The organism is Negativicoccus succinicivorans (assembly GCF_018372215.1).
GTDB lineage: Bacteria > Bacillota > Negativicutes > Veillonellales > Negativicoccaceae > Negativicoccus.
This window is the reverse complement of sequence record NZ_JAHAJN010000002.1, coordinates 1-115,343: the sequence shown is the minus strand read 5'-3', so window position 1 is coordinate 115,343 and position 115,343 is coordinate 1. Positions and strand designations below refer to the sequence as shown.

The window sequence follows — 115,343 nt, the reverse complement described above, 5'->3', positions numbered from 1 at the left end:
GGATCCCTTGGCCGCCGCGCTCACGCCGGCTCTGGGACACTACGCGCAAGCCGTCAGCCTCTTTTTGATCATGGCCGTCGTCACGTTCTTGACGCTGTTGATCGGCGAGCTCGTACCCAAACGCATCGCGATCAACTCGCCGGAAAGCGTGGCCAGCTGGGTCGCGCGTCCGATGAATCTTTTCGCGCGCATCAACCTTCCTTTAGTCTGGTTTCTGACGTTTTCCACCACGGCCACGTTGAAACTTCTCGGGATTAAAATCAAAGCGGAGCAACCGGTCACGGAAGAAGAAATTCGTTTTCTGCTTCGGCAGGGCGCCCGTCTCGGCACCTTTGACGCCGACGAACCCGAGCTCATTGATCGTGTCTTTCGCTTAAACGATATCCCCGCCGAATACATCATGACGGCGCGACCGCAGCTGGAATGGCTCGATCTCGCCGAAAGTGAAGAAGCGCTCGGCGCGCAACTGTTGCGCTCCACGCACACGCGCCTGCCCGTCGGCTACGAATCGCTGGACGATTTTCGCGGCATTGTTCAATTGCGCGATCTCTTGTTATTGCGTCTGCACCGCCCCGAAATGCGCTGGCACGCGCTCATCGCGCATTGCGTCACGACGCCTCTGTATATTCCCGAGACGCTTACCCTCAATAAAACGCTTGATCTCTTCCGCGCGAAAAACGCGCATGAGGCCATCATTTTGGACGAATACGGTTCGCCGGAAGGCATGATCACGCTGCACGATATTTTGGAAGAAATTTTGGGCGCGATGCCCGGCAGCGTCGCCGAACGTATCGAAGAACGCAACCGCATCGTCAAGCGCACACCGAATTCATGGCTCGTCGACGGACTGTTGCCGATCGAAGAATTTAAAGAGTATTTTCAAATCACCGACGCGCTTCCCAAAGAGGGCGAAGATTTTTACAAAACGCTCGGCGGTTTCGTTATCTATCTCTTCGGATATCTCCCAAAAGAAACCGAGATCATCTCGTATCGCAACATGCAGTTTGAGGTCATGGATAACGACAACTACCGCGTCGATAAAATCCTCGTCACCAAAAAAGCGCAGGGCCCCGACGGAGAAATTAAAGAAGCCTAGTTGCATAATCCCCCCGCGCGTTTTATAATGACGGTAGATAAAGGCAGTAACCGCCGCTCGTATCTATAGCAAGATTCTTTTCGGTACGGAACGTAATCGACTATCGGTCAGTGATTTCGAATCGTAGGAAGACGCAGCCTTTTCCGAGCGGCGGTTTTTGATTGCAAAAAAAGATCCCACCCTCTGACGTCAGAGGATGGGATCTTTTTACTCTTCTCTCCGATAGACCCATGTGTAAATCGCGGGCAGGAAGAACAGCGTGAGGAGCGTCGCGATGAGCAGGCCGCCGGAAAAGGCGAAGGCCATCGGTCCCCAGAAGTAGGAACGCATCAGCGGGATCATGCCCAAAATCGCGGCGAGCGCGGTGAGCAAGATCGGCCGGAAACGCATCATAGCGGCATTAACGACGGCCTCGTGGAGAGGTTCGCCGTCCGCGCGATGCGTTTCAATCTGATCGAGCAGAATAATCGAGTTACGAATGATCATGCCCGACAGCGCAATGATGCCAAGAATGGCGACGAAACCGAGCGGTTTACGTGTCAATTGCAAGGCGACGATGGAACCGATAAGACCGAGCGGCGCGGTGATGGCCGCCAGGATCATGAGTTTAATTTTACCGAGCTGGAACATGAGGACCATGAGAATCACAAAAATCATGACCGGCATGACGACGACGATGGAGTCCACGGATGTGTGACTGCGTTCGACACTGCCGTCATATTCGAGAGAATATCCCGTCGGCAGATTTTCACGGAAATCGGCAAGCGTTTTCGTGTAGATCCGCTCCGAAACGGTATCGGCCGGCGTATCATCGGCGACATTGGCGCGAATGGTAATGGTCGGCGTTAAGTTGCGCCGCCAAATCATCGTATTTTCCGTGGTCGGCGTGAGCGTCGCAAATTGACCGAGCGGCACGTAACGGCCGCCGCCGACATGCACGGCAAGATTCGCCAAATCGCCCAATTGCTGACGACCCGGCGGCAAACGGAATTTGACCGGTACGAGTTGATCGCCGAGGTAAGCCGACGATACCTGGTAGCCGGAAAGCTTGGTGTAAAGATCGGCGGCGACGGCGTAATTATCCGCGCCGAGTTGACGAATCCGATCCTGATCGATTTTGACTTCGACGGACGGCGTCATCTGCGGCCAATCCATATTGACCAAACTGACTTCTTTATCCTGCTGCATCAGTTGCACACCTTCATTGGCGTACTTCTGCAGTTGCTCGGTATCCGGACCGGACAAACGATACATGATCGGATACGGCGCCGGAGGACCGGTTTGAATCAAGCGAATATTGCTGCGGACATCGGGAAAATCATCCGCCAGCACTCGCTCCACATCGGTTTGCAGGGAACGACGCGCGTCGGTGTCTGTCGCGACAATGACCGTCTGCGCGTAGTTAGTGCGCGGCGGCACCGGTTCAAACGGCAAAATAAAGCGCGGCGCGCTTTCGCCGATGTAGCTGGTAACGGACTCAACACGTTTGTCCCCGTAAAAATGAGCCGTAAACTCGTTGGTCATTTTTTTCGTCGCTGCTTGCGTCGCGCCGAGCGGAAGCTCTGTTTCGACAATCAGTTCCGGTCGAACGGACGCGGGGAAAAATTCTTTTTTCAACAACGGATAGGAAATCGCCGCGATCAGAAATGCGGCAATCGTCGCGAGCACAACCGTTTTACGATAGCGCAAGACGGTTTCCAGCGAATTTTTAAATCCGTTTAATAACTTCTTCTGGAACGCGCCCCAACGGGTTTCCTTTTGTTCATCCGGCGGTGTCACCTTAATCATTTTATAGCCCAATACGGGGCTAACGAGTACGGAGGCGAACCAGGAAATGATAAGCGCGATCGCGGTGACGGAAAAAAGGCTCTCCGTGTATTCGGCGACAATCCCTTTGGCAAGACCGATCGGGATAAACGCGGCGGCGGTAATCAGCGTGCCGGAAAGCATCGGAAACGCGGTGATTTCATAGGCCGCGGTCGCCGCGTGCAACCGATCCACGCCCTCTTCCAGTTTGCGTTGCATCATTTCCACGACGATGATAGCGTCATCGACCAAAAGACCGAGAGAAATGATGAGCGCGCCTAAGGAGACGACCTGCAAATCAATTGCGAAGTAATGCATGATAACGAAGGTAGCCGCGACAACGACCGGAATACACAGCGCGACGACCGCGCCGGAGCGCCACCCCAGCGCGAGGAAGCTGACCAGCAATACAATCACGATCGCCTCGGCAAGCGCTCGTGTAAATTCGTTGATCGCGCCGGTGACGACTTCCGGCTGGTTGGTGACCTGACCGATCTCCAATCCTACCGGCAAATCATTTTTATACTGCGCGATCGCCTCCGTCAATTCATCGCCGAGATTCAAAACGTTCCCGCCCGGCGCCATGGAGATCGCAATGCCGACGGCTTCTTTACCGTTGAACATCATGACCGGATTTTGCGGATCGGCGTACGCCTGCTTGACGGTCGCGATATCACCGAGACGAATGGAGCGTTCACCCATGTGAATGGACAAATTTTGAATGGCTTCCGCGGAATCTAAAAGTCCCGTGATGCGCAACGCGACATTATGCGAACCGGTACGCACAGAGCCAGCGGGCAACAATGTGCCCTGCTGCTGCAACATTTGGAAGACCATGCGCGGATCGATACCGAGCTGCGCCAGTTTCGCTTCTTCCATTTCGATATAAATCGTCTGCTCCTGGACACCGAGCAATTTTACTTTTTGCACTTCGGGAATTTTCAAAAGCTCACGACGCAGTGTTTCCGCGTATTCCCGTTTTTCCTCGTAGGAAAAATCATCCCCGGTGAGCGCGTAAATCGAGCCGTAAACATCATCAAACCGATCATTCATGAACGGACCGACGACCCCTTTCGGGAGCTCGCGCCAAACGTCATTGGTGAGATTGCGCACATCGGTCCAGGTCGGCCGCACGCTTTCTTTGGGAAGATCTTCGCGCAACCAAACGTAAATAACCGTGGTGTCCCCGTTGGTGAAGCTTTTGATGTAATCAAGCCCCGGCGTATCTTGCAATTTCTGCTCGATCTTATCGGTGACCTGTTCGTTCATCTGCTCGGCGGTCGCGCCCGGCCAAGCCGCGGCGATCGTCATCGAGCGAATCGAAAAGTCGGGATCTTCGCGCCGACCCAAGTCAAAGAAACTCACGATGCCGGCGATTAAGATCGAAACGATAAAAAAGTAAACGATGGGGCGGTGTTTGACCGCCCATCGCGCTAAGTTAAATGATTTCATATCCGGACCGCTTGCCCTTCCGTCAGATTTTGCGCACCGGCAACAACGACTCGATCCCCTTTATTGAGACCGGAGGTAATTTCCACCTGATCGCCTCGGTACGCCCCTGTCGTTACGTTGACAAGAGTGACTTTTTCATCCCGCACGACCCAAACGGCCGGTGTTTTGGATTGCGGCGCAAGCGCGCTCAAAGGTACCAGTATCTGCTCGCCGGACGCGCCCGTGAAATGCACTTCGGCCGTACTGCCGAGCGCCAATTGCGCCGGCGGATCGCTGAGCGTCAACTTCGCGTCATAGGTTCCCGTTTTCGGATTCGGCGCCGGTGAAACTTCGCGCATTACCGCCGTCGATTTTTGGTCCGGTAACGCCCAGAATGTCACTTCGGCGGAGCTGCCCACCGGATAATCGGAAATATTTTTTTCCGTAAGGGAAATCTGTACATCCAAACTGCTGTTATCAACGATCGCCACGACCGGCATACCCGCGCTGACGACCTGGCCGATTTCCGCCATGATCATGCCGACAACACCGTCACGATCCGCCCGCAAAGTGGCAAACGACGCTTGATTTTGCGCCCGATATAAAGCGGCCTGCGCCTGATCGTGCTGCGCTTGCGCCAACTGCTGTTTACTGCGCACTTCGTCAATTTTCAGCGCCGAAATCGCGTCTTGCGCATAGAGAGTTTCCATGCGCGCGAGTGTTTTATTCGCGAGTTCCAATTGCGCGGCGGCGGCGTCGGCCTGTCCCTGCGCCGCGTCGACTTGCGCTTCCACATCATTCGCATCTAACGAGAATAAGGGATCGCCCGTTTGGACACGATCGCCGGACTGCACGAATTTATGCACGATTTTTCCCGGAATTTGAAATCCTAAAGGAGATTCCGTGCGACCATGCACCGTGCCGGAAAACGAATGTTCCGCCGCGGTTTCCGTCGCGCCGATCGTCATCGTTTTAACCAATGGCGGCGGTACTTCGGCTGTCGAACTTTTGCCGCATCCGCACACCGCCAAACATAATATCGTCAACATTAACCATTGCCACCAATGCTTCATTATGCTGCCTCCATCTATCGTCTTTTTGCCACGGCGATTTTTTTGTTTAGATATATTATAGCAATCGGCCTTGTAAATGGCGAATTATTATTTCTTTTTCTTTCATTGTTTAACTTTTTGTATAATAAAAACGATCCCTTTCGGGATCGTTTTTATGTTCATTCAAGCGTCAACTTCTTCGCCGCTTTGCGCGAGCAATTCGTCGTCATGCGGATCCAAATTGACTTCTTCCAACGGAATTAATTTCGTTTTGTGTTTCATTTTGTACCAAAAATGCACGGCAAGGAATACCGGAATGCCGACGTACGCGACACTGGCACCGTACCAGTCAATTTTCTGACCGGTAAAGGCGGTGTAGTTCTGCCCCGCCATGACAATCAGGCACAAGACCAGCGCGAAGATCGGGCCGAAAGGATACAGCGACGCTTTATACGGCAAATCATTTAAATCGTAACCTTGGCGAATATACGCGCGACGGAAGCGATAGTGACAAATCGCGATGCCGACCCAGGTAATGAATCCCGCCATACCGCTGATATTGATCAGCCAGTTGTATGTGGCGCCGTCACCGATGAAGCTCGTAAGGAATGCGGCGATACCAAACACGGCCGTCGCAAACAACGCATTGGTCGGAATACCGCGTTTATTGACTTTCAGAAACACTTTCGGCGCTTTGCCTTCCGCGGCCAACGCGTACAGCATACGAGTCGATACATACACGCCCGAGTTGCCCGCCGAAAGTACCGCTGTCAAAATAACGGCATTCAAAATGCCCGCCGCGGCCGGCAAACCGAAATGTTCAAAGACGAGCGTAAACGGACTGATCGCGATGTTTTCCACCGAACTGTTTAAAAGGTTGGGATCCGTATACGGAATCAGGAAACCGATGACCGTGAAAGCACCGAGATAAAACAACAGGATGCGCCAGAAAATGGTGTTGACCGCTTTCGGTACGTTTTCTTTCGGGTTTTCCGATTCACCCGCCGCGACACCGATCATTTCCGTGCCCTGGAACGAAAAACCGGCGATCATGAAAATGCCGAGAACGGCCGCCCAGCCGCCGACAAACGGCGCCTCTCCGACCGTCCAGTTGGTAAATCCGGGCGATTCGGCGCCGATACCGAGGATCAACAATGCGCCGACAAAGAGAAACACGATGACGGTCATGACTTTCACGCCGGCAAAAATAAATTCACTTTCACCGAATAAGCGCGTTGACATATAGTTTAAGCCGAAGATCAGAACAAAGAACAACGCGCTCCAGACAATGGACGGCGTATCGGGAAACCAATATTTCATGATCAGAGCGCTGGCGACCAGTTCCGCCGCCAATGTAATGGCCCAGTTGAACCAATAGTTCCAACCGAGCGCAAATCCGAATGCCTCATCCACAAACCGTGCAGCGTACGTTCCGAACGAACCGGAAACCGGCATGTAAGTGGCCATTTCACCCAAGCTCGTCATCAAGAAATACACCATGATACCGATGAGCGAATACGCGAGCAGCGCGCCGCCCGGACCCGCTTGGGAAACGGATTCCCCACCGGCTACGAAGAGACCGGTACCGATGGCGCCGCCAATGGCGATCATATTCATATGACGTGCTTTCAGACTGCGTTTCAATTTCGGAGCCGTTTCTTCTCCCGGAAGATAGCCGTCTGTCAAATTAGGTTCCGCCATCTGTCATCACCTTCTTTTCCTTTTTTTAATTAGTTCAATTATAGCATTAAGGTCTGAAAATGCAAGCCAAAATACTTTTTTCCGCAAAAATTCCTTTTGATTATTATTTTTCCACGTACTTCATTATTTTTCCCCGTACTTCATCATTTTTTCTCCGGTTTCCATTGATTTAGAGAATATTTTAATAACGTAATGTGCGTATATAGTAGATGGTTAATAGTATATTACTTTTTGTTTCTATATCTGGTACTAATAAACCTTCCGTCGATTTCTGTTTCTCTTTCGTCAGTGCTGTTTTGTCATATGTGAACGGATCCATCTGAATCACCGTGCAAATTTAACTGAAAGATCGCACAAAAAAACGGCCGAAGCCGTTTTTTATAAATCGAGGTTGGTAACATTTTTCGCGTTTTCCTGAATGAAACGCCGCCGCGGTTCGACTTTGTCTCCCATCAATACGGTAAAAATCCGATCCGCCGCCATGGCATCTTCCATACCGACCTGCAACAGCGTGCGATACTGCGGATTCATCGTCGTATCCCAAAGTTGTTCCGAGTCCATTTCGCCGAGACCTTTGTAACGTTGCACGGTGATATTTTCCCGACCGATCTCATCGAGTTTTTGCGCCAATTCTTCGTCACTGTACATGTACCATTTGCTGCGTCCTTTACGCAATTGGTATAGCGGTGGCTGCGCGATATAAATGTGCCCTTCTTCCAGTAACGGAGTGAGGTAGCGGTAGAAGAATGTCAACAACAAGGTACGAATATGCGCGCCGTCGACATCGGCATCCGTCATGATGATAATTTTATAGTAACGCAATTTACTGAGATCAAATTCCTGTCCGATGCCGGTACCGAACGCCGTGATCATCGAACGAATTTCTTCATTATTCAAAATGCGATCCAAACGCGCTTTTTCAACGTTCAAAATTTTACCGCGCAGGGGCAAAATCGCTTGGAAGCGACGATCGCGGCCGGATTTTGCGGAACCTCCCGCGCTGTCACCTTCGACAAGATAAATTTCCGTCATTTCCGGATTGCGTTCGGAGCAGTCGGCAAGTTTACCGGGTAAACTCGAAACTTCGAGCGCGTTTTTACGGCGCGTCAGTTCACGAGCTTTACGAGCCGCTTCCCGCGCGCGACTGGCAAGCAATGCCTTTTCAATAATTTTTTTGCCGTCGACCGGATGTTCTTCCAGATAAATGTGCAATCCTTCCGAAATCAACGTATCGGCAATGCCTTTGACTTCGCTGTTGCCGAGTTTCGTTTTCGTCTGACCTTCGAACTGCGGATTGGGAACTTTCACGCTGATGACGGCGGTTAAACCTTCGCGCACGTCGTCACCGGAAAGATTTTCTTCATTTTGCTTAATCAGACCGGAACGCCGCGCATAGTCGTTAATCGTGCGCGTCAACGCGGCGCGGAAACCGGATAAATGCGTACCGCCTTCAATGGTATTGATATTGTTGGCAAAGGAGTAAACATTTTCACTGAAACCGTCATTGTACTGCATGGCGATTTCGATAAAAATGCCGTCGCGATCCCCTTCAAAATCAATCACATTCGGATGAATTGTTGATTTATTCGTATTTAAATATTTGACGAAAGATTTCAGACCGCCTTCGTAATGGTAGCTTTCGGAATATTTTTCATCGTCGCGTTCGTCCGTTAACGTAATGCGTAAGCCTTTATTTAAGAACGCGAGTTCGCGGAAACGCGATGCGAGCGTGTCGAACGAAAATTCCACGCCCTCCGTGAAAATTTCTTTATCCGGTAAAAAGGTAACTTTGGTGCCGGTCGTTTCGACATGGCCGTAGGAATGCAAAGGCTCGCTGATATGACCGCGGACAAAAGCGATTTCATGCGTTTTACCGTCACGCCAAACCTGCACGTCCATTTTTTCAGACAAGGCGTTAACAACAGATACGCCGACGCCGTGCAAACCGCCGGAAATCGTGTAGCCGCCGCCGCCGAATTTACCGCCAGCGTGAAGCACCGTCAACACGACTTCGATCGCGGGGCGACCGGTTTTATGCATATCGACAGGAATACCGCGACCGTCATCGACCACCGTCACGCTGTTATCTTGATGAATCGTAACTTCAATATGAGTACAGAAACCGGCCAACGCTTCGTCGATAGAGTTATCCACAACTTCATAGACCAAATGATGCAGACCGCGCGTCGATGTGTCGCCGATGTACATCCCCGGACGTTTGCGAACGGCCTCCAACCCTTCCAGGACCTGAATATCCTGCGCGCCGTAACCGGTTTTACGAGTATTTTCTGCCATAGTTTCCCCTTTTCAAAATTTTTATCTTAATTATATACAGTATACTATAAATAATTTTAAAAATACACTTATTTTATCAAAATAAGCCCATAATGGGCCTATTTTGATTTTTGTATGGGGTAAGTATCGATACGAATAAAATCCTCTTATTTTTTATTTTACGTCATTTATCTTCCGCTTTACGCACAAACTTCGCCAAAAGATTGCGAACATGATCCTCCGTCAGTTCCTGCGGTTCGATACCGGTGAGTAAACTCGCGAGCATGACCTGCTCCGCCGCTGTTTCTACACGATGATAGATATGATCGAGCGTCCGATAGATCAAGTATTGCCGCGACTGCGCATACATGCTCTCGCTCGTGCCCACAGCCGCGATGACATCCCGATACGACGCGGCCGGATGCTCTTTCAGATAGCGGGTGACGGCGTGACGTTCTTGCGCCTGCGCCCGCAACTTGCACATTTCACAAGTACCGTCGACCGCGTCCGTCAACTGGTGGCAAACCCCGCACGGTACAAAACCCGCTTCCCGTCGCGCCAATTCCAGCGCCAGCTGCCGTTCGCGCAAATGAATCAGCGATTGTTTTAAAGCCGGATCCGGTACCGCCGTAAAAAACGCAGCCACTTCTTCTTTCTGCGCCGCGGTCAATGCGGGAATATGCTCCTGTGTCCGTTTTTCCGCCGCTTTTTTTGGCGCCTGTTGCGCGCGACGACCGGTGCGAAATTTTAAATCCGTGATGGTGTATTCCGGAAATCGATCGACCAATTTTTTAATAATTTTTTCCCGCTGAATAAAAAGTTCATTCAGCCAGACTGAATTATCCGCAAGTACCGTGACCGTCACGCCGTCATACTTACCGATAAAGGATTTTTTCGCCAGTATTTTGCCGACGACTTCGGGCCAACTTTCCTGCAATCGGTACAACTGCATTTGCGGCTGGTCTTTCCATTGTTCCGTCCAAACGGCAAGCGCCTGTTGTAAAGAATTCAAATTATGCGCCATGGGATTTCTCCAAGCAACGCATATCGACCGGTTCCGGCAAACGGTTCGGACGATACGCGGCGGTCATGATCAATTGCAATTGTCGGTCGGCAGTCCAGCGTAACAGTTCCTGTTGCCGTTCCTCATCGAGTTCGCTGAGGACATCGTCCAACAACAGTACGGGCAATTCGCCGACATGTTCTTTTAAATACGTGGTCTCGGATAATTTTAACGCCAAAATGGCGAGCCGCTGCTCGCCCTGCGATCCGTAATCGGCCAAATTTTTATCCTCATGGTAAAACACCACATCGGCACGATGCGGTCCGATGGAGGTAAAACCGCTTTTCAAATCACGTTCCAGCGTTTCTTTATATAGATGTAAATACTCCTCTTTGGAAATGTCTTCACATTTGGCATAGAAACGCAGGTATTTCAAATGCACGTTGAGATCTCCGGCCGACCAGGTTTGCGAAGTCGGTCCGACCAGCCTATTCCACTCCTCCAGCGCCTGCATTCTCGCGTTGGTAATATAGACGGCCTGCGTCGCCAGCTGCTCGTCCCACGGTGCCAAATCCACCGCCCGCTGCGCTTTCAGCAGTTGATTGCGTTGCGCCAAAATCCGATTGTAACGCAGTAACGCATCATAATAGAGCGAATTCGCCCGCGCCAAACTCAAATCCAAAAAACGGCGGCGCCCCTGCGGACTGCCTTTGATCAACTGCAAATCATCCGGTCCGAAATAAACGGTATGCAATGTCCCGACCAATTCTTTTTGGCGAACCGGCGTCGCATTGATCCACATTTCTTTGCGTTTATTTTTATATACATTGATTTGGATTTTTTGCGCTACTTCATGGCGCGTAAAATCGACCCGAACGGCGGCGCTCTCCGCGTTGTGCCGAATCATCAGCCGATCATGACTCGTGCGCGGTGATTTTCCCACGGAAGCCAAGTACATCGCTTCCAAAAGATTCGTTTTGCCGCAACCGTTCGGGCCGTAAAGCAATGTCGTCGGAGCGGAAAGCGTCAGCGAATATTCCGCATAGCTGCGAAAATCCGTCACCGCAACGGTGGCGATTTTCATACTTCGGACACAACCGTGAAACTTCCCTGATCGGGCACATCGACGCGATCATCGGCGGTAATTTTTTTGCGAACTACGGTGCAAGGTTCGCCGTTGACCCAAACTTCACCGCTGCGGATCAATCCTTTCGCCTCCGCCCCCGAACCGACCACGCCGGCGAGTTTCAACAGTTCATTTAACGCAATAAAAGACGTATGAATCGTAATTTCTCGCATCTTAATGCCCTCGCATCGGCGTGACCACATAGCGGTAATCCGGATCGTTTTCCTGTTCCACAAGCATCGGTCCGTTTTGCAGGATATGTAGGGTAATTTTATCGCCTGTCGAACGTTTTAAAATATCGAGCAGGTAGAAACAGTTGAACACGATTTCCAATGCTTCTCCCTCATAGTTCACCGGTAATGTTTCTTCCGTGCTTCCCACTTCGGCGCTCGTCGCGCTGATTTCCACACTGCCGTCGCCCCATTTTAAGGTAACGGTTTTGTACGCCATGTTGCGCGAAATTAACGCTGCGCGTTCCAATGCCGCGGTAAATTCGCGCCGATCGATGATCGCCTTCGCATCAAAACGTGCCGGAAACACGCGTTCATAATCAGGAAATTCACCCGCGATCAAATTGGACATGAAGTATACGCCCGCAAATTCGAACGCGACATAATCACGGTGCCAGGAAATCGTCACGTCGACCGGTTCATTTGTCGGTAACAAACGCACCACATCGGCGAGCACGCGTTCGGGAATCACCAAACGCACCGGCTGCGCCAACGCATCCGCCAACACCACTTCCCGCAATGCCAACCGGTGCGTATCGGTAGCGACCATGCGCGCCGCTTTCTCCCCCGCCTCCAGCAAAATGCCGCTGAAAATCGGACGTTGGTTGTCACCCGCGACAGCGAATTGCGTCAGACTATACATATCGCGCAGCTGATCGCTCGGCAACGTGAATTGTTGCGGATGATCCAATTCATCCAAACGGGGAAATTCGCCCGCGACGCCGGTTACCATTTCATTTTCACTGCGCCCCGCACGAATCAATAATGTGGATGCGCCGGTCTGACTTTGGATTTCTACCGTGCCCGCCGGCAACTTTTTGATCAATTCCGGCAAATACGCGGCCAATACGACCGTTTCACCGGGTTCGGTGACTGTCGCTGGCGTGCGGACCCGTACACTGACCTGGTAATCCGTCGCCTGTATTTCCAACATATTGTCGGCAGCGCTTAATAAAATTCCCGCATACGCATTATTACCGACTTTCGGTGCGGCGGCACGGCTTACTTGATCCAATGCCGATTGTAAAGCTTGGGTGGGTAACGATAATTTCATGATGGCCTCCTTACGATGGCGATGTTTTGATTGTTTACAGTTAAATAATAGCAGTAGTAGTAGACGCGGTGGAAAAGTGGATAATCCGGTCAAAGCTTGTAAATGTTATTCGCATCGATGTGAATAAGTCGGTGGATAAAAGATAAAATTGCGCTCCTTATCCATCATGCCTGCCGGTAAAGTGGATAACATCCGGAATTATCCACGTCATTTTCGCTCTTCATCCGCTTGTTATCCGCCGGTCAGAAATTGTCGGATCTGTTGCATCTCTTCCTGCAGCTTGATATTGGTTTGCAGTTCTTTATAAATTTTGTCGTAAGCGTGCATGACGGTCGTGTGGTCATTTTTGTTGAATGCCGCCGCGATTTCTTTAAAGGATAAATCCAACATGTCACGGCAGAGGAACATGGCGATTTGCCGCGGGAAAACGATATTTTTCGGACGTGTTTTGCCGACGAGTTTATCACGGCGAATTTTATAAAAGCTTGCGACTTCGTTGATGATAATATCCGGATTCAAAATAATGCGGCGTTCCGCCGGCAGTATATCGGCCAGCTGTTGCTGTGCCCACTCGACCGTAATCGGTTCCGGTGATAATGACTGTAATGTGGCGATGCGATTAAATACGCCACCCAGTTCCCGAAAATCTTCGGTAAAATTTTCCGCGAGAAACGATACGACATCCGTCGGCATGGAAATTTCCGCGGCGGCTGCTTTTTTCTGTAAATAGGCGCTGCGGATTTCAAAATCTGGCGGCTGTATTTCGACGACCAGGCCCATGCGGAAACGCGAAATCAGTCGCTGTTCGACCTTCTCCATATTTTCCGGTAACCGGTCGCAGGTCATGACGATTTGTTTTTTACTGTTCAGTAGTTCATTGAACGTGTGAAAAAACTCCAACTGCGTGCCGTCTTTTTTCCCGAAAAATTGCACGTCATCGATGAGCAGATAATCGACGGAACGATATTTTTCCCGAAAGGCGCGGTTGTGCTCCACTCCTTTTTGCGTCAGAGCGGAAATGAAATCATTGGTAAAATCTTCGCTCGTGAGAAATAAAAATTTCTTTTCCGGCGTGTGGGCGCGCACATAATTGCAAATGGCATGCATCAAGTGGGTCTTGCCGAGTCCCGATGGCCCGTAAATGAACAACGGGTTTTGATATTGCGCCGGTTGTTGTGCGACGGCGAATGCCGCGCTGCGCGCCAAAGTATTGGAATTGGAAACAATAAAATTATCAAAGGTACAAGCGGGATCGATGGGAATCGAATGCTTGCCGAAGTTGTACTCACTTTTCGGCGCTGCGGGGATTTGTACTGCGGCGGCCGGAGTAGTGCTCGGCGAGGTTTCCTGCACGCCGGTTGGTGTCGGTTTGTGGAATACCGGCACCGGAGGTTCGGGCAATGTAAAAGTTTCCGTGGTGTTTGTCGACGGCAACGGCGGTATCGGTACGTCCGTCGCTTGGGGCAAGGTGATTTGCAATGTAAGCGGCCGTGCGGCCACTTCGTTGACAGTCGCCTGCAAATCGCTTAAGAGATTTTTTTCGAGCCAAATTTTTAAAAACGGTTTACTCACTTGCGCCGTCAATGTGTCTTCCGTTAATGTCAGCGGCAAGACATGCGACATGAGCCAGTTCAACATCTCCGGGGAAATCCGTTCGCCCAGTCGGGCAAGTACGGCTTCCCAAAAGTCAAAAATATCGGTCATAAAATTCTCCGTGAAAATGGTGGAAATAAAAGTAAAAGTATTGTAAAACAAGGGTTTAATGCTGTGGACAATGAGGATAAGTTGGTGGACAACTCCGTGTAAATGTGTCTTTATTTTAGCAGATATCCACCGATTTTAAAATAGAGCACACAAAAACCGGCCGGAAAGTTTCCGACCGGTTTTTTATCGACTAGACAGTTGTCGGTGCTTTTTTTACGAATTTCACATAGCAGAGCGCCAGAATGAAGCCGACGACTGCAAACGATACCCAGCCCAAACCATAACCGAATAACGGTAAATTCGCTTCCATCCAGTGCGTGAGAGCCGGCATTTCAAAACCGGCGGTACGCAACCCGTCATAGAGCGCTGGAACCAATGTAAAGAGTTGGGTAATAAAGTAGCCCGCTTGGCGATTGTCAAAAAGCGGTGCCAAAAACGTCAGCGACATCATAACCATCGTCAAGGGATACAGGAACATCAGCACCGGAATCGCCGCGGAAATGATCGTCGACAAACCAAACATGCCGATTACCGCGGAGAATACGGAGAAGATGCTCACCCACACGCGATACGAAAGCGCCGGTACCAATTCGTTGAAATACGTCGAGCAGGACGTAATCAAACCGATGCTTGTCGTCAGACACGCCAAGATGACGATGATAGCCAAAATGAATGCGCCCGGATCGCCAAAGTAAAATTGCGTCGAAAGCGAGAGAACCGGCGCGCCTGTTTCCTGCATGCCGATGCCGGTGACGCTGGTCGCCCCGATGTTGCCGATAAAGACGTAGACAACGCCCAGGCAGATCGCGGCAATCAAGCCGGATTTAAACGTAGCCGCCGCGATATCACGTTCAAATTCCGCGCCGTACTGTTTGACGGATTTGACGATGATGATCCCGAAGACCAAGGACGCCAACGCATCCATCGTGTTGTAACCGTCCAGGAAGCCCTGCGTAAACGCCAGACCGGAAGTAGCGTATGTCGGCGTCGGAGCCTGCATCGGTCCGATCGGCGAGAGAAGGGACTTCACGATCAGTATGCCGAGGAATAAAAGTAAGAGCGGCGTCAATACTTTACCGATACGCGAAACGAGCTTGGCCGGTGAAATGGAGAACCACCACGAAATACCGAAGAACACGGCGAGAAAAATCGATAATTCCAAATTGCCCGTGCCTGCGCCCAAAAACGGTTTGATGCCGATTTCATACGATACCGTTCCCGTACGCGGGATGGCGAAAAACGGTCCAATCGTCAGGTACAATAAAATCGTAAATAAAAGACCGAAGACAGGATGGACACGCGACGAAAGATCCTGCAGGTCGCGACTGCCGGAGTAGCCGATGGCCATAACGCCCAACAAAGGCAGACCGACGCCGGTAACTAAAAAGCCCAGAATCGCTTCCGGAAAATTCAAGCCGGCATTTTGTCCCAGAGAGGCCGGGAAAATCAAGTTTCCCGCTCCGAAAAATAATGCAAATAACATGAGGCCTATGGATACATAGGCAGAGCGAGAAATGGTCTGTCCTCGCATTTTCATCACCCCTTAATAGATATTTCACTAATTATAGCACAGGCAGGCAACACTTCAAGTGGAAAATAAAGAAAAATAAAAATTTTACTGAAATCACTTTTTATATACATTAAAAAAATAAAGCCTTTTTTGGACAATGACAAGCCTATTGATTGACAGTGACCAACTTTTTCAATATAATTACTTTGTTATGGTATGAACTGATTCACCTAATGCTAGAAGGAGGTGCAGACATGAAACGGACGTATCAACCGAGTGTGCTTTGGCGCAAACGTACCCACGGTTTTCGGGAACGCATGAAAACTAAAGGCGGCCGCATGGTCTTAAAAAGAAGAAGATTGAAAGGCAGAAAAAAATTATCCGCCTAAGCGAGAGGCGATACAAAGAACTTGGCCTCGGCCAAGTTCTTTGTATACATAAGGGACGGTTGTCATGCACGAATTGAAAAAAGGGGATCGAATTACGCAGGGCCATGAGTACCGGCGTGTCTACCAACACGGTCGTGCCGTGATTGCCAATCGTCTGGTACTGTATGTGCTGCCGCGACAGGGCGAACCCACCCGGGTCGGCTTTGTCACCGGCAAAAAGGTAGGAAATGCGGTCGCGCGAAATCGTGCGCGCCGTTTGCTTCGCGAAGCGTATCGCCTGCATCGGCCGCAGCTGAAACCGGGCTATCACCTGGTTCTGGTGGGACGCAAGCGATTGGCGCAAGCGTCATACGCGGAAGCGGAGCGGGATTTATTATTTGTGCTCAGAAGGGCGAAACTTTTGCAATGCTGACGCGTATCTTAATCGGTATAATCGACTTTTACCGTCGCTTTCTTTCACCGTTGAAACCGCCGACGTGTCGGTTTTATCCGACGTGCAGCATTTATGCCCGCGAAGCGATATTACGCTTCGGACCCCTGCAAGGAAGTTGGCTGGCGTTGCGACGCCTGCTGAAGTGTCATCCCTTGCATTCGGGAGGCTATGATCCTGTACCGCCTGCCCGCGCATCCTTAAAGGAGGAACCGAGTGAGTATATTCAGTGATGCCATTGATTTTTTGGCGTCAATCATGCAGCATTTCTTGTCGTTTTGCTACCAATTGACGCAGATGGCGGGATTCCCGAGTTACGGGATCGCAATTATAGTAATGACGATTCTGATTCGCGTGCTGCTTTTGCCGTTGGCGATTAAGCAGATCCGCTCGATGAAGAGCATGCAGGAAATGCAGCCGCGCCTTCAGGAGATTCAAAAGAAATATAAAGGGGATCCGCAACGGATTCAAATGGAAATGACGAAGATGTATCAGGAGATGGGTGTCAATCCGCTGTCGGGCTGCCTGCCGATGCTGATTCAGATGCCGTTTTTGATTTCGATTTTCTACGCGTTGCGCAGTTATCAATACGATCCCGAATATATCAGCTTCTTATGGCTGCCGAGCCTGGGCGCGACCGATCCGTACTATGTTTTACCGGTTCTGTCCGCGCTGTCGACGTTCATCATGCAAAAGCAAACGATGAGCAGCAACAATTCGGCGGGTTCTATGGCGGCGCAGCAGCAAAAAATCATGCTGGTCTTTATGCCGCTTTTCATCGGCTACATCAGCTTAAGTTTTCCGAGCGGTCTGGTTGTTTATTGGGTAGTTTCCAATTTATTCCAGATGGCGCAACAGTTTATCATGTTTCGTGAAAAGCCGAAGGGAGCAGGTGTCAAATGAGCCATCCAATCGAGTTTACGGGCAAAACCGTGGAAGACGCTACCGCGAAAGCATTAGCAGAGCTGCAAGTCACGCGCGGTGAAGTGAATGTAGATGTACTGTCGGAAGGGTCAAAGGGTATCTTCGGTATCGGCGCCAAAGAGGCGCGCATCCTGGTTACCAAATTGTATGGTGAGCTGACGGAATCGGAAGTTGATAAAGAGACTGCGAAAGCGGATTATATCGTACCGCGCGAAGAATTGACGGAAGCTTCGAAGCGCCAGGCCAAAATGTCCGCGGGTCTTGAAGACGCTACCGGTATCGAAGTGCAAAACGAAGAACCGATTATTGAAACACCGGCGACCGTTGTTGAGCAGGAAACGCAAGCGGCGGAAGAAACGCTGCGTCCGGAGGCGGCAGCGGACGCCACGGCGCATGTAGCGGATACCGGCGCGGTGGCGACTGAAGCGGTGACAAATACTCGTTCCCAAAGCGCATTTTCGGCGGAAGAACAAGCGGAAACGGCGCAGCGCGCTAAAGCCTTTTTACAATCCGTCACCGATGCGATGGGACTCGATGTGATGATCGAAAAGCGAATGACTGCGGAACGCATTTTATTACAATTGCACGGGCGCGGGTTGGGCGTTTTGATCGGTAAACACGGCAAAACGTTGGACTCGTTGCAGTATCTGACCAATTTAGCGGCCAATCAGAGCGGCCGCGGTCGGTATTTCGTCATGCTCGACGTGGAAGATTACCGCGAGCGTCGGCAAGCGACGCTGGAATCGCTGGCGATCCGCATGGCGGACCGTGTCAAACGCAATCAACGCCCCTTGGTGTTGGAACCGATGAATGCGTATGAACGCAAAATTATTCATCTGACATTGCAAGATGATCCGGACGTCTACACGAAGAGTGAGGGCGAACTGGACAATCGCCACTTGGTGATTCACTACAAGCAGTAAACGCATTACAGACCGGGGCGATCCCGGTCTTTCTTTTTCTAAGGAGAATTATGTATAACGAAGATACCATTGCCGCGATCGCAACGCCGTTCGGCACGGGCGGAATCGGTATTATCCGGATCAGCGGGCCGGAGGCGCTGGCGCTCGCCGCGCGCGTTTTTCGGCCGTACACGCCGCTGGATTGGAATAATGCGCGCGGTTTTCGGGCGCATTACGGCCATATCGTAGCGGACGGGCAAACGATGGACGAAAGCATTTTGCTTGTCATGCGCGCGCCGCGTTCGTATACGGGTGAAGATGTCGTGGAGTTGCAACTGCATGGCGGGATGCTGGTGTTACAACACAGCTTGCAGCTTTGCCTCCAAGCGGGCGCGCGCTTGGCGGAACGCGGTGAATTTACCGAGCGCGCCTTTTTGAACGGGCGTATTGATCTGACGCAGGCGGAAGCGGTGGATGATATTATTACCGCGAAGAGCGAAGTCGGCTTAGGCGTGGCGGTCGGTCAACTGACGGGCAAACTTTCCCGCTGGGTGGAAGCGACCGGCGCGGCGGTGACCGAACTCGTAGCTTCGTTGGAAGCGGTGATTGATTATCCCGAAGAGGATTTGGCGGAGCTGACGCCGGCGGAAATCGATACGAAACTGACCGCGATCATCACTGAATTGGAAGCGATGATCGCCCGCGCGGCGGCGGGAAAAGTTTGGAAAGAGGGATTAAAAACCGTCATCGCGGGTTTACCCAATGCGGGCAAATCAAGCCTTTTGAATCAATTGCTGGCGGAAGAGCGCGCGATTGTGACGGATATTCCCGGCACGACACGCGACACGATTACGGAATCGGCGCTGATTCACGGCATTCCGCTGGTGCTTGTGGACACGGCGGGCATTCGTGAAGCGAGCGACCAAATTGAACAAATGGGAATTGCGCGTACACACCGCGAACTCGCGCAGGCGGATTTGATTCTCGCCGTGCTGGATGCATCGCAGCCGCTGACGGCGGAAACACGCGCATGGCTTGCGACCTTGCAAAACAAAGCGGCGATTTTACTTTTAAATAAAACGGATTTGCCTTTGCGGGCGGATCTTGACGAGGTGAAGGCGCTCACCGGCGGCCTCCCGCAGGTAGCGATCGCGGCGCGTACAGGCACCGGTATGGACGAGCTCGGCAACGCGTTGGCGACCTATGTCGAGCAACACCGGCTGCAAGCCGGCGCGGACAGCGTCCTTTTGACGAACGTGCGCCAGGAGGATTTGGCGCGTCGGGCGCTCGCTTCCTTGCGTTCCGCGCAGCAGGGTCTGCATGAAGGTTTGATGGAAGATTTGATTACGGAAGATTTACGGGCGGCCTGGGACGCGTTGGGAGCGATCGTTGGGCGGAACCCGGAGGCAAGCATTACCGATGAAATTTTCCGACGTTTTTGCGTCGGTAAGTAAGGGGAAGAATATGTACGAAGTAGCAAGTTACGACGTGATCGTGATCGGCGCCGGCCATGCGGGCTGCGAAGCGGGCCTCGCCGCGGCGCGTTTGGGCGCGCGCACATTGTTGTGCACGATCAGTTTAGAAAATATCGCGATGATGCCGTGTAATCCGGCGATCGGCGGTCCGGGTAAGAGCCAGCTCGTGCGGGAGTTGGACGCGTTGGGCGGACAGATGGGGATAGTCGCCGATGAAACGGCGATTCAGATGCGCATGCTCAACCGGGGCAAAGGGCCGGCTGTCCATGCGTTACGCGCGCAAAATGATAAAAACGCATACCATCGTCGCATGAAACAAATCGTTGAAAATGAGCCGCGGCTGGATGTCAAGCAATTGATGGTAACAGATCTTCTGGTAGAGGACGGTCGCGTAACCGGAATTAAAACGGAGCTGGATGAAGCGTATCGCGCAAAAGCGGTTGTCTTGGCGACAGGAACGTATTTACAAGGTGAAATCCTGATTGGAACGCATAAGTACAGCGGCGGTCCGAACGGTTACCGAGCGAGTTTGAAACTTGCGGATTCATTGCGAGAGCATGGCGTCGAACTGCGTCGTTTCAAAACGGGCACGCCGAGTCGAGTCGATCTGCGCACTCTGTCACTTGAGCGCATGGAACGTCAGGACGGCGACAAGGATTCACACACATTTTCCTTTTTATCCGAACGCAAAGATCGTAACGCGACTTGTTGCTGGTTGACTTATACCAATGCGGAAACGCATGCGATTATTCGCGCCAACTTGGATCGAGCTCCTTTATACGCGGGGCTGGTGCACGGCGTCGGTGCGCGCTATTGTCCTTCGATTGAAGATAAAGTGGTGCGCTTTGCGGATAAAGAACGGCATCAACTCTTTATCGAGCCGGAAGGTTTGGAAACGAATGAAATGTATGTCCAGGGCATGTCGACATCGCTGCCGATGGACGTGCAGTATGCTTTTTTGCGTACGATTCCCGGCTTGGAGCATGTCGAAATCATGCGTCCGGCGTACGCGATTGAATATGAATGTCTGGACCCGTTGCAGCTGACGGCGGGCTTGCGTTATAAAAAATGCGACGGACTTTTTTCCGCCGGCCAGGCCAACGGAACATCGGGTTATGAAGAAGCCGCGGCGCAGGGTTTCATCGCCGGCATTAACGCGGCGCATTATGTACTCGGTAAAGAACCGTTTACGCTGACGCGCGCGCAAGCCTACATCGGCACGCTGATTGACGACTTGGTGACGAAGGGTACGAATGAACCGTATCGCATGATGACGAGCCGCAGTGAATATCGTCTGTTATTGCGTCAGGACAATGCGGATTTGCGTTTAACGCCGCTCGGGCGTACACTCGGTTTAGTAAGTGACGAGCGTTGGGCGCGGTATGAAGCGAAACGCGTCGCGGTGGAAGAAGGGCATCGAAAGTTGAGCGAAACGATGCTTACGCCGACAGCGGAAACGAATGCCTATCTCACGCGTTTGGGAAGCGCCGCGCTGAAAACCGGCACGACCGCTGCGCAATTATTGCGGCGACCGGAGCTTTCGTATATGGATATCGCGGATTTGCTCGGCTGGGACGATCCGGGCATCGATGTGCGGGAAGAGCTGTCTGTTTCGACCAAGTACGAAGGTTATATTACGAAACAGCAGGAACGCATTCGCCGTCAGCAGAAAATGGAAACGACGCGACTTCCGGACGATTTGCCGTACGATACGTTGCGCGGCATTTCGATCGAAGCGCGGCAAAAGCTGCAGCAGGTCAAGCCGGCCACATTAGGTCAGGCCTCGCGCGTTTCCGGCGTTTCGCCGGCGGATATTACCGTGTTGATGATTTATTTGGAGCAGCAACGGCAACAGGGAGTCAACTATGATGCCTGAAACGACAACGCTCAGCCCGGAACAAATAGCAGCGGCGGCAAAGTCGCTGGGGATCGCATTGACGCCGGAGCAAAGTCAGGCGTATGCGGCGTATTATGATGCGGTAATCGAGCGAAATCGCGTGATGAACCTGACTTCTATCACCGAGCCGCAGGAATTTTTGGCGAAGCATTATATTGATTCCTGGCTGGGCTATGATCCCGCGTATTTCCCGGCGCGCTCACGCGCGCTTGACCTCGGTACGGGCGGCGGTTTTCCCGGTATCCCGTTAGCCATTCTTACGCCGAATGTCGAATGGACATTGCTCGACTCCGTCGGCAAGAAGCTGCGCTTTGTCGCTGACGCCGCGCAAACAATCGGCCTTGCGAATGTGCAGATTCTCCATGAGCGCGCCGAATTTGCCGGGCAGGCGAAAGAATATCGCGAACAGTTTGCGGTGGTGACGTCGCGGGCCGTCGCCGATTTGCGCGTGCTCTGTGAATGGGCGTTGCCTTTTGTCGCCCGAGGCGGTTATTTTCTGGCCTGGAAAGGGCCGAAGGGCGCGGAGGAAGCAAGCGCTGCGCAACGTGCTATTCGGGAGCTTGGCGGTACGTTGTGCGAAGTGCGCAAACTGCAGCGCGGCGAATGGTTTGATGAGCGCGTGCTCTGCATCATTCAAAAAGTGCAGGCGACGCCGAAGCGTTTTCCGCGCGCGCCGGGCAAAGCAGCGAAACAACCATTATAGTATAAGTAACAGCGACTGCGACCGGAGTGAGGAGGAAAATCCATGGACGTCAAACAATATCTCGTGCATCACAAAAACAAGTTGGATTTTAAAAATATTCCGACAGCCCCACCGAAAGAAGCGGATAAACAGACGGTAAAAGAAGAACTGTTTCCGGAAGTGTTGGAAGAACTGGAAGTTTACCAGGAACGACTTTATGCCGAAAATAAACATGGCATTATCGTCGTTTTGCAAGCGATGGATGCGGCGGGTAAAGACGGTCTCATCAAGCATGTCTACACCGTTCTCAATCCGCAAGGCGTACGTGTCGCCACCTTTAAACAGCCGTCAAGCGAGGAGTTGGATCGCGATTATCTCTGGCGCGTCAATCGGGCCTTACCGCGGCGCGGCGAAATCGGCATTTTCAACCGCTCCCATTATGAAGACGTCATCGTTACGCGCGTACATAATTTATTGAAAGATCAAAACTTTCCGGGCAGCGATGTTGAAATCGACAAGGAGTTTTGGCAGGAACGCTTTCGCCAAATTAATGATTGGGAACGTTACTTGCATGAAAACGGCTATTTTATGCTGAAGTTTTTCTTGCATGTTTCGAAAGAAGAGCAGGCGGAGCGGCTGATTGATCGAATCAAACGGCCGGAAAAAAATTGGAAATTTTCCATGGCCGATATCAATGAACGCAAGTATTGGAACAATTATCAGCATGTGTATGCGGATATGATTCAAGCTACGTCGACGAAGTACGCGCCCTGGTATATACTGCCGGCGGATAAGAAATGGTACACGCGTTACTTGGCGGCGCAGGCGACCTTGCAGCTGTTGGAACAATTGGATCCGCAGTTCCCGGCACTATCCGGAGCGGAAAAGGAACATTTGGAGCATTGGCAAAAAGTCCTGGCGAAAGACAAAAACATGACCTTGGAAGATTTGTTCGGATAAGAAACGACCGTCTGCGGACGGTCTTTTCTTTGATGCGGGCGGAAGAAAAAAACAAATCGACTTTTGACAAAGCGCTGTCGGTCAGTGTGATATACTATAAAGTACGAATAGAAATGGAGGTGCCACGGTGGGCAAAATTATTGCCGTTATGAATCAGAAAGGCGGCGTAGGTAAAACGACGACCGCTGTAAACCTGGCGGCCTGCCTGGCGGAAGCGGGTCAAGCCGTACTGTTGGTAGATATGGACGCGCAGGGAAATGCGACCAGCGGTCTGGGGATCGATAAGGACCGAATCAAAAGCTCCGGGTATGAAGTGCTGATCGAAGGTGCTTCTGCCAAAAAAGCATGCGTGAAGACCGCCGTGGAGGGCTTGTCCGTTTTGCCCGCGACGATCGCATTGGCCGGCGCGGAAGTCGAATTGGTCAATATGGTTTCACGTGAAACAAAATTGCGTGACGCCTTGGACAAACTGAAAAAGAAATTCGAGTATATCTTAATCGACTGCCCGCCTTCGCTGGGACTTTTGACGGTGAATGCGTTAGTCGCGGCGGGATCGGTACTGGTGCCCATTCAGTGCGAATACTACGCATTGGAAGGGGTAGCGCAGCTTTTGCAGACGATCCGTTCGGTTTCGGGCAACTGGAATCCGAGCTTGCATTTGGAAGGCGTTGTATTGACGATGTTTGACGGTCGCACCAATTTGTCTTTACAGGTGGCTGATGAAGTCAAAAAACATTTCGGTGAAAAAGTTTATCGCACGCTGATTCCGCGCAACGTGCGATTGAGCGAAGCGCCGAGCTACGGCGAGCCGATCATTCTTTATGACGGCAAATCCAAAGGCGCGGAAGTTTATCGCGAATTGGCGCAGGAGGTGCTGCGGCGTGGCTAAAAAAGGCATGAAACTGGGCCGTGGCCTGGATGCGCTACTGGGCGGTAGCGCATCGATGGCGCAAAACGCGGTGCAGGAAATTTCGCTCACGGAGATTGTGCCGAATCCGCAGCAGCCTCGGCAGGAGTTTGCCGAAAACGAACTGAACGACTTGGCCGCGTCGATTAAAGAGTACGGCATTATTCAGCCGCTCATTGTGATGAAAGTAGAAGACGGCTACCAACTGGTCGCGGGGGAACGGCGTTTGCGCGCCGCTAAAATTGCCAAACTCCGTACCGTGCCGGTAGTCATTCGTGATTACGACGATGCCGCGCTGGCCGCGGTCGCGTTAATCGAAAACCTGCAACGTGAAGATTTGAATCCGATTGAAGAAGCGGCGGCGTACTATCGTCTGCGCGATGAATTTTCTCTGACGCAGGCGCAGATTGCGACTAAGGTCGGCCGCAGCCGTCCATATATTACCAATATGATGAGGCTTCTCCAGTTGCCGGACTTTGTACGGGAACTGTTGGCGCGGCGAGATCTCACCGTCGGGCAAGTGCGGCCTTTACTTGCGGTAGAGGATCCAGATGCGCAAGTGCGCTGGGCGCAAAAGATCGCCGCGGAAGGTTTAAGCGCGCGCCGGGTAGAAGCGTTGCTTGCCGAAAACAAAACGCCGTCGCGGAAATCGCCGAAGCAGAAAAAAACAAAAAAATCGGATGCGAACGTCGAGGCTTATCTCCATGCGGAAAGTGAAGAGCTGACCCTACTGCTTGGAACGAAAGTGGACATTACCGCGCAAGGCAGCGGCAGCAAGACGCATGGTGAAATTCGCATTCCGTACGCGAACTGGGATGAACTGGAACGGCTTTTGGCGTTACTGAAATAATGTTTCACGTGAAACAGGAGGAAGTATGGCTTGGTTGACGGAGACGACGGGTACGATCATGCTCGGCGTATTAATTGCCCTGCTCGTTATAGTATTAGTTTATGTACTTGTTTTATATACGCAAATGCGTCAATTACGACAAAAATATAATCTTTTCATGCGCGGCGAAGACGGTAAGACTCTGGAACGTAAACTTGCGACCGAAGTGCGCGAATTGCGCGAACTGGGAGCATCCATCAGCGCCATGGGCGCGGCGCAGGAAAACCTTTCTCGTGTACAACATGCCGCACTGCAGCAAGTCGGTTTTGTTCAGTACAATGCCTTTGCCGCCAACGGGCAGCAGGACAGCTTTTCCCTGACCATGCTTGACGGCCGTGGTAACGGGGTCACGGTGTCCGCGATCAGCGGCTCGGAAGAAACGCGAGTATACGCGAAAGAGATTCGCGTCGGACGCTACTTATCCCGTCCCAGCAGAGAGGAAGAAGAAAGTTTAGCGCGTGCGCTTGAACAGGGCGGCGGTCCGGAGAAAGGAACGGCATGAAGTCATTCCAAACGTCCGACACCGTCACGTGGACTATGCGCAAAAAGTGGTTTTACACTTTGGTAGCAGCGGAAATCATCGTGCTGCTTGCCGCGTTAGCGATGATCGGTTGGGGCTATTACCAACATTGGGAAGTGGATCGGTTGCGCGAGGAAAATCAGCTGCATCAGCGGCAGGTGGAAATCGCGAACCAAAAACTGACGGAGCTGCAAACCAAAATGCAGCGTTTAGATGCGCTGGATGCGGAAGTGCGGCAGATGATCCAAGGCTCGCAGTCGGGAGCCGCGCCGCAAGGTGACGGCGGCACGGTAGCGCGTCAGCCGGCAGTGACGCAGGCGTTAACGCCGGGAGCGTTGCTGGAACGCATCACCGCGCTTTCCACGCGCGCCGACCAACATCTGAACTCGCTTGTGATGTTACGGCAATCGTTGGCGGAAGGGATTGACCTTACGCCGGCATATCAGCCCGTATTGAATGACGGTGCGACCGGCGATACGCCCTCGATTTGGCCGGCGCAGGGATATGTTTCCAGCAGTTTCGGTTGGCGCAACGATCCTTTCGGTGACGGCATCGGTTTTCATGAAGGGGTAGATATCGCCGGCGATTACGGCGCGCCGATACAGGCTACCGCGAACGGGACCGTCACCGCGGCGGGTTGGGCCGGCGGCTACGGCTATATGGTGGAAATTACGCACCCGGGCGGCATTGTCACGCGCTACGGACATAATTCGCTGATTATCGCCGAAGTCGGCGACAAGGTGCAGACGGGTACCGTAATTTCATTCATGGGCAGCACCGGGCGTAGCACCGGCAGTCACGTCCACTACGAGGTACGTGTTAACGGCGTGCCGGTTGATCCGATGTTGTTTTTACCGACAAAAAAGTAAAGACCGCTTTGCGGTCTTTTTTTTATTGCTCAAAATGCGGTGGGAAAATTTTTCTGTTTTATTTCCGGTCGACGAAAATTTTTAAAAGGTGCCGACATAAAATTTTATTTTGAAAATTTTATACTTCAAGGAAATAAATTAGAAATTTTTTATAACGCTCACCAAACAGACGGCATAAAAATTTTTATGAAAATAACAAGTTGCCAAAAAAAGAAAGGCAAAATAAGGAAAGAAAATAAAAATTGAATAGCAGAAGATACAAAATAGACAAAAAGGGAAAATAAGTGCAAATTTTGCTCGTTTTGCGTCAGTAGTGTGAAACCGTATACCGCTGAAAGAAGTGGCGGTAAAAAGGAGAGCGTTTTTTCGAGAAGGCATTTGTGTCAGGAAAAAGCGTACACGAAAAATTGAATAGGCTATGCTAATTTTAAAATCGTATACACGATATTGCAATGAGAGCAAGCCGTTTTTGTATTTCTTTTTCCCATCTTTTTTGAGGAAGAGGTCATGATTTCCCTACGGGCGGGAGTTTTGCAAAAGACGACAAAAAACGGCATTGTTTTTGTGTATACAAAATACTGAAATCCCGCAAAAAGCTTGCCAATTGGGTGTTGACCGAGGTATTTACGGATAATATAATAAATCGCATAAGAAGTATACCTTTTTATCATGATAAGGAAAGGTAGGGGGATGCCCATGCAAACAAAGTGGCGGGCGCTGGTTATCAGCGCGCTCGTCGGTACGATTGCGTTGGTCGGTATGACCGGCTGTCAGCCGAACCGAAGTCCGAAGAATGATCATTTACTGACGATCGGCAGTAATTTGGAAATGACCGGCTCGAACGCCAGCTTCGGCACCTCGACGGTCAACGCCATGCAAATGGCGATCGATGAAGTGAACAGCGCGGACGGAGTTCTCGGTAAGCAAATTCAGCTGATCGCGCTTGATAACCGCAGCGATGTCGCCGGTTCGAGTGATGCGATGTTTAAGCTGTTGGACGCGGGCGTGGTCGGCATCATCGGTCCGGATACCAGTTCGAACGTGATTGCGGTAGCGCCGATGGTGGCGGAACATAAAATTCCGTTGATCAGTCCGAAGGCGACGCATCCGGCGGTCACGATTGATCCGGCGACAGGCAAGGTGCGAGAGTATGTGTTCCGCGCGACTTTCATTGACTCCTACCAGGGGCGCATCGCCGCCGAGTTCGCTTACGGCGACTTGGGAGCGCGAAAAGCCGCGATTTTGGTCGATAATGCGAGTGAATATGCGATCGGCTTGGCGGATTTCTTTACCAAGAGCTTTACGGCCGCCGGCGGCTCGGTCATCGCCAAAGAAGCGTACCTGCAAAAAGATGTGGATTTTAAAGTCACGTTGACGAAGTTGAAAGCACAACACCCGGACGTTTTGTTCGTGCCGGGCTACTACCAGGAAGTGGGCATGATTGTTCGGCAGGCGCGTGAGATCGGCTGGAATGTGCCGATCGTCGGCGGTGACGGTTGGGATTCGGATAAACTCGTGGAAATTGCGGGCGCTAACAATCTCAACAATACCTATTACACCAACCATTACTCGCCAAATGATACGGATCCGGTGTTGCAACAGTTTATCACACGGTATGAACGTCGTTTCGGATATAAACCGGATTCCTACGCGGTGCTCGGGTACGATGCGACACGACTCTTGCTCGAAGCCATCCGGCGGGCGCAGTCGACCGATCCGCATAAGATTCAACAGGAACTGACGCAGATGCAGGATTTCAAAGCGATCAGCGGCAAAATTTCCATCGATGCCGATCACAATACCGTTTCGAGCGGTGTGGTTATTCAGTTGGTGGACGGCGAACGACGTTTCCTGAAGCGAATTCAGTTGAGTCAATAGTTATAAAAGTAGGAAAACAAGGGGGTAAGAACATGAAACAATGGCAAAAGAAAGTAGCGACGGCGGTCATGGCAATGGCGACGATCGGACTGATTGCCGGTTGCGGCGGCGATGACAAAAAAGCGGCGGCCGATACGATTAAGATCGGCGCGAACTTGGAAATGACCGGTAACCAGGCTTCCTTCGGTCAAAGCTCCGCGAACGCGATTAAACTGGCGGTGGATGAAATCAACAAAAAGGGCGGCCTCATGGGTAAGCAGGTCAGCCTGCAAGTCGGTGACAACCGCTCGGAAGCGGCCGAAGCCACGACACAGATGCAAAAACTGATCGATGACGGCGCGATTGCCACGATTGCTCCGGATACCAGCTCGAACGCGATTGCGGCGTCCGCGATCAATTCCTCCGCCAAAGTTCTCGGGATCAGCCCGACGGGTTCGAACCCGCGCGTGACCTGGGATGATAAAGCGAATAAAGTGCGCGATTTCATGTTCCGTTCCACCTTTGTTGACTCGTTCCAGGGCAAAGTTATGACGAGCTTTGCGTTACAACAGATGAACGCGCAAAAGGTAGCGATTCTTGTCGATAACTCAAGCGATTACTCCAAGGGATTAGCTAAATTCTTCGAGGAAGCGTTCACGGCCGCCGGCGGCACGGTTACCGGTACCGAAGGTTTCCTGCAGAAAGATACCGATTTCAAAGCGACGCTGACGAAAATTATTGCCAGCGATCCGGATGCGATTTTTGTACCGGCATATTACCAGGAAGTCGGCCTGATCATCAAACAGGCGCGTGAAATGGGTTACACGAAACCGATTTTGGGCTCGGACGGTTGGGACAGCGCGAAGTTGGCGGAAATCGCCGGCGCGCAAAACTTGAACAATACGTATTTCAGTAACCACTATGCCGTCGATGAAAACAATAAAAAGGCGATGGATTTTGTGGCGGCCTATGAAAAGGCCTACGGTGTGAAACCGGATGCGTACGCGGCGCTCGCTTACGATGCGATGTACATGATCGCGGATGCGATTACTCGCGCGAATTCGGTAGAACCGGAAAAAATTAAAGATGCGATGGCCAAAACGGAAAACTTTGAAGGCGTCTCCGGTAAGATGCGCATTGACGAACGCCATGACACGATCAAAGGCGCGTATATTATGACCTACAAAGACGGCGCTCTGAAGTTCCTGGCGAAGGTAGAACCGTAAGCAAGAAGTGTAACGCGCGGCGTTCCTCGCCGCGCGCTGCCTCGTAGCAGCAGTAAGGAGGGGAAGAAATGGAGTCCGCTTGGTGGGTACAGGTGATCCAGCAGATGATTAACGGTGTTTCGCTGGGCAGTATTTACGCGCTGATTGCGTTGGGCTACACCATGGTGTATGGGGTCATGCGCCTCATCAACTTTGCCCACGGCGATATCTACATGCTGGGGGCCTACGTCGGTTTTTTTGCGACGACGGCGGGACAAATGTCATTTTTTCCCGCGTTGATCACCGCGATGGTGGTCATGGCTATTGTCGGCGTAGTCGTAGAGAAAATCGCCTATCGGCCGATGCGAAACAGCCCGAAAATCGCTCTGTTGATTACGGCGATCGGCGTCAGTTTGCTGATCGAATACACGACGATGTTTTTCCTGACACCGCAACCGCGGACGTTTCCGCCGGTGTTTGAGAATACGACATACAACCTCGGTCCGATCGTGGTCAGTCTGCAGCAAATCGTCATCTTGGTGTCCGCGCTGGTGCTGATGGCGTTATTGACCTACATTGTGCAATACACGACGATGGGCAAAGCCATGCGCGCTGTTTCGTTTGATACGGAAGCGGCGCAGTTGATGGGCATCCATGTCGATCGCGTCATTTCGTTTACGTTCGCGTTGGGTTCGGGTCTCGCCGGCGCGGCGGGCGTGCTCGTCGGCATCTACTACAACTCGATTGATCCGCTGATGGGCATCATGCCCGGTCTGAAAGCTTTCGTCGCCGCCGTTTTGGGCGGTATCGGCATCGTGCCGGGCGCGATGTTCGGCGGTTTGATCCTCGGTGTCGTGGAAGCGCTCGTGAGCGGTTTTATTTCTTCGACATTCCGTGATGCGGCGGCGTTCGGGATCCTCATCTTAATTTTGCTGATTAAGCCGACCGGCTTACTGGGCAAAGTGGAAGGGGAAAAGGTGTAATGATGATAGCCAAAAAACGTAAATACGACGCCCTTTGGTGGGTGTTGGCGCTCGCCCTTTACGCCGTTTTCTACTTCCTCGTCGAAGAAAAAGTTTTGCCGAATTTCTGGCGGCTGCAGGTGGTCGTGATTGCGATCAACATTATTATGGCGGCGAGTCTGAACCTGATTAACGGTATCACCGGTCAATTTTCGCTCGGTCACGCGGGCTTTATGGCGGTGGGCGCGTATGTCTCCGCCGTCGGCACCGTCTTTTATGACTGGCCCTTTGCCGTGAGTCTGTTAGCGGGCGGTCTCGCCGCCGCGGCGATCGGTTTTCTGATCGGTATTCCGACGTTGCGGCTGGACGGGGACTACCTGGCGATTGCAACGCTCGGCATGGGGGAGATTATCCGCGTTTGCATTTTGAACATCGAAGCGGTCGGCGGCGCGTCCGGCATGACGGGAATCCCGAAAGAAACCACTTTTTCATGGGTGTTCCTGATGATGTTGGTCACGTTGTATGTGCTGAAAAACATGATTAATTCGACCTACGGCCGCGGCTGCATCTCCGTGCGTGAAAACGCGATCGCCGCGGAAGCGATGGGGATCCATACGACGCGCTACAAGGTGCTCGCGTTTACGATTGGCGCGCTGTTTGCCGGACTTGCGGGCGGGCTTTTCTCGCATTACTTTTCCATCGCGCACCCGTCGAGTTTTACGTTCCTGAAATCGTACGACTACCTCACCATGGTCGTGCTGGGCGGTCTCGGCAGTATGACGGGCTCGGTGGTCGGCGCGGTGATGCTGACATTTCTCACGGCGGCGCTTTCGGATTATCCGGAATTCCGCATGATTATTTACGCGCTGATGCTCATCCTCTTGATGATGTTCCGGCCGCGAGGCCTGTTCGGCAACCAGGAACTGACCTCGCTCCTGCCGAAGTGGGGCAAGGGAGGTGACCGTCATGGCGCTCTTAGAAACGACTAGTGTCGCCAAAATTTTCGGCGGTATCAAAGCCGTGCAGGACTTTACGATACATATTGACGCGGGCGAATTGATCGGCCTGATCGGTCCGAACGGCGCCGGAAAAACGACGGCGTTTAATCTCTTGACCGGCGTGTATCGTCCGAGCATGGGCGAGATTCGCTTTGACGGACAGTCGCTGGTCGGTAAAAAACCGTATCAGATTACCGCGGCGGGGATCGCACGAACATTTCAAAACATTCGTCTTTTCGGCGATCTTTCCGTACTGGAAAATGTCAAAATCGCCTGCAACCTGCACGCGCGTTATTCGCTTTTGGAAAGCGTATTGCGCGTCGGTCGCTACGGTCGTGAAGAAGAAGCAATCGAAGCGCGGGCGTTACAATTATTGCAACTTTTCAATCTTGACGCCAAACGCGACGAACTGGCGTGCAACTTACCGTACGGCGAACAGCGCCGTCTCGAAATCGCGCGCGCGTTGGCGACCAAACCGCGTTTGCTGCTTTTGGATGAGCCCGCGGCGGGGATGAATCCGCAGGAAACGGCGGAGCTGACGCAATTAATTCGGCGCCTGCGTGATGAATTTTCCCTGGCGATTCTTTTGATCGAACACGATATGGGTCTGGTCATGCAACTTTGCGAACGGATTTATGTACTGGACTACGGTAAAATTTTAGCGCATGGCGTACCGGATGAAATTCGCCACAATCCGGACGTTATCAAGGCTTATTTGGGAGCGGAGGCATAAGATGCTCGAAGTCAATGATATCCACGTGTATTACGGCGCCATCCATGCCTTGAAAGGCGTGAGCCTATCCGTGAAGGAAGGACAGATCGTCGCTCTCATCGGAGCCAACGGCGCCGGTAAATCCACGACGCTTCGGACGATTTCGGGCCTGCTGCGACCTAGGGTCGGCGACATCACTTTCGAAGGCGACAGTATCACGAAGAAAAATGTGCAGTCGATTGTCCGCAGCGGGATCAGTCAGGTGCCGGAAGGGCGCCGCATTTTCGCGCCGCTTACCGTTTTGGAAAATCTTGAACTCGGCGCTTTCACCCGCAAAGATAAAGACGGCGTCGCCCACGACATGGAACTGGTTTTCAAACGCTTTCCGCGGCTGGCGGAACGTAAAAAACAGTTGGCGGGTACACTTTCCGGCGGTGAACAACAAATGCTCGCGATGGGGCGCGCGTTGATGAGCCGGCCGCGGCTGCTGCTTTTGGACGAACCGTCCATGGGGCTTTCGCCGTTATTCGTCAAAGAAATTTTTGATATCATTCAGCATATCAATGAGCAGGGCACCACGATTTTGCTCGTCGAGCAAAATGCGCATATGGCGATGTCGATCGCAGATTACGCATACGTTCTGGAAACCGGTAAGATTACGTTGGAAGGACCGGGTCAGGAACTGATGCAGAGCGAAGCCGTACGCGCGGCGTACCTCGGAGGCTGAACACGAAAAAAGACCGTTTCACGTGAAACGGTCTTTTTGATGTTTTTTACCACGTCGGTATGGGAAAGAGAAAGCGCGCCAGATAAATCACTGAGGTCAGCGTGAAACAACTCATGACAAACCCGAGCAAGACGACTTGCGTGGCATAGCCGGGATAGTTGTCGAAGTCGACGGCGAACATGACGCTGTTGACGGCGCTCGATATGGCGGAGAAAATCAAAAATACCTGCGAGGTCAGCGGATCGAAACGACCGTACGTGTAAATAATCGCGAGAGCAAAGAGCGGACCGAGGATCAGACGAGTGAAGATCGCGAGCCACACATCGGGGTTGAACCAAGTCAATGTCGTGCGGTGCAGCTGAATGCCCAGCGTCACCATCGCGATGAACGGCAAGGACTTCGCCACCATGGAAACCATCGGCCAAACGAACCAGGTGTCTACCGGAAGCGCCAGCCATTTACAAAACACGACGCCGAAAATGACGTACAATGTCGGCATATGCAAGATCATCAGCGTCGCGTCGCGCGCCGTCATGCGACCCTTGCCGGCCAAGTATAGGCCGATGGTGTTGACGGAAGCGTTCGTCAAGATTAAAAGCACGGTGATGGCGGCCATCGCCGCATCATGATACGGCGCTTCCAGGCCCTTGGTAAAAGGCGGATTGGAATAGATCAACGTGATCATCGAGACGCCTACGTTACCGCAGTTGCTGAACATCGTGCTGACGCGAAACGTCTCCCGCATGCCGCTGTCGTAGCCTCGCAGCTTGGCAATGCCGGTGGCGAACAGACTGTGGAGCAGAAAAAGCAACGCGCCCGCCGCAAACAAAATCAGCATGCCGGTATCGAAAGGCATCAGGAAAATGCTGCGGAAAACAAACGAAGGTAAGATGATATAAAACATTAATTTGGTTAAAGATTTGACATCAATCGGAAACATGCTGGCCAGCCAATAGCCGAGCGCGACGATCCCAGTCAGTGGCAACATGTTGTACGCTAAAATATGAATAATTTCCATCGCTGGCCCCCCTTGCTATTGATAGAATAGCACAAAATGAAAAAATGTGCGAGACGCTCGCACGACAGGTCAGCGCATATGGTAAAATAGATAAAGTATCATTACAGTGCGAAACTATTTTGACGGGTGCCTTTGCGGCACGGGATGGGATGACGGGGTGAGCGGGTGCAGTTAAAGAAAACGGTATGGCGATTACGCGCGCAAGGCGGTTATGACAGGCCGCCTGTTTGGCGACTGCCGACAACAAAAACGGTAACGGACGCGCTCTCGCAAACGATTCAAGGCGCGCCGGCGCCCTCGCTTATCGCGCTGCAGGAAGCGTTTGCCGCGTATTTACAACATCACGGCGCAGCCGTTACGCCCGCCGCGATTCGCTTCGGCATTCGTAAAGAGGAATTGGCGACGCTTTGGGAAGCAGGTCATATTTTCGCCGTCGCCGAGCCGGACGAGCTGACTATTTTTGATCGCCAGGTGGCGGAAGGTCATACCGGCGACTGGGACGCGGGTTACTATCGCGGCGTGGAATATATCAGCGGTTTTGATGAAATCGATTGGCGCATCGGTTTACCGGCGCATGAACCCGGATTGTTGTATATCGCGCAGCCGTCACTCGCGACGGGGGTCGCGCTGACCGCGCGCGATCAGTTGCGTTGGGTGCGTTACGCCGAGCAGTCGGGCCTGACGCTGATTGCCGACGCCAGTTTTGCGCCGTATTTAAGGGAGGCGCAGTCGTTTTACGCGATCGACGGAGCCGCATCATGCGTGCTGACCGTGTATGATTTCGCCGCGCTCGGTTTGCCGGGTTTAACGGCGGTCGTCGTGCCGGATGAATTCGCGGCCGATCGTTCGGACCAACATGCGTATCCGGCGGCGGATGTCGTGCGCAAGTATCTCGGCGCGCCCGACGTGTCGCCGCTGTTGCTCGCGGGACTGCATGCGTGGTTGAGCGACGCGGGGCAAACGGAATGGAGCGCGACGTTGGAAACGTACGCCGCGCGCCAGAGAATCGTTCGCGACGAGCTTACGGCAAGAGGGATTCCCTATTGGGGCGAACCGACGTTACCGTATTTGTGGCTGGCGGCGCAGGATCTGCCGCGGCACGAAGCCTTTTCCGCGACGGAACTTGTGGCGGGCGAAGTGTACGGCGGCGCGGGAGAGACCTTTGCGCAACTGCGCTTAACGCAGGCATAAAGAATAGAGTGAGGTAGGTATGAGTACAAATTTACAGGTAGGCATTGTCGGTTTACCGAATGTCGGTAAATCGACGTTATTTAACGCGATTACCAAAGCGGGCGCGGAAGCGGCGAACTATCCGTTCTGCACGATCGAACCGAACGTGGGCATCGTGGAACTTCCCGATGCGCGACTCGATGTGCTGACGGAAATGTTTCAGCCGGAACGGCGCATTCCCGCCGTTATGCGCTTCGTCGATATCGCGGGTCTGGTGGCGGGCGCGTCGAAGGGCGAAGGCCTCGGCAATCAATTTCTCGCGCATATTCGTGAAACGGACGCGATCGCGCAAGTCGTGCGCTGCTTTGAAAATGAAAATGTCACGCATGTGGAAGGTTCGATTGATCCGCTGCGCGATATTGAAATTATTATGACGGAGCTGGGTCTTGCCGACTTGGACGCGGTGGCGAAACGCCGTCAGCGGATTGAAAAAGTCGCGAAATCCGGCAACAAAGAAGCGAAAGCGGAACTCGATGTGTTGCGTAAAGTCGAAGCGTGTTTGAGCGAAGGCAAACCCGCGCGTCTGGTGGAACTGACACCGGAAGAAGAAGCGCTGATTCGCGAATTGAATTTGCTCACGCGCAAACCGGTATTGTATGTCGCCAACATCGGCGAAGACGAAATTTCCGATCCGCTGGCGAATCCGCACGTCGTGCGCGTCAAAGAATTGGCGGAGTCGGAAGGCGCGCAATGGGTCACGATTTCCGCCGCGATCGAAGCGGAAATCGCCGAGCTCAGCCCGGAGGAAGCGAAAGTTTTCCTGGAGGATTTGGGCGAGGAGGAAGCGGGTCTGGATCGTTTGATCAAAGCCGCGTACTCGCTGCTCGGCTTAATCAACTTTTTCACCGCCGGCAGTGACGAATGCCGCGCCTGGACCATTGTCGAAGGCACGAAAGCGCCGCAGGCCGCGGGTAAAATTCACACGGATATCGAACGCGGTTTCATTCGCGCGGAAATCGTTTCTTACGATGATCTGATCGCGGCCGGTTCGATGGCCAAAGCGCGTGAAGAAGGCGTGCTGCGACTCGAAGGCAAAGATTACGTCATGCGCGACGGCGACGTCACGTATTTCCGGTTTAACGTATAAGTAAAATTAACTGCGCCGTCCGCGACATGGTTCGCGGGGCGGCGGCTACAGTGATATTTAGCATGCGCCCATAGCTCAGGGGATAGAGCAGCGGTTTCCTAAACCGCGTGTCGGATGTTCGAATCATCTTGGGCGCACCAACGATTTCGGGAGGCATTATGAAACCTACGGTATTTCCGTTGGCGACGGACCGGGTTCGCGTGACCATGGAAGATTTGGCGCAGGCGATTGTGGAGGCGCGACGTTGTTTGCATTGCCCGCGTCCGACCTGCCGGACCGGTTGTCCGGTCGGTAATGAAATCCCTCAATTTATCACTGAACTGGCCGCCGGTAATATCGGCGCGGCAATTCGGATCATTAACGAACGCAGTAATTTGCCGTCCGTCTGCGGACGCGTGTGCCCGCACGAAAATCAATGCCAGGGGCACTGCATTTTAAATCGACGTCATCAGCCGGTCAAAATCGGTCTGATTGAAAGCGTTATCGGCGATGTGGCGAACGCCATGATGCTCAATACGCCGCGACGATTGCCGCGCAAAAAAGAAAGGGTGGCGGTCATCGGCTCCGGACCGGCCGGGTTAACGGTGGCGAACGATTTGCGCCAACTCGGTTACAACATTGACGTGTACGACAGCGCGGCGGAACCGGGCGGCGTGTTGCTGCACGGGATCCCTTCGTTTCGGATCAATAAAGCGGTCGTGCGCTTTGAAACGGAACGGCTGGCCGCCATGGGCGTGAAATTTCTTTGCGGCCAAACATTCGGCAAGGATTTTACGCTGGCGGATTTAGAGGCAGATGGCTATCAGGCCGTTTTTCTCGGCGTCGGCACGACGCAACCGCGGGATCTGCCGTTGCAAAATGATGACCTGCCGGGCGTGTTGCAGGCGATGGATGTGCTGCATGCGGCACAGGCGCTGGCGGATCATCAACTGACGAAAGAAGAATTTGTCATTCAGCGCGAGGATCGCGTGGTAGTGATCGGCGCGGGCAATGTCGCGATGGATGCGGCGCGTACGGCGTTGCGCGCGGGCGCGCGGAAAGTCACGGTCGCGTATCGGCGCACGCGGGAATTTATGGCCTGTTTGCCGTCGGAATACGAAGCGGCGGCAGCGGAAGGCGTCGAGTTCCGATTCTTGGCGGCGCCCGTCGGCGTGTCGGGCCATGAAAAAGTCGGCGCTTTTATCTACGAAGAGCAGGCGATCAATGACTTGGGCGAGCTGCACGGTACGGGCAAGCGTAAGGAAATCCCTGCGGACAAAGTGATTATCGCGGTAGGGCACGTGCCGAGCACTTTGTTGCGGGCGAGTCTGCCGGATCTCGATAGCGATCACGCAGGCTATATTCAGGTGCGAAAAGAACCGTACTACGGCGCGACGAACCTGCCGGGCGTATTTGCGGCGGGGGATATCGTGCACCGTCCGGCGACCGTGGTGTTGGCGATGCGTGAAGCGAAAAAGACAGCGCAGGGCATGGCAGCTTATATGGATAAGCTCGCCGCCACAAAAAAAGCTTCTGAAGGTAAAAAAGACGCGGCGAAGAATCCGGATACATCCGCGAAATAAAAGCATGAATATGCGCAAAGAAAACTGCTTCGAAAAAGAAAGTTTTTCGAAGCAGTTTTTTGTGATATAATAAAAATCTGTGTTATTACAATCAAATGCGTCTAAATACAACGAAACGAATGAATCGTTACGAATGGGTAGAATCGCGGAAGAAAGAAGGAATACGATGGAATTATGGCGCAAAAATTTATACTATTTGGTCGCGGTGCAGATTTTAGCGGGGACATCCATTATCGGTTTGATTTCCTTTGTGCCGTTATTTGTACACGAACTCGGGGGGACGGATCCCGGCGCGGCCGGCATGTGGGCCGGTCTGATTACGGGTGTGACGAGTTTTACGGCGGCGTTGGCCAATCCGTATTGGGGCGCGTACGGTGATCGTAAAGGTCACAAACGAATTTTACTGCAAATTTTAGCGGCGCTTACGGTGGTGCTCGCGCTGATGTCATTGGTTCAGACACCGTTTCAGCTGTTGCTTCTGCGCTCTATTCAAGGCTGCGTGGGCGGCTTTATCGCGGCGGGTTTGGCGATGGTGGCGATCATCACGCCGGAAAAATATTCGACGTACGCGCTCGGCACGTACCAGACGGGAATCGTCCTCGGGGCGACGATCGGGCCGGTGTTCGGCGGGATTCTCGCGGATATCATCGGTTATCGTGAAACGTTTCTTTGCTTCGCGGCGCTGCTGGCTTTGGGGTGCTTCGTGACGTACCGTTGCATTCACGAAGATTTTCAGCCGAAACCGCAAAAGGCGAAAGAATCTATCATTAAAAATGTGGGTTACTTTTTCTCTTTGCCGATTGTACGCTTGATGATGCTGATTCAATTTTTCGTCAACTTCGCGTTGACCGGTTTGGGGCCGATTTTGCCGTTGTACGTGAAAGGCATGGTGGGCGATGTTACGGTGCTCGCCAGTATTTCGGGGATCATTTTGGCCATCGGCGGCGTCGCCAGCGCGACGACATCGCTCAACATGGGACGCATCATCCAATGGTTGAGTCATCGCGAAGTGCTGCTGATCGGATCATTTTTAGCGGGGCTCTTTTTCATCGCCCAATATTTCGCGCCGAATATCTGGTGGCTCGGGTTGTTCCGTTTCTTCAACGGCGCGGCGATCGGTTGTTTGATGCCCAGTGCGAATGCGATTATTGCGCGCTCCGTGCCGGATGAAAAACGAGGTATCGCGTTCGGCGTCACGTCCAGTTTTTCCTTGATGGGTAACGTATTCGGACCGATGGTGTCCGGCTACCTGGCGATGACATTGGGGTTGAGCTCGGTCTTTTGGTCGACCGCGATTGCTTTTTTCCTGATCACGGCCATGGTGTATACGCAATTATCCGAAAAACAAGTTCAGAAACATTTTTAAGCCGGAGCGCGTCTCCGGTTTTTTCATGCAAAAAATAAAAGCGGCGCGCGTCCTTTGCTATAATAAAACGAAAAGGAGGAGCTATGGCAGACGCAATCGAATTATGGCTCGGACGGGTCGGCAGCGGTAAGACGACGCGGTGCTTCAAGGCGTTACGGGATCACGCGGCGGCGCATCCGCTCGAGCGTTGCATTTTGCTGGTGCCCGACGCGGCGACGTACACGGTGGAACGGGAACTCGCCGCGTATTTACTGGGGCGCGGTTTCGGCAATATCGAGGTGCTCGGTTTCGCGCGGCTCGCGTATCGCATCTTTGATGAACAGGGCACGCAGGGCGGCAAAGGATTGTCCGTGCTGGGTCGGCAAATTATTTTGCGGCGCCTATTGCTTGCGCACGGCGACAAGTTTACGACGCTTGCCCGCGCGGCGCGACAACCGCATTTCACCGAAGTGTTTGATCACCAGCTGCAGGAATTGGGTCATTACCAATTGGAGCCGGACGATTTGCGTCGGGCGGCGGACGAAGCGACCCCCGTGCTCGGCAATAAACTGCGGGACACGGCGTTGTTGGCGCAAGCCTATCAGGAGTATCTGGCGGCGCATTTTCCCGATTATGAAGCGCAAACGGAAAATCTGTTGCGCGCTATTGAAACGTCGCAATACCTTGCCGAAGCGTCGATTTGGGTTGACGGCTTTCTCGAATTTCTGCCGCGCGACTGGACGATTGTCGAGGCGGTCATGAAGCGGGCGAAACGTGCCGTCATGACGTTGCTTTTGCCGCCGGAAGATCCGCTGCAGGCGACGGCGCCGACATCGCTTTGGCACAGCTCCTGGAAAATTTACGAAGCGGCGCATCACGCGTTTGCAAAGATTACCGAAATCGGTTTGACGGACACACCGCGTTGGCCGCATTCACAGCTGGGTTTGGCGGCGGAAAAAGTGACCCGCGGCGAAGCAAGCGATGCCCCCGTCGCCGGCTTGCGCGTCACCGAAGCGGCGAATCGTAACGAAGAGACCGCGGCCGTGGCGACCGAAATCCAGCGGCTTGTGCGGGAAGAGGGGTACCGTTACCGCGATATCATTGTTTTGCTGCGGCATCATGACGCGTATACGGAGCGCTTGCGCCGCACGTTTGAGCGCTACGAGATTCCGTATTTCACGGATCGGCGGCAGGCGATGCGCCACGACGCGTTGGCGGTCTTCGTAAGCGCGGCGCTGACCTTGACGGCGCAAGGTTATACCACGCCGCAGGTACTGCGTCTGCTGAAAACCGGATTGCTGCCGGTGGCGACGCGCGATGTGGAAGAACTGGAAATGTATTGCCGCGAGTTTGCGATCGGTCGCGGCGACTGGACGAAAGACGAACCCTGGCGGCATCGCCGCATTCGCCGTCTGGAAGCGCCCGAGCCGGTGACGGAACGCGAGCAGGCGCGTTGGGATCGGGTCAACGGCGTGCGCGCGACGCTTAACGAATGGCTGGCGCCGCTGGCGCAAGTGTTTAAAACGAAGGCGACCGTACGTGAAGTGGCGCTGGTCATGTATGATCTGCTCGCCCGCTTGCCGCTCGAAGCGGAATTATTAACGCACGGCGAAAATCTGACGGAAGAAATTTATCGCAGCCGCCAGCAGGTCTTGCAACGCATTTACGCGCTTTTGGATGAATGGGTCGAAGTCGGCGGCGCGGAAGTGTGGCCGGCGCGAGATGTGGCGCGCATTTGGACGGATTTGCTCGCGGAGTTGAGTTACGCGTTGATTCCGCCGACGCTTGATCACGTCACTTTCACGACGATTGACCGCGGCTACCCGCTCAACGCGCGCGCGGTCTTTGTGCTCGGGCAAAATGAAGGCGTCTTTCCCGTGCGTCCGCAACCGTTGAGTTTATGGTCGGATCGCGATCGTACGGAACTGGCGCGACTGGACCTGGCTTTCGGCACGGACTCGGTCACACTTGCTTTGCAGGAACGGCAATGGCAATATTTGGCGTGGACGCGCGCCGAAGAAAAACTGTATCTGAGTTACGCGCGCGCCGATGAAGATGGCAGCGCGTTGGAACCGGCCTTTTTACTGCGACGCTTGGTCACGCTCGGCTGGACGGATTCCATTCATCCGGCGGTCAGCTCTTGTCCGGAGGATGGTTGGGTGCGACCGCGTCAAAGTTTGGCGGGATTACCGCAGGCGCTGCGTGAAGAATCGCCCGCGGAAGAATGGTTCGGCCTGTACGACTGGGCGATGCGGCAACCGTCGCATGAAGGCGCGGCGTACGCGTGGACGCGCAGTCTGTTTTATACGAATCGGGCGGCGGTGTTAGGTCCCGCGCTCAGTCGCAAACTCTACGCGCCGCAAGGCACCTTTCACGCCTCAGTCACCGCGTTTGAAATGTATCGCGCCTGCCCGTTCCGCTTTTTCGCGCGCTACGGTTTGCATTTGGACGAACCCGCGCGCGGCGAATTGACCCCGGCGGATTACGGTTCGTACATGCACGCGGCATTGCACCAATTCGGTGCGGAACTGCTGACGCAGACGCGTGAATTTCGCGATGCCGGTCCGGCGGAAATCACCGATCGCAGTCGGGCCATTGCGGAACTTATCGCGCCGCGCGTGCAAAATGACCGCTTCGCGACGAATCCGTTTTACTCGTACATCCGTACGCAGCTGGATCGAACTTTACGGGAAACGTTGACGCGTCTGGCGGAATGGTCACAACGCGGCGCGTTCCAAACCGCCGGCTTGGAAGAAGTGTTCACGTTGCCGGTCGGCAGTATCGGCGACACGGAATTCACATTGGTCGGCACGATCGACCGGCTGGATTATTATCGCGATCCCGAAACGGGAAAGACGTACTACCTGATCATCGATTATAAAACGGGCGATACGAAGATTTCGCTCGGCGATTTGTACTACGGTCTGCGTTTGCAGCTGGCGACGTATTTGTACGCGGCGTTGCGGCGGGGTGACGGCGAAGCGCTCCCGGCGGGCATTATGTATGTGTATGTGCAGGATGAACGCGCCGATTTGAACGCGCCGCCGCGCGATGACGCGACGATTCGCAAAGCGCTCAAGCAGCAATTGCAGACGCAGGGCTATTTCCTTTCGGAACGCGAAATTTTAGAAAAAATCGACAGCGAAGTCGGCGAGGAAATTTCCTTTTTGCCGATTCGTATTAATAAAGACGGCAGCCTGCGCAAGGACGCCAAGGCGGAAAACGCGGCCGCGATGCGGTTGATTGTCGCGTATATAGCGACGCTTTTGCCGCAAATCAGCGCGCAAATTTTGGCGGGACGGATCGATGTTATGCCGTATCGCCAAGGCGACAACGTGGCCTGCAAGTACTGCCCGTACCGCGCGGTTTGCGGGTTTGACCCGGCGCTTGCCGGCAATCGCTACCGCTACTTGCCGAGTTTGAATGATGAAGAAGCTCTGGAAAAAATGACCGCGACAGTCGCAAAGGAGACCGGCGATGCAATGGACAACTGAACAGGAAGCGGCGATCACGAGTCGTCGCCAAAATCTTTTGGTCGCCGCCGCGGCAGGCTCAGGTAAAACGGCGGTGCTCGTCGAACGCATCATTCGGCGGCTTTTGGATCCGCACGATCCCGCGGACATCACCCGTATTCTCGTCATGACGTTTACGCGGGCGGCGGCGCAGGAGATGCGGACACGCATCGGCACGGCGCTCGCCGCGGCCGCCGCGACGACGCCTTCGGCGCACATCGATCGACAATTGGCGTTGCTGGGGTCGGCGCAAATATCAACGATCCACGCGTTTTGCCAGCAAATCATTCGCCAATATTTTTACCGTTTGGATTTGGACGCGGGGTTTCGTCAGGGTGGCGAGCAGGAGTTGGCGCTCGGGCGGCTGGAAGCCTTGGAGCAGACGCTGTTTGAAGCCTATGAAGAGGCGTCGCCGGAATTTTTGCAATTGGCGGACTTTTTCCGCACAAAAACGAATGACGCGCAACTGCGCGCCGCGGTGTTGCGACTGTATGAATACAGCCGCAGCATGCCGTTTCCTGAAGCGTGGCTGGAGGCGCTCGCCGCGCCGTATGCCGAAGCGGACTTGGCGGATCTGACGCCGCTTTGGGAAGAGTGGCGCACTGGCGTCACGCAATGGCGAACGCAATTACAGGACGCGCTGGATGAATTGGCGTTGTACCCGCAACTGCAAAACGCGTGGGAGGTTTTGGCGGCGGATTACGCGACCGCGACGGCGCTTTGTGAAGGGGAAGACTGGGACGCGATTTATGACGCGGCGCAGACCTACGCGCCGATGCGTTGGCCGGGCGGCAAGCTGAAGGACGAGGCGGCGAAAGCAGCCAAGACGGCGGCCAAAGAACTTCGCGACGCCGGGAAAGCATGGTTGAAGGGCTGGACGGAAGGTATTTTAGCCGCCGCGCCCGCGACCTGGCGGGAAGATTTGCAAGCGACCGCGCCGCTCGTCACGGCACTCGTCAAGGTGACGGAAACGTTTGCGGCCGCGTACGCGGCGTGGAAAAAATCGGAGCGCCTGATCGATTTCAGCGATTTGGAACATTACGCGCTCACGCTGTTGCTCGCGCCGGAATCCACGCCGGAGGCGCCGATGCGGTCGGATATCGCGCGGGAACTCGCCCGCGAGTACGATGAAATCATGGTTGACGAATACCAGGACACGAACGGCGTGCAGGAACTGATCGCAAGCCTGATCGCGCGCGCGGATAATCGGTTCATGGTGGGCGACGTCAAGCAAAGTATTTACCGTTTTCGGCTGGCGGATCCGACTATTTTTCTCGGTCAGTACGAACGTTTTTCGCGAGACGCGCAGGCGCCTTCGCGCCGCATTGATTTACGGGAAAACTTTCGCAGCGATCGCACCGTGTTAGACGCGGTGAATGAAGTATTCGCTCGGATTATGCAACCGCCCGCCGCCGAATTTTCTTACGATGAAAACGCGGCGTTTATTCCCGGACGGACGATTACGGACGCGCCGGAAAACTGGGTCGGCGGTTCGGTCAGCGTGCGCTTTGTCATGCCTTCCGATGACGCAACGACGGCGGACGCGGCGGATATTCCGCCCGCTGACGATGATGCGGAGGAAGAACCGGTATCGGCGATGGAAGCGCAGGCGCAGGCAATCGCGGATGAGTTGTTGCATTTGCACGAGACGGCCGTCGTGCAGGAAAATGACGGCGCGTTTCGTCCGTTCCGCTGGCGCGACGCGGTAGTTTTGATGCGTTCGGTCGCGTCTCGGATTGATGTCTTTGTCGAAGTGTTGCGCTCAGCGGGTATTCCCGTGTACGCGGAACAGGCCGGCGGTTATTTTGCGGCGACCGAAGTGCAGACCATGCTTTCGCTTTTACGTTGGCTCGATAATTCCCGACGCGATTTGGAGGCGGCGGCCGTGTTGCGCTCGCCGCTCGTCGGTTGCGATGAACGCGATCTGGCGGAAATGGCGTTGTTGCGCAATGAGGAAGCGCCGGCGCTGTGGGATGTTTTGCCCGCTTGGCTTGCGCGCCTTGCCGATGAAGAAAAGCGCGGCCGTGTCGGAGCGTTTTACGCCTTGCTCTCCGGTTGGCAGTTGTTGGCGCGGCAAGCCGGCATCGGTCAGCTGGTGCGGCGCATCTACGAAGAAAGCGGGTATCATGCGTACGTCGGCGGCTTGCCGTCGGGATCGTTGCGGCGCGCGAATCTGGAAGCGTTGTACGCGCGCGCGGTCGAGTTTGATGACGGAGCCGGTGGCGGGATCTCGCGCTTTTTGGAATATTTGGAAGAGCTGCAGCGGCAAAAGCAGGATTTGTCGGTACCGTCGACCATGGGCGAAAACGAAGACGCGGTACGCATTATGACGATTCACAAAAGCAAGGGGCTGGAATTTCCGGTTGTGTTTTTGGCGAATATCGACAAAGAGTTTAACCGGAAAGATACGCAGGCGCGTCTTTTATTGCATCGTCGCTACGGGATCGGGTTGTCTCGTTACGATGCAACGCGTCATCTGACGTACCCGACGGTGCGCTGGCATTTGCTGCGTGAAATTTTACGGCGGGAAACGCTGGCGGAAGAGCAACGGCTTTTGTACGTGGCCATGACGCGCGCGCGGGATAAACTGTATCTTTACGCGGGGCCGTCACCGACCGGCGCGCATGTTTCTCCGGAGGCCGCGCGTTCCTACCTGGACTGGTTGTGGCCGCATTTGGAAAACGGGGCGTTACCGCGCTGGGATGTGCAGACGGTGACGCCGACATGGAACGAAGCGGTCGCAACGGTGTCGGATCCGCGTTTAGAAAACGTGCGGCAAGGCACATTGACGGGCACGCCGCTGCCGACGGAAATCGCGAAACGCCTTTCCTGGCAATATGACAAACCGCTTGCCACGCAGATCCCCGCGAAAGTCACCGTGACGGAAGTAACGCATCACTTGGGTGAAATCACGGCGGCCTTACCGCCGTTGCCCAAAACGGAACGACCGGCGGCGGATTATCCGTTGCCGATATTGACGGTGCAACCGGCGCAGACGGCTGACGAGGCGGCGACAAAAGCGGTGCGTTTAGTACCGACCGAGGCGGACGCCGCGACGGAAATTGAACCGGTGAATGACGCTTGGGTGCGTCCGCCGCAATTTGTTACGCCGGATATGCGACCGGACGGCGGGGCGCGTTACGGCACGCTCATGCATCGCATTTTGGCCGAGATCGGCGCGGGCGACGGTACCACGACAGCGCAGACGTATCTCGACCAACTGTTGGCGGCGCAAAAAATAACGCCGGCCGAAGCGAAGTTGGCCCATCGTCGTGATCTCGATTTGTGGTTAACCTGCGACACGGCGGCGGAGATTCGCCAATCATCGTTTGTGTTGCGCGAATGTCCGTTTGGAATGTTGCTGCCCGCGGCGGTGGCGCTCGGCGTGCCGGCGGGCGATGACGAAGTATTTTTGCAGGGCGTGATTGACTGCCTGTACGCGACGGCCAACGGCGATCTTGCGATTTTGGATTATAAGACCGACCGCGTGGATACGGCCAATGTGCTCTACGAACGTTACCATCGCCAACTCGATTTATACGCCCATGCGGCCGCGCGCATTTGGCGGCGGCCGGTCGTGAAAAAAATCATTTATTCACTGGCTCTGCATGAGGCGATCACGTGGCAAGACGACGGCGGCGCCGTGCTATAATGAAACCGAACGGAAAGGAGGGCGGATATGCAGGATGCGTTAACGGAAGTCATGACTTTGATGGAGGCGGCGGTGCGTTGGGACGTGCCCGCATCCACGTTGCGCCACTACGCGGGCGGCTATCGCAGGCCGGACGGAACGTTGGTGGAGCCGATTTTTACGGCGACGGAAACCCGTAAATCGGAAGGCACGGTACTCATCACGCAAAGTGCCATGGAGCGGGTGTTCGGCGCGGAGAAAAACGCGCGCCCGCGCTACGAGCAGACCGCCCTGTTTGAATAATATGGAATTTTGTTTGGACGCGGTCACGAAGACCTATACGGAGAAAAACGGCGTGCAGATCCAAGCGCTGGCGCCGCTTACCAAAACGGTCGCGCCGGGAGAGTTCGTGGCACTGATCGGCCCTTCCGGTTGCGGAAAATCGACGCTTTTATACTTGGCGGCGGGATTGTTGCCGCCGACATCGGGGCGTTTGTACTGGCGCGGCGCGGAGACGCCGCCGCAGACGGCGATGGTGTTTCAGCAGGGCGGTTTGTTTCCCTGGCTGACCGTCGCGGACAATGTAGCGTTCAGTTTGCAGGATCGCGAGTTTAGCCGACAGGAAATTGCCGAACGGGTAGCGCAAAAGTTGGCGCGCATGCAATTGAGCGAATTCGCGGATGCGTATCCGGGTTCGCTTTCGGGCGGCATGCGGCAACGCGTCGGGATCGCGCGCGCCCTGGTGACCGAGCCGGATTTATTATTAATGGACGAACCGTTTTCCGCGCTCGACGCGCAGACGCGGCGGCTATTGGAAGATGAACTGGTACAATATTGGGAAGAATTGCGTCCGGCGACCTTGTATGTCACGCACAACATCGCCGAGGCGGTGCGGCTCGCCGATGTGATTTGGGTATTTTCGCCGCGCCCCGGCCGCATTGTGGAATGTTTGACGGTGGATATACCGCGCAAGGAACGGCATCAGCTCAGCGCGCGGACGCAGTTGGCGGCGCTGGAAGAAACCATTTGGCAGGAAATTAAAGCCGGCGCCACGGCGGCGTTGACGCAGGGAGGTCGCCATGACGACTGAACGCGAAGTACGGTACCGTTTGGCGCCCAAAGAAAGCAGTTGCGCGCGCTGGTGGGCGCTGGCGGGCGTGTTGCTGCTGCTCGGTCTGTGGGAGTGGAGCGTGCGTCAAGGTTGGATTTCACCGGTATATCTCCCCGCGCCGTCGCAAATCGCCGCCGCGTTGGCGGCGTTGGTGCAAAAAGGCACGTTGGGACCGGCGCTGGCAGCCAGCGCGTTACGTTGGCTGGTCGGCGTGGTCGCGGGCGGTCTTGCGGCGTTGTTGTTGGCGCTCGCGGGCGAACTTTCGCCGACGTTTCGACGCTTGATCGAACCGTACATTTATTTCTTTTATCCTTTGCCGAAAATTGCCATTTTGCCGCTTTTCGTGCTCTGGCTCGGCATCGGTGAATTACCGAAATACGTATTGATTGCGCTCGGTGTCTTTTTCCCGGTTTTTATCAATACGATGGCGGGATTGGTGCGTTTGCCGCGCCTTTACCGTGAAGTCGCTGCGATGTATCCCGTGAGTCGCGGGCGGTATGTGCGTACCGTCGCGCTGCCGGTGGTGCTGCCGGAATTGTTCGCGGGCTTGCAACTCGGTTGCGGCACGGCACTCGTGCTCGTGGTCGCGGCCGAAATGATCGCGGCACAGACGGGCATCGGCGCGCTGATTTTGCATTTCGGGGATTTGATGCTGACCGCGCCGCTGTTGGCGTGCATCTTTGTGTTGTGTGTAGCGGGATTAATGGTCCAGGCGCTGTTGGCGCAGTGGCAACGATATATGACACCATGGCGGGAGCACCGCTGAGAAAGGAAGCAGCGTGAACGAACAAATGCAGGCGGCGTATGCCGACGTAATGCAGACGATAACGGCGCTGATTAAAGAGCCGTGGGGACGCGTCGTTTGGCGAACGCTCATGGCGACCGAGCCGCTTCATTATTTTTATTACCGCCCGAAAACGCGCGCGGAGTATGTTTACTGGACGGATTCCGTTTGGCGGACGGGCGACTCGGAAGAAGACCTGTGGTTGCAAATGGCGGCGGCCGACACGGCGGTGCGCGAACTTTGGAAAGCATGGATCGCGGAGAACCCGGGACGTTCCCCATGGACAAGCGCGACGCTGGAATTTTCGCCACGCGGTTTGGAAAGCGCGATGTACGGTCATCGGCATCATTACCAGGTCGATCCGATTGAAGAGCAGTTTGCGTGGGAATACGAACGTTTCGGCGCCGTTTATTTGCCGTTGCGTTTGCGTCGACTGCTTGCGGCGGCGTACAGCGCGTGGCATCGACCCTTGCGCAGGCAGCGGCATCGCTTGTGGCGTCGACGCCCGCGCGGCTATTGGGAACGGCTGGCCGGAGAAACGCCCGCGTATCGCGGCACTCGTCGCGTCCGCGTGCACGCGCTGCGAACCGAAAACAAGGCGGCGGCAACGGCAAAAGTAAGCGAGACGATAAAAGATGCGTGAATACGCATCTTTTATTTTTCATTTAGTAAAAAAATGCCGGATAAAATCCGAACGATTGAATTTATGTTCAAATATAAATACGATACGCGGCGAATTCTTTTTTAAATAAAGATGTTTTCGTACGCCATAAATATGGAAAAATCCGGCCTGTAATGGTAGAATAAACTCAATCAATTGCTGGTCATTCGCGCCGCTTGGCGCGCTGCATAGTATGAGGGAGGAACCTATGTTACAACGAGTTTTTGTCGCCAAAAAAACGGCGCTGGCCGATACGGCGCAACGCCTTTTACGGGAATGGCGGGAGCAGCTGGGCCTGACGTCGTTAACCGATGTGCAGGTTTGGCATCGGTATACCGTGGATGGTGTCAGTGAAGAACTGTTTGCTCGCGCGATGACGACGATTTTCGCGGAACCTCCCGTGGATACATGGACGGAACATTTGCAAATCGGTCCGCAGGAAACGGCCTTTGCCGTCGAGTTGTTGCCCGGTCAGTATGACCAGCGCGCCGATTCGGCGGAGCAATGTCTGCGTTTGCTGGATCCGAGCGTCGACGCGCGCGTAGCGTATGCGACGGTATATGTCGTCACCGGTATGGATCGACCGGTCGACATCGTTAAATTGAAAGAATACGTGATCAACCCGATCGAAGCGCGCGAAGCGGCTTGGGAGATGCCGCGTGAACTCATCGCGCCGGCGCATCAACCGCAACCGGTACCGGTATTGGACGGATTTATTTCCGCGACGCGTTCGGAACTTTTAGCGATGTTAACGCAGTACGGTTTGGCCATGGATGAAGCGGATCTGGCGGTCGTACAGGAATATTTCCGCGATCAGGTAGATCGCGATCCGACGCTGACCGAATTGCGTGTCTTGGATACGTACTGGTCCGATCATTGTCGTCACACGACCTTCGGCACGGAACTGACGCATGTCGATATCGAGGCGGGTCATTTTACCGAGCCGATCGTTGAAGCGTACGACTGGTACAGTGAAGTGCACAACGGCTTGTACAGTGACAATCCGCGGCCGCAATCGCTGATGGATCTGGCGACGATTGCGGTGAAATCGTTGCGGGCGCAGGGACTTTTGCAGGAGTTGGATGAGTCGGAAGAAATCAACGCCTGCACGATCAAGATTCCGGTCAAAACCCAAAAGGGCACGGAAGAATGGCTGTTGCTCTTTAAAAACGAAACGCATAACCATCCGACGGAAATTGAACCGTTCGGCGGTGCGGCTACCTGTTTGGGAGGCTGTATTCGCGATCCCTTGAGCGGACGTGCGTACGTTTACCAGGCGATGCGGGTGACCGGCAGCGGCGATCCGCGCACGCCGTTTTCGGAAACGCTTACCGGCAAATTGCCGCAGCGCACGATTACGACGCAGGCGGCGGCCGGTTACAGCTCCTACGGTAACCAGATCGGTCTCGCGACCGGTCAGGTACGTGAATACTACCACCCCGGCTACGTCGCCAAACGCATGGAAGTCGGCGCGGTCGTCGGCGCGGTGCCGGCAGATCAGGTCGTTCGTCGCGTGCCGGAACCGGGCGATATCGTATTGCTGGTCGGCGGCCGTACCGGTCGTGACGGCATTGGCGGTGCGACCGGTTCGTCCAAAGAACATACGGAAAGTTCATTAACCACCGCGGGCGCGGAAGTGCAAAAAGGTAACGCGCCGACGGAACGTAAATTACAATGCTTATTCCGGCGTCCGGAAGCCTCGCGCCTGATTCGCCGCTGTAACGATTTCGGTGCGGGCGGCGTGGCGGTCGCTGTCGGCGAATTGGCTGATGGCTTGACGATTAATCTGGATGCTGTACCGAAAAAATATGAAGGATTGGACGGCACGGAATTGGCGCTGTCCGAATCGCAGGAACGCATGGCGGTGGTCGTCGCCGCGGACGATGCGGATACGTTCCGCCGCTATGCGGACGAAGAAAATCTGGAAGCGACGCCGATTGCGGTCGTCACGAAAGAGCGCCGCCTGATGATGCAGTGGCGCGGTGAAACCATCGTCAATTTGGAGCGCTCGTTCCTCGATACCAACGGCGCCAGTCGAGCCAGTGCGGCGGTCATCAAGGCGCCGGCGGAAGAAAATTATTTTACCCCGCAACCGGTGACGGACGTGCGTGCCGCTTGGGCGCAAACGCTCGGTGATTTGAATGTCGCTTCGCAGCGCGGTTTGGGCGAACGATTTGACGGGACGATCGGCGCGGGTACGGTGCTGATGCCGTACGGCGGCGCGCGCATGTGCACGCCGGTCGACGGCATGGTCGCGAAAATTCCGCTGCGTCACGGGGAAACGTCGACCGTGAGCATCATGACCCATGCGTTTGATCCGTACTTGGCGTCGTGGAGCCCGTTCCACGGCGGTCTGTTCGCCGTGTTGCAGTCGCTGGCGAAAATCGCGGCGCTGGGCGGCAACTGGAAACGCGCCTATTTATCCTTGCAGGAATATTTTGAAAAATTAGGCGACACGGCCTCTTGGGGTAAACCGGTCGCGGCGCTTTTGGGCGCGTTTGTCGCGCAGTCGGAACTGGAAGTCGGCGCGATCGGCGGCAAAGATTCGATGAGCGGCAGTTTCCTTGATTTGCATGTGCCGCCCACGCTGATTTCGTTCGCGGTGGCTCCGGGGGATGCGACGCACATTGTCAGTCCCGAATGGAAGGGACGCGGCCACGCGTTGGTCTTACTTGAAACGCCGCTGGATGAATACGCCATGCCGGACTTTGAAGTCTTTATCGATCATGCGGATCGGCTGTTCGCGGCGGCGGAAAAAGGCCTGCTGAAAAGCGCGCAGGCGATTGATGCGGGCGGTCTTGCCGCCGCGTGCGCGAAAGCGGCCTTCGGTAACCATATCGGTGCAGGGCTGAGTGATGCTCTCACCCCGACAGAATGGTTCGCGGCGCGGCCGGGTTCATGGCTGGTCGAATTGGACAGAGAGGTCGCGGAACAATGGGCGCTTGACGAGCATATTACGATCATCGGCGCAACCGCCGGTGACAGCATTTCTCTGGCCGGCGTCACGTTACCGCTCGATGCATTGCAAGCGCGTTGGGAAGAGCCGCTGGAAAAAGTATTCCCGACGAAAACGCTTCAACCGGCACCGCTGTATCCCGTTTCGCCGGTGGCGGGCAATCCGACGCGCCGCGCGCGGATTACCATCGGCACGCCGCAGGTCGTCATTCCGGTGATGCCGGGTACGAACTGCGAAGTGGATACGGCCCGCGCGTTTGAACATGCGGGCGCCAATGTGTCGACCGTCGTCGTGCGCAACCTGACGCCGCAGGCGCTGAATGAATCGGTCGAAGCGCTTGTCAAAGCGGTGGAAACGACACAAATCTTGGCATTTCCGGGCGGATTTTCCGCCGGCGATGAACCGGACGGTTCGGGTAAATTTATCGCCGCGCTGTTCCGTCATCCGGCATTGACTGACGCAGTGAACGATCTCTTGACGCATCGCGACGGGTTGATTCTGGGCATCTGCAACGGTTTCCAGGCGTTGATTAAACTCGGCCTGTTGCCGTACGGAGAAATCCGCGAATTGGCGCCGAGCGCGCCGACGCTCACCTACAATACTATCGGGCGTCACATTTCGCACTACGCGATGACGAAGATCGTCTCGACGAAATCCCCGTGGCTCATGTATTTTGAACCGGGCGAACTCCATCGCATTCCGTTCAGTCACGGCGAAGGACGTTTATACGCGGCGCCGGACGTCGTACAGGCTTTGGCGGCGAACGGTCAGATCGCGACGCAATATTGCGATGAATGGGGCAGCGTCCACGAAACGATGCCGGCGAACCCGAACGGATCGGTCGCGGCGATCGAAGGCCTGCTCAGTCCGAACGGACGAATTTTGGGCAAGATGGGTCACAGCGAACGCTATGGTCCGTATGTAGCGAAAAATATTATCGGACAGAAAAAACAGAAAATTTTTCAGGCCGGTGTAGATTATTTCACAGGGAGATAAGGAAAGATACCATGCGACGCGCACAAAAAATTACAATGCTTGCGGCGCTCATATTACTGCTGAGTTGCCGCACGGCGGAAGCATGTCCGTTTTGCCTGCTGGGCATGTATGAAGCGCATATCGCCAATTTCGGCAATTATGTGATGAATATTTTGCCGGTACTGACACCGGTTGTGACGGGAATCATTTTGTACTGGCGGGAGCTGAAGCGAAAATTATTCGGTTGAGCGGAGCGCAAAAACGGCAGACGCTGCTGGCGGTGACGTTGGTGTCGCTTTTGGTTTGGGCGGGCTGGCACGGGTTCCTGTGGTATGCGGAACGAACCGCGCAAACGTGGTACGGCACCTGGCAGGCGACGGGGGTCGAACCGCAAAGCGGGGAGCGCTACGTTTGCACGCTGGCGCTCACGCCGTATCAACGACTGAATGCGCGCGAATTTGCGGTGCGCTGCGAATTCGGTTTAGTATACCGCGACCCGGCGGTGCGCATTGCCGAGGTGGAGCCGTTGCCGGCCGTGATTCGCGGCGATGCCTTGTACTTGCCGCCGCAGACAAAAGACGGTCGCGGCGATTTGACGTGGCTCGGCCGCAAGGGCGCGGACGAAATCATCAGCATTCGACACTTCCGATTTCATAAAATCAGCGCGGAAGTTTTACCGGAAGCGGCGTTGGTCACGCGGTCATTGGATAGCGCACGAGCGCTGCCCGCGCGGGAATAGGGAGGCGCAATATGGGAAACAAACGGCAGTGGTACTTGCTTGTAATTTGCGTTTTCATCGGCGTGCTGTCGGTATTTGCCGCCGAACCGATTGCGGCGGAGAAGGTCGTTATCCTGCCGACGGCAACGGCGGAGCGACATGCGGAACTCGGCACCTATGTGGAACGACGTTTGGCCGAGCCGTTTCGCTATCCGTACTATGAAATAACGAACGGACCGCAAATGACAATGCCGTTCACGCGCTACGACTTTGCCGCCGTCGCCGAGGCGTACGATGCGGATATCGTCGTCGGCGCGGAGTTGGCGGCTCTGGCGCAATTCACACGTGCGGGTTGGGATGGCGATTGGTGGATTACCACGTACGGTGAGTTGCGCGTGTATGCGTATTACCGGCCGGCCGATCGGTGGAAGATGTGGAAAGGCACGTACAGCGACACGGCGGAAGAATCCGTTTTGAATACGCCGCAGGCGGTGGTCAAGGAAATCACCGACCGCGCGCTGGCAGAATCTCCCTACCGACGTATACCGACGCATCGCCTGCGCGTGTCGGCGTAACGTATCGACATGTTACCGGGGCATAGAAATAAAAAAGCAAGCGCGGTTTCGCGCTTGCTTTTTTTTATTTCATCGGCTATAATTACTCTTGTTATATTCCCTGATAGCTCAGTTGGTAGAGCAATCGGCTGTTAACCGATCGGTCGTAGGTTCGAGTCCTACTCAGGGAGCCAGACGGCCCGTTGGTCAAGTGGTTAAGACACCGCCCTTTCACGGCGGTATCGGGGGTTCGAATCCCCCACGGGTCACCAATATGGGCGATTAGCTCAGCTGGGAGAGCGCCTGCCTTACAAGCAGGATGTCGGCAGTTCGATCCTGTCATCGCCCACCATTTGAAAAAGAGACCGTGCGTCTCTTTTTTATTGCGCAAATTTCCGTTTGTCGCGCGGCTTTCCTACAGACGATAAAGATGTCATGACGTCAATTTTCCTTGACAAAAAGACGAATTTTACGTAAAATAGTGGAAGCTTTTACTCGGAGCGGTACTCAAGAGGCTGAAGAGGACGGTTTGCTAAATCGTTAGACGGTTTACCCCGTGCGTGGGTTCGAATCCCACCCGCTCCGCCAGTTTATTTATTCGACACGAAGGTGTCTTTTTTTTTGCCCATAATTAAAAATTTCATGTAGAATATAAGAAATGAGCTGCCGAGATTTCGGCCAAGGAGGAAACCATGTTACTGGATGAACTGATCACCCGTCATAATCCGGAGAGTATCGCCATTCGCGGTCCCGAAAATGTCACGTATGGCCAATTGAAAGAACACATCGCGCGGTATCGCACCGTCCTGCACAAAAAGGGCGTGAAGCGAGGCGATCGTGTCGGTTTGTATGAACAAAACAGTCCCGCGTTTATTTACATTTACTTCGCGATCGTCAGTCTGGGCGCGATCGTCGTCCCGATCAACTGCATGTTGACCGAAGCGGAAGTGGACTATATCGCCAAAGACGCGGGCTTGGTGTTGTTGGTCGCGCACAAAGAATTGCACACGGCGGCGCCGCTGCTTTTGGTGGCGGACCTGGCCGAAGAAGCTCAGGGCATCGCCGCGGCGGAATGCGTTCCCGCCGAAGCGCAACGGGAAGATGCGGATGTGACTACGTTCATTTACACGTCAGGCACGACCGGTCGACCCAAGGGCGCGATGCTCACGCATCGTAATCTGGCGGAAAACGTCAAGCAGTTCAATGCGGTTTTACCGCACGCGCCGGAGGATCACGTTCTTTGCGTGTTGCCGATGTACCATTGTTTCGGTTGGACGACCTGCGTCATGAATCCGCTTATCCGAGGGGCCAGCGTCGTTCCGGTCAACACGTTCCGTCCGGGCGAAATCTTGCAGGCGATTGAAACGTATGCGGTAACGGTATCTTTCTTAGTGCCGCCGTTGTACCATCTGCTGGTGCGCCTGGCCGCGCCCGAACGGTTGAAATCGGTCCGTCTCTTCGTCTCGGGCGGAGCCAGTTTACCCGAACCGGTCGCGAAGAAATTCGAAGAAATTTACGGTCGGCCGATCATCGAAGGTTACGGACTTTCGGAAGCGTCGCCGGTCGTCGCGGTCAATCCGGAAGCGAAACATAAATACTACTCCATCGGTCCGGCGCTTCCGGGCGTACGCGTTAAAATCAGCGGGTACGACGCGACGACGTATGAGCCGGGAACGATCGGTGAACTTTTAGTGCAGGGCGCCAACGTCATGCAAGGATATTGGCATTTACCCGAAGCGACGGCGGAGGCCTTGCAGGACGGCTGGCTGCATACGGGCGATCTCGCCTATATGGATGAAGACGAGTATATCTACATCGTCGACCGCTCCAAGGACATGATCATCGTCAACGGGGAAAATGTGTACCCGCGCGAAGTGGAAGACGAAATCTATCGGTACCCGGGCGTGGCGGAAGTCGCGGTGGTCGGTCATCCCGACGGTTTGCGCGGACAATTCGTGTGCGCGTACATCGTGTTGCACGAAGACGCGGAACTCGATACGCAGGCCTTGCGCAAATATTTGGCGCAACGTCTCGCCGCGTTCAAATTGCCGCGCAAATACGTCGTTTTGGATGCGCTCCCGAAAAACAGCACGGGAAAAATTTTAAAACGGGTGCTGCAGGAAAGCGATACCTTTTCCGGCGCCGAGTCGGACGATAAAAATAACGCGTAAGAAAATAAAAAAACTGCCATGTGGCAGTTTTTTTATTGCGTAAATACAGATGCGTGAAGCATAACGGATCTCGCTAAAAGCGGCTGAGTTCTTCCAGCGCCCCTGACCACATCGGCATATTCGCGAGAAATAACCAGACGAAAGCAATAATCAGGAAGGTGACCAAGAGCAAGAGGCCGATAAACGGAAACAGTAAAGTGCAGACAGCACGCCCGAGACTGATTCCATAATTTTTTTGCAACGCCGTGACCAATAGGAAGATCGTCCAGCACGTCACCACCAACGTGAGCGCGTCAAAGAGCGGCGCACTGACAGCCGCCGGCAAGAAATTAAGGATCACGCCCAAGGCTGTCAGGGCGTTGGGAAACAACGCGAACGGCAAGGCCTGCAAGAGCCCTTGCACGGTCCCTTCGCCGCCCAAAAGAGACGCGCAGAAATGCATGAGAGCGCCGCCGATTAAAAAATACAATGCGCCGCCGATGAGTGAGCCGGCGAACACGGCGACCAGGGTATTCGGCATCAGCCCGACCGAAGCGAGCGAAGTGATCAGCGTGCTCAAAATAAACACGATGACGGCTTCGCCCTTGGCATCGGTATGAGTGATGTGATAAAACGCCCATTGCGGCCGCGTGATCACATCATAGAGAAATTCCAACGCGTTACTGAGCATGCGGCGCCTCCCATTCGGTGCGAGCGCTCCCGCCTTCGCGACGAGCTAAGCTCCCGATGCTTTCACGAAACGCGCCGCGGAGTTCGGCGCCGAAAAGACGTTGCCAGGAAACCGAAGCGTCGTCGTATTCGCGCGTGGGCACGTCCGTCGCGGGCAAGCCGACGAGGTTGGCCGTATAATCGAGCGCGTCATAGTAATTGCCCATCTCGTCCACGAGACCGGCGGCCTGCGCCTGACGTCCCGTAAAAATACGTCCGTCGGCCAGTTCGCGAACGCGTTGCGGATCCATTTGCCGACCGGTTGCGACAACGTCTACGAATTGTTCATAAATGTCATCGACCATGCCTTGCACGAGGGCGCGCTCTTCCGGTGTCATCGGACGATCCGGCGAAAGAATATCTTTATGCGCGCCGGATTTAATTTTATCGTTGTTGATACCGAGTTTACCCATCAATTTTTCATAGTTCGTATAGCCGATGTATACGCCGATACTGCCCGTCATCGAGGAAGGGTTGGCGAAAATCCGATCGCCTTTCGCGGCGAGCCAATATCCGCCCGACGCGCAGGTGTCGCCCATCGAAACGATGACCGGTTTGCCGCTTGCCTTCAGCCGATCGATTTCGTCGCCGATTTCCTGTGATGCGGTGGCCGAACCGCCGGGACTGTTAATACGCAATAGGACCGCTTTGGCGGCGGGATCCGCCGACGCTTGGCGAATTTCTTTCATGAGACGTCCCGATGAGGCCGTTGTGCCGCCGCTGAAAAGGTTGGACGGCATATCGTCGGCGCCGACAATCGGACCGTCGACACGAATTACCGCCACGTAACCGTCGCCGTTATGAATCGTTTTTTTGTCAGAGCGTGACGGTTGTAAAAAAACAGCAAATGCAATACATAAAAGGATGATGGCGCCGATTACCCAGCGCTTTTTCTTTTTATCCATGAATCCTCCTTAAAAACAAAACAGATCAGTTTCATTTTAGCATAAATAGTATTAAGCACACGCAAAAAGACATTAACCATTGGTAAAAGCATTGCCGGCGTGCGTTTTCCGGTGCGCGCTACTATAGGAAATATGTTAAAATAACAAGATAGGCAATTAAGGAAATAATAATCGTGACGGAGCGAAGAGATGAAACGAATTTCAATGCGCAGTCTGCTGGTCGGGATCGACCCGGGCTCGTTATATACACGTGTGGTGGTGGCGGATGCTCAGCAGGAAATATCCGAGCCGTCGCTGGCGGCGGTAACCACGCAGGGGGAAGTCGTCGCTGTCGGTACCGAGGCGGCGATCCGATTGCGGGCGGAGCCGCGCGGTCTCGTCGCGGTGCGACCGTTCGCGGGCGGCGTCGTGGCGCAACAGGCCGCCGCGCAATTACTATTACAATCGATTTTGGATAAAGTGCAACGCGGTGCCGTGACGCGGCCGACCGTGTGTCTTGCCGTGCCTTCGTTGCCGTCGCAGGTGGCGGTCCGGGCATGGTTGCAGACGACGCGCAAGGCGGGCGTATTGGAAACGTTGCTGGCGGATCGTGGCGCGGCGGCGGCGATAGGTACCGGTTGGGATCCGGTGCGCGCGGAAGCGGCGATGGCGGCGGATTGCGGCGAAGGGTTTACGTTGACCGCGCTTTCGGGCGGCGGTTATCTCGCTAATGATTATCTGCCGGCCGGCGGCCGCGCTTTGAGCGCGGCGTTGCGGGCGTACTTGCGCGAAACCTACGGAGTGATGGTGGAGTCCGCTACGATTCAAACGCTCGTGCGTGAAGTGGCGGTCTGCGTACAGAGCGTCGGCGAAACCCGACAGGAGTGTACGGGACGCCTGCTGGCTGATGGCACATTGACGGAGTTCACTGTGACATCGACGGAGCTGCTGCCGCTCGTGCGTGAAGTGACGAATGTCTGGCTGCAACGCTTTCGCCGTTTAGTACGCGGACTTTCCGCGCAGGCGCAGGCGGATCTTTTAGAAAACGGCGTACGCCTGACCGGCGGCGCGGCATTGGTCAAAGGGTTTGATTTGGCGCTCGCGGAAACGCTCGGCATTCCCGTGCAGGTCGCGAAAGAGCCGTTCGGCACCGTGGCGCGAGGCGGCATGCTGGCGTTGAAGCGCCGCGCGGAGTGGCCGTATTTACTGGTCGGTGGCAACGTGGGGAGGAATGAATAGTGCGGGGAATCGAACGACGCACGCTGGTTTGGGCGATTGCCATCCTGCTTTTGATCGGTTTGGTCGGTTGGGCATGGAGGCATCGTGAGGCGGTGCCTTTTGTCACGCAACCGCTGGTCGCGGCTGCGACGCCGTTTGAATACGGAACGGCGCGTGTGGCGCAGGAGGTGCTTGGCGGCGCGACGATCTTGCGCGGCGCGGTAACCGGCTATGCGGAACTGCAACAGCTGCGAGCGGAAAATGACGCGCTGCGCGGCGCATTGACGGCGCAACGCGAAATTGTCGCGGAAAATGAACGCCTGCGAGCGCTGTTGCAATTTGAAGCGACCTATCCGCAATATCAGGTGCGGGCCGCGCGCGTGATTACTCGCGATGACGGCGGCTGGACGCAGAGCGCGGTGATCGACTGCGGCAAAGCGGAAGGTTTGACGAAATATATGGCGGTGATGTTGCCGCAGGGCGTGGTCGGATTTGTCAGCGATGTGTATCCGCACTCGGCGCGAATCCAATTTATTTTAGACCCCCGCACCGCGGTGGGTGGTATCGTGCAGCGCCCGCAGTCGCGCGTGGCGGCGCTCGTTTCCGGCAACGGCAACGATGTCGCGCATCCGGAGATGATCGATATCGTCAAAGAAGGCGATATCGTGGTCGGGGATGCGATTGTCACGTCGGGATACGGGGGATTGTATCCCAAGGGGCTTTTGATCGGTACGGTGAAAGAAATCGTGCCGGATCCTTCGGGGGTCGTAAAGCGCGCCGTGTTGACCCCGGCCGTTGATTTTACCAAATTGGAAGAAGTGTTGGTGATTTTGAACGCGTCCACCGCGGCCGTGCCGCTTGAGCAGATGCCGAATCTCGTTCCCGATGCGCCGCAGGAAGGAGCGAAGGAATGACAACGACCCGCCGGTGGGTAAGCGCGCTGCTTATTTTTTTCCTGCAGACGGCCGTGTTGCCGTTTTGGTGGCAGGCGGAGGTGCGTCCCGATCTCTGGCTGGTGGCGGTGGTCCTCATTACGCTTTTCTACGGACCGCGGTACGGTCTTTTTGCCGCTGCTTTGGCGGGGGTGATCGCCGATGTGCTGGCCGCCAATTTTTTCGGTCCGCATCTGGCGGGATACTTGCTGCTCATTTTGCCGTTGTGGCTCGCCTGGTCGCGCTTTCAGATTCGTTGGGAAATGTCGTTTCTCGCGGTGCTTGTGGCAAGTCTTTTCGCGGCGCTTGTATACTATTGCAGTTGGTGGCTGGGGGGCATACCGATTAATGTGACGCGAAGTTTCCTCAGCGTAGCGTTGCCGCAGGCGCTTTTGAACGCGCTGGTGGCCCTGGCGCTGCATCCGCTTTTGCGGCCGCGCCGCCAAGGAGATTGACATGCTGGAAAGCTTATATAAAAAAGTTACCGATCGTCGGTACAATTCGTTTATCTACGTCATCGCGGGCCTTTTTATGTTACTCGTGTTGCGCCTGTTCGTGTTGCAGCTGATCGACGGGGAACATTACCGAGAGCTCGCGGACGGCAACCGCATTCGGCAAATGACCATTCAGGCGACGCGCGGCGTCTTGCTCGATCGCAACGGCGAAATTATCGTCGGTTCGCGACCGGTCTATATCGTTTCGTATACGCCGCAGCAAAAATCGATGGATGCGGCGCTGGAAGCGCGTTTGGCGAATGTGTTGCAAATGACGCCGGCGGACATTCAAAAGAAAATCAAAGACCACGGCACGTCGTTCGGACCGGTTCCGATTAAAGTGGATATCGGCCCCGATATCGTGGCGAAAATTGAAGAGTACCGCGCCGAGTATCCCGGCGTGACGATCGAGGTACAGCCGTTGCGGTACTATCCGTACGGATCATTGGCGGCGAACGTCATCGGTTACGTTGGTGAAGCCGGTCCGGAAGATCGCAAAGCCGATGGCAGCGAATTTGCGCCCGGAACGATTGTCGGTCGCGCCGGCTTGGAATTATATTATAACGATCTGTTACAGGGAAAAACCGGCGGTCGGCAGGTGGAAGTAGACGCCACGGGGCGGCCGGTCAAAAACATTGAGGAAGCGCCGATTACGCCCGGTCATAATTTGCGTCTGACCTTGGATTTACCGTTGCAGCGGGCGACGGAAGCGGCGATTTCAGAGCATCTGTCCGAGCTTGCGAAGTCGCATATTTGGCCGACCGGGGTAGCGGCCGTCGCGCTCGATCCGAATACGGGCGCGGTATTGGCGATGGCCAACTGGCCGTCGTTTAATCCGAATTCATTTGCGGTCGGCATCTCGGCGAAAGAATGGCAAGATCTCAATGAAAACAGTTTGCGTCCGTTTGATGATCGCGTGGTCTCGGGTACCTATCCGCCGGGCTCCATCTTTAAGGTAATCACCGGCACCGCGGCGCTCAACGCGAAAGTTGTTACGCCGGAGGAACGGATTTACGATAACGGTCGGCACTGGCTGATTGATAAACGCAATGCGGCAGGCGAAGCGTTCGGCTGGATTAATTTCCAGGAGGCCATGGCCAAATCGGATAATGTTTACTTCTACGAATTGGGCCACCGTCTGGGCATCGACCGGATCGCCGAGATGGCGCGCGCGTTCGGTTTGGGCGAAGCGACCGGCATTGATTTATACGGGGAAGCGTCCGGACTGGTAGCGACCGAACAGTATAAAAAAGAAGTATTTCATGACGACTGGTATTTAGGCGAAACGTTTGACGCGGCGATCGGGCAAAGTTTTAACTTGGCGACGCCGCTGCAAATGGCCTCCGTCGTCAGTCAGATCGCCAACGGCGGGACGCGGTACAAACCGTACCTCGTAAGCCGCATTAATCATCTGGACGGCTCGCCGTACCAAATCCATCAGCCGCAAGTGACGGGACGGCTTGTCGTTCCGAAATCGGTACTCGATACCGTGAAACGTTCCATGTGGGCGGTTACGCAGGAAGGCGGCACCGCGGGCGCCTTGTTTCACGGCTATCCGATTGAAGTCGGCGGCAAAACCGCGACGGCGGAAACGGGCGACGGTCCGGATCACGCGTGGTTCGCGGCGTTCGCACCGTATGACCATCCGCAAATTGTAATTGTGGTGCTGGTGGAACACGCCGGCTACGGGATTGAGTCGGCGGCGCCGATCGTCAAACAAATGTTGGATGCGTATTTTCACATTCCGACAGCGAAATAATAGAAAGGAAACGATAAATGGGGCAAATCATCACACTGGCATCCGGCAAGGGCGGCGTCGGTAAAACCGTAGTCACCTCGACCTTCGGCGCGGCGCTGGCGGAACGCGGCAAACGCGTGTTGCTGCTGGACGGCGACATGGGTCTGCGCGACCTCGACCTGGTGCTGGGCGTCGAGGACCGCGTGCTGTTTGATATTTTCGATGTCGCAACGGGACGTTGTTTTGAAGAAGATGCGATTTTACATATCGCGCCGAATCTCGATTTCATGCCGGCCAGCCAGCAATACCGCTGGGAAGAGCTCGAAGGCGATGCGGTATTGACCGTGTTGGAAGATTTGCGTGACCGCTATGACTACCTCTTGGTCGACAGCCCGGCGGGCATCGGTAAAGGTCTTATGTATACGCTTGCGATGGCGGATCGGATTTTTCTCGTCGTGGAACCGACCTGGGTGTCGTTGCGAGATACCGACCGCGTCATGCAATATATGCATGAAGATCGGATGTTTCATTACGCGTTGATTTTCAATAATTTTCATAATGCGCAGACGCCGGGGTATTTGACGGCCGAAGAAATGGCGAATCAGATGCAGCCGGAACATCTCGGCGGCATCTTGCCGCATGCCCCGGAAGTTGTGGCGCAGTCGCAGGCGGGGAACGTCACGAACGTGGCGCAGCTGGGCGCGTTCGGCAAAGCGATGACGCAAATGGTCGACGACTTTTTAGCGGGACGGGAACGCGGCGTCAAAGAGTGGTCGCGGTTCATCGACCGGCACTACCGTTCGGGGGAAAGCAAACGCTCGCGCATCGCCCGTCGTCAATCGCAAAGCTCGGCATGGCGCCGGCGCCGAGGCTAGTATGGGCATCGAACGTTGGTGGCGCTCGACGGATCGGGCGCTGGTGTTGGTTACGCTGGCGTTGACGCTGCTCGGGTTGCTCTTCATCGGATCGGCGTCCCACATCAATCAGGCGGGCCTTCATGTTTCGGACTACTTGGCGAAACAGGCGGCGTTTTTGGTGGCGGATATCGCCATCTTCGTGTACTTGTTGCGCTTTGACTACCGAAAGCTTTACCGTTACGCGCCGGCTTTATATGGGGCCAATTTAATCGTTTTGACAGCGGTTATGCTGGTGGGCACGAGCGCGCTCGGCGCGCAACGCTGGATCACGATTGGACCGATCAGTATTCAGCCGTCGGAATTTGCGAAAATCATTTATATCGTCTGTTTAGCGTGGTTTTTGTGTCGGCCGTCGCTGGATTTGAAAAAATGGAGCGGACTTTTTTACACGGCGCTTTTTCTGCTGCCGCCGTTTGTGTTGGTCTTGCTGCAGCCGGACTTGGGCACGAGTTTGGTGTTCGGCGCGATTACGCTCGGCGGTCTGTATATTGCGGGCGTGCGCATGGACTACATTCGCAAGGTTTGCCTGGCGGGGCTGGCGGTCTTACCGCTGGCGTGGTTTTTCCTGCTCAAAGAGTACCAGAAGAATCGTATTCTCGTGCTGTTTGATCCGGAACGCGATCCGTTCAACACCGGCTACCACGTGATCCAGTCGAAAATCGCGATCGGCTCGGGCGGTCTGATCGGCAAGGGTTTGTTTGCCGGCACGCAGAGCCAGTTGAATTTTTTGCCGGAAAACCACACGGACTTTATTTTCGCGGTGGTCGGTGAGGAAACGGGTCTGGTCGGCGCGTTATTGCTGTTGCTGTTGTACTTCGTGCTGCTGTACCGCGGCATTTGGATTGCCAGCACGGCCGCCGATCGGTTCGGACGCTATATCGCGACCGGTATCGTGGCGATGTGGTTGTTTCAAATTTTCATTAATGTCGGGATGACGATCGGCATCATGCCGGTCACCGGTATCCCGCTTCCGTTTTTAAGTTACGGAGTCAGTTCGTTGACGCTTAATTTGTGCAGCGTCGCGTTGTTATTAAATATTTATCTGCGGCGCAAAACCGTTTTGTTTGATGCGTCCGCTTAGATAGGAGTCAGGATGTCTACAGTCAGCGTCTCGCCGTTTTTGCTCAATACCGTGCAAAAACCCGCGCGTTACATCGGCGGCGAATACAACAGCATCGTCAAAGATCACCGTCAGATGGCGGTGTCGGTGGCGCTCGCGTTTCCCGATGTGTATGAGGTGGCGATGAGCCATCTCGGTTTGAAAATTTTATATGAAGTGATTAATCGAGAGGAAGACGTGGTCGCCGAGCGCGTTTACGCGCCGTGGCCGGATATGGAAGCGGCCATGCGCCAAAACGGGTTGCCGCTCTATACGTTGGAAACCAAAACGCCGGTGAAAGAATACGACGTTTTCGGTTTTACCTTGCAGTATGAAATGTCCTGCACGAATGTGTTGAATATGCTCGATTTGGCGGGATTGCCGATCTGGAGCGAAGAACGTACGGACGATATGCCGCTCGTGATCGCGGGCGGTCCCTGCGTCTACAATCCGGAGCCGCTCGCGCCGTTTATCGATGTCTTTTTTGTCGGTGAATCGGAAGAGTCGATTGTCGAATTGGTCGATGCCGTCAAAGCGTGGAAGGCGGCGGGGCGGCCTGACGGACGGCGCGGCCTTTTGGAGCGTATGGCGCAAATTTCGGGCAACTATGTGCCCGCGTTTTATGATGCGCATTACGATCGCGCGGGAAATTTCGCGCGGCTCGTGCCGAATACGACGGCGGCGCCGGCGAAGGTGCGAAAACGCGTGGTGGAAAATGTGGACGCGCTGCCCGTGCCGTTACACCCGATTTTGCCGCATATTGCGTCCGTGCATGATCGCGCCGTGCTCGAATTGTTTCGCGGCTGCACGCGCGGCTGTCGGTTTTGTCAGGCGGGGATGATTTATCGTCCGGTGCGGGAAAAAACGCAGGAACAGTTGCTGGCGATCGCGCGCGAACTGATTAAAAACAGCGGCTATGATGAAATTTCGCTGATGTCGCTTTCCTCGGCCGACTATTCGCAGCTCGCCTCGCTGGTCGACGCGTTGTTCGCGGAGTTCGCCGATCGCGGCGTGAGCATCAGCTTACCGTCACTGCGCATCGACAGTTTTTCCGTCGATATCGCGAAAAAAGTGCAGCAGGTGCGTAAAAGCGGTCTGACGCTCGCTCCGGAGGCGGGCACGCAGCGCCTGCGTGATGTGATCAATAAAGGCGTGACGGAAGAAGATTTAATGCAAGCCTGCACCAACGCGTTTACGTCCGGCTGGAATCGCGTGAAGCTTTATTTCATGTTGGGCTTGCCGACGGAAACCGATGAAGATTTAGCGGGCATCGCGGAACTCGGCTACCGCGTGAGCGATCTGTACCGATCGATCACGGGCCGCATGAACGCGCATGTCACGATCAGCGTATCGAGTTTCGTGCCGAAACCGTTCACGCCGTTCCAATGGTTCGGCCAAATTCCGAAAACGGAAATCGAACGGCGGCAACTGTATTTGAAAAGTCAAATCAAAAGCCGCAATATTCATTACCACTATCACGATGCGCCGACCAGTTTGCTGGAAGCGGTCTTGGCGCGCGGCGACCGGCGCGTCGCGCAGGTCATTTACGCCGCGTGGAAGCAAGGCGCGAAATTTGACGGCTGGACGGAATGGTTCAAGCCGGAATACTGGGATAAAGCATTTCAGGAGACCGGCATCGATCCGCGCTACTATGCGGAGCGGCAGCGCGATTTCAATGAGCCGTTGCCCTGGGAGCATATCGATTGCGGCGTGACGAAAGATTTTCTGCATCGCGAATGGCGACAGGGCGTGAACGCCGCGCTGACACATGATTGCCGCCGCCTTTCCTGCGCGGGTTGCGGCGTTTGCCCGCAGCTCGGCGTCAGCGTACTCGACGGAATGGAGGGAAATCGTGCCAAGACTACGTTTATCTATCGCGAAAGATGAGCCGTTGCGTTTTTTAGGGCATCTTGATTTCATGCGCTCGATGGAACGCGCGTTGCGCCGCTCCGATCTGCCGATCGCATATTCGGAAGGCTTCCATGCGCATATGAAAGTCAGCTACGATTCCGCGCTCGCGGTCGGCGTGACGGCCGATCCGTTGTATATGGATGTCGAATTGAGCGAAGACGTGCCGTATGAAGACGCGGCGCGCGCGCTGGCGGCCGCCTTGGCGCCGGGCGTGCGTTTGACGGCGGGCGCATATATCGAACAGCGCGCGCCGAAACTGATGGCGTTGATCAATTACGAGCAATACAAGGTGACCGGTCCGCTTACGGCGGCATTTACCGATGCGCAATTGCAGGACGTTTTGACGCGCTTTGACAGCGCGACGACGATTCCCTATACGAAAGTCACGCCGAAGAAAACGCGGCAACTCGATGTGCGTAACATTGTGCCCGAACCGTTGCGCGGCCGGATCGAAGACGATTTCGTAACCGTTACGGTCGGCCTTTGGCGCACGCTCGCCGGCAGCATCAAACCGACGGAACTCTGGGAGATTTTGGCGAATGACTTCGCCTTGCCCGTTGCCGCGGGACAGTGCCTGGTGTCGCGTGTGAAGGTGGCGCGCCGTACAGAAGACGGCACGTATATTTTGCCGCTCGATGCGGCGGCGCAGGAAAAATTATGAGCCGCTTACTGGTGAATACGACTCCGCGGGAGACGATTATCGCGGTGACGCAGGAAAATACTCTGACGGACTTGGTGATTCAGCCGACCGACGGGGAACCGCTGCTGCATCGTATTTATAAAGGAGTCGTCAAAAATGTGGTCGCGGCGCTCGATGCGGCGTTTGTCGATATCGGCACCGGCGAAAACGGTTACTTGCCGCTTCTCGGCGGCAAATCGCGCGATCTTGAAGGACATAAAATCAGCGTCGGGGCGCGCGTGCTCGTGCAAGTGACGAAAGAAGCGCGCGGCACGAAAGGTCCGATGCTTACGACTAAACCCTCGCTGGCGGGACGGTATGCGGTGCTTTTAACCAAGGGCCGTTACGTCGGCGTTTCGAAACAAATACAGGAGGCGGATGAACGGGAACGCTTGCGCGGACTCGTCGGCGCCCAATTAGGCTCGGGAGACGAGGCGTGCGGGTTTATTCTGCGGACGGCAGCACAAGGTGTGGATGCGGCGGAATTAACGCATGACCTCGCGTTCCTGCGGCGCACCTGGGAAAGTATCCGGCGGCGGGCGAAGATCGCATCCGCGCCGACGTGTCTTTATCGGGAAGCGGATATTGTGTTACGCGCCGCGCGCGATTACGTGACGCCGTCGACCGAACAGATTATTACGAACGATCGCGCCGCGTATGAACGGCTTGCCGATTTGGTTTCCGAACAGCCGCAAGTGGAAGTGTCCTATGTCGCGGCGAACGATTTACTGGTGCAGCACGGCATTCAGGACGCGATCGCGCCGTTGCTCGAACGCCGCGTGGAGGTGGCGGGCGGCGCGTACATCGTGATTGATCCGACCGAAGCGCTGACCGCGATCGACGTCAATTCCGGGACATTTCGGAGCGGACACGGGCGGGACGACTTGGCGTTGCGCGTCAATCTCGCCGCGGTGCAGGAAGTGGCGCGACAGATTCGCTTGCGCAATATCGGCGGCATTATCATCGTCGATTTTATTGATATGCAGCGCAAAGAAGATCACGAACTCGTGCTCACGGAATTGCGGGCGGCGGTCAAAGAAGATCGCGTACGCACGACGGTCGTGGAAATGACGGCGCTCGGACTGGTCGAGATGACGCGTCACAAGACCGGACCCACACTGCAGGAGAGTCGCTATATGCGTTGTCCGGAATGCGCGGGTACGGGGTACGTGATGACGGCCGCCGCGATCGTGGAACAAATCACCGAAGAGCTGCGGCGAAAAGCAGAGCGGGGATTGGCCGATAGCGTACTGGTGCAGGTGCATCCGGGGGTCGCGGAGTATTTGCGGGAGGAAAATCTGGCGGCGCAATGGCAGGCCCGCTTTCATAAAGAATTTATCGTCGCGACGCACCAACGGCCGTCGCGAACGCAGTACCAACTTGCGGCGGCGCCGCAGGAGGACTAGCGAAAGGAGTCAACATGCGTTTACGAAGAAAACCCTGGATCGATGAAGCGATTCTCGACTACGCTGATTTTTTGTCGATCGGTTGGCCGGAAAATTGCCGCGGGCGCTGGCGGGACATTTTCGCGCGCGGTGAACGTCCGCTGTGGGTCGAGCTCGGCACCGGCAAAGGGCAATTTATTGCCGGCTTGGCGGCGCGGCACGAAGATGTGAACATCATCGGTATCGAACTGCAGCGCGGCGTACTATACTACGCCGGACAGAAGGTAGCGGCAGCGGAACTTGCCAATGTGCGCCTGGTCGAAGGTGATATCAGCGAACTGCCGGACGCGTTCGCGCCGGGCGAAGTGGATCGCTTTTATCTTAATTTTTGTGATCCGTGGCCGAAAGCGCGGCATGCCAAACGGCGGCTTACCCACCGCGGCTTTCTTGAAAAATATGCGACGCTCTTGGCGCCGCAGGGAGAAATTCATTTCAAGACGGACAATCACGATTTATTTTACTTTTCCATCGAAGAGTTTCAAGCGCTCGGCTGGACGCTGCGCGATGTGACGGATGATTTGCATCAAAACGAGCCGGCGGAAAATGTCCGCACGGAATACGAACAGAAATTTTCCGCTAAAGGGCAACCGATTTACCGTCTGGTAGCCGTAGCGCCGGAGAGGAAAGACCATGACGAAGAGAACGCGTAAGCAAAGCCGGCGGTGCTTTTGGAGCGCGCTCGGCCATCGAATTCATCTGCGCAAATTCGGTTACGGCGACTGGTTTTTCGTCGCGGTGCTGTTTTTGCTGGTCGTGGGCACGGTGAATGTTTTCAGCTCGACCTTTTATATGAATTTGCGCAGTGCCTCGGGGGTCACCTCCGATCTGTCTCGTCATGCGCTGTTTTTAGCTCTCGGCGCGATTTGCGGCGGCTTGGTTTATCGGTTTAATTATCAGAACCTGCGCAAGAGTATGACGCTATGGATCGGGATCACGGTGCTGATGCTGCTCCTCGTGCAGGTGGCGGGACTGACCGTCAACGGAGCGCGTCGGTGGATCGCGTTGGGAGGATTTACGTTTCAACCGTCCGAAGTGGCGAAACTCGTCGGCATTATGTGCACCGCTTCTGGTCTGGCGCTGCGTGTCGAGCGCGGCGAACCGGTGCGGCTTTGGCAGTCGCTGGGCGGCGCGTTGGGAGCCGCCGGAAAACAGCAGTGGAAACGAATGAAGATCTTTCTTGCGGAATGGCAACCGCTGCTATGGCCGTTGATATTTGACGCACTCATTTTTCTGCAGCCGGACTTCGGCACCGTGATTTTGGTCTTGGGCGTGCCGCTTTTGCTGTATTTTTTGGCGGGCTTGCCGAAGCTGGAAATTGTCGGTACTTTGATCGCGGTCGCAATTTTATTCGTCGCGGGCGTTGTCGCCGCGCCGTATCGCATGCAACGTCTTATCGCCTGGTATGATCCGTTCAGCTACGCGCGCGATCTCGGGTACCAGGTCGTGCAAAGCATCATTGCCGTCGGTTCCGGCGGTTTTTTGGGACAAGGGTTAGGGCGAGGTTTGAGTAAATTCGCGTACCTGCCCGAACAACACACGGACTTCGCGTATGCCGTCTTTGCGCAGGAGGCCGGCTTTTTGTGGGCGGCCCTTGTTCTGTTCGCCTTTCTCGCGCTTTTATTCACCGGTTTTAAAATCGCCGGTCGCGCGCGCGATCAATACGGCGCGTACTTGGTCTACGGATTGGTGACGCTGCTGGTCGGGCAGGGCTTGTACAATACCGCGATGACGCTCGGCGTATTGCCCGTTACGGGTGTGCCGCTGCCGTTCATCAGTTACGGCGGTTCTGCGATGGTCGTGAACTTGATTTCCGTCGGCATGATTTTGGGCGTGGAACGCAAAACGCGCGAGCTGGAAGAACGGGAAGCGCATTGGGCCAAAGTCCGCGCGCTCTCGGAAGGGATTCCGCCGAATCGGCGCTGGCAGCCGCCGCGCTGAAATATATTGGCAAGCTTTTTAAAACTTGCTATACTGATGCGTAGTACATATTATGCAGTCCTGTGAGTCGGAGCAGGTCCGGCGCAACATCCGAAGCTCTCTGTGCACAGAGAGCTTTTTTCATGAAACGGGGAGACCGATGAAAAAATATGTGGACGTAGACGAAAAATTACCGCTTTGGGAAACATTTCCCCTGAGTATTCAACACTTGTTCGCCATGTTCGGCGCGACGGTGCTCGTACCGTTTTTGCTGAAGGTTGACCCTTCGATCGCGCTTTTGATGAACGGCATCGGCACGCTTTTGTACATGGCGATCTGTAAAGGGCGCTTACCCGCGTATCTCGGTTCGAGTTTTGCGTTTATCTCGCCGGTCACTTTGATCCTTTCCATGGGACTCGGTTACGGTGCCGCGCAGAGCGGCTTCATCGTTTTCGGTCTGTGCTTCGTCCTGCTGTCCTTTTTGGTGAAAAAGGTCGGTGTCGGCTGGATTGATACGCTGTTTCCGCCGGCGGCGATGGGCGCCATCGTCGCGATCATCGGTTTGGAATTGGCGCCGAGCGCGATGAATATGGCGGGCTTGGTCGGTGACCCCGTTCCGGGCATCGATCCGCAACTGGCCGTGATCGTTTCGATTTTCACCTTGGTTGTAACCGTTTTGGTATCTTTATTCGGTCGCGGCTTTTTGGGCGTCATTCCGGTGTTGTTGGGAGTGGTCGCGGGGTACATCCTCTCGCTCTTCCTCGGCATCGTTGATATAGACGCGATCGCGGCGGCGCCGTGGTTCGCCGTGCCGACGCTGTATATGCCGGAATGGAACTGGCAGGCCATCATCATTATTTTGCCCGCGGTCTTTGTCGTTTTCGCCGAACACATCGGTCACCTTGTGGTGACAAGCCATGTCATCGGCCGCGATTTGATGACGGATCCGGGGCTGTCGCGCTCGCTTTTGGGCGACGGTCTCGCGAATATTCTTTCCGGTATCGTAGGGGCGACGCCGAATACGACGTACGGTGAAAACATCGGCGTCATGGCGATCACGCGCGTGTACAGCGTGTGGGTCATTCGCGGTGCGGCCATCATCGCGATCCTCTGCTCTTTCATCGGTAAGATTTCCGCGGTCATTCACGGTATCCCGACACCGGTCATGGGCGGCGTCTGCATCCTTCTTTTCGGTATCATCGCCACCACCGGCCTGCGCATGCTGATCGAACAGAAAGTGGACTATACGCAACCGGAAAATCTGATTTTAACCGCGGTCACGCTCATTACCGGCCTCTCCGGCGCGGTGTTGGACTTCGGCCCGTTCCACTTGAAGGGGATGGCGCTGGCGACGGTCGTCGCGATGGTAATTGCGCTCGTTTTGCGGTTGTTCCGCGGCCTGCGCCCGCAAGAATAAATAAAAAACGCACTGCGGTGCGTTTTTTATTATTCGTAAGTGTTCCGCAGACGCTGTTTTCAGTGGGTGCATAGCGATGGATAAGGCGTGAAAAAGCGACGTTTTCATGTCTTTGGTATAATACAGAAAAGGAGGAATGATCGATGCGAAAATTACCCGTTTTAACATTGGGATTGATCTTTGCCGCTACCGCCGCGTTTGCGCAGGCGGGACCGAGCCATCATAAACTTTTACCGCCGTTGCCGCCGTTGCCGCCGCAACATGCAGAGGCCTACGCGCCGGTGGTCGTGGTCGCGCCGGAGACGGTCGCGACGCCGTCTGCTGACGCGACTGCGGTGCAGGCGGATAATCAGATCCGTTGGGTCATGGCGGTCGACTTCATGACAGTCGAAGTCCGCATGGCGAAACCGCTTTCCGCGGAAATGACACAGCCGGACGCCGTTGCACTCGCGCAGCAGAATTTCCACATCAGCGATAATGTGAAAATTATTTCCGCGCCGTTGCCGGTGCCGGGCGAAGATAAGCTGTATCGCTTGCGCGTGGACGGATTTTCACCCGAGACGCTGTACCGCATTCGCTATCAGGATGCGGAAGATCAGACATTTCGCACCTATCGCAATGATCGCGAAATGAGCGAACATTATAAAAACCGTTACGGAGACTTTTTCTAAGAAATAAAGGAAATGCGCGGCGGGCGGCGAAAACAGTCACTAACAAATGCTTTGAGGAGGCGGTATCGTGAAAGATTATGCAGGTTCTCAGATTCGTAATGTGGCCGTCCTGTCGCACGACGGGGCAGGTAAAACAGCCGTGGTCGAAAATTTGCTCGCGACGACCGGAGCGATCGAAGGTGTAGGCACGGGCGCCGATAATAAGCATGTTCTCGATTTTGAGCCCGAAGAAATCAAGCGCAATGTCACGATTCAATTGGGTCTTGCGCCCTGTGAATGGAAAGGTTACAAGCTGAATTTCATCGATACGCCGGGCTACGGTGAGTTTTCCGGCGAAGTGCGGGCGGCGTTGCGCGCATGCGACGGCATCCTCATCATCGTTTCCGCCGAATCGGGCGTGGAAGTGGACACGCAGCGCGCGTGGGATTACGGTGACGAACTGGCGCTGCCGCGGATGATTTTCATCAATAAAATGGACGCCGAACAGGCGAATTACGATAAGACCCTTGCCGAAATGCGCGAACGTTTCGGTAAAACCGTCATGCCGTTGCACTTGCCGCTGGGTGAGGGCAAAGATTTCCACGGCATCATCGATATCGTGAAAATGAAAGCGACCGTTTGGGAAAACGGTCAGGAAACGGAAATCGACATTCCGGAAGAATGGCGGGAGCGCGCGTCGGAAGTACGCGATATGGCGATTGAAGCGGCCGCGGAAGGCGACGACATCCTGCTGGAAAAATATTTGGATGGCGGCGAACTGACGGTCGAAGAAATTCGCCTCGGTTTGCGCGAAGGCATGAAGAGCGGTCGCGTTGTGCCGGTCATGATCGGTTCGGCGCTGGCGAAGATCGGCTTGGATAAAATGCTGGATCGTATTATCCGCTACATGCCGGACGCTTCCGCGCGCACGATGGAAGGCACGAATCCCAAGACGGAAACGAGCGTCACGGTGCACGCGGACAATCCGTTCAGCGCGTTTGTCTTCAAGACCGTCATCGATCCGTTTGCCGGCAAACTATCCTATATTCGGATTATCTCGGGCACCTTGCGTGAAGGCGACAAGCTGATCAACCAGACGCAGGACTTGACGGAACGTTTTACGAAGATGTACATGACCGTCGGCAAACAGCAGATTCCGTTAGCACAGGCGACGGCGGGCGACATCATCGCGATCCCCAAACTCGAAGCGAAGACGGGCGACACGTTCTCCGACGCGGGCTTCCCGGTCGTATATGAACCGGTGCGTTTTCCGAAATCGTTGTACATAGTAGCGGTCGAACCGGAAAGTAAAGGCGATGAAGAAAAACTCGCCGCCGGCTTGCTCCGCTTGGCGGAAGAAGATCCCACCTTTGTCACGCAAAAAGATCCGGAAACGCGGCAGACTTTGGTTTATTCGATGGGGGAAATTCATCTGCAGCATAATCTCGGCAAACTCGAACGCAAGTACGGCACCAAAGCGCGCGTCGTCGAGCCGAAAGTGCCGTACCGGGAAACGATCCTGGGCAAGGCGGAAGGCGAAGGCAAGCACAAGAAACAAAGCGGCGGTCATGGTCAATATGGTCACGTCTTCCTGCGCGTCGAACCGACGACGGAAGATTTTGAATTCGTCGATGACATTTTTGGCGGCGCCGTACCTCGTCAATATATTCCGGCGGTCGAAAAGGGCGCGCGGGAGACCTTGGCGAAAGGCATGATCGCGGGCTATCCGATGATCGGCGTGCGCGTCACGCTCTACGACGGCTCGTACCACTCGGTCGACTCGTCGGAAATGGCGTTCAAAGTGGCGGCCTCGCTGGCGCTGCGCAAGATTATTCCGCAGGCGCAACCGATATTGTTGCAGCCGGTGTACAACGTGAACGTATTCGTGCCCGATGAATACATGGGCGCGATCGTCGGCGATCTTTCCGCGAAAGGCGGCCGGATCCTCGGCATGGAACCGGGCGAGCGCGGCGGCGAATCCGTGGTGCGCGCGCAGGTCGCGTTGGGCAAAATGTTCTCCTACGTGACGGAACTGCGTTCGCAAACGCAGGGGCGCGGCACGTTCAATATGGAATTTTACCAGTACGAACAGGTGCCGTTCCAAGAAGCGCAGGAAATCATCGACGCGTACACGGCAGAAAAAGAAGAATAAAAAATAAAAAGACCGCTGCGGCGGTCTTTTTTATTGGTTCATTTCTCTCGTATGCGATAAAAAGCGCAGGCCAATAAAATCTGTCATGAGAAGTACATGCGGTCTGTCCTTGTCGGCGGTCAGTTTACCCCGTATAGTTGAGTAAAGAAACGGTAAAATTTTACGAAAAGGGGTAATGTTTATGCATCGACGTATGACCGTGGCGGCGCTGATGGCGGCCGCCGCATTGATTTGTTTCGTGTACTTGCGCATTGAGGTGCCGATGGCTTTCGGCCTGACCGGTAAAGTTTATTTCGGCTATACCTTTATTTTGATCGGCGCGTTACTCACCGGTCGTTGGTACGGCGCGCTCGCCGGCGCTGTCGGACTGACGATGGCAGATCTGTTGGCGGGTTACGTAACGAGCGCGTTGCCGACTTTTCTGTCGTTCGCGGTGCTCGGATACCTGGCCGGCGCGGGCGCGGATTGGTGGCGAGCGCGCTACGGAGAAACGAAATGGATGGCGCTGACGGTTTCGGCGGTGGCGTTCACGATTTTCGCGCTGGTCGAACCGCTGATTCGCTCGACGTTCAAATATTTTGTGCTGGGCTATCCGTTCCCGATGGCGGTCGGTTCCGCCGGCAACGTATTCATTGCCAGCATCTTGTGCGCGCCGGCGACATTTATTCTGTTGGCCGTTTTGTATCCCGCCGTGCGCCGCGCTTTGCCGGAGTTGACGCAAGCGCTGATCCGCGATCGCGGTAAAATGCAAAAAAGCGCCGCCGCGACGACACGTATCTGAAAAATGTTTTTAACGTCCTCTTAAACGCTTTATGAAACAGGTATGGTACGATGACATAAAGCGACAAGATCGCAAAAGGAGGATACTATGAAACGAATCGGTTGGTTAGTCATGGCCTTGCTGGTGGCGTTCGCCATGCCGGCGGCAGCGCAGGCGCAAGCCCTCGGCTACATGATGCAGCGCGCGCAGATCGTGGAAGTGAAAGACGGCGGCGTGCTGACGGTACAAGGGAAAAAGGAAAAAGCGCAAGTTCCGACGCAAGGTATTCGCGTCGTGGATGCCGCGACGGGGGAATTCGTCGCGGCCGACAAAGTCGCGTGGAAAAAGGGGGACGATATCCAATTTTTCACGCGGGCTGCGGACAAGCAAGAAGCCGCTAAGAAACCGGCTTTGCTGGTTGCTCATCCGGACAGCAAGTACGCTGTCGACTTGGATTATTTTGCGAAAAACGGCAGCGGCGCTCATGAACGTTTGGTGGTCCTCAACGTGCCGGACAAAGTGACCGATCTTACGGGGCAGGCGGTCCCAACTAAATACGTATTGGGAAATCCGCTGCTTGTGCTCTACACGACCGCGACATTGAGCCTTCCGCCGCAAACCAATCCGGAGCGGGTTTGGATTTTCGGCAAAGTCACGATGGCGACGCCGGCCGACTCTGCGGATACGGCTAAAGCGGACGCAGACAAAATCGATCTCGGCACGGCGAAGACGCTCTCTGACGGCACGCAAGTTTACGCCTTGCGCGACGCGTTGACGCAAGCGGGCGCCGACATCGGTTGGAATGATGCAACGCGCACCATCAGTATTACGCGCGACGCTGAGGTTGTGGAAATCGTCTTGCATCCGGCGGCCGAACAGGCGCAATTTATGGCGAACGGTGAAACCTCGACCGTCGAGCACATTGTGGTCGAAGACGGTACGACCTATGCACCGGCGAAAGTCATCGAAGACATTTGGCGGGTCTTGGCACCGGCCGACAAATAATCATAAAACACGAAATAAAAAAGCACCTCGCGCGAGGTGCTTTTTTATTTCGTATCCCGATTTATTTGTTGTCAAACACGGCGCGCGGGATCGGATACGGATAGCCGTACACCAAATTCCAGCTGGCAAGGAAACCTTCGCGCAGCAACAAATTATAAGCGCCGGTATTCGTGAGATCAAGCAGACCCCAAGGGGCATACTCTTTGAGTTTGACGTAGACGCGATCCAGCGGCTCATCATTTATTTTGCGATACCAAATCCGATCGACGCGCGCAATCGAGTTCGGATCGGCGGCCGGCAAAACCGTCACCAGATCAATGCGCCACATCACGCCTTCCGGCGTAAATTGCAGGAACTTCAGTGACGCGTTGTCCTGATAAACGACCACATTATCATGAGCCACAATGAACGGATATTCGGGATTTCCCTGCCAGGGCTCATTCATCGCCTGCGCGCTTGCGCCGACCCAAAGCAGAGCCGCCAACACTACGCCGGTCCATTTTGAAAAATGAAGCATATTATCTCCTTTTGGCTGTAAAAATTTGCTTTTTCTTTATTGTAACCTTACCCGTATGAAACGGCAAGTTCCGTTTCGAGCCGGCTACCGGTGATATAATACAGGTGAAGCCGCGTGATCTGTATTATCTGTCGCCCGAACGCGGCAACGGGGCGGCCGTTCTACAAAGGAGTGAGGCGTATGGAGAAAATGGAAATGTTGCGTCAACTGACCGATCAAATCGATATGGAAAAAGTACAGGACTTGTATCGTCGTTTTAAAGCCGGCGAAATCAATCAGTCGGATTACGAAGCGGAAGTTCGTTCCCTGGTCGAAACGGTCGGCGCGAAAGTAACCGGCGCGCCGCTCACGGAAGAACAGACGCAGGAAATGACGCAAATGGTTATAACATCGGGACAGCAACTTGGTGCCGCACTCGGTAACAACGAAACTTTGAACAAGTTAAAAGACTTTTTGCCCTAAAGGAAGGGGATTATAATTTGCTCAGCAGTACCCCCTGAAAAACGCGCGGCCGCGGCCGTGCGTTTTTGTGTACACGCATTTTTATAAATAAAAAAGCGCGACATCGTCGCGCGTATCTTCGTGGCGGAGAGGGTGGGATTTGAACCCACGAGACGGGGTTGCCGCCTACCTGATTTCGAGTCAGGCTCCTTCGGCCAGCTCGGACACCTCTCCCTATCGTTCAGCGCATCTGCACCAAACGATAAAAATATTTTACCATAACGGTAAGAATGAAGTCAATTTTGTTTTCATGGCAGCGTAATGCGGCCGTTTTTTATTTCTCGTCAGCGCTTTTGGCGGCGCGGCGGGCGCGGAAGAAATCTTTCATTTTTTGCCGGCACTCGTCTTCCAACACGCCGGCGCGGATTTCGACTTGGTGGTTAAGCGCGTCATGATCCGCGATGCGAAAAATACTTTCGACGCCGCCCGCTTTGCTGTCGGCGGCGCCGTAGACAAGCCGCTTGATGCGGCTGTTGACGATCGCGCCCGCGCACATGGGGCAAGGTTCAATCGTGACGTAGAGCGTGCAGTCGGAAAGCCGCCAGCGCTGCAAGTTTTTGCAAGCTTCCTGCAACGCGATCATTTCCGCGTGCGCGGTGGCGTCGGGAATGGATTCGCGCAAATTGTAACCGCTGCCGACCACCTTGCCGTCACAGACGACAATAGCGCCGATGGGAATTTCTCCCACGGAGGCGGCGCGATCCGCGAGCGCCAACGCTTGGCGCATAAACTGTTCGTCGCTCAAAGCAGTCCTCCCAAAGGTAGTACATACAGCTGAATGGCGAGCCACTGAAGAATGCTTCCCGCCAACACGCAGACGTGCCAGATGACGTGCTGGTAAGGAAGTTTTTGCCAGAGATAAAAAATACTTCCCAACGTATAGACGACGCCGCCGGCGAGCAATAAATGAATCGCGGCAGGCGGCAGGGACGCGGTCAGATCCGGCCACATGACGACGGCGAGCCAGCCCATCGCCAGGTATAAAAGCGTGGAGATCGTTTTGAAGCGTCCCGCATAAAAGACTTTGAAAATGATCCCGACAATGGCGACCACCCAAATGATAATACTCCAGGTGAAACCGCCGCGGTTGTGCATCGCAATCCATAAAAACGGCGTGTACGAGCCGGCGATCATCAGATAAATCGCGGCATGGTCAAAGCGACGTGCCACTTTGCGCGCCAACGGCGCGGCGAATAAACTGTGGTACACGGTGCTAGCGGTATACAATGCGACCGCGCACAGACCGTATACCCAAAGCGCGGCGTGCGCAAGCGGCGCGGCGCGGAACTGCCAAAGCGACCAAACGCCGAGACCGAGCGTGAGGATACTCATGATGATGCCGACCGCATGGGTGGCGATATTACCGATTTCCGCGCGAAGTTCACGTGTCATGGAAACCTCCCCGCAAAAAAACTGTGTATTTCGTTACTCGTCAAAAACGACTTGGTTATTCGTAAAAGCTTTAATTTTCACGAGCGAATGTAAATCGTAACCGGCCTCGCGCAGCAGTCGGCCGCCCGGCTGGAAACTTTTTTCGATCACGATACCGATGCCGGCGACCTTGGAACCGGAAGTTTCGACCAGGCGCGCCAGACCGAAGCTCGCTTCCCCGCGCGCGAGAAAGTCATCGACAATCAGCACCGATTCTCCCGCGGGTAAAAACTCTTTGGAGACAGTCACATGGTAATCCGTGTTTTTAGTGTATGAATGAATTTTCGTCACATAGAGTTCATCGCTGAACGCGCTTTGCTTTTGCTTTCGGGCGAAGACGACGGGGCAATGCAATTCGTACGCTGTCGCGAGCGCCACCGCGATGCCGCTGGCTTCGATCGTCAAAATACGGGTGACATTGCTTTGCGCGAACTGCGCCGCCATGCGCACGCCGATTTCCCGATAGATATCGGGATCGAGCTGCTGATTGATAAAGCTGTCGACCTTCAAAATGCGGTTATCAATAATGCGCCCTTCGGTTTGGATTTTTGTTTCTAACTGATTCATGCTGACCTCTTTCCGCTACATTGGTGACGCGTGCCTGCTATACGCACATGATGTTAATTCAGATTATCACAAAATATAAAAAGTCCGTCAAGTTGTCCTCATTTGACAGACAAAAAGAGCGCGTTGCATCCAAGCGTGAAATGCGGCTTTGTGACCCAAAAGGGGCGTGGTGAAGAGTCGTGGCCGAGATGATGGCGGATCGAAAAAACAAACGGTTAGACGCGGCGGCCGAAACGATTTATTTGCTTTTAACGGAAGGAATATTTGACGCTTTTTGGTACGAAACGTATAATGAAAGTAGCAAAGGGTCTGTCCGGTGATTGGAAAATGGATCGCATTGGCGGTCCGCCGAAAGGAATTTTTATTCCGGTGACAGACGTATAAAGGAGGAAGCAAGATGAAAAAGACATTACTCGCAATGGCTGCATTGGCAGCAATCAGCGGCAGCGTATTGGCCGCGGACAACGCTCAGGTACCGGCTACGCCGGCGGCACAAGGTGTGCAACCGTATGCCGCAGGTCAAACCATGAACGGTTATACCGACGGTCAGGCGTATTACAATGAACACGGCGTACGCATGGGTCAATACATGCAGGCGGACGCTCGTTACTTTGATCCGGATGCCAGACCGATGACGGACAAGATGGCGGAAAACAAAGATCTTTATCCGAACGTGCCGCCGCAGGTAGCGCCGCAAGAAAAACAAGACAAGAACGTTAAAGAGGAAGTAAAACCGGAAGTAAAACCGATGGCGAAAGGCGTACAACCGTATGCTCCCGGTCAAACCATGAACGGTTATACCGATGGTCAGGCATACTACAATGAACACGGTGTACGCATGGGCCAATACATGCAGGCGGATGCTCGTTACTTTGATCCGGACGCCAGACCGATGACGGACAAGATGGCGGAAAACAAAGATCTTTATCCGAACGTGCCGCCGCAGGTAGCGCCGGAAAAAAAACAAGCGAATTCCGAAAAGAACAAGTAATTCCGGCGGCGAAAGGCGTACAGCCGCGTCAAACCGGTGAAACGCCGAACGGTTACACCGACGGACGCGCCTACTACAATGAGTACGGCGTGCGCATGGGGCAGTACATGCAAGCCGATGCCAACTATTTTAACGGCGCTTACGATGCGGAAATTGTACCGCCGCAACCTGATTCGCGCGGGATGTTAGTGGACTGCACGAAACGTCTGAGCGCGCAGGATCAGAAAGAGTTGCGCGGCTATTTTGAAGGCTGCCGGCCGAAAGAGGCTTGTGAAGCGGCGGCGCAATATTTGGCTCGAAAATACGGCGATCATGTATTTGAAGTCGTATTCGTCACGTCGGATAACGGCAAGGTCCAGTATCGGGTTATGGTCGGGCGTAACTACTTGCAGCATCGTTTGAATACGAAGGCTGCGAAAGAACAGCAATAACAAATAAAAAAACGGCTCCGCAAGGAGCTGTTTTTTTGTGTAAAATTTTATGATTATCATTGGGAAATAAATGAGTCCCTCGGTAAAAAAGTAAAATATTTTTACGCCAATGCTTTCGGGTAAGATTATATTCCGGGCGCATTCCGACTGACGTGTCGGATATCGGAAAACTCGTCTGCACAAATTTTCTTTGATTTGTTTTTGGCTCAAAAATGGCGCAACAAAAACGGATATTTGACGTTTTGGGCATGAAAATGTATAATAAAAGCATACAATGTATTAGTGTGAGCAGCAGAAGTCTGTCCGTTGTTTGCAATTGATCGTCCCTGCGATCCGCTGAAAAATTTTATATTACAGTGACAGACATTGCCAAAGGAGGCTGGAAGATGAGAAAGACAGCGTTAGCATTAACCGTATTGGCGGCCATCGGCACAAGCGCCATGGCGACGAACTATTACGATGTTGACATGTATTATCTCCGTGACCAGAGCAAGACGCTGACCGTTGAAGATAAACAACACACCGGTGATATTGCGGTACCCTACTTGGGACGCGGCGTCAGTGAAGGCGCGGTGGATCAGGCGGTAGCTGATATTCAGAATTTCTTGGACCAAAAATATGGGGAAGGTCAATACTTTGTCTATACGGACAAAGATGTCAGTGACTACCACATGAATATTTACGTTACCAACGATGCTCACCAAGTTCCTGCGCCCGCACCGGCGGAACCGACCGTAGCGACCGCTCCGACGGAACCGGCTGCAGTGCCTGCGTCGACCGTATTGGCTGACGGCGGTATCGTTTTGCAGTTGACGGACTTCACGCATGAAATGGCCGCCGCGGATCGTGAACAGATCACGGCGATTCTCGGCAACTATACGTACGGCGACAGCGCCGCTAACTTGGCGGAACGCGCGGAGGACGCCGTGGAACATTACTTGGATCAGAAATACGGCGAAGACTTCTATGATGTCGACGTGAAAAAAGTGGCAGATGGCGCTTACGATGTTCAGATCAAAGGCGACGACAATTACAAAACGCCGGGCGCGGCAGTCGTTCCGGCGCAACCGGTCGCTGCCAAAACGCATACGGTTCTGGAACTGATGGACTACACGAAAGCGTTGCCGGCGGAAGACCGTGCGGCGATCACGGAAATCCTCGGTAAATACACGTATGGCGCAACTCCCGATGTGCTTTCCGATCAGGCGGAAGACGCGGTGGAATACTATCTCGATCAGAAATACGGCAAAGACGTATATGATGTCGATCGCGTATTCCTGGGTGAAAACGCATTCCGCATCGAAGTCAAAGCCGATAAAAATTACGGTAAATAAGGAATGAAAAAAGCGGCCTCTTGTGAGGTCGCTTTTTATTTTGCGCGACTGGGTAATTTCTTGACGCTGTTCTTTTTTTTTCGTATAATAATTTATAACTATTTTCTAACAGAAGGCAATGAACGAGACGGCATGTATCAGCAGACCATAGAGAGCTCGGGGCGGTGGAAGCCGAGCGGATGCGATAGGTGCGGATCACTCGGGAGTCGCGAATGCCGCAAGTGTTCGCCGGTCGCACCGTTATCGCGCTTGAGCGGTCAGCAATGACCAGTAGGGTGGTACCGCGGGAAACAACGTTCTCGTCCCTTGGGGATGAGGCGTTTTTTTATTACAGGGAGGACATTATGGATTACGGGAAAACATTACATTTGCCGCAAACGGAATTTCCGATGCGCGGCAACTTGCCGAAACGGGAACCGCAGTGGTTGGATTTTTGGCAGGAACATGATATTTATAAAAAACGATTAGCGCAACGGGAAGGCGCGGAGTCATTCGTGTTGCATGACGGCCCGCCGTACGCTAACGGCTACCTGCACATCGGTCACGCGATGAATAAAACGCTGAAAGACATCATCATGAAATACAAGACGATGCGAGGCTACTACACGCCGTATCGTCCGGGCTGGGATACGCACGGACTGCCGATTGAACACGCCGTCATCAAAAACACGGGCCTCAATCGCGCGGAAATGTCGCCGTTGGAATTGCGCGCTAAATGCCTTGCCTACGCGAAAGAATTTATCGAAATTCAAAAGAAAGACTTCATTCGTTTCGGCGTTATGGGCGATTGGGATCGTCCGTATTTGACGTTCGATCCGAAATTGGAAGATCGTGAACTCGCCGTATTCGGTGAGATGGCGAAAAAAGGTTACATTTATAAAGGCCGCAAAACCGTGTACTGGTGTCCGGTGTGTGAAACGGCGCTGGCGGAAGCGGAAATCGAATACGCGGATAAAAAATCGTTTTCGATCTTCGTCAAATTCCCGCTGATCGACGCGCGCGGCTTCCTGCCGGAAGGCGCGAATGAAGACAATGCGTTCTGCGTCATTTGGACGACGACGCCGTGGACCTTGCCGGCCAATATGGCGATCGCCATGCATCCGGAAATCGACTACGTCTGGGTCAAAGCGGGAGACGAGTACTACCTGATGGCGCGGGATCTGGTGGAATCCGCGCTGGGGGCGTGCAAAATCGCCGATTACGAAGTGGTCAGCGAACCGAAGAAGGGACAGGAACTGGAAGGCATGGTCTTCCATCATCCGTTCCTCGAACGCACGTCGTCCGTGATCTTGGGTGAGCACGTCACGCTTGACGCCGGCACGGGTTGCGTCCACACCGCGCCGGGCCACGGTGTCGAAGACTTTGAAGTCGGCAAAAAGTACGGCTTGGACATTCTCTCGCCGGTTGACGACAAGGGCAACCTTACCGCCGAGGCGGGCGAAGATCTCGCCGGCTTAAATGTTTTGGACGGCGCCGATGTGGCGGTCATCAAAAAACTCGCGCATGCCGGCAAGCTTCTCGGCAAGAGCACGTTGCATCACCAATTCGCCCACTGCTGGCGCAGTAAAAATCCGGTGATCTATCGGGCGACGGAACAATGGTTCGCCTCCGTCGATGATTTCCGCGACGATGCGTTGAAAGCCGTCAACGATACGGAATTTATCCCGAGCTGGGGACGGGAACGCCTCTACAACATGGTCGCCGATCGCCAGGATTGGTGCATCTCGCGCCAACGCGTTTGGGGCGTGCCGATTCCGATTTTCTATTGCAACGATTGCCATGAAGCCGTCATCACCGATGAAACGATGGCGACCGTTCGCGCCAAAGTGAGAGAAGAAGGCACGGACGCCTGGTGGAAATACGAGGCGAAAGATCTGTTGCCGGAAAATTTTGCCTGTCCGCATTGCGGCGGTCATGAGTTTACCAAAGAATCGAACATCATGGACGTGTGGTTCGATTCCGGATCGACTTGGAGCGGCGTGCTCGAACAGGAGGGCTCGGAGTTGTATCCGGCCTCGATGTACCTTGAAGGCAGCGACCAGCATCGCGGCTGGTTCCAATCGTCTCTGCTGACATCGGTTGCCGTCAACGGACACGCGCCGTATAAAACAGTCTTGACGCACGGCTTTACGATGGACGGCGAAGGTCGCAAGATGAGTAAGTCGCTCGGCAATACGGTGGCGCCGCAGGAAATCATCAACCAATTCGGCGCGGACGTGATGCGTCTTTTGGTATCCAGCGCGGACTACCAGAGCGATGTGCGCTTGTCGCCGAAAATCGTCAAGCAGATGAGCGATGTGTATCGCAAAATCCGTAACACGTTCCGTTTCCTGCTCGGTAACCTGAGCGATTTCCGACCGGGGGTCGACGACGTGGCGTATGAACAACTGGAAGAAATCGATCGCTGGGCGCTTTTGCGTTTGGAAGAAGTACGTGAAAAAGTGACACAGGCGTATGAGAATTATGAATTTCATGTGATGTACCACGTCATTCATAACTACTGCACGGTCGATCTCTCCGCGATGTATCTCGACATCGTCAAAGATCGTCTGTACGCGGAAACGGCGACCTCCGTGACGCGTCGCGCCGCGCAGACAGTGCTTTATCAAATCCTGCAAACGCTCGTGCGCCTGATCGCGCCGGTACTGAGCTTCACCGCCGAAGAAATTTGGCAGGCGATGCCGGCGGTCGACGCTAAAGCGGAAAGCGTGCACCTGACCGATTGGCCGAAAGCGGTGGAGGAGCATCGCGATGCCGAACTCGGTCAACGTTGGGAAAAACGTCTCACCTTGCGCACGGATATCTTAAAAGCGCTGGAAGCGGCGCGCCAAGATAAAGTCATCGGTCATCCGCTCGATGCCAAAGTCATCCTGCACGCCGCCGGCGAAACGTATGACGAACTGATGCGGATCGTCGACGAACTCGCGGCGCTCGCCATCGTTTCGGAAGTCGAAGTCGTTGAAGGCACGGCAGGCGCTGCCGGCATGCAAGCCGAAACGACGCCGGATCTTATTTGTGAAATTCAAAAATCAACGGCCCCGAAATGTGAACGTTGCTGGATCCACAGCGAAACCGTCGGGGACTCGGCGGAGCATCCGACCGTATGCGCGCGTTGCGCTCGCGTGCTTGCCGAAGAAGCGGTTCAGGAATAAATAAAAAACACCTCGCCAAGCGAGGTGTTTTTTGCCGGTTGATTGTGTTTTATTTTTTGCCCGCCGAAATATTTTGAACCGTTTTCAGAGAGGCGATCAGTACGCGAATGTAATCATCCAAATGGTTCGGGTAAATGTAGGCGAGGCCCGGCCCTTCCGAGCGATTGGAATGGAGGATCAGCGGATACTCGAGGGACGCGAAAAGCTGGAGCGTTTTGATTTGCAAAAGCGCCTGATCACGCACGCCGGTGTATTCGGAAATCGTCCGCAAAATAGGATCCCAGCAGCGGTCATGCAACAAGTTGGTGTAGATAAAATACGTATTCTGATGCTCTTCGGTCGGCGAATACGAAATCGAGCGGTACAGCGCCGGGTGAATATTCGCTAAGCGGAAGTAATTGCGCATAAACGAAAATAGCCGTTCTTCCGGAGCGACGTCCCCTTTTTCCAAGTAGTGAACAATATTTTCGAAATTGTTCATCAAATAGTCGATGGCAGCGCCGATTAGCTCATCTTTCGAGCCGAAATAGTAGCGGATCGAAGCGATATTCACGCCGGCGCGCTCGGAAATGGCGCGGACAGTGGCCTGTTTGAAACCTTGTTCGCGGATAATGCGCGCGGTTTCTTGGATCATACGGTCGCGAACTCGTAAGCCTTTGCCTGTTAATTTGCGATTCATAATACGTCTCCTCACACGGCTGTCCGTAAAAAATCAACTGGCCGTAACTCATGAACAACGAAATGAGAAAATGAAATGCAGTGAAAAATCAGCGTTTATAACGATCATTTGTTTACATGTATTTTAGCAAAGCGTTAATCTTACTGCAACTTTCGACGGATAAAGCAAAAAAATTATAGCCGACGGTCGGAAGGCTGTCAAGCGCGTTTGCAGCGGGGCACTGTTTCCGCTATGATACAAATGGAAAGCAAATTTTGCGCAGGAAACTATAAGGAGGAAATCAATATGGCGAATATTATTACCGATCAGGCGCCGGCGGCAGTCGGCCCGTATGTACAGGGGAAAACGGCGAACGGCTGGTGCTATGTGTCGGGTCAGTTGGGATTGGATCCCGCCACGGGCGAACTGTCAAACGATGCGGTCGCGCAACTCGTGCAGGCGCTTACCAATGCGGCGGCGATTTTGGAGGCGGCCGGACTTTCAAAAGAAGATATTGTTAAAGTAACGCTCTATATTACCGACATGGGCGGGTTTCAAACGCTCAACGAAGCGTACGCGGAATTTTTCGGAGCGACCAAGCCGGCGCGCACTTGCGTGGAAGTTTCCGCACTGCCGAAAGGCGGCGCCGTCGTTGTCGATGTCATCGCGTATGATGAGGGCGCGCAATGATTGCGGAGAGTTTGGAAAACAACTTGAAAGTCGTTGTGTATTGCGGTTCGCGTTTCGGTAATGAGGCCATGTACCGTGACGCGGCGGTAGCTTTGGGGACGCGCATCGGCGAGCTCGGCGCGACGCTTGTTTTTGGCGGCGGCAAAATCGGTCTGATGGGCGTTGTCGCCGACAGCGTCATGGCGGCGGGCGGCAAAACCTGGGGCATCATGCCGCGTTTTCTGGTCGATAAAGAGCAGGCGCATCGGGGCTTGGATCGGCTTGAAATCGTTTCCACGATGCACGAGCGCAAAGCGCGCATGATCGAGCTCGGGGATCATTTTGTGGCGCTGCCCGGCGGTGTCGGCACGCTGGAAGAAATTTATGAAGTGCTTTCGTGGCGCCATTTGGCGTTGGTTGACGGCAGCGTTTCCATGTACAATGTCGGCGGCTTCTACGACGGCGCGGCGCAACTTTTCGAGCGCGTGCTGCAGTCGGGCTTTTTGCCGGCGGATGAACAATCTATTTTAACCATCAGCGATGATTTGGAAACGATCTCGGCACAATGGAAAAATAATAAAAATGTTCGGAACATAGAGAACAATAAATAGAAAATATAAGTTCACATTCTGATTTTTCGTTGACATTATTCGCTCGGCTTTGTACAATAAAGTCAGGATTTATCCTCGAAATTATAGCTGTGAAAGCGGCGGAAAGCAGGGAATTATGCTGGAGAAATTGTTTGCGCTGACAGAGCGCAATACGGATGTCAAGACGGAGATCATGGCGGGGATTACGACGTTCATCACTATGGCGTACATCCTCTTTGTCGCACCGAGCGTCATGGGTGCGGCGGGGATGGATAAAAACGCGGTGCTGATCGCGACTTGTCTCGCGTCGGGCATCATTACGATCGCGATGGGATTGTTCGTAAATTACCCGATTTGTTTGGCGCCGGGCGTCGGCTTGATCGCCTTTTACGCGTTTACCGTGGTGTTGGGCATGGGCGTGCCTTGGCAAACCGCATTGGGCGCCGTTTTTATTTCCGGACTCGTCTTCTTGGTATTGACGCTCACGCATGTGCGGCAAATGATTATTGAAGGCATCCCCAACGGTTTGAAAGCGGCGATTACCGTCGGGATCGGTCTTTTCATCACGATCATCGGTTTGAAAATGAGCGGTCTGATGACAGTCGTCTTATCGCTTGCGCCGGATACGCTGGCGGCGGCGGTGGCCGGTGCCGGACATACGGTCGCAACGACGAATGATACATTATTTACACTGGGCGCGCTGGATAATCCGCGCCACTTGGTGACGGTGTTCGGACTTTTGTTTACCGCGCTTTTAATGGGCCGCGGGATTAACGGTTCGATTTTGATCGGCATTTTGACGACGACGGTAGTCGCGTACGCGACGGGAGTGGCGCAGTTGCCGCCGAATTTCACGCCGTTCATGTTGCCGGATTTCAGCAATAACGCGTTCTTCCAGTTGGATATTTTAGGCGCGGTTCATATGGGTCTGATTACGATCATCTTTACGTTTACTTTTGTGGAATTGTTTGACTCGATGGGCACGATGATCGGCACGGCGACGAAAGCGGGTCTCGTCGATCCGAAAACGGGACGCTTCCCCGGCATGGGCAAGGCGTTATTTGTCGATGCGTGCGGCGTGTCGCTCGGTTCGCTTTTGGGCGCGAGCACGGTCACGGCGTTCGTCGAAAGCGCGGCCGGCGTCGGCGCGGGCGGACGCACGGGTCTGACAGCGGTCACTTGTGGTATCTTATTTATTATCAGTTTGTTCTTAACACCGGTCATGCTTTTGATTCCGGATGTCGCGACGAGCCCGGCGCTGATTTTGGTCGGCGCATTGATGCTCGAAGGCGTGCAGCAAATTGATTTTTCCGATTTCACGGAAGTATTCCCGGCGTTCTTGACTATTGTCATGATGCCGTTTACGTACAGTATTGCCAACGGTATTTCGGCCGGTCTGGTCGCTTATCCGTTGATGAAAATAGTGACGGGCAAAGCGCGGGAAGTTCATCCGATCGTCTATGTCTTGGCGGTGCTCATTGTGGCGCGCTATATCTTTTTAAGCGAATAGGGAGGATCTATGAGAGTAGCGGTAGTTATGGGCAGCGACTCCGACTGGAAAGTCATGCAGGGCGCTGTCAACATCCTGAAAGAATTCGGTGTCGAACATCGTGTGGCGATTGCGTCGGCGCATCGCACGCCGGAAAAATTGGCGCAATTTGTGCATGATGAAGAAGCGGCCGGTGCGACCTGCTTTATCGCGGGCGCGGGCGCGGCCGCGCATTTACCGGGTGTAGTGGCAAGCTTGACCTGCCGCCCCGTGATCGGCGTACCGTTGGCGGCCAGCTTAGGCGGGCTCGATGCGTTGCTGGCTATTGTGCAGATGCCGAGCGGCATGCCGGTGGCGACGGTCGCCATCGGCGGCGCGAAAAACGCGGCGCTGCTCGCGATCCAAATCGGCGCGGCAAGCGATGAAAAACTCGCGCGGCAATTTGCCGATTACCGCAAAGAACAGGCCGAAAAAGTGGAAAAGAAAGATCAGAAACTGCAAGCTGAATTATAATCAGAACAGTCATTTATTGATTCCGCCGAACGACGGAGAAAGAGGGTCATGATGGAAAAATTGGAAATGATGTACGAAGGCAAAGCGAAACAGGTATTCAAAACGGATCGCGACGACGAAGTTATCGTTCGTTATAAAGATGACGCGACGGCATTCAACGGCGCGAAAAAAGGCACCATTACCGACAAAGGCGTATTAAATAATAAGATTACGACATTCTTCTTTGATCTTTTGGCGAAAAACGGCGTGCCGACGCATTTCATCGAACGCTTGGATGACCGTGAACAGCGCGTCAAAAAACTTTCGATCATTCCGTTGGAAGTCATTATCCGCAACCGCTGCGCCGGTTCGATGGCGAAACGCTACGGCCGCGAAGAAGGCGAAGAACTCGCTTTCCCGACGATTGAATTCTGCCTGAAAGATGACGCGCTCGATGATCCGCTGATCAATACGTACCACATTCGCGCGCTCAACATCGCGTCGCAGGAAGACTTGGACACCATCACGAAACTCGCGTTCAAGGTCAACGATGTTCTGAAACAATTCCTGGCGGAAAAAGAAGTTATTTTGGTTGACTTCAAATTGGAATTCGGCAAAGACACGGAAGGCAACATTTTGCTCGGCGATGAAATCTCTCCGGACACCTGCCGCTTCTGGGATGCGAACACCTTGGAAAAACTCGACAAAGATCGTTTCCGTCGCGATCTCGGTAATGTGGAAGAGGCGTATCATGAAATGCTGCGCCGCCTGACAGGAAAAGAAAACTGATGGCGTACGATTCCATATGGGACCGCATTGAGGAAGAGTGCGGGGTGTTCGGGATCTATGACCCCGACACCTCGGTGCCTCTTTCCGCCTACTACGGTTTATTTGCGTTGCAGCATCGCGGTCAGGAAAGCGCCGGGATCACGGTCGCCGACGGCCAAACGATGACGACGCAGGCGGACATGGGTCTGGTCACGGAAGTGTTCCGTGATTTGCCGGCGGATAACGGCAAAATCGCGATCGGTCATGTGCGTTACTCCACGACCGGCGCCAGCATTAAAGAAAACGTGCAGCCGCTGCAGGTGGAGACGGATCTCGGTCCGGTCGCGATCGCGCATAACGGCAACCTTGTGAACGCGCGCTTGCTGCGGGAAAAACAAATTAAGCTCGGCACGACATTTCGCACGACGATGGACACGGAAGTCATCATTAACTTGCTCGCGCGTTCCGAAGGCGGCGACGTCACGGAGCGTTTGCAAGATGTGTGTCAGCAAATCGACGGCGCGTACTGCTTAGTGGTCGCGACGGCGACGGAACTGTACGGCGTGCGCGATCCGCAAGGCTATCGTCCACTGTGCCTCGGCGCGACGGATACCGGCTGGGTTTTGGCGTCGGAAACCTGCGCGCTGGATTCGGTCGGCGCGAAATTCGTCCGCGACATCGCGCCGGGACAAATCGTGCGCATCGCCGCGGACGGTCCGCATTTCAGCTCTCTGGTCACGCCGCAAAGCAAGCGTCGGCAAGCGCGCTGCTCATTTGAATACGTGTATTTCGCGCGTCCCGATTCCGTTTTGGACGGGGAAAGCGTGTACGATGCGCGTCTCAACATGGGCGCCCGGTTATGGGAAGAATCCGGTTTCACCGGTGATCTCGTCATGAGCGTGCCGGACTCCGGCAATGTCGCGGCGATCGGCTATGCGCGCGCGTCGGGTATTCCCTACGCGGAAGGTCTGATTAAAAACCGCTACATGGGGCGCACCTTTATTCAGCCGACGCAGGAGATGCGGGAACGTTCCGTCAAAATGAAACTTAACCCGGTCATCAACAACGTCGCCGGCAAGCGCGTCGTCTTGGTGGACGATTCGATCGTGCGCGGCACGACGAGCGGGATTATTATCAATTTATTGCGCAACGCGGGCGCCAAAGAAATCGCGCTTTGCGTTTCCTCACCGACGGTGGAATATCCTTGCTATTTCGGCATTGATACTTCGGAGCGGAATCAGCTGATCGCGGTCACGCATACGGTGGAAGAAATTCGCGAACATATCGGCGCCGACCGTTTGCATTTCCTGTCGCAGGAAGGTTTGGCCAAAGCGATTGCGGGTTTGCGTAAAGAGGATCTTTGCTTTGCCTGCTTTGACGGCGATTATCGGGGACCGATCCCGGAACAGGAGGAAGTATGTCCGTAAACGAACGGGAAGCACTGACGTATGCCGCTGCCGGCGTCAATATTGACGCGGGAAATCGGGCGGTGGAACTGATGAAAGATGCCGTTAAGGCGACCTATACCGATGGAGTGTTGGGCGAGGTCGGCGGTTTCGGCGGACTTTTTTCGCTGGGCGCGATCGCCATGAAAGAGCCGGTGCTGGTGGCCGGTACGGATGGCGTCGGCACCAAGCTGCGGTTGGCTATTGATCGCGGCGAACACACCACGATCGGGCAGGACTGCGTGGCGATGTGCGTGAATGACGTGCTCGTGCAGGGCGCGCGTCCGCTTTTTTTCCTCGATTATATTGCGACCGGTGAACTCGTTCCCGAACAGATCGCAACCATTGTGAAAGGCGTCGCGGCGGCCTGTCAGGAATCCGGCTGCGCGCTTTTGGGCGGGGAAACGGCGGAAATGGCCGGTTTCTACGCGCCGGGCGATTATGACCTGGCGGGATTCGCCGTCGGCCTCGTGGATCGTGAAAAAATTATCACCGGCGAACGCATTGCGTCGGGCGATGTGATTATCGGTTTGCCGTCGAGCGGCGTGCATTCGAACGGTTATTCGCTCGTGCGGCGCATTATTTCACGTGAAGAGCTCCAATTGGACCAAGTTTATCCGGGTTTGGAACGTCCGCTCGGTGAGGAATTGCTCACGCCGACGCGCTTGTATCCGAAAGCGATTTTGCCGCTTTTGGACGCGGTCGACGTCAAAGGTATGGTGCATATTACCGGCGGCGGATTTTACGATAATATTCCGCGCGTGTTGCCGAAAGGATTGGGCGCGCATATTGACGGCACGAGCTATCCGGTGCCGCCGATTTTCGGTTCGCTTGCGTCATGGGGCAATGTCTCGCAGCATGAGATGTACCGCACGTTCAATATGGGGCTCGGCATGCTCGTCATCGTCGCGCCCGAAGACGCGGAAAAAGCCTTGCAGAACTTGGCGGATCGCGGCGAAACCGCGTATCGCGTAGGAGAAGTCACAACGGACGGCGAAGTTGTCGTCAGCGGTGTGTAGTATGAAAAAGTTAGCCATCTTTGCGTCCGGGCGCGGTTCCAATGCCCGGGCGCTGATCGACGCGTGCCGTCGCGGTTTGATCGCGGGGCGGCCGGTCGTTTTGTTCAGTGATCATCCCGACGCCCCCGCGCTTGCGATGGCGCGAGCGGCGGGAATCGATTGCCACGCGTTTGCGCCGCGGGAATTTGCGGATAAAGACGCTTACGAAAACGCGGTGGTGGAAATGCTGCGTCCGTACGCGCCCGATTATATTTGCCTCGCGGGCTATATGCGGATTATCGGCGCGCCGATTTTGGCGGTGTATGGGGGACGGATCGTCAATATTCATCCGGCGCTTTTACCGTCATTCCCCGGATTGCATGCGCAACGTCAGGCGATTGAGGCCGGCGTTAAAGTGAGCGGTTGCACCGTGCATTTTGTCGATGCGGGCATGGACAGCGGGCCGATTATTATGCAAACGGCGGTACCGGTATTTGCAAGTGATGACGAAGCGTCACTTGCCGAACGTATTTTAACAGTAGAACATCCGACCTATGTAGAGGCGATGGCGGCGTTATGCCGTGACGAACTTTGTATAGCGGAACGTAAAGTGGTACGGCGTACGGCGTCGGAGGAGGAATGACTATGGCCAAACGAGCTTTATTGAGCGTTTCCGATAAAACGGGGATTGTGGAACTTGCGCAGCAACTTTCGGGCGCGGGGTATGAATTGATTTCCACGGGCGGAACATTGGCCGCATTGCAACAGGCGGGAGTGGATGTGACGCCGGTCGAAACGGTGACGCAATTTCCCGAAATGCTCGACGGTCGGGTCAAAACACTTCACCCCATGGTGCATGGCGGCATCCTGGCGCGACGCGATCATCCCGATCATATGGAGGCGCTGGCGCAACACGGCATTGCGCCGATCGACATTGTCGTCGTCAATTTGTATCCGTTTGCGGAAACGATCGCCAAACCCGGCGTGACGTTGGCGGACGCGATTGAGCAGATTGATATCGGCGGGCCGTCGATGATCCGCGCGGCCGCGAAAAACTGGCGCGATGTGCTCGTCGTCACCAGCCCCGCGCAGTACGAAGATCTGGCGCAACATGTCGGTGAAGGTACGGTCAACGATCATTATCGGTTCGGATTGGCGCAGGCCGCATTTGCGCATACCGCCGCGTACGATGCGAAAATCGCGCACTATTTGGCGGCGCAGTCGCCGGACGAGAAAATAGTCGCGACGCAGACAAAAGCGTCGGAATCTGTGTTTCCGGAGCAATTTGAGCTGCATATGGAAAAGGTCATGGATCTGCGTTACGGCGAAAATCCGCATCAGCAGGCGGCGTTTTATCGGGCGCCCGACAGCAAAGGCGGCGTAGCCAATGCCAAACAGCTTCACGGCAAAGAACTTTCCTATAATAACTTGGTCGACACGGAAGCGGCTTGGCAGCTTGCGTGTTCCCTTGACGCGCCGAGTTGTGCTATTATAAAACATACGAATCCGTGCGGTTTTGCCGTCGGCGAAGATATGGCCGACGCGTTTGTGCGGGCGTTTGCCGCGGATGATGTTTCCGCGTACGGCGGCATTGTCGCCTGCAATCGTGAAGTGGATCTGGCGGCAGCGGAAAAAATGCGCCCGATCTTTTTTGAAGTTGTCATCGCGCCGAAGTTCAGCCCCGACGCGTTGGCCTTATTGTCGGAAAAGAAAAATATTCGCTTATTGGAAGCCGACGCTCCGCAGGAAGGCGATTGGCAGCTGAAACACATCTCCGGCGGCCTTTTATTGCAGGACGCCGATGATCGGCAAGACGACGAAGCGACATGGCAGGTCGTCACCAAGCGGCAACCGACGGCGGAAGAAATGCAGGCCCTGCGCCTCGCTTGGGCGGTCGTGCGTCATGTCAAATCGAATGCGATTGTCGTGACCGACGCGAACGCGACGCTCGGCATCGGCGCGGGACAGATGAACCGTGTCGGCGCGGCGAAGATCGCCTTGGAACAGGCGGGCGCGAAGGCAAAAGGCGCGGTGCTTGCTTCCGATGCGTTTTTCCCGTTCGGTGATACCGTGGAAACGGCGGCGCAAGCCGGCATCACGGCGATCATTCAACCGGGCGGATCCATTCGCGATCAGGAATCCATTGCGGCGGCAGATGCTGCCGGTATCGCGATGGTTTGCACGGGTACGCGGCATTTCCGGCACGGCTGATACGAACATAAATATAAGGAGCAGTGGTATGAAAATCGTTTTGGTAGGTAACGGCGGCCGCGAGCACGCACTCGCCTGGAAGCTTGCGCAAAGTGAACGCGTCAGCGAAATCGTGGCGGTTCCCGGTCGTTACGGCATGCATGAAGTGGCGGAATATTTGCCGTTGGATTGGAACAGTACGGCGGAACTGGCGGATATTATTACGATGCAGGCGCCGGATCTCGTCGTGGTCGGCAGTGAAGGGCCGTTGGCTGACGGTATCGTCGATGTGCTCACAAAACGGGAAATTCTCGTTTTCGGCCCGACGCAGGCGGCGGCGCGCATTGAAAGTTCCAAGGTGTTCGCCAAAGATCTTTTTGCCCGTTACCACATTCCGACGGCGGCGTACGGCAGTTTTACCGATGCCGATAAAGCCATTGCCTTTTTGGATGAAATGCAGGCGCCGTATGTAATAAAAGCGGACGGTCTGGCGGCCGGTAAAGGCGTCGTCATTGCGGAAACGCATGAAGACGCGGTGGAGGCGATTCGCTCCATGCTGACCGGCGACGCGTTCGGCAGCGCCGGTGAAAAAATTATTATTGAAGAATTTATGGTCGGCGAAGAAGCGAGCCTTTTGGCATTCGTCGACGGGGAAACGGTCATCCCCATGATTCCCGCGCAGGATCATAAACGTTTGTTGACCGATGATCGCGGTCCGAATACCGGCGGCATGGGCGCGTTCGCGCCGGCCGCGGTGGTGACGGACGCGGTGTACGAAGCCGCGGTGGAACAAATTTTGAAACCGACGGCGGCCGCTCTCGTGGCGGAAGGATCACCGTTCCGCGGCGTATTATACGCGGGGTTGATGATCACGGCGGACGGACCGAAAGTGGTGGAATTTAACTGCCGTTTCGGCGATCCGGAAACGCAGGTATTGTTGCCGCTTTTGGACAGTGATCTTGCGGATATCATGGAAAAAATTTGCACGGGACATATTGATCAGGTGCGTTTGCGTTGGTTGGACGCGCACGCGGTTTGCGTAGTGGCGGCGTCGTTCGGGTATCCGCGCAAAACGTACCGCGGTGATCGCATCACGGGGCTTGCCGAGGCGGTCGCTCGGGATGCGCTCGTCTTTCACGCGGGAACGCGTCATATCGATGACGCGTATTTTACCGACGGCGGTCGAGTCTTGAACGTCGTCGCCGTACGCCCCTCGTTGGCGGAAGCGAAAGAGGCGGCGTATCAGGCGCTTTCGGAAATTGAATTTGACGGCATGCAATTTCGTACGGACATTGCCGATAAAGAATTGTTGCGCGCGACTAAATAAGTGCGCGTGACGGGAGGGACGAACTGTGAACACAATGCTGGTATTTATCCTCGTCTTTCTCCTGATTTGCTGCATCGCGGCGACGGCGGCGGGGTTGCCGGGCAATTACGCCATGATGCTGGTGCTGGTGGGCTTCGGTCTGCTGGACGGTTTTCGTTTGTTTTCCGTGACGGCGGTCGCCTTGCTGGTCGGCGCGCTCGTCTTGGGGGAAGTCATCGAATTTCTCGCGGGCATGATCGGCGTGCGTCGCAAGCGGCGCGGCTGGAAAACGCAAATGATCGCCGTGGGCGGCGGTATTTTGGGCGGCATCATCGGCAGCGGCATTTTGCCGATTGTCGGTTCGCTGATCGGTGTCGTCATCGGCGTGTTCCTCGCGACCTACGCGGCCGTCTACTATGAGCATCAAGATCAGCAGGCGGCGAAATCGGTAGCGATCAGCGCCGCGATAGCGCAACTGATCGGGACGGGACTCAAAGTGGTGATCTCACTTTTTGTTTTAACAACAGTAGTTTTTCTCGCCATTGTTGCGCAGACAGGCGCGACGATCCATTAAAAGAATGCCGTACGGCATTCTTTTTTTGTGCAAAAAAATTTAAATGCAAAAAATTTCAGAAAAATTAATTTATCTCTTTACTTTTTTATCAAAGTAAAGTATTATAGTCATATCATCAGGTAAAGGAGTGTGGTCACATGCGATGGCGGATGGCCTTGAATTATTTTTCAGGCACGGTAGTCGCGCTCGAGCGAGCGTTGGAAATGACGGGTGGAGCGCGACATCATGCGACCCGAGAAATGATATAAAAATAAAATGGAAAATTATTTATGACAGAACAGTCACGTATAGGAGGTATTCTCATGAACTGGAAAAAAATGACGGTCACAGCATTAATCGGTCTCGGTGTAGTCGGCGTGCTGGCGGGTTGCGGTAATGACGCGAAACCGGCCGCAGCGGACACAAAATTACCGACGAAAGTTGTTGTCGGCTTGGATGACAATTTCCCGCCGATGGGATTCCGCAATGAAAAAGGTGAATTGACCGGCTTTGATATCGAACTGGCGAAAGAAGTCGGTAAACGGACCGGCATACAAATGGAATTCAAGCCGATTGATTGGGCGAGCAAGGAAGCGGAACTTACTGCCAAACGCGTTGACCTTCTTTGGAACGGGCTGACGATTACGGATCAACGTAAAGAAAAAATCGATTTCTCCGAACCTTACATGCACAATGATCAGATTATCGTTACATTGAAATCCCGCGCGGATTTGAAGGATATGGATTCGTTGGCGGGTAAAATTGTCGGCACGCAGGAAGGCGGCACGGGAATCGACGCGCTGGCGAAATTGCCGGATTTGAAAAATTCCTTCAAAGAATTACGTCTGTATGCGGTTTATACGGACGCGTTGCTGGATTTGGAAATCGGCCGTATTGATGCGGTGTTGGTGGACGGCGTTGTCGGACGTTACTACATGACGAAGAAACCGGATACTTTCTATGAATTGCCGAAGGTCTTGGCGACCGAAATATACGGCGTGGGCATGCGTAAAGATTCCGCCGAACTCAAAAAGGCGATTGATCGGGCGATCGGTGAAATCAAAGCCGACGGCACGGGCGCGAAGATCTCCGAAAAATGGTTCGGTAAAGATGTCATGAACTGAGCGAGGGAAACCGCATAACCAAGTAAAAACAGGCCGGGATGACCGGCCTGTTTGCTGAGAGAGGATAGAAAATGGATTACATTGTTTCAATTTTACCGACGTTGTTGTCGGGCTTAAAGGTGACGGCGGAAATTTTTTTCCTGACGATCATCTTATCGTTACCGCTCGGCGTTTTGCTGGCGATTTTCCGCGTGTGCAGCTGGAAACCGGTCCGCGAACTCGTAGCGGCCTATATTTACGTCATGCGCGGCACGCCGCTGATGCTGCAGATCCTGTTCATCTATTACGGACTGCCGCTCATTCCCGGCGTTTCCATTCAGTTCGGTGACTTTACGGCGGCATTGATCGCGTTCGTCGCTAACTATGCGGCGTACTTTGCGGAAATTTTTCGAGGCGGCATCCAAAACATCAGCCGCGGCCAGTACGAAGGAGCCAAGGTGCTCGGTTTCACATACCCGCAAACGATGCGTTACATCATTTTGCCGCAGGTCGTCAAACGGGTTCTCGCTCCGGTCGGTAACGAAACCATTACTCTCTTGAAAGATACGTCCTTGGTCTATGTACTCGCGATGGACGATTTGATGCGGCTGACGCGCAGCGTCGTGCAGCGCGATTTCGATACGACCGCGTTTTTCGTGGCGGGCGTGATTTACCTTATCTGTACGTTCTTCCTGACGAAAATTCTAACGCGACTGGAAAAACATTTCGCTGTGTACGACGAATAGGAGGCACGTATGGCTTTTATTGAAATGAAAAATATCCATAAAAAATTCGGCACGACGGAAGTCTTGCGCGGTTGCACGTTGCTGCGCGAACGCGGCGGCGTGACCTCGGTCATCGGCCCGTCAGGCAGCGGTAAAAGCACGTTTTTGCGTTGCCTGTGCCACTTGGAAACCATTGACCGTGGCACGATCCTGGTCGACGGTAAAGCACTCGCGACCGACAGTGAAGCCGGCAGCGCGTATGCCAAACCGGAAGAAATTCAAAAAATCTGCGGCAAAATGGGCATGGTCTTTCAGCAGTTTAATCTTTTTCCGCATATGACGGTATTGGATAACATTATGATCGCGCCGCAAATTGTCAAGGGCATGAAAAAGCAGGACATTTTGCCGATGGCGGAGGCGCAACTCGAACGCGTCGGCCTTTACACGAAAAAAGACGTGTATCCGAGTCAACTCTCCGGCGGGCAAAAGCAGCGTGTCGCCATCGCCCGCGCCTTAGCGATGGAGCCGCAAATCATGCTCTTTGATGAACCGACGTCCGCGCTGGATCCGGAACTTACCGGCGAAGTCTTAAAAACCATTCAGCGGCTCGCGGAAGAAAAACTCACGATGATCCTCGTGACGCACGAGATGGCCTTTGCCCGTTCGGTCGCCGACCATGTTTTATTTATGGTTGACGGCGTAGTGGAAGAAGAAGGAGCGCCCGAGCAAGTTTTCACCGCGCCGCGGAGTGAACGCACGCAGGCGTTTCTCGCGTCCATGATCGGCAACCGATAAAAATAAAAAGCCCCGATATGAAGGGGCTTTTTGATTGCGCAAAAACAATATGGAAAGAAAGTGCGCAGAGCATTCTCGCGTTTTCGGGCGCATAAAAATGGCGATGCAAGGCGGTAAAAACTTACGGGAAAATATGGTTTGAAAAAATGGCAGGCAAGAAAAAAGAAGCCGCTACCTGGCTTAAACCAGCCGGGGAGCATCGCTCCGCCGTAACTGATACCTCGATAGCAGCTTCTCATACTCGTAATATAGAGAAAATTCTGCAATATGTCAACAAGCGTCACCGCACGAAACTGCAGAGTGAGCGCACACGAATATTCCCCTAAAGAAAACACGGCAATGGCGATGTATTTTCTTTAGAAAAGGAGAAAAAAGGTACATGCGCGTACATAGCAATCCGGCCGCGCGGTGTTGATTCCGCGCGGCCGGGCTTTCAAGGGGGCGCCTGGATATCAAAGCGGTTGCGGCAGGTGGATCAGCCACAACACCGAGGGGTCAGGGCCTTCGGTCATCGTCGCCCGAATACGGGTCGGCGTGCCGTCGGCGCCGCGAAGAATTCGTTGTTCGGCATCGTAAGTATATTCCGTAATATCATCTTGACCGGCGGTTGCGCCTTCGATTTTGAGGGCGATGCCGAAGTCATTGTCGTTCGCAATCGCGAGCGTCTTTTTATCCGGTAAAAGCACGATACCTTCCGCTTTTTCCACCGTCCAGCCATGCTGACGGAGGTCAAGGAAAAGCTCTTTTTGCGCCGGTTGGAAAAGTTTGCCGAGCGCGTCTTTATCCGCTTCCAACGCTTCCTGACCGGAAGTCATATCGGTAATATCGGTCGCTTTCGCGATGTCGATTTTGTAGATGCGGTTTTGCATCGTTCCCTGCGCGTCTTTGCCCTGCTCGATGACCAGGAATTGGTGATCATTGATGGCGGCGATGTCGCCGAGTTTCATCGCGGAGTTCTTTTTATAAGAGCCGGGCGTGATCGGGTAAGCGTATGTTTTGACGTCGCCCGATTTCGGATCGACAAGAACGAGACGGGTAAAGTTGGCGATGTTTTTCGTTTTGCCGCCGACGTTGAGCGTGCTCTGCATCATCACCATCAATTTACCGGCGGGCGTGATCGCCAAACCTTCCGCGCCGCGGTTGGGTTGACGTTCCTGTAAAATTTTCGGTAAACCTTGACCCGGAGCAAGGCGGCGAAGTTCGCGGCCTTGTCTGTCGTATTCGACGAGGAACGGGCCGTATTCATCGGTCAGCCAGAAGTGACCTTGCGCATCGACGGCAAGTCCTTCCGGATCCAAACCGTTTTTGTCATAGGCGAGCGGCCGGAACTGAAGATCCAAGCCGATTTCGCCGGTATTACCAAGAGCGCCTTGCGGTATCGGACGACCGCTGATATCTTGGCCTAGTTTATTCTTCAAAGAAAACGATGAAACGACCGTCGCTTTCCCGTCTTTGACACGAATGATACCGATACGCGGCGCGTAATCGGGGACGGGGAAAATTTTACTGCTGCGCTTTTGATCGCCGTCACGATATTGGACGCTGTCCAAGTTCGGGCCGCGATCCGTGACACCGTAGAATTCAATGGCGCCGTCACGAGTCGTTTCTTTGTAGGTCAATGCCGAACCATAGCCGAGGGGGATGGCATGTTTCGTTTGACCCGGCACGGTGAGATATTCGTGAGCGGGCAGTTCTACGGTATAACGATCAATGGCGGGTGTCGGCGCGGCGAATGCAACGCTGCCGGCGAGCAGACTAAGCGCAACCGCGCTCCATAAAAAAGTGCGTTTCATCATGTTCCTGATCTTCCTCCTTTAGTTTCTTGCCATAAGCATAAAGAGATATTGTCAATTTCCGAACGGGTTTGTGTCAAAGTAAAGAAAAAATTTACATACGGATAAAATAAAAACGATATTTTTGCACAAAGCGCCGATGTATGCCCGCGCTTGATCGGCTTGACGGTCCACTCGGACCGCTATATGATGAAAGGAGAAAGGTTATTAATTTATATGAAGGAGGGATAGCAATGAGATGTCAGACGATTCTGGTGGCACTGGACGGTTCGGAGCACGCCCGGTTTGCATTGGAGGCCGCAGTGGCCTTGGCGGAAAAATTCGGTAGCCGGTTGATTCTTACTCATATTATGGATATCCAGCACTTCACAACGGCTTGGTTTGAACCGCCGCGCAATCGCAAGGAAGCGGATGAGCGTGTCGACTACAAGCCGGATACGGAAGTCAAATTGAAAGAAACAACGGATTATCAGCGGGAATTCGGACGTCGGATTTTGGCGGCGGCGAAAGATCATGTACCGGCGGGAATCGATTATGAAATCGCGTATACGGTCGGTTCACCGCGGGAAGATCTTCTCAAAATGGCGGACACATATAAGGCGGATCTGATCGTTATGGGCCGTCGCGGCATGGGAACACTGGCGAGCATGTTGGTCGGTTCGGTCTCTTCCTACGTGGTGAAACACGCGGAAGTGCCGGTATTAGTTATCAAACAGTGACGGAGGGCTGACAATAAAAAGTTCTTGGCAACGTATTCTTGTGCCAACGGACGGTTCTGAGAACGCCCGTCGGGCACTCCATGAAGCCGCGTTGCTGGCGGAGAAATTCGGCGCGGAGTTACAGTTGTTGACCGTGCTGGAAGACCGGTTGTACGCGGGTAATCTGATCGGACGGGACGCCGGAGAGCGGTTGTATTCCGGCGTGGTGGAAGTAGGCCGCACGCCGGATGCGGAAGAACACGCCGCACCGGGTTTGCCGGAGCATCAAATGGAGCAGGTTCGTGAAGGTTTGCGTCGCGAAGCGGCAACGCTCCCAGAAGATATTCCGCTGCGAATGTTTTTCGCCGTCGGCGATGTACGGGAAACGATTCTAACGGTGGCCGAGGAATTGAATGCGGATTTGATCGTGATCGGCAGTCGCGGTTTGGGATCCGTCAAAGGTTTGGTTTTGGGGTCGGCATCGCAATATGTATTGCAGCATGCCACGCGTCCTGTTTTAGTAGTAAAATAAACGCCGGCCACCGTGAGCTGTGTTATAATGAGGAAAACTAATCAACTCATAAAGCGGTGGAAGGGGTGCGGACTATGATCCATTTTAATGAAGTGTTGTTGCCGGCCGACGGCTCGGAAAACGGCGTGCGCGCGTTACAGCATGCCATCGAGCTAGTAAAATTGTCCGGCGGCACACTCTTGATTTGCCATGTGGCGAATGTGGTATCGGTGATTTCAGGATTTGATCAAATTCCCAGCGGCTCCGGGTATGTCAGTGAACAGATGGCTGAGGATCTGGAAGAAAAAGGGAAAGAGATTCTGGAAAAATTGGTTCGTATGGTGCCGGCGGATATTCCGGTCAAGACCATTTTTGAAGTAGGTTCTCCCGGACCGACTTTGTCCGCGATCGCCGAAAAATACAACGTGGACTTGATCGTCATGGGGAGCCGCGGCTTAGGGCCGCTGAAAGGCATTTTCATGGGCTCGGTTTCGAGTTACATCGTCAGCCACGCGAAATGCCCGGTTTTGATTGTAAAATAAAAAAGCGGACGGGCAACCGTCCGCTTTTTTAGTAGAAAGAATACTTGGGGGATCCTATGGAGCAACGTATTCGCTGGCTATATGAAGAGCTTCCCAAATGGGTAAGCGAAGGGATTTTGACACCAGAGGCGGCCGATCGTTTGCGCGCCCGCTACGGTGAAGTAGCGGCGCCGGGTCTGCGCTGGGGCCGGATTATTTGGCTGGTGCTCGCGGCGGTCTTGGTCGCGTTCGGCGCGCTGTTGATTTTATCGGATCAATGGTACGCGCTGGCGCACAGCGTGCGCTTCAACTGGGTAGTCGCGCTGGCGGTGGCGGCGCAGTTGGCGGTGGCGGTCGTGTTGGCACTCGAGCCGAAAGCGATCGCTTGGCGCGAGGCGGCCGGAGCGTTTTTAGGGATTGCGATTCCCGGAGCGCTGCAGCTTGCGGGAGATATTTACCAATTATCGGAGTGGAATCAGATCGCGTGGGCGATTTGGTCGCTTGCGCTGCTCTTGCCCGCGGTGTACATTGTGCGATCGACGGCATTGGCGTCGATCTATCTGATTTTGACGGGCGTGTTTGTGAGCTCTTTCGGCGTCACGAACGCGTGGCTCGGCGCGCAGCAGGTATGGATTTGGCTGGCGCTCGCCGCACCGTATTTTTACATTTTGTATCGCGACGGTTTCCGGGAACTTTCGTTGCTGATTTTCAGCTGGATTTATGCGCTGGCGATTTTCTTCGCCGCGTTGGTGGCGTTGGCGGATGTCGCGGTTGTCAGCTTGGCGCTAGCCACGATCATTGCCGCGTTTACGTTTCTCGTCGGGGCGATGGTCGGCAAACAAACCGGCTGGGGCATGCCGTTTCGCGTATTGGGTGGCGGCGCGCTGGCGGTATGCGTGCTGCTGGCCACGCAACGCTCGCTGTGGGTGTACATATCCCGCGCGACACCGCAGGTGTTGCCCATCGTTGTGTTGGTATTGCTGTTGTTTGCCACCGGCGTGCTTTGCTGGCGCCTGATGTTGCGTCGTGAGTATACGCTGGTCACGGTTGCGGCCGTGCCGTTGTGCGTGACGCTGGCGACTTTTATTGCGGCACTCGGTTACGGCTACACGTTTTTGGCCATTGTCTTTATGATTTACTATTTGGGTGGCGTTGCCGCGTTACTGATCAACGGCTTGCGTCGCAGTTCTCTTTGGCGTACGGACGGCGCGCTGTTTTTACTCGCGCTCTTTATTGTGGTGCGGATCGGCGATGAGTCGTTCACCTTGCTGCAGCGGGGTACGGCATTCGTCGTGATGGGCGTGTTAATTTTGGCGGGGCATTTGGCGATGGCCACATGGCAACGCAAGCAGCGGGAACATACGAACCAACGCGTGCGGCGCGCTCGTCGGCAGGAAGCGGCTCGACGCAGCGCGCCCGCGCAGGACCATTCGGCAGCATCGGCACGGCCGCCACGCATGCGCGGCTCGATGACGCCGCCGGCAGCTGACGAGCAGACGGCAACGAAAGAGCGGACTTCGCGCGCGGAGTTACCGCCGCGTCGCCCGCCTCAAATGCCGTCATTACCGCCGCGACCGACCTGGCACAGCGACAAGCAAGAGGAGGATAAATAAATGGCGACCAAATGGAAATACCTGCTCGCGTTTCTCGTCCTCGCGCTGGTGCAGTTGGGGGTCATCTTCAGCGAGCGCAGTCAATTTGAAGAAGTATTGAACAACGGGATCACGTACCAATCGCCCGCGATTATCGCCGGTACGCGTGTTGATTATGTCGATATCCGTCTACAGGAAAATATCGATCCCTTTGTGGCGGAGCCGTTGAGCAAAGCCAAATGGCTCGGTGAAAATTTACCGGAGAATCAGGAAACGATTTACGTCGCCGTGGCGCATGATAAAAACGGCATGCTGATGGTGAAAGGCGCGGATCTGAAAAAACCGGCGCAAGGCGACTACATCAAAACGATCGCTTGGGGCGTCGACGATGGCGTGGTATCCTTCCCCATCCCGTTCATGCGTTTCTATTTACCGGGTTACCAATTACAGGATTTGCCATGGGATGAATTCATGGCGTTTGATCCGTTGACACCGGAACAGGTGGAGCAAAAAGAAGCGGAGCTGGCGCGCGCGGAAGCATCACCGGAAGCGGCGGATATGCGCGCAGAAATCGCCCGACATAAAGCCGCCGGTGAACCGATTTCCGTGCCGCGGCATCAAATCATCGCGGAATTTAAATTGGCAGACGGTCACGGAGTGATTACGGAAGTGTATGTGGACGGACATCCGCTTTCCGGTTGGTATCAGACAAGCGCGGCACCGGCGACCGTTGAAATTATCCCTACAACAGAAGGAGCAAAGAAAGCGTGAAAGTGAATACAAGTACGGACGCATTGTCGCATGAAGCCGCGGCTTGGTTGGCGGGCACGTTGGATACGGAAGAAAAACGCCGGCTGTTACTACGGTTGGCGGATATTTTTAAAGTGCTCGGCGAGCCGACACGGCTGAAAATTTTGCGTGTGCTTTGGCAAGGCGAATGTTGCGTGAACGAGCTGGCGGAAGCAATTGATATGGAAGCGTCCGCGGTCAGTCACCAGCTGCGCATTCTTCGCCAGGCGCACTTGGTGGATTTCCGTAAAATCGGTAAAAATGCCTGCTATTTTTTGGATGACGCGCACGTGGTGCACTTGCTTGAGCAGGGCCTCAACCATGCCGCGCATCGGGGAGAGGAGTAGCCATGCGGCTGTATTTGATGCGCCATGGTCATGCCGTCAAAGAACGGGCGACGTTGGACAATTTTCATCGTCCGCTGACGGATACCGGCATCGCGGAAACGGAAAAGATGGGACGCCACCTGAAGGAAATGCTGCCGGATCAGGCGGTCGGAATTTATTTGAGTCCGCTGGTGCGCACGCAACAGACCGGCGAGATTTTGGCGCGGACTTTGCGCGACGGTCGCGCGGCTGCCGATGTGACGAGCGGGACGTTGTATGCGTTGGCGCGTGACAATTGGGAGTCGCTTGATAATCATCTGATCAATCTGACGGCCTCCGGCGGTCCCGAGCATGTCTTCTTCGTCAGTCACCAACCGTTTTTGGAAGCGTGGTTGTACGGACTGACCGGGGTCAGCCTTTCCTTCAAACAAAGCAGCGTCGCGGTCATCGATTTGCGCCGCGGCAAAAAATCAAAGTTGGTGGCGTATTTGACGCCGTCATTGTGGGAGAAATAAATTGCACAGTCACTTTTTTGCCTATTTGGCACGGATGAAATTCATCAAGCGCTGGGGCCTGATGAAAAACACGATGCTGGAAAATATTCAGGAACACAGTTTGCAGACGGCGATGATCGCGCATATGCTGGCGGTACTTCGCAATGTCCGTTACGGCGGTCATGTCGATCCGGAACGGGCGGCCGTTCTCGGTATGTACCATGATGTCAGCGAAGTGTTCACCGGCGATATGCCGACGCCGGTCAAATATTTTAATGAAGATATTCGTGCGATGTACGGCACGATCGAGCAGGCGGCCGTGGAAAAATTGTTCGCCACGTTGCCCGCTGACCTGCGCGACGCGTATCGGGCGTATATTTTGACGCCGGAAGAAGATCCCCTGTGGGAATTGGCGAAGGCGGCGGATACGCTCAGCGCTTATTTGAAATGCGTCGAGGAACGTACCGCGGGCAATCCGGAGTTTGATGAAGCGTACGCGACGATTCGTAAAAAATTGGAAGAGTCACCCGTACCGGAAGTGCATGATTTTCTCGCGATCTTTGCGCCGAGCTTCATGCTGACCTTGGACGCGCTCAATGCGGATGCGAAGGAAGAAAAATGACCTCACGGCCGATCCTTTTAATCAATGACTATATCGAGCACGGCACATCGAATATGAATGTGCTGGAGCCGATTTTGCGCGCTCTCGGTTATCCCGTGTCGGGATTGCTGACGGCGGTAATGAGCCACAGTTTCGAGTACGGAGACTATGACTATTTTCCGCTGACGGAGCATCTGCGGCGGACCTTGCCGCTTTGGGAGAAACAGGGTTTCACGTTTGCCGCGGTGGCGACCGGTTTTATCGACAGCCTCGGCAGTTTGGAACAATTTGCGTTGCTGCGGGACGCGTTACCGAAATGGCGCGCGCAAGGTTCGTTTATTCTGGTGGATCCCGTGATGGGGGATAACGGCGCCTTGTATCCCACATTGCCGCAGGAACTCGTCACGGAAATGCGCACGCTTTTGCCGGTGGCGGATATTATTACACCGAACTGGACGGAAGCGGCGTTGCTTTTGGGGGAAGATCCCGCGTGTGAGCAACGCGTCGCGCCGCAATGGCTCGAACGCTTATGCGCGTTGGGAGCAAGAGCTTGCGTAATCACGGGCGTGGGAAATCCTGACGCGAACGTCGGAACCGTTTATTATCGGTCGGCGGACGGTCACACGGGCGCTGTCGATTTTGCGCGCCTGGCGCCGAATTTCAGCGGCAGTGGCGATTATTTCAATGCGGTACTGCTCGCGGCGTTGCTGCGCGGGGAATCGCTTGCGCAGGCGGTGAAGACGGCGGCGCGATTCATTGAATTCGCACTGTGTGAAACGCAAGCGCAGAAAATTACCGCAGGCAACGGCTTGATGCTTCGCGGCGCGTTGCAAGGGACGGTAAAAAAATGGACGGAAGACGAATGAGAGCAAGTAAAAAGCGCTTACCGCGGTAAGCGCTTTTTTGGTGCTCAGCTTTTGCGACCGAGGATCGCGTTGACGCGATCTTTAATATTTCCTTCCGAAGCTTTTTTCGGCGTGTCCTTTTTGACATCTTGGGTCGGTTTGGTTTCCGACGTCTGTTTTATTTCTTTGGAAGGTTTATCAACTTTTTCTTTTTTGGCTTTCGCTTCGGGGGTAACGGCTGCGTTCAAACGATTGACGATCGCGTGGCCGTCTTCACCGGAGGAAAGGGTGTACAGTGATTGGCCGCCTACATAAATCGCGCCGCCGTCCAATCGCGCCGGTTGCATTTTATGATCATGGAAAAGACGAGCCAAACGACCAGCAACGTAGTACGCGCGCGTTTCGGCATCATAATTTCCGACTTTAACCGGTGTCAATACGGTCTTGTCGTTGACGATAACATCGGCGCCTTTGACGGTGACGCGGTTACCGGAATACGCCTGCATGCGGTTGACCGCTTCCGTGACGCGCGATTCGTTGCGCGGATGCGAGTTCGGCGCGATAACGCGCGCGATGCCGCCATTGAAACCGGAGCCGTATTCTTTCAATAAGGCGTGCATCGCAGCCGGAGCGCCGCCGAGATTGTAATCCGTTTTTTCCAAAATGGTAAAACCGAGCTCATCCGCAGCTTTTTCCTGACCCATCGTGAATACTTCGTTGTTGATATAGTTCAGAGCTAAATTCATCAGCAGCGTTTGCGCGGCGGACGAATCACCGCCGGAAAGAACGGCGGAGCCGGCGACGGCGAGGCTGAGCTTTTTGGTTACGCCATTGACGATATCGCGATGTTCGCCGTGACTGACTTCATGCGCGAGCACAAATGCCAGCTGCTGATCGTCAAGCACGTCCAATGTGCCTTTGTTGACGGAAAGCACGGCTGCGAGCGTGCAGTAGGCGTTAATGTCATCGGAGGGGTTCACAAAAATCACATACTTCCGCTTGGGCACGCCGCTTTTCACAAGGGAATCCAAAATGCGTTGGGCGCGTTCCTGATAGGCGGCATTATCATAGTAACCGCTTTTCTCTTTGGCATTGGCGAGAACCTCTTCCTGCCCGTTTTCGTCAAGTTCGCGTAACTGCTCGCGAATCGCGCCCATTTGCACCGCGCCTTTGAGTACGGAGACGCCGATATCACCCCACGAGGCCTCCACCGGTACCGCGAGCGGCATCGTTAAGAAACAAGCGGCAAGGACCGCTGCGGTATATTTACGAAATGTAGGGAACATGTGACCACTCCTTTCGAAACGAAGGTTATTTTTCTCAATTATAGCATGATGTTTTTCTTTTTATTTACGGATCGTCAACTCGTCTAAACCGTAGTAGCGTTTCAAACCGTATTGGGAAACGCCGTTGTCGAGTTCCACGTAGAAAATGTGACGCAGCATGCGCTGCGTAAAGGGAAGCGCCTCGAGTTCGACAGCGGTATAACCTTGCGCCCGCGCGTCACGAATGTACGCCATGCGCGCCTGATCGATTTCGTAAATTCTCACGGTAAAATACAATGTGCCGAGCAAAAACGGCAGCGTAATCAACAAAATGATACCGACAACGAAACGCTGCTCCCGCGCGAAGGCGCGGCGAACTACGGGCACGTCATACAAACCGACCGTGCCGGCAATCAGACACAACACGGCGAACATCGATGCGCGAGCGGGAAACGTCGGCGCGCCGAGCATCGCGAGATTGCTGACGGCGGCAAGCGCTACGGTAATCAGTAAAAAGCGCACGGGGGGATATTGATTCCAAAGCGTGCGAAATGTCAGCCGCCAGCCGGCGGTTTTCGTTACCGCGGGAGTGAGCATGAGGCGGCGGCGCAAAAGGCGATAGACGAGCCAGATGAGCAAGAGGTAAAGGCCCATCTCTTCGACGCCGGAGCCGAGATTTTGCAGAAGGCGCACCGTTTTCGGCTTGAGCAAACCGAGCGCGTGAACGATTGCGATTAAGCCGTCGCCAAACCAACGCCCGATGAAACCGTCAGTGGCATATGACACTGCGAGTACCGCCGCGAGAGCGCCGGCGATATACAGCGGACGTTTCGATCCGGATGGCGCTGTCGTATTACGTCCGTAACGTGAGATCGCGATTTGGTGATAGGCCAGAACCCACATGAAAATCAGCGGCAAAATATAGAGCATCATCTCGCCGTTTCCCGCGAACTGATTGCCGATTCTTCGACCGATGGAAGCGGACACTTCCGCTACGCGGACAAAATTACCGGGCGCCGCGACCAGCGCGATGAAACCGAGTACGCTGCCGACGACGCCTGTGATCTGCCAGCGGTACCGCTGACCTTTACGCCAACTGTACAGCGTCACAGCGGCCGCCGCGACCAGAGTCGCGAGCGAAGCGTTTTCTTCGCCCCAACCGGCGAGAATGCCGAGCAAAAACATAGCGCCTGCCGCCCAATAACTGTCGGCAAACGTTCGTGTCGGGCGCAGGGAAAAATGATACGGTAAAAGGAACCAGACCATGATGGTCATCGTCCACAGATATACGGTCGAGCCGCACATCCATACCGCCACTTCACCGAAATGCGGCAGCGTGTACCAAAGCGCGAGCAGCACAGCGGCGATGCGCACCGGCGCGGGTGATTTTTCAATACGTCCCGCGCTGTGCCAGCTGAGACCGAGCGCCATTAAAATGAAGCAAAGCGCGTTGGCTATATTGAACCAAATCTTGGGCCAGCGCAAAAAATTATCCAACACAAAAAAAGCGACCATGCGTCCGCCGTGCATTTGGTAGTGACGCGCGAGAGACGTCATGACGTCATGAAAGTTTTCGATCGGCACCAGCGTTTGCCAAATCAGCGCGTACTCATAATCATCGCGATGCCAGGGCGTCCAGCTGTTCAGAGCGAACATGTAGATAAACGCGGCGCCAAGCAGCAACCAGCCGCCGTAGCGACGCCACCAATGCAAGTGAGAAGAAGTTCGGTTCATATCATTTCCTTTATTTTACTTTACTGTCGATCGTTTTCGTCACGCAGTTTTTCAAAAAGAGCCGTCAGATCGGCATCCGCCAATGCTTTTTGACGTTCCGCCGCTTCGTCATCGGGAAAATACGCGGAGGCTTCGATCGGCGTATCATCCGGAAAATATCGGACATAGGCGCTTTCCACTCTAAACAAATCCTGGCGGGCGCTGAATGTTCGGCGTGCGTGTTCCAAAATCAAGCGCGCCTGAATACGCGCCGCTTTGCGAATCGCTTCCTCGGGCGCATGGCGCGAAACCGCATACATAATGTGCAACGCCTGCATGGATATACCTGCATTTTGGTCGCTGTCGCGAATGATGCCGTCAAAGGAACGATAGATGAAATCCGTTTCCTGCAGAGGTTGCATGCCGACGCGATCGTAGACGGTCATGTTGTCGCGCGGCGCGGTAGCGTCCAGCAACAATTTCGCCATCAGATTCATCACCGCTATCACCGAACCGGGATCGTTCATCGAGGGGGAAATCGAGCGTTGCGCGATTTCTTTTAACACGATAAAACCGAAACGAGGATCCTGTTCATAACTGCGCGTCGGCTTAACGATAAAGAAACTGCGTAAAAGCGACAGATCTTCTTCCGTCAACGAGTTCGAACCGTCATTCAGGTAAATATCCGCCAGCGGTTCGCCTCGATACAGAAAGTCACCCGGATTCAAGCGAATGAAAACATGCGCGTCATGTTTTTTCGCCCACTCCTGTAAAAGGTCCAAATGAAGCTGCGCGAACTCGCCCGTCTCGGCGCAAATAAAATGCGCATCCGGCAGCGCGTCTTTAGCCGGCACCCATGTGGCGCCGAGGTTAGGCAGGCTGCGATAACGGCGCATGGTCTCTGCCGCTTTGGCGTATACCTTACCCATCGTGTCGCCCAAGTGTCCGAGTGTCGATAGTACCTGCACCCAGCGGATCAGTACAACAATCAGGTAGGCGATGACGACAATCGTGCTGAGGAAAAAGAGGAAGCGGCCGTTTTGCGCGAAGGAACCGCTTCCTAAGGCGATCTTTGTGATAATGGCATAAATAAATGTCGAAATGAAACTGGCGATGGCGAGTCGGGTGCTGTCGTCCGCCATGACGAGTTCGACGGAACGCGGGGTCGCACCGCGTGACGCGGAAGAAAACGCATTCTCCATAATGGAAAGAGAAAACGTGGTGACCGCCAGCATGCTTGACGCCAAAATGGTCAACAGGCCATCGATCGTGCGCGACGGAATATCGGGAAACAAGTTGGTCGGCAGATAACGTGTGCTGACGAGCACCGCGATGACATATACGATAACAAACAGTGCGCCTTTGGCGGGTTGCCACCAAATGGTATTGCGCGGTTGTTTCAGCCAACTGAAAAATTTTAATGTAGTCAATATGGTACCGCCTTTTGCCGAATCCTTTACGAGCCAATGAAAACAAATAATTCTTACCGTTATTATACCACTGACGGCGCGTTCTCACGGCTAAACGGCGCAAAAGCAAGGCGCGAGCGCATCGGGAAGGACGGCTTTCGCAATAGCGCAAACGAAACGCGAGATATGTTTGCGCAATAAAAAGCTCCCGGATTCGGGAGCTTTGAATGTCATCGAAATCAACATAAAATTGGAGCGGGTGAAGGGAATCGAACCCTCTACATTCAGCTTGGGAAGCTGACGTTCTACCGATGAACTACACCCGCTTGACGGTACATATTATAGCATATTTACCGTCCTCTACCAAGTGAAGGTAAGCGTCGCGACGCTTTTCCATTATTTCAAAATGACTTTGTGGACCTGGGCCGCGATGAGTTTTTCACCGTTCGGTTCCGCGGCGAGCATGTTGAGGAACATGTAGGAAAGTTGCGAGCCGATATAGTTGCGGAAGTGGTTGAAACGCGCGCCTTCGAGATCGGCAGCGCTCATGCCGTAATCGCGTTTGGCGATTTCTTTCAGAATCGCCACGCTCTTTTGCGCGGCCGGCGAAGAGAGTACCCAGTCATGGTCGCCCAAGTGAACGATGTAGCCTTCCTGACGGTGCGGGTCACGAATGCCGTCACCGGTTTTGTTCAACAAACCGTACGCGAAGGGATCTTTACCGGCGATCATTGCGCCGGCTTTCAGCCAGCCGGCGACGGTTTCATTACCTTTCGCCGAGTTCGGCGCTTCATGTGCGCAAGCCTGGGCGACGACGAAATCCGCAGGGAAACCGCGGTAAATAATTTCCGCGATGGAGAAAATATGGTGAGCGCCGGTGCCCGCAATCGTATATTCCTGCAGCGAACGGCCGTTTTTCTGCCAGGCGAAAACGAACGGCTTCGCGATATCGTGCAGAAGTTCCGCGCCGAATGCGATGTCGCGATTGACGTTATACATGAAAACATCCCGGTATGTATTGCAGACGGCTTCCGTGATGTGCATGTTGGCGTTGACGTGCGTAGCCAAGCCGCCCGGGTACGGATGGTGACTGCCGTAACCGCTGCCCGGCGCCGTGCGGAATTCCTGAATTTTGCCGTCGGAGACGGGGAAGAAATGCGCCTCGTCGGTTTTTGCGGTATCGACCAAGCCTTGGTTGGCCAGCTGCGTGTAGATGCGATGACGCGCCGCCGGTGAACTGTATTCCTGCAAGAAACGCAGCGCCGGATTTTGGATGAGGTCGGTGACTTCGCGCCGCAGTCCCGCATCACGAATTTTTTCCGCGTAACCCAGGATCGAACGGTAGCAACCTTCGATCAGCGGCGCCTGTTGGCCGCATGCGATGGCGTTTTGCGGAATCGCGTCGTACATGACCGGTTTCAGCTGACGCGATTTCACTTCCAGCTCGCGCGCCAATGCAAAGGACGGCATGGAGAGCATGGCCGCGCCCAATGCGGAGCCGGCGGCCAATTTCAAAAAGCCGCGGCGCGACATTGTCGCGGGCGTTGCGTACATTTCTTCGGTAGACATAGTAATTCCTCCTTTGTTACCCTGTATGGATTCGTCCATAGATAAACGTAACTATAAAGGAGGTTTATTTATAATTTGTTTGGGTTTCGGTAAAAATACGCAAAATTACGGAAATCGCTCTTTGAAACTGAATTTTACAAATTTTAAAAGATTTTTTCACCGTAAAACGATATTGACTCTGTATCCTCAGAAGGAAACCAAGTACCATAAATCAAAGGAGGGTTTACTATGTTCGGCTTGGGCATTCCTGAACTTATCTTAATTTTGGTGATCGGCCTGGTGTTGTTCGGACCGGGTAAACTGCCGGAAATCGGTAAAGCGATGGGCAAAAGCATGCACGAATTTAAAGACGCGATCAACGGCAATGAAACGACCGCAGAAGCGCATAAAGACGTTACCGTCGCTTCGTCGTTACCGCCGAAAGAATGAAAAGCGCAACCTCCGTGGCCTGCTTCGCCGATCCGCAGGAGATGACGCTGATCGATCATCTCGGGGAGTTGCGCCGGCGGCTGATCCGTGCCATTCTGGCGGCCGTGGTCGGCATGGCGGTGAGCGGCTGTTTCATCGATTTCATTGTAGCGTTCATCACGGCGCCTGCGGGTCAACTGTATTATCTGCGACCGGCGGAAGCGTTTTTTATTTATGTTAAAGTAGCGATGGTGGCGGGCATTGTCTTTGCCGCTCCGGTGTTGTTTTATGAATTTTGGGCGTTTTTGGTGCCGGCGTTTACGCAAAAAGAACACGCGATTCTGGCGCTGTTGGTTCCCGGTTCGCTACTGCTTTTTTTAGCGGGAACGGCGTTCGGCTTTTTCGTTGTCTTGCCGCAGGGGCTGCATTTTTTTCTTTCCTTCGGCGACAGCACGGTGCAACCGCTGATCTCCATGGAAAGTTATTTGGATTTCGCGTTGATGCTGATCCTGCCGTTCGGGTTTGTGTTTAATTTGCCGCTGGTTCTTTTGGCGCTTGCTGAAATGGATGTGGTGTCGTCCGCATGGCTCAAAGCGCAACGCCGCTTTGTCATCTTGCTGGCGTTTATCGCGGCGGCGATTATTACACCGACGACCGACCTGGTTTCGCAAACGCTGCTGGCCATTCCCATTTTGCTTTTATACGAAATCAGCCGATTGATTATTCGCTACGGTTTACACAAATAAAAAAAAGGGTCTATAATAAATCGTGTTGGTAGAAGTAAATGATACTTCTGTCATCACGATTTTTTTCGTAAATAAATACATGTAAAATATTTGTAAAAATATCGAAAATTCGTATAAATAGCTTATTTTTCGCGAATAATCGGGTATAATTATACGGGTATAATTATAAATGAAAGAAGTGCAATTAAAGTGATTGAAAGGAAAAAAAGTGAGGAAAAAATACAGGGATAAATTTACCAATCCCGAAATCGTAAAACGAATTGAACAAATAGAAAATTCTCCACAAATGCAATCAAAACTACTTTTAGTAAAAAATGGAATGAAGAACAACATTATTAATCCATTTGTATTAGTTATAGGTGCCATGTTCGGATTTATTGCATTAAGCGCGATGCGCGCGATGCTAGATATTTATTCGCTTCTTGTAATGGCTGCTATAGTGTATTTTTGGGAAAAATATTCAGAACAACGAAGAAAACAACGAAGAAATGATCTTGCAAAATCCTACATTGATAATTTCCTATTACCAGTGTTGAATGAAATCTTGCCTGATACAACAATTGATTATTCTAAGAAAATTGATTTGAAAGCAATGAAAAGGTTGGTTCCTGATTCTCAGTATTATTTTGGAAACTGCCACATAGTATTTGGTGATGATTACAAAACAGAGTTTTCTAATATGCAAGCATACACAGAAACTGAAGATAGTGAAGGACACACACGACAAACTATTGATTTTTGTGGACAGGTTTTGATGGCGAAATTTGACACTAAAATAAATGGACACATAAGAGTAGTTCCCATAAAAAAAGGTAAAGTACTTGG

The 115,343-nt window shown here is 54.3% G+C and carries 105 protein-coding genes and 7 tRNA genes (1 of these 112 running past the window's edge); 87 read left to right on the top strand and 25 right to left on the bottom strand.

The features are described 5' to 3' along the window. A protein-coding gene (locus KIB08_RS01990) for a hemolysin family protein (protein WP_303988899.1) crosses the window boundary here: on the top strand, window positions 1–1,096 show its 3' portion. It extends 257 nt beyond the left edge of the window; the window shows 1,096 of its 1,353 coding nt (coding positions 258–1,353); its start codon lies off the left edge, out of view; its stop codon occupies window positions 1,094–1,096. 207 nt (window positions 1,097–1,303) lie between these two features. Here the strand turns inward: KIB08_RS01990 and KIB08_RS01985 are convergent, their stop codons facing one another. The 10 genes from KIB08_RS01985 to brnQ all read right to left on the bottom strand — a co-directional run bounded on the left by KIB08_RS01985 (window position 1,304) and on the right by brnQ (window position 16,014). After that, window positions 1,304–4,354, bottom strand: coding sequence for an efflux RND transporter permease subunit (locus KIB08_RS01985; RefSeq protein ID WP_303988897.1), 3,051 nt, complete (start codon window positions 4,352–4,354; stop codon window positions 1,304–1,306). Then, window positions 4,351–5,406 carry an efflux RND transporter periplasmic adaptor subunit gene (locus tag KIB08_RS01980; protein ID WP_303988895.1) on the bottom strand — a complete coding sequence of 352 codons (1,056 nt, stop codon included), beginning with the start codon at window positions 5,404–5,406 and terminating at the stop codon, window positions 4,351–4,353. Before KIB08_RS01980 ends, KIB08_RS01985 begins: the two co-directional genes overlap by 4 nt. 162 nt (window positions 5,407–5,568) lie before the next feature. Continuing rightward, window positions 5,569–7,086: an amino acid permease gene (locus KIB08_RS01975; RefSeq protein WP_303988892.1), complete on the bottom strand. Its 1,518-nt coding sequence runs from the start codon at window positions 7,084–7,086 to the stop codon at window positions 5,569–5,571. A 378-nt stretch (window positions 7,087–7,464) separates the two neighbouring features. Continuing rightward, entirely contained in the window at window positions 7,465–9,381 is a 1,917-nt protein-coding gene (gene gyrB, locus KIB08_RS01970; protein WP_303988889.1) for a DNA topoisomerase (ATP-hydrolyzing) subunit B, read from the bottom strand. 163 nt (window positions 9,382–9,544) lie between these two features. After that, complete coding sequence (locus KIB08_RS01965) at window positions 9,545–10,384, bottom strand: DUF721 domain-containing protein (RefSeq protein ID WP_303988887.1); 840 nt, start codon at window positions 10,382–10,384, stop codon at window positions 9,545–9,547. Beyond that, window positions 10,374–11,447 (bottom strand): DNA replication/repair protein RecF, encoded by a 1,074-nt coding sequence (recF, locus tag KIB08_RS01960; RefSeq protein WP_303988884.1) that lies wholly within the window; start codon window positions 11,445–11,447, stop codon window positions 10,374–10,376. Before recF ends, KIB08_RS01965 begins: the two co-directional genes overlap by 11 nt. Further along, entirely contained in the window at window positions 11,444–11,662 is a 219-nt protein-coding gene (locus KIB08_RS01955) for an RNA-binding S4 domain-containing protein (RefSeq protein ID WP_303988881.1), read from the bottom strand. Before KIB08_RS01955 ends, recF begins: the two co-directional genes overlap by 4 nt. Before the next feature lies 1 nt (window position 11,663). Continuing rightward, window positions 11,664–12,773 (bottom strand): DNA polymerase III subunit beta, encoded by a 1,110-nt coding sequence (gene dnaN, locus KIB08_RS01950; RefSeq protein WP_303988878.1) that lies wholly within the window; start codon window positions 12,771–12,773, stop codon window positions 11,664–11,666. A 231-nt stretch (window positions 12,774–13,004) separates the two neighbouring features. Beyond that, a complete protein-coding gene (dnaA, locus tag KIB08_RS01945) occupies window positions 13,005–14,477 on the bottom strand; it encodes a chromosomal replication initiator protein DnaA (RefSeq protein WP_303988876.1) in 1,473 nt (490 codons plus the stop codon). Window positions 14,478–14,667: 190 nt separating this feature from the next. Further along, window positions 14,668–16,014, bottom strand: a complete 1,347-nt coding sequence (gene brnQ, locus KIB08_RS01940; RefSeq protein WP_438362033.1) for a branched-chain amino acid transport system II carrier protein — start codon at window positions 16,012–16,014, stop codon at window positions 14,668–14,670. Window positions 16,015–16,241: 227 nt separating this feature from the next. Between brnQ and rpmH the strand changes: the two genes are divergently transcribed. The 19 genes from rpmH (at window position 16,242) to KIB08_RS01845 (ending at window position 33,292) form a co-directional block, all read left to right on the top strand. After that, window positions 16,242–16,376: a 50S ribosomal protein L34 gene (gene rpmH, locus KIB08_RS01935; protein WP_075939274.1), complete on the top strand. Its 135-nt coding sequence runs from the start codon at window positions 16,242–16,244 to the stop codon at window positions 16,374–16,376. Between the two features lie 64 nt (window positions 16,377–16,440). After that, a complete protein-coding gene (gene rnpA / locus KIB08_RS01930) occupies window positions 16,441–16,788 on the top strand; it encodes a ribonuclease P protein component (protein WP_303988871.1) in 348 nt (115 codons plus the stop codon). Beyond that, the gene (yidD, locus tag KIB08_RS01925; RefSeq protein WP_303988869.1) at window positions 16,782–17,039 is read left to right on the top strand and encodes a membrane protein insertion efficiency factor YidD; all 258 of its coding nucleotides are present in this window, start codon (window positions 16,782–16,784) and stop codon (window positions 17,037–17,039) included. The genes rnpA and yidD overlap by 7 nt, the downstream gene beginning before the upstream one ends. Before the next feature lie 25 nt (window positions 17,040–17,064). Continuing rightward, window positions 17,065–17,709 (top strand): YidC/Oxa1 family membrane protein insertase, encoded by a 645-nt coding sequence (locus KIB08_RS01920; RefSeq protein WP_303989069.1) that lies wholly within the window; start codon window positions 17,065–17,067, stop codon window positions 17,707–17,709. Beyond that, the gene (jag, locus tag KIB08_RS01915) at window positions 17,706–18,653 is read left to right on the top strand and encodes an RNA-binding cell elongation regulator Jag/EloR (RefSeq protein ID WP_303988867.1); all 948 of its coding nucleotides are present in this window, start codon (window positions 17,706–17,708) and stop codon (window positions 18,651–18,653) included. The genes KIB08_RS01920 and jag overlap by 4 nt, the downstream gene beginning before the upstream one ends. Window positions 18,654–18,703: 50 nt before the next feature. Then, window positions 18,704–20,086, top strand: coding sequence for a tRNA uridine-5-carboxymethylaminomethyl(34) synthesis GTPase MnmE (gene mnmE, locus KIB08_RS01910; protein ID WP_303988866.1), 1,383 nt, complete (start codon window positions 18,704–18,706; stop codon window positions 20,084–20,086). 10 nt (window positions 20,087–20,096) lie between these two features. Then, window positions 20,097–21,983, top strand: a complete 1,887-nt coding sequence (gene mnmG, locus KIB08_RS01905) for a tRNA uridine-5-carboxymethylaminomethyl(34) synthesis enzyme MnmG (protein WP_303988865.1) — start codon at window positions 20,097–20,099, stop codon at window positions 21,981–21,983. Then, on the top strand, window positions 21,973–22,707 hold the full coding sequence (gene rsmG, locus KIB08_RS01900; RefSeq protein ID WP_303988863.1) for a 16S rRNA (guanine(527)-N(7))-methyltransferase RsmG: 735 nt from the start codon (window positions 21,973–21,975) through the stop codon (window positions 22,705–22,707). Before mnmG ends, rsmG begins: the two co-directional genes overlap by 11 nt. Before the next feature lie 42 nt (window positions 22,708–22,749). After that, a complete protein-coding gene (locus KIB08_RS01895) occupies window positions 22,750–23,646 on the top strand; it encodes a PPK2 family polyphosphate kinase (RefSeq protein WP_303988861.1) in 897 nt (298 codons plus the stop codon). Between the two features lie 127 nt (window positions 23,647–23,773). Continuing rightward, complete coding sequence (locus tag KIB08_RS01890; RefSeq protein WP_303988860.1) at window positions 23,774–24,535, top strand: ParA family protein; 762 nt, start codon at window positions 23,774–23,776, stop codon at window positions 24,533–24,535. Next, a complete protein-coding gene (locus KIB08_RS01885) occupies window positions 24,528–25,403 on the top strand; it encodes a ParB/RepB/Spo0J family partition protein (RefSeq protein WP_303988858.1) in 876 nt (291 codons plus the stop codon). The genes KIB08_RS01890 and KIB08_RS01885 overlap by 8 nt, the downstream gene beginning before the upstream one ends. A gap of 25 nt (window positions 25,404–25,428) precedes the next feature. Further along, a complete protein-coding gene (locus KIB08_RS01880; RefSeq protein WP_303988856.1) occupies window positions 25,429–25,944 on the top strand; it encodes a DUF4446 family protein in 516 nt (171 codons plus the stop codon). After that, complete coding sequence (locus tag KIB08_RS01875) at window positions 25,941–26,831, top strand: peptidoglycan DD-metalloendopeptidase family protein (RefSeq protein WP_303988853.1); 891 nt, start codon at window positions 25,941–25,943, stop codon at window positions 26,829–26,831. The genes KIB08_RS01880 and KIB08_RS01875 overlap by 4 nt, the downstream gene beginning before the upstream one ends. A 696-nt stretch (window positions 26,832–27,527) precedes the next feature. Continuing rightward, the gene (locus tag KIB08_RS01870; protein WP_303988850.1) at window positions 27,528–28,709 is read left to right on the top strand and encodes an ABC transporter substrate-binding protein; all 1,182 of its coding nucleotides are present in this window, start codon (window positions 27,528–27,530) and stop codon (window positions 28,707–28,709) included. Window positions 28,710–28,741: 32 nt separating this feature from the next. Beyond that, a complete protein-coding gene (locus KIB08_RS01865; RefSeq protein ID WP_303988848.1) occupies window positions 28,742–29,914 on the top strand; it encodes an ABC transporter substrate-binding protein in 1,173 nt (390 codons plus the stop codon). Between the two features lie 68 nt (window positions 29,915–29,982). Further along, window positions 29,983–30,876 carry a branched-chain amino acid ABC transporter permease gene (locus tag KIB08_RS01860; RefSeq protein WP_303988846.1) on the top strand — a complete coding sequence of 298 codons (894 nt, stop codon included), beginning with the start codon at window positions 29,983–29,985 and terminating at the stop codon, window positions 30,874–30,876. Next, window positions 30,876–31,844, top strand: a complete 969-nt coding sequence (locus tag KIB08_RS01855) for a branched-chain amino acid ABC transporter permease (protein ID WP_303988843.1) — start codon at window positions 30,876–30,878, stop codon at window positions 31,842–31,844. Before KIB08_RS01860 ends, KIB08_RS01855 begins: the two co-directional genes overlap by 1 nt. After that, window positions 31,822–32,586 (top strand): ABC transporter ATP-binding protein, encoded by a 765-nt coding sequence (locus KIB08_RS01850; protein ID WP_303988839.1) that lies wholly within the window; start codon window positions 31,822–31,824, stop codon window positions 32,584–32,586. Before KIB08_RS01855 ends, KIB08_RS01850 begins: the two co-directional genes overlap by 23 nt. 1 nt (window position 32,587) lies before the next feature. Further along, the gene (locus KIB08_RS01845) at window positions 32,588–33,292 is read left to right on the top strand and encodes an ABC transporter ATP-binding protein (RefSeq protein WP_303988836.1); all 705 of its coding nucleotides are present in this window, start codon (window positions 32,588–32,590) and stop codon (window positions 33,290–33,292) included. Between the two features lie 46 nt (window positions 33,293–33,338). Here KIB08_RS01845 and KIB08_RS01840 read toward each other — a convergent pair whose 3' ends face one another. Beyond that, window positions 33,339–34,310, bottom strand: a complete 972-nt coding sequence (locus KIB08_RS01840) for an AEC family transporter (RefSeq protein WP_303988832.1) — start codon at window positions 34,308–34,310, stop codon at window positions 33,339–33,341. 165 nt (window positions 34,311–34,475) lie between these two features. On the opposite strand from KIB08_RS01840, the gene KIB08_RS01835 reads away from it, so the two are divergent. From KIB08_RS01835 to KIB08_RS01740, 20 genes are all read left to right on the top strand, one after another. Continuing rightward, window positions 34,476–35,501, top strand: a complete 1,026-nt coding sequence (locus KIB08_RS01835; protein ID WP_303988829.1) for a hypothetical protein — start codon at window positions 34,476–34,478, stop codon at window positions 35,499–35,501. 19 nt (window positions 35,502–35,520) lie between these two features. Beyond that, entirely contained in the window at window positions 35,521–36,627 is a 1,107-nt protein-coding gene (gene ychF, locus KIB08_RS01830; protein WP_303988826.1) for a redox-regulated ATPase YchF, read from the top strand. A gap of 64 nt (window positions 36,628–36,691) precedes the next feature. Beyond that, a tRNA-Arg gene (locus KIB08_RS01825) sits at window positions 36,692–36,767 on the top strand. A gap of 18 nt (window positions 36,768–36,785) precedes the next feature. Beyond that, window positions 36,786–38,189 (top strand): FAD-dependent oxidoreductase, encoded by a 1,404-nt coding sequence (locus tag KIB08_RS01820; protein WP_303988823.1) that lies wholly within the window; start codon window positions 36,786–36,788, stop codon window positions 38,187–38,189. A 166-nt stretch (window positions 38,190–38,355) separates the two neighbouring features. Next, window positions 38,356–39,555: an MFS transporter gene (locus tag KIB08_RS01815; RefSeq protein WP_303988821.1), complete on the top strand. Its 1,200-nt coding sequence runs from the start codon at window positions 38,356–38,358 to the stop codon at window positions 39,553–39,555. A gap of 83 nt (window positions 39,556–39,638) precedes the next feature. Next, entirely contained in the window at window positions 39,639–43,028 is a 3,390-nt protein-coding gene (locus KIB08_RS01810; protein ID WP_303988819.1) for a PD-(D/E)XK nuclease family protein, read from the top strand. Then, a complete protein-coding gene (addA, locus tag KIB08_RS01805; protein ID WP_303988816.1) occupies window positions 43,012–46,698 on the top strand; it encodes a helicase-exonuclease AddAB subunit AddA in 3,687 nt (1,228 codons plus the stop codon). Before KIB08_RS01810 ends, addA begins: the two co-directional genes overlap by 17 nt. Window positions 46,699–46,725: 27 nt before the next feature. Then, complete coding sequence (locus tag KIB08_RS01800) at window positions 46,726–46,980, top strand: helix-turn-helix domain-containing protein (RefSeq protein ID WP_303988814.1); 255 nt, start codon at window positions 46,726–46,728, stop codon at window positions 46,978–46,980. A gap of 1 nt (window position 46,981) precedes the next feature. Continuing rightward, window positions 46,982–47,767 (top strand): ABC transporter ATP-binding protein, encoded by a 786-nt coding sequence (locus tag KIB08_RS01795; RefSeq protein ID WP_303989066.1) that lies wholly within the window; start codon window positions 46,982–46,984, stop codon window positions 47,765–47,767. Further along, on the top strand, window positions 47,757–48,554 hold the full coding sequence (locus KIB08_RS01790; RefSeq protein WP_303988812.1) for an ABC transporter permease: 798 nt from the start codon (window positions 47,757–47,759) through the stop codon (window positions 48,552–48,554). Before KIB08_RS01795 ends, KIB08_RS01790 begins: the two co-directional genes overlap by 11 nt. 13 nt (window positions 48,555–48,567) lie before the next feature. Next, window positions 48,568–49,215, top strand: coding sequence for an immunity protein YezG family protein (locus KIB08_RS01785; RefSeq protein WP_303988810.1), 648 nt, complete (start codon window positions 48,568–48,570; stop codon window positions 49,213–49,215). A 226-nt stretch (window positions 49,216–49,441) separates the two neighbouring features. Continuing rightward, window positions 49,442–53,185: a phosphoribosylformylglycinamidine synthase gene (locus tag KIB08_RS01780; protein WP_303988807.1), complete on the top strand. Its 3,744-nt coding sequence runs from the start codon at window positions 49,442–49,444 to the stop codon at window positions 53,183–53,185. A gap of 11 nt (window positions 53,186–53,196) precedes the next feature. Next, window positions 53,197–53,412: a hypothetical protein gene (locus KIB08_RS01775; protein ID WP_034437140.1), complete on the top strand. Its 216-nt coding sequence runs from the start codon at window positions 53,197–53,199 to the stop codon at window positions 53,410–53,412. Continuing rightward, window positions 53,409–53,903 carry a hypothetical protein gene (locus KIB08_RS01770; protein ID WP_303988802.1) on the top strand — a complete coding sequence of 165 codons (495 nt, stop codon included), beginning with the start codon at window positions 53,409–53,411 and terminating at the stop codon, window positions 53,901–53,903. Before KIB08_RS01775 ends, KIB08_RS01770 begins: the two co-directional genes overlap by 4 nt. 11 nt (window positions 53,904–53,914) lie before the next feature. Further along, complete coding sequence (locus tag KIB08_RS01765; protein ID WP_303988800.1) at window positions 53,915–54,457, top strand: hypothetical protein; 543 nt, start codon at window positions 53,915–53,917, stop codon at window positions 54,455–54,457. Window positions 54,458–54,554: 97 nt separating this feature from the next. Next, window positions 54,555–54,630: transfer RNA gene (locus KIB08_RS01760), tRNA-Asn, on the top strand. Between the two features lie 3 nt (window positions 54,631–54,633). Further along, window positions 54,634–54,708: transfer RNA gene (locus KIB08_RS01755), tRNA-Glu, on the top strand. Between the two features lie 4 nt (window positions 54,709–54,712). Beyond that, window positions 54,713–54,788: transfer RNA gene (locus tag KIB08_RS01750), tRNA-Val, on the top strand. A gap of 145 nt (window positions 54,789–54,933) precedes the next feature. Beyond that, window positions 54,934–55,024 (top strand) — tRNA-Ser (locus tag KIB08_RS01745). A 104-nt stretch (window positions 55,025–55,128) separates the two neighbouring features. Beyond that, complete coding sequence (locus tag KIB08_RS01740) at window positions 55,129–56,607, top strand: class I adenylate-forming enzyme family protein (RefSeq protein ID WP_303988797.1); 1,479 nt, start codon at window positions 55,129–55,131, stop codon at window positions 56,605–56,607. Window positions 56,608–56,680: 73 nt separating this feature from the next. On the opposite strand, the gene KIB08_RS01735 is transcribed toward KIB08_RS01740, so the two are convergent. Both KIB08_RS01735 and sppA read right to left on the bottom strand, forming a co-directional pair. Beyond that, the gene (locus KIB08_RS01735) at window positions 56,681–57,277 is read right to left on the bottom strand and encodes a YIP1 family protein (RefSeq protein ID WP_303988795.1); all 597 of its coding nucleotides are present in this window, start codon (window positions 57,275–57,277) and stop codon (window positions 56,681–56,683) included. Continuing rightward, window positions 57,267–58,220 carry a signal peptide peptidase SppA gene (gene sppA / locus KIB08_RS01730; RefSeq protein WP_303988792.1) on the bottom strand — a complete coding sequence of 318 codons (954 nt, stop codon included), beginning with the start codon at window positions 58,218–58,220 and terminating at the stop codon, window positions 57,267–57,269. The genes KIB08_RS01735 and sppA overlap by 11 nt, the downstream gene beginning before the upstream one ends. Window positions 58,221–58,409: 189 nt before the next feature. Here sppA and KIB08_RS01725 point away from each other — a divergent pair, with 189 nt between their 5' ends. From KIB08_RS01725 to KIB08_RS01650, 16 genes are all read left to right on the top strand, one after another. Beyond that, complete coding sequence (locus KIB08_RS01725; RefSeq protein ID WP_303988790.1) at window positions 58,410–59,438, top strand: rod shape-determining protein; 1,029 nt, start codon at window positions 58,410–58,412, stop codon at window positions 59,436–59,438. Next, the gene (gene mreC / locus KIB08_RS01720; protein WP_303988787.1) at window positions 59,438–60,331 is read left to right on the top strand and encodes a rod shape-determining protein MreC; all 894 of its coding nucleotides are present in this window, start codon (window positions 59,438–59,440) and stop codon (window positions 60,329–60,331) included. The genes KIB08_RS01725 and mreC overlap by 1 nt, the downstream gene beginning before the upstream one ends. After that, on the top strand, window positions 60,328–60,804 hold the full coding sequence (mreD, locus tag KIB08_RS01715; protein WP_303988784.1) for a rod shape-determining protein MreD: 477 nt from the start codon (window positions 60,328–60,330) through the stop codon (window positions 60,802–60,804). The genes mreC and mreD overlap by 4 nt, the downstream gene beginning before the upstream one ends. A 1-nt stretch (window position 60,805) precedes the next feature. After that, a complete protein-coding gene (mrdA, locus tag KIB08_RS01710) occupies window positions 60,806–62,602 on the top strand; it encodes a penicillin-binding protein 2 (protein WP_303988782.1) in 1,797 nt (598 codons plus the stop codon). A 17-nt stretch (window positions 62,603–62,619) separates the two neighbouring features. Further along, on the top strand, window positions 62,620–63,456 hold the full coding sequence (locus tag KIB08_RS01705; RefSeq protein WP_303988779.1) for an AAA family ATPase: 837 nt from the start codon (window positions 62,620–62,622) through the stop codon (window positions 63,454–63,456). Window position 63,457: 1 nt separating this feature from the next. Beyond that, window positions 63,458–64,579, top strand: coding sequence for a rod shape-determining protein RodA (gene rodA, locus KIB08_RS01700; RefSeq protein ID WP_303988776.1), 1,122 nt, complete (start codon window positions 63,458–63,460; stop codon window positions 64,577–64,579). Between the two features lie 12 nt (window positions 64,580–64,591). Next, the gene (locus KIB08_RS01695) at window positions 64,592–66,484 is read left to right on the top strand and encodes a TIGR03960 family B12-binding radical SAM protein (RefSeq protein ID WP_303988772.1); all 1,893 of its coding nucleotides are present in this window, start codon (window positions 64,592–64,594) and stop codon (window positions 66,482–66,484) included. After that, window positions 66,450–67,169, top strand: a complete 720-nt coding sequence (locus KIB08_RS01690) for a TIGR03936 family radical SAM-associated protein (protein ID WP_303988770.1) — start codon at window positions 66,450–66,452, stop codon at window positions 67,167–67,169. The genes KIB08_RS01695 and KIB08_RS01690 overlap by 35 nt, the downstream gene beginning before the upstream one ends. After that, window positions 67,166–68,593, top strand: coding sequence for an Rne/Rng family ribonuclease (locus tag KIB08_RS01685; RefSeq protein ID WP_303988768.1), 1,428 nt, complete (start codon window positions 67,166–67,168; stop codon window positions 68,591–68,593). Before KIB08_RS01690 ends, KIB08_RS01685 begins: the two co-directional genes overlap by 4 nt. 14 nt (window positions 68,594–68,607) lie before the next feature. Further along, the gene (gene trmB / locus KIB08_RS01680; RefSeq protein WP_303988765.1) at window positions 68,608–69,282 is read left to right on the top strand and encodes a tRNA (guanosine(46)-N7)-methyltransferase TrmB; all 675 of its coding nucleotides are present in this window, start codon (window positions 68,608–68,610) and stop codon (window positions 69,280–69,282) included. Next, window positions 69,263–70,570 (top strand): FtsW/RodA/SpoVE family cell cycle protein, encoded by a 1,308-nt coding sequence (locus KIB08_RS01675; protein WP_303988762.1) that lies wholly within the window; start codon window positions 69,263–69,265, stop codon window positions 70,568–70,570. The genes trmB and KIB08_RS01675 overlap by 20 nt, the downstream gene beginning before the upstream one ends. A gap of 139 nt (window positions 70,571–70,709) precedes the next feature. After that, window positions 70,710–71,966: a uracil permease gene (gene uraA, locus KIB08_RS01670; RefSeq protein ID WP_303988759.1), complete on the top strand. Its 1,257-nt coding sequence runs from the start codon at window positions 70,710–70,712 to the stop codon at window positions 71,964–71,966. Window positions 71,967–72,109: 143 nt separating this feature from the next. Then, the gene (locus KIB08_RS01665; RefSeq protein WP_303988756.1) at window positions 72,110–72,637 is read left to right on the top strand and encodes a hypothetical protein; all 528 of its coding nucleotides are present in this window, start codon (window positions 72,110–72,112) and stop codon (window positions 72,635–72,637) included. A gap of 67 nt (window positions 72,638–72,704) precedes the next feature. Next, window positions 72,705–74,768 carry an elongation factor G gene (fusA, locus tag KIB08_RS01660; RefSeq protein WP_303988753.1) on the top strand — a complete coding sequence of 688 codons (2,064 nt, stop codon included), beginning with the start codon at window positions 72,705–72,707 and terminating at the stop codon, window positions 74,766–74,768. Between the two features lie 181 nt (window positions 74,769–74,949). After that, complete coding sequence (locus tag KIB08_RS01655; RefSeq protein WP_303988750.1) at window positions 74,950–75,549, top strand: ECF transporter S component; 600 nt, start codon at window positions 74,950–74,952, stop codon at window positions 75,547–75,549. An 87-nt stretch (window positions 75,550–75,636) separates the two neighbouring features. Beyond that, window positions 75,637–76,533 carry a stalk domain-containing protein gene (locus KIB08_RS01650; protein WP_303988748.1) on the top strand — a complete coding sequence of 299 codons (897 nt, stop codon included), beginning with the start codon at window positions 75,637–75,639 and terminating at the stop codon, window positions 76,531–76,533. Window positions 76,534–76,594: 61 nt separating this feature from the next. Here the strand turns inward: KIB08_RS01650 and KIB08_RS01645 are convergent, their stop codons facing one another. Next, window positions 76,595–77,050: a hypothetical protein gene (locus KIB08_RS01645; RefSeq protein WP_303988745.1), complete on the bottom strand. Its 456-nt coding sequence runs from the start codon at window positions 77,048–77,050 to the stop codon at window positions 76,595–76,597. Between the two features lie 180 nt (window positions 77,051–77,230). Between KIB08_RS01645 and KIB08_RS01640 the strand changes: the two genes are divergently transcribed. Continuing rightward, window positions 77,231–77,512, top strand: a complete 282-nt coding sequence (locus KIB08_RS01640; protein ID WP_303988742.1) for a hypothetical protein — start codon at window positions 77,231–77,233, stop codon at window positions 77,510–77,512. A 121-nt stretch (window positions 77,513–77,633) separates the two neighbouring features. Here the strand turns inward: KIB08_RS01640 and KIB08_RS01635 are convergent. The 4 genes from KIB08_RS01635 to KIB08_RS01620 form a co-directional block, all read right to left on the bottom strand. Further along, window positions 77,634–77,725 (bottom strand) — tRNA-Ser (locus KIB08_RS01635). Between the two features lie 100 nt (window positions 77,726–77,825). Further along, window positions 77,826–78,296, bottom strand: coding sequence for a tRNA adenosine(34) deaminase TadA (gene tadA / locus KIB08_RS01630; RefSeq protein ID WP_303988739.1), 471 nt, complete (start codon window positions 78,294–78,296; stop codon window positions 77,826–77,828). Next, entirely contained in the window at window positions 78,293–78,943 is a 651-nt protein-coding gene (trhA, locus tag KIB08_RS01625; protein ID WP_303988735.1) for a PAQR family membrane homeostasis protein TrhA, read from the bottom strand. Before trhA ends, tadA begins: the two co-directional genes overlap by 4 nt. A gap of 33 nt (window positions 78,944–78,976) precedes the next feature. Beyond that, window positions 78,977–79,549, bottom strand: a complete 573-nt coding sequence (locus KIB08_RS01620; RefSeq protein WP_303988732.1) for a xanthine phosphoribosyltransferase — start codon at window positions 79,547–79,549, stop codon at window positions 78,977–78,979. A 397-nt stretch (window positions 79,550–79,946) separates the two neighbouring features. Between KIB08_RS01620 and KIB08_RS01615 the strand changes: the two genes are divergently transcribed. The 4 genes from KIB08_RS01615 to ileS all read left to right on the top strand — a co-directional run bounded on the left by KIB08_RS01615 (window position 79,947) and on the right by ileS (window position 85,457). Then, window positions 79,947–80,540 (top strand): hypothetical protein, encoded by a 594-nt coding sequence (locus KIB08_RS01615; RefSeq protein ID WP_303988730.1) that lies wholly within the window; start codon window positions 79,947–79,949, stop codon window positions 80,538–80,540. Between the two features lie 95 nt (window positions 80,541–80,635). After that, window positions 80,636–80,971: a hypothetical protein gene (locus KIB08_RS01610; RefSeq protein ID WP_303988727.1), complete on the top strand. Its 336-nt coding sequence runs from the start codon at window positions 80,636–80,638 to the stop codon at window positions 80,969–80,971. A gap of 386 nt (window positions 80,972–81,357) precedes the next feature. Beyond that, a complete protein-coding gene (locus tag KIB08_RS01605; protein WP_303988724.1) occupies window positions 81,358–82,305 on the top strand; it encodes a hypothetical protein in 948 nt (315 codons plus the stop codon). 344 nt (window positions 82,306–82,649) lie between these two features. Beyond that, window positions 82,650–85,457, top strand: coding sequence for an isoleucine--tRNA ligase (ileS, locus tag KIB08_RS01600; RefSeq protein ID WP_303988722.1), 2,808 nt, complete (start codon window positions 82,650–82,652; stop codon window positions 85,455–85,457). 49 nt (window positions 85,458–85,506) lie between these two features. On the opposite strand, the gene KIB08_RS01595 is transcribed toward ileS, so the two are convergent. Then, the gene (locus KIB08_RS01595) at window positions 85,507–86,136 is read right to left on the bottom strand and encodes a TetR/AcrR family transcriptional regulator (protein ID WP_303988719.1); all 630 of its coding nucleotides are present in this window, start codon (window positions 86,134–86,136) and stop codon (window positions 85,507–85,509) included. Window positions 86,137–86,421: 285 nt separating this feature from the next. Here KIB08_RS01595 and KIB08_RS01590 point away from each other — a divergent pair, with 285 nt between their 5' ends. The 14 genes from KIB08_RS01590 (at window position 86,422) to KIB08_RS01525 (ending at window position 99,238) form a co-directional block, all read left to right on the top strand. Beyond that, complete coding sequence (locus KIB08_RS01590) at window positions 86,422–86,805, top strand: Rid family detoxifying hydrolase (RefSeq protein WP_288218163.1); 384 nt, start codon at window positions 86,422–86,424, stop codon at window positions 86,803–86,805. Next, window positions 86,802–87,395, top strand: coding sequence for a TIGR00730 family Rossman fold protein (locus KIB08_RS01585; RefSeq protein WP_303988714.1), 594 nt, complete (start codon window positions 86,802–86,804; stop codon window positions 87,393–87,395). Before KIB08_RS01590 ends, KIB08_RS01585 begins: the two co-directional genes overlap by 4 nt. 115 nt (window positions 87,396–87,510) lie before the next feature. Further along, window positions 87,511–88,884, top strand: coding sequence for an NCS2 family permease (locus KIB08_RS01580; RefSeq protein ID WP_303988712.1), 1,374 nt, complete (start codon window positions 87,511–87,513; stop codon window positions 88,882–88,884). Window positions 88,885–88,893: 9 nt separating this feature from the next. After that, window positions 88,894–89,376 (top strand): 5-(carboxyamino)imidazole ribonucleotide mutase, encoded by a 483-nt coding sequence (gene purE, locus KIB08_RS01575; protein WP_075939216.1) that lies wholly within the window; start codon window positions 88,894–88,896, stop codon window positions 89,374–89,376. Between the two features lie 48 nt (window positions 89,377–89,424). Next, on the top strand, window positions 89,425–90,144 hold the full coding sequence (purC, locus tag KIB08_RS01570; RefSeq protein ID WP_303988706.1) for a phosphoribosylaminoimidazolesuccinocarboxamide synthase: 720 nt from the start codon (window positions 89,425–89,427) through the stop codon (window positions 90,142–90,144). Then, entirely contained in the window at window positions 90,144–91,550 is a 1,407-nt protein-coding gene (purF, locus tag KIB08_RS01565; protein WP_303988703.1) for an amidophosphoribosyltransferase, read from the top strand. Before purC ends, purF begins: the two co-directional genes overlap by 1 nt. After that, window positions 91,541–92,587, top strand: coding sequence for a phosphoribosylformylglycinamidine cyclo-ligase (gene purM / locus KIB08_RS01560; protein ID WP_303988701.1), 1,047 nt, complete (start codon window positions 91,541–91,543; stop codon window positions 92,585–92,587). Before purF ends, purM begins: the two co-directional genes overlap by 10 nt. Before the next feature lies 1 nt (window position 92,588). Continuing rightward, window positions 92,589–93,209, top strand: coding sequence for a phosphoribosylglycinamide formyltransferase (purN, locus tag KIB08_RS01555; protein ID WP_303988698.1), 621 nt, complete (start codon window positions 92,589–92,591; stop codon window positions 93,207–93,209). Window positions 93,210–93,211: 2 nt separating this feature from the next. After that, a complete protein-coding gene (gene purH / locus KIB08_RS01550; RefSeq protein WP_303988695.1) occupies window positions 93,212–94,777 on the top strand; it encodes a bifunctional phosphoribosylaminoimidazolecarboxamide formyltransferase/IMP cyclohydrolase in 1,566 nt (521 codons plus the stop codon). A 28-nt stretch (window positions 94,778–94,805) separates the two neighbouring features. Beyond that, window positions 94,806–96,083 carry a phosphoribosylamine--glycine ligase gene (gene purD / locus KIB08_RS01545; protein WP_303988692.1) on the top strand — a complete coding sequence of 426 codons (1,278 nt, stop codon included), beginning with the start codon at window positions 94,806–94,808 and terminating at the stop codon, window positions 96,081–96,083. A gap of 34 nt (window positions 96,084–96,117) precedes the next feature. Then, complete coding sequence (locus KIB08_RS01540) at window positions 96,118–96,636, top strand: DUF456 family protein (protein WP_075939209.1); 519 nt, start codon at window positions 96,118–96,120, stop codon at window positions 96,634–96,636. Between the two features lie 302 nt (window positions 96,637–96,938). After that, window positions 96,939–97,739 carry an amino acid ABC transporter substrate-binding protein gene (locus KIB08_RS01535; protein WP_303988689.1) on the top strand — a complete coding sequence of 267 codons (801 nt, stop codon included), beginning with the start codon at window positions 96,939–96,941 and terminating at the stop codon, window positions 97,737–97,739. 71 nt (window positions 97,740–97,810) lie between these two features. Further along, a complete protein-coding gene (locus KIB08_RS01530) occupies window positions 97,811–98,464 on the top strand; it encodes an amino acid ABC transporter permease (protein WP_303988687.1) in 654 nt (217 codons plus the stop codon). 9 nt (window positions 98,465–98,473) lie between these two features. Next, window positions 98,474–99,238 (top strand): amino acid ABC transporter ATP-binding protein, encoded by a 765-nt coding sequence (locus KIB08_RS01525; protein ID WP_303988684.1) that lies wholly within the window; start codon window positions 98,474–98,476, stop codon window positions 99,236–99,238. A gap of 452 nt (window positions 99,239–99,690) precedes the next feature. Here the strand turns inward: KIB08_RS01525 and KIB08_RS01520 are convergent, their stop codons facing one another. After that, a complete protein-coding gene (locus KIB08_RS01520) occupies window positions 99,691–101,034 on the bottom strand; it encodes an esterase-like activity of phytase family protein (RefSeq protein WP_303988681.1) in 1,344 nt (447 codons plus the stop codon). A 230-nt stretch (window positions 101,035–101,264) separates the two neighbouring features. On the opposite strand from KIB08_RS01520, the gene KIB08_RS01515 reads away from it, so the two are divergent. The 9 genes from KIB08_RS01515 (at window position 101,265) to KIB08_RS01475 (ending at window position 107,429) form a co-directional block, all read left to right on the top strand. Continuing rightward, complete coding sequence (locus KIB08_RS01515) at window positions 101,265–101,750, top strand: universal stress protein (RefSeq protein WP_303988678.1); 486 nt, start codon at window positions 101,265–101,267, stop codon at window positions 101,748–101,750. A 7-nt stretch (window positions 101,751–101,757) separates the two neighbouring features. Continuing rightward, window positions 101,758–102,261 carry a universal stress protein gene (locus KIB08_RS01510; protein ID WP_368487377.1) on the top strand — a complete coding sequence of 168 codons (504 nt, stop codon included), beginning with the start codon at window positions 101,758–101,760 and terminating at the stop codon, window positions 102,259–102,261. Between the two features lie 74 nt (window positions 102,262–102,335). Further along, entirely contained in the window at window positions 102,336–102,782 is a 447-nt protein-coding gene (locus KIB08_RS01505; RefSeq protein WP_024048181.1) for a universal stress protein, read from the top strand. A 56-nt stretch (window positions 102,783–102,838) separates the two neighbouring features. Further along, the gene (locus KIB08_RS01500; RefSeq protein ID WP_303988668.1) at window positions 102,839–104,374 is read left to right on the top strand and encodes a DUF2157 domain-containing protein; all 1,536 of its coding nucleotides are present in this window, start codon (window positions 102,839–102,841) and stop codon (window positions 104,372–104,374) included. Further along, window positions 104,375–105,124: a hypothetical protein gene (locus tag KIB08_RS01495; protein WP_303988665.1), complete on the top strand. Its 750-nt coding sequence runs from the start codon at window positions 104,375–104,377 to the stop codon at window positions 105,122–105,124. Beyond that, window positions 105,121–105,489 carry an ArsR/SmtB family transcription factor gene (locus KIB08_RS01490; RefSeq protein ID WP_371712915.1) on the top strand — a complete coding sequence of 123 codons (369 nt, stop codon included), beginning with the start codon at window positions 105,121–105,123 and terminating at the stop codon, window positions 105,487–105,489. Before KIB08_RS01495 ends, KIB08_RS01490 begins: the two co-directional genes overlap by 4 nt. Window positions 105,490–105,491: 2 nt before the next feature. Further along, the gene (locus tag KIB08_RS01485) at window positions 105,492–105,983 is read left to right on the top strand and encodes a SixA phosphatase family protein (protein ID WP_303988662.1); all 492 of its coding nucleotides are present in this window, start codon (window positions 105,492–105,494) and stop codon (window positions 105,981–105,983) included. A gap of 1 nt (window position 105,984) precedes the next feature. Then, window positions 105,985–106,584: a 5'-deoxynucleotidase gene (gene yfbR / locus KIB08_RS01480; protein WP_303988659.1), complete on the top strand. Its 600-nt coding sequence runs from the start codon at window positions 105,985–105,987 to the stop codon at window positions 106,582–106,584. After that, window positions 106,581–107,429 (top strand): PfkB family carbohydrate kinase, encoded by an 849-nt coding sequence (locus tag KIB08_RS01475; protein ID WP_303988657.1) that lies wholly within the window; start codon window positions 106,581–106,583, stop codon window positions 107,427–107,429. Before yfbR ends, KIB08_RS01475 begins: the two co-directional genes overlap by 4 nt. Before the next feature lie 44 nt (window positions 107,430–107,473). On the opposite strand, the gene KIB08_RS01470 is transcribed toward KIB08_RS01475, so the two are convergent. The 5 genes from KIB08_RS01470 to KIB08_RS01450 form a co-directional block, all read right to left on the bottom strand. After that, on the bottom strand, window positions 107,474–108,694 hold the full coding sequence (locus KIB08_RS01470) for a M48 family metallopeptidase (RefSeq protein ID WP_303988654.1): 1,221 nt from the start codon (window positions 108,692–108,694) through the stop codon (window positions 107,474–107,476). A gap of 60 nt (window positions 108,695–108,754) precedes the next feature. Next, window positions 108,755–110,407 (bottom strand): DUF3329 domain-containing protein, encoded by a 1,653-nt coding sequence (locus KIB08_RS01465; protein WP_303988651.1) that lies wholly within the window; start codon window positions 110,405–110,407, stop codon window positions 108,755–108,757. Window positions 110,408–110,427: 20 nt separating this feature from the next. Then, entirely contained in the window at window positions 110,428–111,816 is a 1,389-nt protein-coding gene (locus tag KIB08_RS01460; protein WP_303988648.1) for a DUF2254 domain-containing protein, read from the bottom strand. A 230-nt stretch (window positions 111,817–112,046) separates the two neighbouring features. After that, window positions 112,047–112,121: transfer RNA gene (locus KIB08_RS01455), tRNA-Gly, on the bottom strand. Window positions 112,122–112,191: 70 nt separating this feature from the next. Continuing rightward, window positions 112,192–113,364, bottom strand: a complete 1,173-nt coding sequence (locus tag KIB08_RS01450) for a hypothetical protein (RefSeq protein ID WP_303988645.1) — start codon at window positions 113,362–113,364, stop codon at window positions 112,192–112,194. A gap of 228 nt (window positions 113,365–113,592) precedes the next feature. Here KIB08_RS01450 and KIB08_RS01445 point away from each other — a divergent pair, with 228 nt between their 5' ends. The 3 genes from KIB08_RS01445 to KIB08_RS01435 all read left to right on the top strand — a co-directional run. Then, window positions 113,593–113,793, top strand: coding sequence for a Sec-independent protein translocase subunit TatA/TatB (locus KIB08_RS01445; protein WP_024048106.1), 201 nt, complete (start codon window positions 113,593–113,595; stop codon window positions 113,791–113,793). Beyond that, window positions 113,790–114,518 carry a twin-arginine translocase subunit TatC gene (gene tatC / locus KIB08_RS01440; protein WP_303988640.1) on the top strand — a complete coding sequence of 243 codons (729 nt, stop codon included), beginning with the start codon at window positions 113,790–113,792 and terminating at the stop codon, window positions 114,516–114,518. The genes KIB08_RS01445 and tatC overlap by 4 nt, the downstream gene beginning before the upstream one ends. A 208-nt stretch (window positions 114,519–114,726) precedes the next feature. After that, window positions 114,727–115,343 (top strand): hypothetical protein (locus tag KIB08_RS01435; protein WP_303988637.1); only part of this gene is annotated, 617 nt, incomplete at its 3' end.

Excerpts from the sequence above, each read along its gene's own strand:
- KIB08_RS01985 (WP_303988897.1), bottom strand. The coding sequence starts at position 4,354 with ATGAAATCATTTAACTTAGCGCGATGGGCGGTCAAACACCGCCCCATC.
- KIB08_RS01980 (WP_303988895.1), bottom strand. The coding sequence starts at position 5,406 with ATGAAGCATTGGTGGCAATGGTTAATGTTGACGATATTATGTTTGGCG.
- KIB08_RS01975 (WP_303988892.1), bottom strand. The coding sequence starts at position 7,086 with ATGGCGGAACCTAATTTGACAGACGGCTATCTTCCGGGAGAAGAAACG.
- gyrB (WP_303988889.1), bottom strand. The coding sequence starts at position 9,381 with ATGGCAGAAAATACTCGTAAAACCGGTTACGGCGCGCAGGATATTCAG.
- KIB08_RS01965 (WP_303988887.1), bottom strand. The coding sequence starts at position 10,384 with ATGGCGCATAATTTGAATTCTTTACAACAGGCGCTTGCCGTTTGGACG.
- recF (WP_303988884.1), bottom strand. The coding sequence starts at position 11,447 with ATGAAAATCGCCACCGTTGCGGTGACGGATTTTCGCAGCTATGCGGAA.
- KIB08_RS01955 (WP_303988881.1), bottom strand. The coding sequence starts at position 11,662 with ATGCGAGAAATTACGATTCATACGTCTTTTATTGCGTTAAATGAACTG.
- dnaN (WP_303988878.1), bottom strand. The coding sequence starts at position 12,773 with ATGAAATTATCGTTACCCACCCAAGCTTTACAATCGGCATTGGATCAA.
- dnaA (WP_303988876.1), bottom strand. The coding sequence starts at position 14,477 with ATGACCGATATTTTTGACTTTTGGGAAGCCGTACTTGCCCGACTGGGC.
- brnQ (WP_438362033.1), bottom strand. The coding sequence starts at position 16,014 with ATGAAAATGCGAGGACAGACCATTTCTCGCTCTGCCTATGTATCCATA.
- rpmH (WP_075939274.1), top strand. The coding sequence starts at position 16,242 with ATGAAACGGACGTATCAACCGAGTGTGCTTTGGCGCAAACGTACCCAC.
- rnpA (WP_303988871.1), top strand. The coding sequence starts at position 16,441 with ATGCACGAATTGAAAAAAGGGGATCGAATTACGCAGGGCCATGAGTAC.
- yidD (WP_303988869.1), top strand. The coding sequence starts at position 16,782 with ATGCTGACGCGTATCTTAATCGGTATAATCGACTTTTACCGTCGCTTT.
- KIB08_RS01920 (WP_303989069.1), top strand. The coding sequence starts at position 17,065 with ATGCAGCATTTCTTGTCGTTTTGCTACCAATTGACGCAGATGGCGGGA.
- jag (WP_303988867.1), top strand. The coding sequence starts at position 17,706 with ATGAGCCATCCAATCGAGTTTACGGGCAAAACCGTGGAAGACGCTACC.
- mnmE (WP_303988866.1), top strand. The coding sequence starts at position 18,704 with ATGTATAACGAAGATACCATTGCCGCGATCGCAACGCCGTTCGGCACG.
- mnmG (WP_303988865.1), top strand. The coding sequence starts at position 20,097 with ATGTACGAAGTAGCAAGTTACGACGTGATCGTGATCGGCGCCGGCCAT.
- rsmG (WP_303988863.1), top strand. The coding sequence starts at position 21,973 with ATGATGCCTGAAACGACAACGCTCAGCCCGGAACAAATAGCAGCGGCG.
- KIB08_RS01895 (WP_303988861.1), top strand. The coding sequence starts at position 22,750 with ATGGACGTCAAACAATATCTCGTGCATCACAAAAACAAGTTGGATTTT.
- KIB08_RS01880 (WP_303988856.1), top strand. The coding sequence starts at position 25,429 with ATGGCTTGGTTGACGGAGACGACGGGTACGATCATGCTCGGCGTATTA.
- KIB08_RS01875 (WP_303988853.1), top strand. The coding sequence starts at position 25,941 with ATGAAGTCATTCCAAACGTCCGACACCGTCACGTGGACTATGCGCAAA.
- KIB08_RS01870 (WP_303988850.1), top strand. The coding sequence starts at position 27,528 with ATGCAAACAAAGTGGCGGGCGCTGGTTATCAGCGCGCTCGTCGGTACG.
- KIB08_RS01865 (WP_303988848.1), top strand. The coding sequence starts at position 28,742 with ATGAAACAATGGCAAAAGAAAGTAGCGACGGCGGTCATGGCAATGGCG.
- KIB08_RS01860 (WP_303988846.1), top strand. The coding sequence starts at position 29,983 with ATGGAGTCCGCTTGGTGGGTACAGGTGATCCAGCAGATGATTAACGGT.
- KIB08_RS01855 (WP_303988843.1), top strand. The coding sequence starts at position 30,876 with ATGATGATAGCCAAAAAACGTAAATACGACGCCCTTTGGTGGGTGTTG.
- KIB08_RS01850 (WP_303988839.1), top strand. The coding sequence starts at position 31,822 with ATGGCGCTCTTAGAAACGACTAGTGTCGCCAAAATTTTCGGCGGTATC.
- KIB08_RS01845 (WP_303988836.1), top strand. The coding sequence starts at position 32,588 with ATGCTCGAAGTCAATGATATCCACGTGTATTACGGCGCCATCCATGCC.
- KIB08_RS01840 (WP_303988832.1), bottom strand. The coding sequence starts at position 34,310 with ATGGAAATTATTCATATTTTAGCGTACAACATGTTGCCACTGACTGGG.
- ychF (WP_303988826.1), top strand. The coding sequence starts at position 35,521 with ATGAGTACAAATTTACAGGTAGGCATTGTCGGTTTACCGAATGTCGGT.
- KIB08_RS01820 (WP_303988823.1), top strand. The coding sequence starts at position 36,786 with ATGAAACCTACGGTATTTCCGTTGGCGACGGACCGGGTTCGCGTGACC.
- KIB08_RS01815 (WP_303988821.1), top strand. The coding sequence starts at position 38,356 with ATGGAATTATGGCGCAAAAATTTATACTATTTGGTCGCGGTGCAGATT.
- KIB08_RS01810 (WP_303988819.1), top strand. The coding sequence starts at position 39,639 with ATGGCAGACGCAATCGAATTATGGCTCGGACGGGTCGGCAGCGGTAAG.
- addA (WP_303988816.1), top strand. The coding sequence starts at position 43,012 with ATGCAATGGACAACTGAACAGGAAGCGGCGATCACGAGTCGTCGCCAA.
- KIB08_RS01800 (WP_303988814.1), top strand. The coding sequence starts at position 46,726 with ATGCAGGATGCGTTAACGGAAGTCATGACTTTGATGGAGGCGGCGGTG.
- KIB08_RS01795 (WP_303989066.1), top strand. The coding sequence starts at position 46,982 with ATGGAATTTTGTTTGGACGCGGTCACGAAGACCTATACGGAGAAAAAC.
- KIB08_RS01790 (WP_303988812.1), top strand. The coding sequence starts at position 47,757 with ATGACGACTGAACGCGAAGTACGGTACCGTTTGGCGCCCAAAGAAAGC.
- KIB08_RS01780 (WP_303988807.1), top strand. The coding sequence starts at position 49,442 with ATGTTACAACGAGTTTTTGTCGCCAAAAAAACGGCGCTGGCCGATACG.
- KIB08_RS01775 (WP_034437140.1), top strand. The coding sequence starts at position 53,197 with ATGCGACGCGCACAAAAAATTACAATGCTTGCGGCGCTCATATTACTG.
- KIB08_RS01765 (WP_303988800.1), top strand. The coding sequence starts at position 53,915 with ATGGGAAACAAACGGCAGTGGTACTTGCTTGTAATTTGCGTTTTCATC.
- KIB08_RS01740 (WP_303988797.1), top strand. The coding sequence starts at position 55,129 with ATGTTACTGGATGAACTGATCACCCGTCATAATCCGGAGAGTATCGCC.
- KIB08_RS01735 (WP_303988795.1), bottom strand. The coding sequence starts at position 57,277 with ATGCTCAGTAACGCGTTGGAATTTCTCTATGATGTGATCACGCGGCCG.
- sppA (WP_303988792.1), bottom strand. The coding sequence starts at position 58,220 with ATGGATAAAAAGAAAAAGCGCTGGGTAATCGGCGCCATCATCCTTTTA.
- KIB08_RS01725 (WP_303988790.1), top strand. The coding sequence starts at position 58,410 with ATGAAACGAATTTCAATGCGCAGTCTGCTGGTCGGGATCGACCCGGGC.
- mreD (WP_303988784.1), top strand. The coding sequence starts at position 60,328 with ATGACAACGACCCGCCGGTGGGTAAGCGCGCTGCTTATTTTTTTCCTG.
- mrdA (WP_303988782.1), top strand. The coding sequence starts at position 60,806 with ATGCTGGAAAGCTTATATAAAAAAGTTACCGATCGTCGGTACAATTCG.
- KIB08_RS01705 (WP_303988779.1), top strand. The coding sequence starts at position 62,620 with ATGGGGCAAATCATCACACTGGCATCCGGCAAGGGCGGCGTCGGTAAA.
- rodA (WP_303988776.1), top strand. The coding sequence starts at position 63,458 with ATGGGCATCGAACGTTGGTGGCGCTCGACGGATCGGGCGCTGGTGTTG.
- KIB08_RS01695 (WP_303988772.1), top strand. The coding sequence starts at position 64,592 with ATGTCTACAGTCAGCGTCTCGCCGTTTTTGCTCAATACCGTGCAAAAA.
- KIB08_RS01685 (WP_303988768.1), top strand. The coding sequence starts at position 67,166 with ATGAGCCGCTTACTGGTGAATACGACTCCGCGGGAGACGATTATCGCG.
- trmB (WP_303988765.1), top strand. The coding sequence starts at position 68,608 with ATGCGTTTACGAAGAAAACCCTGGATCGATGAAGCGATTCTCGACTAC.
- KIB08_RS01675 (WP_303988762.1), top strand. The coding sequence starts at position 69,263 with ATGACGAAGAGAACGCGTAAGCAAAGCCGGCGGTGCTTTTGGAGCGCG.
- uraA (WP_303988759.1), top strand. The coding sequence starts at position 70,710 with ATGAAAAAATATGTGGACGTAGACGAAAAATTACCGCTTTGGGAAACA.
- KIB08_RS01665 (WP_303988756.1), top strand. The coding sequence starts at position 72,110 with ATGCGAAAATTACCCGTTTTAACATTGGGATTGATCTTTGCCGCTACC.
- KIB08_RS01655 (WP_303988750.1), top strand. The coding sequence starts at position 74,950 with ATGCATCGACGTATGACCGTGGCGGCGCTGATGGCGGCCGCCGCATTG.
- KIB08_RS01650 (WP_303988748.1), top strand. The coding sequence starts at position 75,637 with ATGAAACGAATCGGTTGGTTAGTCATGGCCTTGCTGGTGGCGTTCGCC.
- KIB08_RS01645 (WP_303988745.1), bottom strand. The coding sequence starts at position 77,050 with ATGCTTCATTTTTCAAAATGGACCGGCGTAGTGTTGGCGGCTCTGCTT.
- KIB08_RS01640 (WP_303988742.1), top strand. The coding sequence starts at position 77,231 with ATGGAGAAAATGGAAATGTTGCGTCAACTGACCGATCAAATCGATATG.
- trhA (WP_303988735.1), bottom strand. The coding sequence starts at position 78,943 with ATGACACGTGAACTTCGCGCGGAAATCGGTAATATCGCCACCCATGCG.
- KIB08_RS01620 (WP_303988732.1), bottom strand. The coding sequence starts at position 79,549 with ATGAATCAGTTAGAAACAAAAATCCAAACCGAAGGGCGCATTATTGAT.
- KIB08_RS01615 (WP_303988730.1), top strand. The coding sequence starts at position 79,947 with ATGAAAAAGACATTACTCGCAATGGCTGCATTGGCAGCAATCAGCGGC.
- KIB08_RS01610 (WP_303988727.1), top strand. The coding sequence starts at position 80,636 with ATGGGGCAGTACATGCAAGCCGATGCCAACTATTTTAACGGCGCTTAC.
- KIB08_RS01605 (WP_303988724.1), top strand. The coding sequence starts at position 81,358 with ATGAGAAAGACAGCGTTAGCATTAACCGTATTGGCGGCCATCGGCACA.
- ileS (WP_303988722.1), top strand. The coding sequence starts at position 82,650 with ATGGATTACGGGAAAACATTACATTTGCCGCAAACGGAATTTCCGATG.
- KIB08_RS01595 (WP_303988719.1), bottom strand. The coding sequence starts at position 86,136 with ATGAATCGCAAATTAACAGGCAAAGGCTTACGAGTTCGCGACCGTATG.
- KIB08_RS01590 (WP_288218163.1), top strand. The coding sequence starts at position 86,422 with ATGGCGAATATTATTACCGATCAGGCGCCGGCGGCAGTCGGCCCGTAT.
- KIB08_RS01585 (WP_303988714.1), top strand. The coding sequence starts at position 86,802 with ATGATTGCGGAGAGTTTGGAAAACAACTTGAAAGTCGTTGTGTATTGC.
- KIB08_RS01580 (WP_303988712.1), top strand. The coding sequence starts at position 87,511 with ATGCTGGAGAAATTGTTTGCGCTGACAGAGCGCAATACGGATGTCAAG.
- purE (WP_075939216.1), top strand. The coding sequence starts at position 88,894 with ATGAGAGTAGCGGTAGTTATGGGCAGCGACTCCGACTGGAAAGTCATG.
- purC (WP_303988706.1), top strand. The coding sequence starts at position 89,425 with ATGATGGAAAAATTGGAAATGATGTACGAAGGCAAAGCGAAACAGGTA.
- purF (WP_303988703.1), top strand. The coding sequence starts at position 90,144 with ATGGCGTACGATTCCATATGGGACCGCATTGAGGAAGAGTGCGGGGTG.
- purM (WP_303988701.1), top strand. The coding sequence starts at position 91,541 with ATGTCCGTAAACGAACGGGAAGCACTGACGTATGCCGCTGCCGGCGTC.
- purN (WP_303988698.1), top strand. The coding sequence starts at position 92,589 with ATGAAAAAGTTAGCCATCTTTGCGTCCGGGCGCGGTTCCAATGCCCGG.
- purH (WP_303988695.1), top strand. The coding sequence starts at position 93,212 with ATGGCCAAACGAGCTTTATTGAGCGTTTCCGATAAAACGGGGATTGTG.
- purD (WP_303988692.1), top strand. The coding sequence starts at position 94,806 with ATGAAAATCGTTTTGGTAGGTAACGGCGGCCGCGAGCACGCACTCGCC.
- KIB08_RS01540 (WP_075939209.1), top strand. The coding sequence starts at position 96,118 with ATGCTGGTATTTATCCTCGTCTTTCTCCTGATTTGCTGCATCGCGGCG.
- KIB08_RS01535 (WP_303988689.1), top strand. The coding sequence starts at position 96,939 with ATGAACTGGAAAAAAATGACGGTCACAGCATTAATCGGTCTCGGTGTA.
- KIB08_RS01530 (WP_303988687.1), top strand. The coding sequence starts at position 97,811 with ATGGATTACATTGTTTCAATTTTACCGACGTTGTTGTCGGGCTTAAAG.
- KIB08_RS01525 (WP_303988684.1), top strand. The coding sequence starts at position 98,474 with ATGGCTTTTATTGAAATGAAAAATATCCATAAAAAATTCGGCACGACG.
- KIB08_RS01520 (WP_303988681.1), bottom strand. The coding sequence starts at position 101,034 with ATGATGAAACGCACTTTTTTATGGAGCGCGGTTGCGCTTAGTCTGCTC.
- KIB08_RS01515 (WP_303988678.1), top strand. The coding sequence starts at position 101,265 with ATGAGATGTCAGACGATTCTGGTGGCACTGGACGGTTCGGAGCACGCC.
- KIB08_RS01505 (WP_024048181.1), top strand. The coding sequence starts at position 102,336 with ATGATCCATTTTAATGAAGTGTTGTTGCCGGCCGACGGCTCGGAAAAC.
- KIB08_RS01500 (WP_303988668.1), top strand. The coding sequence starts at position 102,839 with ATGGAGCAACGTATTCGCTGGCTATATGAAGAGCTTCCCAAATGGGTA.
- KIB08_RS01495 (WP_303988665.1), top strand. The coding sequence starts at position 104,375 with ATGGCGACCAAATGGAAATACCTGCTCGCGTTTCTCGTCCTCGCGCTG.
- KIB08_RS01485 (WP_303988662.1), top strand. The coding sequence starts at position 105,492 with ATGCGGCTGTATTTGATGCGCCATGGTCATGCCGTCAAAGAACGGGCG.
- KIB08_RS01475 (WP_303988657.1), top strand. The coding sequence starts at position 106,581 with ATGACCTCACGGCCGATCCTTTTAATCAATGACTATATCGAGCACGGC.
- KIB08_RS01470 (WP_303988654.1), bottom strand. The coding sequence starts at position 108,694 with ATGTTCCCTACATTTCGTAAATATACCGCAGCGGTCCTTGCCGCTTGT.
- KIB08_RS01465 (WP_303988651.1), bottom strand. The coding sequence starts at position 110,407 with ATGAACCGAACTTCTTCTCACTTGCATTGGTGGCGTCGCTACGGCGGC.
- KIB08_RS01450 (WP_303988645.1), bottom strand. The coding sequence starts at position 113,364 with ATGTCTACCGAAGAAATGTACGCAACGCCCGCGACAATGTCGCGCCGC.
- KIB08_RS01445 (WP_024048106.1), top strand. The coding sequence starts at position 113,593 with ATGTTCGGCTTGGGCATTCCTGAACTTATCTTAATTTTGGTGATCGGC.
- tatC (WP_303988640.1), top strand. The coding sequence starts at position 113,790 with ATGAAAAGCGCAACCTCCGTGGCCTGCTTCGCCGATCCGCAGGAGATG.